This window comes from Rhodanobacter sp. C01, assembly GCF_002001045.1.
GTDB lineage: Bacteria > Pseudomonadota > Gammaproteobacteria > Xanthomonadales > Rhodanobacteraceae > Rhodanobacter.
Window position 1 is genome coordinate 114,298 of sequence record NZ_MUNR01000004.1, and the last position, 100,887, is coordinate 215,184.

Sequence of the window (100,887 nt, forward strand, 5' to 3'; positions counted from 1 at the left end):
GCGTGGTGGTATTCCACTGCGCCGCCACGATCTCGGGCAATGGCCGCCCGATCAGGTCACGCCAACCCGGCACGAGCAAGAGGGACCACGGCAAGCCCGTCCAGCCTGGAAGATTCGGATAAGTGCGGAAACCGCCAGACTGCCACGCCTCGATCATGCTGCTCAGGGTCTCGCGCGGATCACGGTGCAGATAAATGAACCGGGCCTCCGGAAAAACCTTCGCCAGGAACGGTATGCGCAATGCGTTCTTGGGTGTTTTCTCGAGCATCCGCAGCGGCCGCTGGCCCGGCGCCTTGCCGTCCCTGTCGTGCAGATCGGCGAGAAAGCGGCGCCGCAACGCCTCGACCAGCGTTGGCGTCGCTGCCGACACGTCAAGTCGGTTGGAGTCATAACCAAGCTCGCTTGCGCCCAGGCCGGGGGTACCTTCGATCAGCGAATGACTTTCACGGCCGATCGTGTAAAGCCCCGATGCCCTCGCCAAGGTCTCGAAAAGCAGGGTAGAACCCGAGCGGGGTGATGAAACGATGAATACCGGACGATCGTAGACCGGATCCCGGTCAGTCCCGTCCATACGTGGCCTTGGAATTGCGGAGATCGCACTCTGGCGCAATTCATCGCCACTGGATGCATGGCTGGTGTCACCAATCGCCACCGACAGGACCATGAGCCGAAGCGCGACCACCAACGACGAGTCATTGATAAGTTGCAACGACGCCGCGGAACCCTTCAGCCACTGTTCGTAGGAGTTCAGTGCCTTGCGATAAGCCGGCAAACCGGCCGGATCCGCTCCATATTCCGACCATAGCGCCTGCCAGGCGGCAAGAAAGCGCGAGGTCACCTGCTTCACTGGCTCCAGTTGCGGATGCGGGCGCACCTCGTGCAGAAGGAAGCTGATGTGCTCACGCATCTCCCAGGGCGTCATGACGGCAGGCAGGTTGACCGATTCATAGCGCAATGCGGAGTGCAGCTCGCCAGTCGGCGCAACCACCTCCGCGCGCCAGCCCTCGGGTACGTGGTTGCCCGGCATCTGGCCGTCCCGTACCAACTCCCCGAACTCGTCGCTGCCGACGGTATCCGCGACCAGATGGATCCGTTCGTCGTCGGAGCCATTGATTACCTGATGCTGGCGCCAGGTATCGAAGATCCAGCACTCACCCGGGCCCATGTTCACCTCGCCTTCCCCGCATATGAATCGCACGGTTGGCTTGGTCACGATCGGCACGTGCACGCGTGCTCGTGCGCGCCAGTAATAGTTGACGTCGAAGTGCGGGCTGACCTCGGCCTGGCCGGTAAGCTTCATCAGGCGGGTCCGTCCCCAGACGGCGCCAATGCGCGATAGCACCTGCATCAGGTACGGACTCTGCAGAAGATATGGCGTCGGCCGCATCGCGCCTGCAAAGGATTCGTTGTCGGGGTCGCCATTGGCCGCGATCAGCGGCAACCACAGATTGCCCGGATACTTCTGCGGGTGCTCGTGCCAGGCGTCCTCTCCGAACGCCGCGATCTCACGTGCAAGCACCTCGGCATCGAATTGCAGCGGCAACTGGATAAATGGGACAGGCAGTTTCACTGATTGTGTTCACTCGGGTTGATTGAGCTGTACGCCGGCAACGCACAACTGAACGAGCTGCCTGTGCGCATCAGTCCCATGGTAGTCGACCACTCCACCGCGAAGAAGGGAATACGCCCTTCGACCACTCGTGGACGGGGTGAGCCGTCACGCTTGCCTCGGCACACTACGTGGTGACCGCCTGCTGTAACGGCAACAGCTGTTCTTCGTAATGGCGCCATTCCTCGAAGAAGCGCGTATGGATCGGTTCGCGCACTTGCGACATGCTCAGCGTGGCGACTGCCGCCTTGTTGCGGGTTATATCCGCACAACCGGCTTCCCATTCCAGCCCGCAGTAATCAAGCACCTTGCGGGCCATCGTTTCCGGATCACGCGTCAGTTCGCAGTAGGGCACGTCGAGAATCTGCCCGGGCATGGCTGCATGCCAATGTTCCATCACGCGGCGGTACTGCCGGTAGTGTTCGGCGAGCGCGTGCAATTCGTAACTCCACGGGAACGCTTCTCCCAGCAACGCCCGGTAGTTGGAGAAACAGACATCCATGGGATCCCGCACCAGATTAAGAATGCGCGCCTGGGGCAACGCGCGACGAATCAGGCCGGCGACCATCCAGTTCCGTGGCAACTTGTCGATGAAGTACCGTGCACCTTGCGCGCGCCATTGGGTCTGGGCCAGATAGCGACGCCCGAGCTCGGGGTAGTCCAGATCGGGCAGGCGTTGCACGACATGTTCATCCAGCGTGGTCCGATGATCCGCTATCCAGCGCAACTGCAGGCCGAAGTCATCCAGCTCACCTGCTGAAACAACCTGTGAGTGGTTGCCCAGCACGCGATCGAGCAGGGTTGTTCCGGAGCGCGGCATGCCAATGATGAAAATCGGCTGCGGCCCCTCATGGACCACTTCGGCAGGCTGCAGCAGTTGCGGCGTGCAACGCCGGATCAGGCTGTCGAACAGATGCCACGCGTACTCGGGGTCATGGCGCTGGTGTGCATACATGATGGCATTGCCGCGTTTCAATGCGCCCCATGCCTCGTCGTATCTCCCGATGTCCTCCAGTTCCTTGTACTGGGCGAACTCGAGTGCCCCCTGATCCTCCGTACCCTGCCCGACAGCCTGCAATCGATGTTTCAGGTCGTCCAGATGATTGGATTCGGCTGTCTGCCGGCGCAACCGGGCAAGCGCCAGTGCAGCACGTCCGAACGTCGGCGTCAGACGAAGGCAGGTCCGCAACTCGGCCTCCGCCTCGTTCATGTGCCCGTTGAATATCAGCTCCTGTGCGCGCTCGAACCGGAATTCGACCGTGCCCATTCCAGCCGCAGCGGCTCGGTTGAACAGCGCCAGCGCCTCCGGATGCTCGCCCAGCAATTTGCGCGCAATGGCCATTTGCATCAGGACGTTGCCGTCGTTCGTTCCTGCCAGCGCCGGGTGATCGAGACAGTGGCGCGCTGCCAGCGTTTCACCGAGCTGTCGCAATGCATCGGAAACGTCGACGATCAGGCTGCCGTCACTTGGCAGGTTTCGGGACACCGCCAAGGCCCATGCCGTGGCATCACGAACCCGACCCTCAGCCCGGGCTATGCTGCTCAGCGTCAACAACGACGGGGCATGTCCCGGGTCACGCTGTAACAGGAATTCCAGGGCGGCCCGCGCTGCCGGCATGTTCCCGTCAGCAAGATGCCGTTGCACTCGGCTCCAGCGGCGAACGGTGGAATCATTCATCGTGGCAGATCCGGGGCAGTCTTCTTCATGGTGTGGCAAACGACTCGGTGCCTGCTAACGGTGCAGCAGGGACAACCACCCTGCAGAGGCAGTGAGGGCAATCGATGGATACTAATCAAGTTGGTACATCGGCTGAATACCCCCAACGTCGCAGCATAGGTTCGAGTACCGGCAGCAGCGGCTCGAATTCGCGACGGTAGCGGACCCAGCGATGCAGGCCTTTCCGGTTCACCGGCTCGATGACCTGGGTATAGCTGGGCGTTGCGATGTAGCCCTTGTCACGCGCATGCCGGTCGAACTGCAGCATCGGGGTGGCGTCCTCCAGTTCGAGAAAGTCCGCGATGCGCCGGGTCTGTCCCGGGAAGTCCGTCACAAGTTCTTCGTAGCGAGATACCAGCACCTGCGGCTGGAAAATGCGTTCGTCCCCCAACCAGCACTCCATCGCCTGCACATACGCCGCAGCGAGCCGATCGAGACTGGCGCAGGCCGCCCCCAGAATGCTGGAACGGAAATTCTGCATGTAACAGCTCAGGATCACATCGCAGGGGTGGCGCAGCGCCAGGATGAACTTCGCTTCGGGAAAGAGCCGGTGAATCAAGGGTACCCACATCATGTTGAGCGGGTTCTTGTCGACCAGCTGCGCGCTCCAGCGCCGCTGGATCGTCTCGGAAACCATGAGCAGATAGCTCTTGCGCAGCTCGTCGCAATCGCGCTGCTGCAGCAGATCCAGATTCGACAGGATGTCCGGGTGGTGGTTGCGCAGCTTGTCGGCCAGCCGGTTGAAGAACGGATTCTCGTCCATCGACTGCAGGCCTGGATGCGCATCCAGCATCTGCTCGAGCAGGGTCGTGCCGGAGCGCGGGAACCCCACGATGAACACCGGCGAGTTGCGCGCATCGGGCGCGATCACCCGTGCCCACCGTGCGTGGCTTTCGGCGCTTACCCTGGGAATCGCCGCCGGCAGGGCCAAGGCACCGGCCTCGAAATGCTCTGGCGATGCATGCGCCAGCTCTTTCGCCTGGATCGCATGGGCGCTTCGCAGTGAATGCATCGCAAGTTCCGTCTCACCCAGCTTGTCATACGCCCTGGCCAGATCGAAATGGTGGGTATAGTCGTTCGCATGACGCGGACCGCCATGCTCCAGCAATGACCGTGCTGCAACCACATCCCCGCTCCGCAGTGCGAGCGTGGCCTTCAAATGGTCCACTTCGTTGCGATGCGCCTCGCTGGATGCCAGTTCGTCAGAATTGGCGACCGACCGCAACATGGACTCGGACTCGGCCACACGATTCAATCGCTCATACATGTTGGCCAGCAACACCTTGGCCTCGATGTGGGATGGATTTCTGCCGACCAGATCCTCCAGCAACACCGCCGCAGATGGGGCGTCGCTCAGCAGGTTCAGCTGCCTGGCCAATTCCAGCTGCAAGACCTCGTCGTTGATGGGCAACCAATTGCGCCAGGGCTTCAGCAGGTCCTCAGCCCCCTGGAAGTCTTGGCACAGACTGCAGGCCCGCGCCGCATGGATGCGCGCCATCGGCAAGCTGCGATCGAGCTCGAAGGCATCAAGCAGCAATTCGCGGGCTGCCAGGTAATCGTGTCGATCCAGCAGCATCAGACCCAGCTGGATTTTCGGATTGATGTTGCGCGAATCCAGTTTGAGCGCCGTCTTGTAGGTCGCCTCCGCCTCCGACAGCAAACCCGTTTGGCGCAGTGCCGTGGCGTAATTGCACAAGTGCAGGCTGCTGTCAGGAAACAACTCGGTCAGACGATAGTAGGCGTTTGCGGCCTCTGCCAGGCGGCCCTGGTGTTGCAAGCTCAGAGCAAGCAATACCAGCCCGTTCTCATCATGCGGCTGCTCGCGCAGGTGTGCGCGGCACAGGCGTTCCGCCTCGAGCGGATTGCCGGCCGTCATCGAGGCGACGATCTGTTGGATGGATTCTGGGGTCATGGCATAAAAAAGGGCCGCGTGATCGATTCACGCGGCCCTCAAGGTTAACGCAGGTTTCGCTGGTTTAGAACTTGACCGTCACGCGGGCCCAGAAATAACGACCCATCAGGTCGAAATCGCTCGGATCGGTGTTGGCGTTGAGCGTGTTGTTCGCGTACATGACCGGTGGCTGCTTGTCGAACGCATTGTTGACGCCGAAGTCGATGCGCGTGTTGATCGGTTCGATGTTGTAGCCGAACGAGAAGTCGTTGTACACGGTCGCAGCGTACTTGTAGACAGCACCCTTGATCGTGCAGTAGCTGCCGTAATAGCAGGTACCGTCCGGGAACACGTCCTGCGACGGCGACTTCGAACCCATCTGGAAGCGGCCGATGTAACGCAGACGCCACGAGGCGCTCCAGTTACCCAGCTGCCAGTCCACGAAGCCCTGTGCGCGCCAGCGGGGGAACAGGCAGGTGCCGACGCCCGGGCACGAGGCTTCCGCACCCGAACCGTACGGCAGGAAGTGCCCGGCATCGTGGTAGACGACATCGCCCGCCGTACCCGGCGCGGTATCCTGGTTGTAGTACTTCAGGTAGGTGGCATTGATGCCGGCGGTGAACTGGCCGAACGAGAACTGCGGCAGCTTGTAGTTCAGCGACATGTCGATGCCGCCGGTGCTCAGGGTACCGAGATTGGCCGTCGGCTGCAGGATATTGGTGATCTGGCCTTGGCTCGGACCCGGGGTCGCGCTGCGGGTGATCAGCGGGCAATATTCCGTCTGCCCCGCGCTGCACAGGTTCAGCACTTCCTGCGCATTGACGCTGGTGATGTCGTTGTTCAGGTACAGATGCCACACGTCGACGGTTGCCGACAGACCCGGTGCCCAGGACGGGCTGTACACCGTGCCGAGGTCGAACGACTTGCCCTGCTCCGGCTTGATCGGGAAGCCCGCGTAGGCCGAACCGGAGATGACTGCGTTCAACTGCAACTGCTGCAGCACATTCTGGTTTACAAACGGAGCGTAAGGACCGCTGGTGGGGACGTTCACGCAAGCCGGGTTGACCGGAGTACCGGTGTAGCCATCGCAAGGGTCGGAAGAGATCTTCGGCGCCGAGCTAGCCGGGGCACCGTAGACTTCGGTGATGTTCGGGGCACGGAATACCTGCGACATCGTGCCGCGCAACAGCAGATCATCGATCGGCTTGTACTCCAGCGCGAACTTGAAGTCGTTCGTGCTGCCGAAGGTGCTGAAGCGCGAGTAGCGGTCACCGATCGTGATGTTCAGCGACTTCACGCCCGGCAGGTTGGACAGCACCGGGATGAAGGTCTCTGCGTAGACTTCCTTCACGTTGTAACCGCCCGCCAGGCTGGAACCGCACTGGCTGCCCAGCACGCAGGTGCCGGTGGTCGGATCGATGTTCAGCAGCGGGTCGACGATCGTGGTGAGGTGTTCCTGGCGATAGTCGGCGCCAGCCGCCAGCTGCACCGTGCCGGCCGGCAGGTCGAACAGGCCGCCGTTGACGCCTGCATGCCAGACCTTTTCCTGGCTGTACGTGTTGCTGACCGCGGGTACGCCAGCTGACTGCAGTGCTGCCACGGAACCCGCCGAGTTCAGATCGAACGGATTGAACTGCAACATGGATTCGGTGACGCCCGTCGGGCAGCCCTGGGCTGCGGTCGTGGCATTGGGTACGCAAGCCAGGCCGGCGGCACCCATGTACGACGCGCCGGTATACAGCTTGTTCGTGTTGGGCAAGCCACGGGTCGTGGTGACCAGGTCCGAATGGCCGTAATCGAGGCCGACATCCCAGTTCCACGCCTGGCTGAATACAGTGAAGCTGCCCTTCACACCGGTGTTGAACTGGCCGTTGTTGGCTCCGAACGACGCGGAACGGTTGCCCAGCGAAGAGAGACGCGCACTGAACGCGTTCGCGCTCTGCGAGAACTCCGTGCCGAACTGATTCCAGTAGTTGTTGGCCGAAATGTCTGCACCATAGGCCGAACCATACACGGCCGGCGCCAGCTGGAATTCGGACGTGGTCTTGTTGAAGTACGCGTTCAGGTAGGCCTGAACGTTGTCGCTCAGGTTGTAGGTACCCATCAGGAAGGCGTTGGTACGCTCCTGCGGGGTCATGATCAGGTTGACCGTCGCGTAGTTGTACTTGTCGCTATGCGCGCCGTTGTTCTGGTAGCAGTGGTAGTTGGCCGTGCTCACCACCTGGCTGTTGCCGCCCGGGTTCAGGGCCACATAGCCGCAGCCGAACTGCGACTGCAGAGCCGGGGTCAACTGGATATGACCGTAAGGTGAGGAAGACGAGCCACCGATGTTCGCCGTGGGCGGTGTATTGACGGTGCCATAGAGCGACACCGAATTCTTGGAGAAGCTGCGGTTGCCGGCTTCCACACCGTCCTGCTTGTTGTACTCGATGCCGCCCATGATGCTTCCCTTGTCGGACGTCTGTCCGAAAGTGAAGCTGTAGCCCGACTGGTCGCCGTCGTTGTGGTCGGACTCGCCGACGTTGGTGGTGAACTGCGCACCCTGGTAATCGTGGCGCAGGATGAAGTTCACCACGCCGCCGATCGCGTCGGAGCCGTAGGTCGCCGAGGCGCCGTCAGTCAGCACTTCGATGCGCTCGATCATGTTGGCGGGGATCGAGTTCGGATCGGTATTCAGCACGCGCTGACCGTCGACGAGGATCAGGGTGCGAACCGTACCCAGACCACGCAGGTTGATCCCGGAGGCGCCAGTACCACCACCGTTGTTGACCTGCGGATTGACAGCACCGCCGGTCATCGCCGGCAACTGCTGGACCAAGTCGCCCAGCGTCATCTTGCCGGTGGCCTCGATCTGCGCGCGGTCAATGGTGACGACCGGGTTGGAGGTCTCCAAGTCGACGCGGCGGACCAGCGAGCCGGTGACCACAACCGTCTGCAGCGATTTTGCCTTCTGCTGGTCGGGCTGGTTGCCATTGGTGGTGGTGGACTGGCTGCTCGTGTCCTGGGCAAATGCCGTACCCGATGCGCCAACCGCGATGACAGCGCCCAGCGAAAGCGCCACGCGAACTGCCGAAGAAAGTTTTGTGACCCCAAGTTTCATAAAAGACACCCTCCGATTAATTATTGCCATGGGTCAGAAAACGTTCTGCCCAAAAACTGCAACCTGGCCCGATCTCCCAAGCCGACGAACTTCAGACCCGCGAACTCCCGATCCAAGCCGATACTAACAGGCAAATAACACTACGTGAACACGCAGCATACCTCTCGCGGCTGGTCATACCTGCGGCATTGAACTGTTCTGTGACGCGCTGGCCGCCATCCACCCACGCACCAGCCCAAATGCCCATAGGTCTTTATCATGCCTGCTTTACGTATTGTCAACAAAATTTGTACAAGCAAGAACTTGCGATACGCGCATGTTCGCGTCCCCGTTTGGCCCATTTCGTGATGGGCAATCTCGCGATACTGCCGCCTGGCTTGGGCTTGGCCAATCGCAACATGTTTCCGGCACATCGACTGCCGCCGCCACGTACTCGGGGAAACTCACCCCTGCTTATGCCCGATTCAGGTTCTCGCGACCTGGATCACTCCGCCTCTGCATCTTCCTCGAAACGCAGATGCTTCACGCTGCGCCCATTGCGGCGCACCAATTTCAGCGCCTCGATGCCGATCCGGATATGCGCCTCGACGTATTGCGAGGTGACGCTGCGGTCGCTTGCCTCGGTCTTCACGCCCTCCGGAATCATCGGCTGATCGGATACCAGCAGCAGGGCGCCGCAGGGAATCCGGTTGGCGAAGCCGGCAGCGAAGATGGTGGCGGTTTCCATGTCCACGGCCATGCAGCGAGTACGCCGCAGGTAATCCTTGAAGGTATCGTCGTGCTCCCACACACGGCGGTTGGTGGTGTAGACGGTACCGGTCCAGTAGTCGTGGCCGAGGTCGCGGATCATTGTGGACACCGCGCGCTGCAGCTGGAACGCCGGCAATGCCGGCACCTCCGGCGGCAGGTAATCGTTGCTGGTGCCTTCACCGCGGATGGCGGCAATCGGCAGGATCAGGTCGCCAAGCTGGTTCTTCCTCTTGAGGCCACCGCACTTGCCCAGGAACAGCGCGGCCCTGGGCTCGATCGCGCTCAGGAGATCCATCACAGTGGCCGCGTTGGGGCTGCCCATGCCGAAATTGATCAGGGTGATGCCGTCGGCCGTGGCGTTCGGCATCGGCCGGTCGCGCCCCTGCACCTCCACCCCATGCCATTGTGCGAACAGTTCCACGTAGTGACCGAAGTTGGTCAGCAGAATGTGCTCGCCGAATTGTCCGAGTGCCGTTCCGGTGTAACGCGGCAGCCAGTTGGAGACGATTTCTTGCTTGGTTTTCATGTGAAGTGGTACTCGTACACGTTACCGGCGACGCCACGCCAGCTGGATGCCATATATAAGGTCGCCTCATAGTAAAGGCTGTTCATGGCCGGCGGCATGGCCATTCCGCTCGCCAGGCAGTCGGATCCGGGCAACTTTCGGCCGACGCTGCAGTCCCTTGTTGCATGTTATGTTCGGATTGCCATTCATGACGGGGGATACGTGATGCGGATGGGCTTGGCCATTGATGCCTCCTGCGACCTGTCGCAGGAGTTCCTGGAAAAACACAATGTCGCGATCATGCCGATCACCGTGAAGGTGGATCGCGAAACCTTCATGGATGATCGCCGGCCGGAAGAGCTGCAGCGCTTCATCGACCGCCGGCTCGGCAGCCGCAGCCACTCGGCGGAAACCGAACCGTGCCCGGTGGAGGAGGTGCAGAAGCTGTTCCTCGACAAGCTGGTGCTGGAGCAGGACTGCGTGTTTTGCCTGACCATCACTGCCACGCGCAGCCCGATCAACGAGCACGTCAACAAGGCCAGCTTTGGGATCCTCAAGAATTATCGTCAGGTGCGCGAACAGGCCAGCATCCCGGGCCCGTTCATGATGCGCGTCGTCGACACGCGCAACGTCTTCGCGGGGACCGCACCGGCCATTTACGAAGCAGCGCGGCTGATCGCCGCCGATCAACCGCCGGCCGCGATCCGCGAACGCCTCACCCATATTGCCAACAACAGTTACGGCTACATGCTGCCACGCGACCTGATCCACTTGCGCAACCGCATCAAGAAGCGGGGCGACCGCAGTGTCAGCCTGTTCAGTGCGATGGTCGGTACGGCGCTGGACATCAAGCCGCTGCTGCGCTGTTTCCGCGGCGAGACCGGCCCGGTCGGCAAGGTCCGTGGTTTCGAGCATGGTGCCGAGGTGCTGTTCGGCTATGCGACACAGCGGGTACGCGCGGGCCTGCTCGTGCCGGTGATGTGCGTCAGCTACGGCGGCGACCTGGCCGTGCTCTCGCAACTGCCCGGCTATGCGGCCTTGCGAACCACCTGCGAGGAAACCGGGGTCGAATTGATGGAAGCGCCGATGAGCATTACCGGCATGGTCAACGTGGGCGAAGGCGCCGTGACGCTGGGTTTTGCCGCCGAGGAACACGTCGCCGAGTTCTGATGCTGCTCAGAAGCCGTCGTTGAGAAACCCCCCGTCCACCGCCAGCACCTGGCCTGTGATGTAGCTGGCCGCCGGCAGGCACAGGAACGCGATCGCGGCAGCCACCTCCTCCGGTTCGCCGATCCGCCGGAGCGGCGTGTGGTCGAGTACCTCGTCCAGATAATCCACATCCGCCAGCGCCGGCTCGGAGCGCTGGGTGCGGATGTACCAGGGCGCCACCGCATTGACGCGGATGCCATCCATCGCCCATTCCGCAGCCAGGTTGCGAGTGAGCTGGTGCAGTGCCGCCTTGCTCATGCCGTATGGCGAACCGGTACGTACATGGGTAATGCCGGAGACCGAACCCACGTTCACGATCGCGGCATTCGCATGCTGCACCAGCTGCGGATGTGCCAGCCGGCACATCTCGAACGCGGACAGCAGATTCTGCCCGAGAATGCCGAGCACCTCGTCCACGCTGTAGTCGAGGGTGGCCTTCGGCTGGTTGCCACCGGCATTGTTGACCAGCAACGACAGCGGTGCGCCCAGGTCGGCGATCCAGTCGAACACGGCGAGGCGTTCCTCGGCTTCGGTCAGATCGGCACCAAACGCCAGCACATCGATCTCGGGAAAGTCATCCGCCAGTTCCGTGCGCACCTGCTCGAGATAATCCTCGTCGCGCGCCACCAGCAGCAGGTCGGCTCCGAGCCCGGCCAGTTCACGCGCGGTGGCGTAGCCGATGCCCTTGCTGGCACCGGTGATCAGGGCGGTGTGGCCTTGCAGTTGCCAGGCATCGATACGATTGTTCATCCACGCAGCTTAAAACGTCGGTGCCGGCGCGCCTAGCTCGGCCGAGGCTTTCGCCACAATGCGATGCTTGCCTGCGTCCACGCACGGCAGGACACTCATCACGTCGCCCCATGCGGGAACTGCCATGAAAACGCTGCCGATCCTGCTCTGCGTACTTGCCCTCGGTGCATGTTCCGACAAGCCACCACAGCCCCAGGCCAAACCGGCCCAGGTTGCCACCCCGTGGGATGCCATGAAGGCGGACGAGCAGCACGCGCGGGATGTGCAGAAGATCGTCGACAAGCAGGCGGAAGAGCAACGCAAGCAGATCGAGGCGCAGGAGCAATAAGAACGCCGCCCTGGTTACCCCCTTCAGGCACAACCAGGCGCAAGGCAACCCTGATCATCGCTCAGTGCAGCGTGCACAGGCAGTCCGCATAGATGTTCGGCGTGCCGGCCTTGGCGCTGCGCAGCAGCTGCAGTTCCGGCGCCAGCGCCGGCAACTGGGCAAACCAGTCCGGCAAGCGGATGCCCCAGGACTGCAGCACGTGCATGCTGGCATCGTGGTTGAGATTGATCAGGAAGCGCGCGAAACCACCCAATGGCGCCTCCTGGTAACGCACCGGATAATCCTTGCCCAGCTTGGCCAGACTGGCTGCATCGACAACCGCATCACCCAGACCACCGAGCTGGTCGACCAGGCCACGGTCGAGCGCCTGTTGTCCGGTCCACACGCGACCCTGCGCAATCGCATCGATCGCATCGAAGTTCTTGCCGCGTGCCTGGGCCACCTTGCCGACGAAGTCACGGTACCCCTTGTCGATGATCGCCTGGATCACGGTACCGACCTTCGGATCGAGCGGACGGGTGATGTCGAATGCGCCGGCCATCGGTCCGGTACTGACGCCGTCGCTCTGGACGCCAAGCTTGGCCAGCGTGTTGGGCACCGTGTAATACATGCCGAAGATGCCGATCGAGCCGGTGATGGTGTTCGGCTCCGCGAAGATGCGGTTCGCATTCATCGAGATCCAGTAGCCACCGCTGGCCGCCACGTTGCCCATCGACACCACGACCGGGATGCCCGCCTCGCGCGTCAGCTCCACCTCGCGACGGATCTGCTCGGCCGCATACACCTCGCCACCGGGGGAGTTGACCCGCAGCACCAGCGCCCTGGTCTTGCGATCCTCGCGCGCCGCACGGATCAAGGCCGCGGTGGACTCACCGCCAATCGAGCCGGCCGACTGCTTGCCGGCGGCAATCTCGCCCTCGGCTACCACGACCGCCACGCCAGGCTCAAACAGCTTGCCGTCGCCCGGAAGGCTGGCGGCATAGCGCGCCAGATCGACCTGACGGAAGCTGTGCCCCTTGTCGTCCGCCGGAACGCCTTGCTTGCGCAGCATGGCAATGAGCTCCGCACGCGTGGCCAGGCCATCGGCCAGATGCTCGTTCACTGCCAGCTGGGCCAGATCGCCCTGGGTCGTGGCGATGGCCTGCGGCAGATTGTCGATGTCGGCGCGCAGAGCAGTCGGATCCAGCTTTCGCAGCGTGGCCACTTCGCCGATGTAGCTGTCCCACAAACCGCCCATCCAGTAACTGTCAGCCTGCTTGGCCGCGTCCGAGGCATGATCGAGGATGTACGGTTCGGCCGCGCTCTTGAATTCGCCGACCCGGAACAGGTGCACATCGACGCCGAGCTTGTCGAGCAGGTCCTTGTAGAACAGGCGATAGTCGGCCAGTCCGGTAAGCATCACGCCACCCTGTGGATCGACCAGCAACCGGTCCGCATGCGCCGCGAGATAATACTGGCCCTGGTCCAGATTCACCGCCCAGGCGATCACCGGCTTGCCAGCGGCGCGGAAGCGATCCAGCGCTGCGCCGACTTCGCGCAGGGCGGCAAAGCCGTCACCTTGTTGCAGATCGTCCGGCAACAGCAGGATGCGGCTGATCCGCCGGTCCTTCGCCGCCGCATCGATCGCGCCCACCAGGTCGCGCAGCTGCACCTGCTTCGGTTCGTTGCCGGACAGGCTCGACAACGCACGCTGCAACGGATCGATGCTGTACTGCTCGACCAGTTGGCCTTGTGGCTTGATCACCAGCACGCTGTCGTCCTGCAGCGTGCGTTGCATCCGGCTGCCGGCCACGCCGGCAGTCAGCAGCAACAGCAACACGAACAGCACGGTGAAAAACACCAGGTTGATGATCAGCAGCCTGACCACGTTGATGCCACGCCCGAACTTGCACAGGAAAGCCCAGAAACCATTGCGGCGGGGTGACGGGAGCGGTGGGGGCATGCGTGATCTTCCTGGAGTGATGTCACCTAGCGTACCGCTCAGGCGGGCGCCGACATAGTGGCCGCGACGCGACGCCAGCGCTGCTTCCACGCACTGCGCCAGAAGCGCATGAACAGCATGGCCGCCGCCACGGTCAGACCGGCGATCAGACCCATCCACATGCCCCGTGCGCCCAGACCGTGATGGAACGCCAGCCACCAGCCCACAGGCATGCCTACGATCCAGTAGGCGAACAGCGTGATTGCCATCGGCACGCGGGTGTCCTTGAGCCCACGCAGAGCACCGTTGGCAGCAACCTGGATGCCATCGGAAAACTGGAACAGACCGGCCAGCATGATCAGCTGCGCCGCCAGTGCGATCACTTTCGGATCATGCGTGTATAGCGCCGCGATGTAATGCGGCAGTCCCAGCATCAGGCCGGCCGACAGCAATTGGGTGATCAAGGTCAGCCCGATCCCGCAGAAACCGGCGTAACGCACCCCACGCTCGTCGCCACGGCCGACGGCATTGCCGACGCGCACGGTGATCGCCATCGCCAGGCCGAGCGGAATCATGAAGAACAGCGAGGCGATGTTGATCGCCACCTGATGGCTGGCGATCACGTCCTCGCCAAGTGTTGCGACGATCAGCGCAGTCGCCACGAACAGGCCGGCCTCGGCCAGCAGGGTCACCGCCATCGGCAGCCCGATATGCACCAGCTGGCCGATCCGTCGCAGATCCGGCCATTCGAAATGATCGAACAGGCCGAGTCCGCGATAGTTGCTACGACACAGCACATAAATGCCGAATGCCAGCAGCTCCAGCCACAACACTGTCGCGGTGGCGATGCCGCAGCCATGCGCGCCCTGCGGCGGGATACCCAGCTTGCCGAACATCAGCACGTAGCCCAGCGGCACCAGCAGCACCAGGCCGCCCAGGCTGAAGTACATCGACGGCCGGGTCAGCGACAAGCCTTCGGACAGTCCGCGCAACGCGAAGTAGCAGGTCAATGCCGGCGCACCCCAGCTGATCGCATGCAGGAACCGCTGCACGTCATCACGCAGGCTCGGCGTCACCCCGATGAGGTCGATCAGCGGCGCCGCATGACGCACCGCGAACCACAGCACCACACCCATTCCCAGCGCCAGCCACAACGCCTGCCGGAATACGGCGCCGACCTCGTGCCGGCGCCCGGCACCATCGAGCTGCGCCACCGACGGCGGCACCGCCATCATCATGCCGATGCCGCTGACGATCGCCAGCGACCAGATGCTGGCACCCACCGCCACCGCACCAAGCACATGCGCGCTGACGTGCCCGGACAGCACCGCGTCGATCACATTGCTGCCGATCGCCGCCAGCTGGGCACAGACCAACGGCAACGCGAGACGTACGGTAGCGCGCATCTCGTGCAACAGGCGCGCGCGCTCGGGGCGGAAGGGTTTCATCAGCACAGCAGACTCCAGGGCCGGCCATTCTACCTGAGCCATTTGTCACGCCCGCCGGATCGCCTCCATGTGCGAAGATCCCACGCTGCACCGGAAGGGGACCGCGATGAAGCAGCTGACCAGTTACGAGGGACTGCACTGCGCCAACTGCGGCGCGAGCATGCAGGGCGAGTTCTGCCACGAGTGCGGCCAGTCGATCCACAGCGTGCTCAAGCCGGTGCACTCAATGGCCGAGGAGACGCTGGAAACCGTGCTGCACATCGACGGCCGCATCGTGCACACACTGCCGCCGCTGCTGCTCAAGCCCGGCTTTCTCACGCTGGAATATTTCAGCGGTCGACGGGTGCGCTACATCGCGCCGTTCCGGCTGATGTTCGTGCTGTGCGTGCTGTCGTTCTTCGTGTTCCACCTGGTGATCGACCAGATCAGCAGCAAGGTCGCCGCACACGGCTTTCCATTGGTGAGTGTGAATAGCAACGCGATCGAGAATGCCGGCAGCCCGGCGCAGGTGCGCAAGGCATTGCAGAAGCAGCTGGACGGACTGCAGAACGCCCGCGCAACCGGCCTGCTTTCGCCGAACTTGCTGGATCAGACCAATGTCGCCGCGCAGGATCTGCGCCAGAAAGCCAGTCGGCGCCTGCTCGAACTCGGTGCTGCACCGATATCAGCCGCATCCGTCGCGGAGCCCCTCCCCAGCGTGACTGTGAAGCCCGCAGATACCATGAGGGCCGCTGCCACCGTGCCGGATGATGCCGGGCAAAAGGCCATCGGGCAGGAATCGACGCCCGTGCAGATCGCCTGGCTGCCGGATATGGTCAACGCCCGCCTGACCGAGCTTGCCAGACACATCCAGGACAACCGTCACGCCGTTTTGGGGGACGATCCCCTGCGCCGCCAAGAGGCTCTGCAACGGATGATCGGCGGTGTCTTCAGCACCTTGCCGCCGACCATGTTCGTACTGATTCCGGTGTTCGCGATCCTGCTCAAGCTGTTCTACGTATTCCGCCGGCGGCTGTACATGGAGCATCTGATCGTCGCCCTGCACAGCCATGCGTTCATTTTTCTCAGCCTGCTGTTGATCGCCGTGACGGGCATGTTGTCGACCTGGCTGCGCCCCCATGCCGCCTGGACCGGTTACGCGATGGGCCTGTTGCAGACTGCTTTGATTCTGTGGATCCCCACATACCTGTTGGTCATGCAGAAACGGATCTACCGCCAGGGCTGGCCGATGACCGTGCTCAAATTCTGGTGCGTCAGCTGGTGTTATTTCGGGCTGTTGGGGATTGCCCTGTTGGTTGCGCTCGTACTGGGAGTGGCGCACTAAACAGGGTCTGACACTGGCGTTCACGGCGCACCATCCAAGCCGGGTTGCCGCGGGTTTTGCACAGCGTCATGGGCCTGTCAAGCTGGACCACCGGCATTTGTCAGTTGCATGAACATCCGCTGACGTATATTTTCAAGTCATTGAAAATGAAATATATTTTTGCATGACCAAAACTTGGTCAGCGTGTCGAAAAAGGCGCCACAACGCGCTTTGAGGCACTCCTTCCCCGCTGCATCCACAGACTTATCCACAGCGCTTGTGGATAAGCACTAAAACCTTCCTCGGTGAGCTACTTACCTATGATTTCTCGACCACCGGGCAGAAAGTGCATGCAAGCACTGGCGGCAGATTCACCTCGACCCTGTCGCCCCTGGCATGCCTTAGGAGTTCGGGCCGCACGGGTACACTGACCCGCCCACGAGATAGCCATGCCCGCCGTCCTTCGCGTTGCCCTGCCGGTACCCCTGCCGACCCTGTTCGACTACCTGCCGCCTGCGGCTGGAGAGGCGCGCGTGGGTTGCCGGGTGCTGGTGCCGTTCGGGCGCGGCAAGCAGGTCGGCGTGGTGGTGGCGGTCGAGGCCGAAACAACGCTCGGCGGCAACCGGCTGAAGCAGGTGATCCGGCTACTCGATGAGGTGCCGCTGCTCGATGCCGAACTGATGCAGACGCTGGCTTGGGCCGCCGACTACTGGCTCGGTGCACCGGGTGAGGCCTATGCGAATGCGCTGCCACTGGCACTGCGCGAAGCGAAGCCGCTACCGGCACTAGGCGATGAGTACTGGTCGCTGAGCAGCGCCGGTCTCAGCGCTCACGATGCCGGTAGCCGCCGTGGTGGCAGCAAGGCACTGCTGGCGCAATTGGCCGCCGGCTCAATGAGCGCGCAGGAGCTGACCGAACGCCTGCCCGGCTGGCGCGAGGCGGCCCGTCGGCTGGCAGGCGCAGGCCTGCTCGAACGCAGCGAACGAGCACCACTCGACCGCCCGTTGCCGGCGTCTTCCGCTCCGCAACTGAACGACGAGCAGCAACTAGCCGTCGCGACCGTCAGCACCAGCCTCGGCCAGTACCAGCCGTTCCTGCTCGACGGCGTCACCGGCAGCGGCAAGACCGAGGTGTATCTGGCGCTGATCGAGCAGGTGCTGGCACAGGGCAAACAGGCGCTGCTGCTGGTGCCGGAAATCGGCCTGGCGCCGCAGACCGTGCGTCGCCTGCGCGAGCGACTCGGCGTGATCGTCGAGGTGTTGCACTCCAACCTGTCCGAAGGCGATCGCGCCCGCGCGTGGTTGCGTGCCCGCAACGGCAGCGCACGAGTGATCCTGGGTACCCGTTCGGCGGTGTTCACGCCGCTGCCACAGGCCGGCCTGATCATCGTCGATGAGGAACACGACAGCGCCTACAAGCAGCAGGAAGGCTTCCGCTATCACGCGCGCGACCTGGCCCTGGTGCGCGCACGCGCACTGGGTGTGCCGGTGCTGCTGGGTTCGGGTACGCCGTCGCTGGAATCGCTGGCGAATGCCGAGGCCGGCCGTTACCGCACCCTGCATCTGCGCGCCCGTCCCGGCGCGATCCGGCCGCCGCAGGTGCAGATCATCGACATGCGCGCGCAACGGCTGGAACACGGCATGTCGCCGGCGTTGCTGACGGCGGTCGCCGACACGCTGGCGCGCAGCGAGCAGGCGCTGGTGTTCCGCAACCGTCGCGGTTACGCGCCGGTGCTGCTATGCCACAGCTGCGGCTGGCATGCGCAGTGCCCGCGCTGCGAACGTCCGCTGACCCTGCACGCGGGGCGTCGCCAGCTGCTCTGCCATCATTGCGATTACCAGACCCGCATGCCGGCCGCCTGCCCGACCTGCGGCGCCACCGAGCTGAAGCCGCAAGGCCAGGGTACCGAGCGGCTGGAGGAAGCACTGATCACACAGTTCCCGCAGGTGCCGGTGTTGCGCGTTGACCGTGAAACCACCCGCCGGCGCGACGCCTTCGAGCAACTGCTGGCCACGCTCAAGGACGACCAACCGGCGATCCTGGTCGGTACCCAGATGCTGGCCAAGGGCCACGACCTGCCCAACCTCACCCTGGTGGCGATCGTGGGCGTCGACGAAGGCCTGCACAGCGTGGATTTCCGCGCCGGCGAGCGGCTGGCCCAGCTGGTGGTGCAAGTGGCCGGACGCGCGGGACGGGCGCGCAAGCCAGGACGCGTACTGCTGCAGACCCACCAGCCGGAACATCCGTTGCTGCGCGGCTTGCTGGCACAAGGCTATGCCGCTGCGGCACGCGAGCTGCTGGCAGAACGCCGGCAGATCCAGTTGCCCCCCTACAGCCATCAGGTGTTGCTGCGCGCCGAGGCACCGCTGCGCGAGCACGTCGATGCCTTTCTCGTCGACGCAAACGCCGCGTTACCGATCAATGATCAGTTGCAGATCGCCGGTCCGATGCCGGCGCCGATGCCGCTGCGCGCAGGCCGTCATCGTGCTCAGCTGCTGCTGGAAGCCGGCAGTCGCAGCACGCTGCACGGGATGCTGCGCAGATGGCAGCTGGCACTGATCGCACTGCCGTCGGCACGGCGGGTACGCTGGTCGCTGGACGTCGATCCGATCGATCTGTACTGATCGACGATGAATTATCAGGCCGCGTCGCGCCGCAACGATCCCGGCTTCACCAGCCAGCGCACCGCCAGCACGCCCAGCTCGTAGAGCAGGCACATCGGGATACCGAGCATCAGCATCGAGGTGATGTCCGGCGGCGTGATCAGCGCGGCAATCGCGAACGCACCGACGATGGCGTAGCGCCGGCCGCTGCGCAGTTTGTCCAGATCCACCACGCCCACCGCGGCGAGTATCACCACCGCCACCGGCACCTCGAAGCACAGCCCGAACGCGAAGAACATCAGCATCACGAAATCGAGGTACTGGGTGATGTCGGTCATCATCTCCACTCCCTGCGGCGTCACCGCGATGAGGAAGCGGAACGCGGCTGGCAGCACCAGGAAATAGGCAAACGCCGCGCCGGTGTAGAACAGTACGAGCGCGGCTGCCAGCAGCGGCCGGGCCAGGCGTTTTTCGTGCTTGTACAGGCCCGGGCTGACGAACGCCCACAGCTGGTAAAGGATCACAGGCATGCTGATGAACAGCGAGGCATAGAAGGCCAGTTTCAGCGGCGTGATGAACGGACTGGTCACGCCGGTGGCGATCAGGTGCGCCCCTTGCGGCAGGCGTGCCACCAGCGGCGCGGCCAGTTCGCTGTACAAGCGATTCGCAAACGGCACCAGCGCCACCAGCACCAAGACCAGCGCTGCCGCCGCCTTGAGCAGCCGCGCACGCAATTCCAGCAGGTGCGAGAACAGTCCCTGCTGCAGGTCCTCGGCGATCGACGGGTCGGACTCAGGCGCCGCCATGCGAGGTCTCCCGGGTGTGCGGGGTGGCTGATGGCTCACCCAGTGGCAATTCCGCCTGCACCTGGCTGGCTGGCTCGTCGTGAGCCACCTCGTCCGATAAAACCGCTGGCGACTCGGCCTTGACCATCGCGTCCTTGCTCGACACGTCCTTGATCATCGCCGCGGCATCGGCGAGCGGCTCATGCGCCTGCTGCAGCGTGCCCTTCATCGCGTTCTGCGCGGCCTCCGCCTGGGTCGCCGCCTCGCGCGCGGTGCGCCGGATTTCCTCGATCTCCAGCTCGCGCTCGACCTCGGCACGCACGTTGTCCCAGCCGCTGCGCACACGTCTCAGCAGCGCACCGGCAGTACGCGCGGCGCCGGGCAGCTTCTCGGGACCGAGCACGATCAGCGCGATCAGGGCGAGCAGCACCATTTTGCCGAGACTGATCTCGATCATTGCCGCGCTCCGCCTACCGCGCGCTTACTTGGTTTCGCTGGAGTCGCGCTGACTCTGCGTGCTGCTGTTGGCGGCCGCCGGCGGATCGGCGCGCAGCTGCTCGGCAGCCTTGCGCGCGGCCTCCTCTTCCTTCTGCTTCGCCTCGTCGTCACCGCTGAGGCCTTTCTTGAAGTCACGGATCGCCGCGCCGAGATCCGGCCCGAGGTTGCGGATCTTCTTGGTGCCGAAAATCAGCAATACGACTACCAGGAGGATTAGCCAATGCCAGATACTGTCAAAACCCATAGTCAACCTCGAGGCGGATTCCAGCCAAGTCATCCAGGCGCGATTCGCGCCGACACTTCGCAATCATTGACGCGAAGTGTACTCCTCAAGCCGGTCGCGGAAATCGACCACCGGCCCCGGCACGTTGCTGACGCCACCTTCGAAGATGCGCCGCGGAGTGATGCCGGCGCCATACACGGCTTCATTCGCGTCGTAGTCGATGCGCAAGGCCGCGCCATCGATCGCCACGCCCGCAAACAGACCGCGGGAGCGTGAATAGGAGTAGATCTCGGCCTTCATCTGTTCGTCGGTGGAGGCACTGGTGGTACGCCCGACCGGACCTGCCGCTGCCGAAGCATCGGCGCCGAGCGTGAACTTGCCACGCACGATCGAATCCACGCCGCGCTGGGTGCGGAACACCAGGATCACGTCGGTCGAGGACACGCCAGCCTGGAAGCCCACGCTGCCGCCGGTCATGCTGATGAAGCTGGGGTTGGACCAGGTGCCATCCGGGCTCTTGACCGAGATCAGGCCCTCGCCACGACGACCGCCGAACACGAAGCCGACCTTGAGCATGTCGGGAATCACCGCGATTGCCCGCGCATCGCGCAGCAGATCCTGCGGAATCGCCTTGTCCGGCGCCTGCATGATGTCATTGAGCACGCGCACCGCATTCTTCGCACGCACCAGCGGCGGGTCTTCGGCATGCACGGCCATGGCCGGCAGCAACAAGGTCAGACCAATCAACAGCAGACGATGCAGTGGTGTCTTGAACATGGACGGCTCCACTTGGTTCGGGGATGGGGGTGGTACACCGCGGCGCACCAAGGCTTGTGGCAGACTCCACGACTGATTCAGCCACGACTGCCACGATGCCACGCAGCAATCACTATACCGGCGTTGCCAGCCATTCCGACGCGTCGGGTGTTCCGTCCGTTCAGGCTGGCGTGCTGCTGGTCAACCTGGGTACGCCGACCGCGCCCACCGCGAAAGCGGTGCGCCCTTATCTGGCCGAATTCCTCGGCGATACGCGCGTGATCGACTACCCGCGCTGGCTGTGGTGGCTGATCCTGCATGGCGTGATCCTGCGGATCCGTCCTGCACGTTCGGCGCACGCCTATGCACGAATCTGGACCGAGCAGGGTTCGCCGCTGCGCTTCGGCAGCGAGGCACTCGCCACGAGCCTGCAAGCCGAACTGGAGCGGCAGCAGCCGGGCACGCTCCGCGTGGCGTTAGCGATGCGTTACGGCGAGTCGTCGGTGGCGCATACGATCGAACAATTGCAGCGTGAAGGCGTGCGCCGACTGCTGGTGCTGCCGCTGTATCCGCAGTATTCGGCCACCTCGACCGGCTCGGTGATCGATGCTGTCGCCGACACCTTCAAGACGCTGCGCTGGCCGCCGGAGTTGCGCCTGGTCAACGACTATCACGACGATCCCAGGCATATCGACGCGCTGGCAGCCAGCATCGAGCGCTGGTGGGCGACGCATGGCCGTGGCGACAAGTTGCTGCTGTCGTTCCACGGCATTCCCGAGCGTTACGTGCAACTGGGTGATCCGTATTTCAACCAGTGCCTGACCACCGCGCGACTGCTTCGCGAACGGCTGCACATGAGTGCCGATGACGTGATTCTGAGCTTCCAGTCGCGCGTAGGTCGCGAGCAATGGCTGCAGCCGTACACCGACGCCAGCGTGCGCCAGCTCGCTGCCGACGGCGTGAAGAAACTCGACGTGGCCTGCCCCGGTTTCGCGGTGGACTGCCTGGAGACACTGGAGGAAATCGCCATGCAGAACCGGGATTTCTTCCTTGCGGCCGGCGGCGAAGCGCTGCGCTATATCCCTGCACTCAACGACAGTGCCGAACAGGTGCGCAGTCTCGCCGCACTGGTACGACGGCATATTCGTGGCTGGCCGGAATCCATCGCGTGAGCGCACCCAGCGAGTGCCGCATCGCGCTGCCGCACCTGAGCCTGAGCGCGCAAGTCTGGGGCGATGAAGCCCTGCCACCACTCCTAGCCCTGCACGGCTGGCTGGACAATGCCGGCAGCTTTGCGCTGCTGGCGCCGCTGCTGGCGGCCCGCTTCCGGGTAATCGCGCTGGAGCTGCCCGGCCATGGCCATTCCGATCACCTGGCTGCCGGCGCCAGCTATCGTTATCTCGACTACGTGCAGGTGGTACTCGCCGCCGCCGATGCCCTGGGGCTTGAGCGCTACAGCCTGCTCGGCCATTCGCTGGGTGCGGGGATTGCCGCGCTGGTAGCCGCCGCCTCACCGCAACGGATCGAGCGCCTGCGGCTGATCGAAGGCCTCGGCCCGCTCGGCGATGATGGTTCACACACGCTGCAGCGCTTCCGCGACGCGTTCGCACCACGGGGCGACAACACCAAGCCGTTGCGTGTCTTCCGCAGCATCGCGCAAGCCGCCAACGCGCGCAGCATGGTTAGCGGCTTGCCCGCCGAGCTGGCACAACCGATCGTCGAACGTGGGCTGATCGAGGCCGACGGCGGCTGGCGATGGCGCAGCGATCCCCGGCTGACCCGGCCCAGTCCCGTGCGGCTGGCCGAATCGCAGATCCATGCCCTGCTCCGCGGCATCGAGGCACCTGCCGCGCTGCTGCTGGCGCAGCCAGCCACCTCGTACCTGCCAGGGGCGCCGATGCAGGCGCGCGCTGACTGCGTGCCGAACATCACCGTCAACCACATGGCTGGCGGTCACCACCTGCACCTCGAACATCCCGCTACCGTCGCCACCTGGATCGGCGCGACAACGTAGCCTGCGCACATGTAGCGACAGCGCCGTTCGGCTATCGTGCACATCCCATCGCCTCGCTTCGCCCCATGGATCAGCCACCCACCCTCGCCGCTCCGCGCCACCGCGCCGCGCTCAACTTCATCTTCGTCACCGTGATGCTGGACATGCTGGCGTTCGGCATCATCATTCCGGTGCTGCCGCACCTGATCGTTGAGCTGATCGGCGGCAGCATCTCGAAGGCGGCGGTATGGGCCGGCGCGTTCGCCGCCTTGTTCATGCTTATGCAGTTCGTATTCTCGCCGGTGCAGGGCGCGCTGTCGGACCGCTTCGGCCGGCGCACGGTGATCCTGATCTCCAGCTTCGGTCTCGGCATCGACTTCATCGTGATGGCGCTGGCGCCGGTGCTGTGGCTGCTGTTCCTCGGTCGCGCCGTGTCCGGTATCTGCGCGGCGAGTTTTTCCACCGCGAACGCCTACATCGCCGACATCATCCCGAAGGAAAAGCGCGCCGCGGCATTCGGCACGCTGGGTGCTGCCTTCGGCATCGGCTTCATCGTGGGACCGGCGCTGGGCGGCTTCCTCGGTCACCTGCATATCCGCCTGCCGTTCTGGGTGGCGGCGGTGTTGTCGCTGATCAACTTCTGCTACGGCTATTTCGTGCTGCCCGAATCGCTGCCGAAGGAACGCCGCAGTGCGCGCTTCGACTGGCGTCACGCGAACCCCTTCGGCGCGGTGGTGCTGCTGCGCCGCTATCCGCAGGTGTTCGGACTGGCCACGGTGTTCTTCCTTATCAACCTGGCGCAGTTCTCGCTGAATTCCACCTACGTGCTGTACACCGATTACCGCTATGGCTGGGGACCGCAGGCGGTCGGCTATACGCTGGGTCTGGTCGGCCTGTGCAGCGGGTTGGTGCAGGCGGTACTGGTGCGCCGGCTGATGCCGAAACTGGGCGAGCGGCGAATGATCCTGGCCGGCCTCACGCTGTGCATCGTCGGCTACGTGTTCTTCGGCTTCGCTTCAATCGCCTGGGTATTTCTGCTTGGCATTCCGTTCCTGTGCCTGGGCGGACTGGCCGGACCGCCGGCGCAGGCAATGATGACCCACCAGGTCGACCCGCATGAGCAAGGTCGCCTGCAGGGCGCGCTGACCAGCCTGGCCAGCCTCGCCGGCATCTTCGGCCCGGCGCTGTTCGCCAACCTGTTCGCGCTGTTCATCAGCGACCATGCGCCAGTGCAGCATCTGCCGGGCGCCGCGTTCGTGCTGGCCGCCGCATTGCTGCTGGCCGCAGGCTTGATTGCCATGCGGGTAACCCGGCATGCACCCATCGCGGCCCCCTTGGCGGCGGACGAAATCGTCCCTACCCTGCCGTTCAACGAATTTTCGTCCGAACCGCTTCCCCACGTTCCACCGGAGCAATCCCCATGACACTGTCCATGTACCAGGCTTCCGTTCCCGTCTTCGTCCGCGCACTCGGCAATCTCAAGCACGTGCTGCAGAAGGGCGCGGAGCACGCGAAGGCAAAGAACGTTACCGACGAAGTGCTGCTGCAGACCCGGCTGATCCCCGATATGTTGCCGCTGGTCAAGCAGGTGCAGATCGCCGCCGACATGGCCACGCGCGGCATCGCCCGCCTTGCCGGGATCGAGCCGAAGTCGTTCGAGGACAATGAAACCACGCTGGAGCAGCTCTACTCGCGCATCGATAGCGCGATCGAGTACATCAAGACGTTCAAGCCCGAGCAGATCGACGGCAGCGAAGCGCGCACGATCGTCCTGAAAATGCGCAGCGGCGAGATGACGTTCGAAGGCCAGGCCTACCTGCTGCACTTCGTGATCCCGAACGTGTTCTTCCACTGCACCACCGCGTACAACATCCTGCGCGAGGCGGGCACCGAGATCGGCAAGAACGATTTCATCGGCCAGGCCTGATCGACGCTTGCGCCACGGCCATGGCCGTGGCGCAAGCTGCAACCGTCACTGCAACACGATATCTGCGAAAATCCTGCAGCTGATTTCAGTTTCCGGATTCCCAGGCCCATGTTGCGACTCACCGACCTCAAGCTGCCGCTCGATCACACCGAGGACATGCTGACCACCGCGATCCTCAAGCGGCTGGATATCGAGGCCGCGGCGCTGACCCGTTACACCGTCGCCCGGCGTGGTTACGACGCGCGCAAACGTGGTGCGATCGCCCTGATCTACGCGCTGGATATCGAGACGCCGCGAGAAGCGGAGCTGCTGCGGCGCTACGCCGACGATCAACACATCCAGCCCACGCCCGACACCGACTACCACTTTGTCGCCCAGGCACCTGCGCCGTTGTCGCACCGCCCACTGGTGATCGGCTTCGGCCCCTGCGGCCTGTTCGCCGGGCTGATCCTGGCGCAGATGGGTTTTCGTCCGATCATCCTCGACCGCGGCAAGGAAGTGCGCGAGCGCACCAAGGACACCTGGGACCTGTGGCGCAAGCGCAACCTGCATCCGGAATCCAACGTGCAGTTCGGCGAAGGGGGCGCTGGCACGTTTTCCGACGGCAAGCTGCACAGCCAGATCCGGGATCCACTGCATCACGGCCGCAAGGTGCTCACCGAGTTCGTCAAAGCCGGCGCGCCGGAGGAGATCCTCTACGTCAGCAAGCCGCATATCGGCACGTTCCGGCTGGTGACGATGGTGGAGAACATGCGTGCCACGATCGAATCGCTGGGTGGCGAGATCCGTTTCAGCCAGCGCGTCGACGACCTGCTGCTTGAGCCTAGCGCGGACGGCCAGCAGCAGATCCGTGGCGTGACGCTGGCCAGCGGCGAGCAGATCCGCACCGACCACGTGGTGCTCGCGGTCGGCCACAGCGCGCGCGATACCTTCGAGATGCTACACGTGCGTGGCGTGTACCTGGAAGCCAAGCCCTTCTCGATCGGTTTCCGCATCGAGCATCCGCAGTCGGTCATCGACAGCGCCCGCTTCGGCCCGCAGGCCGGCCACCCGATCCTCGGCGCCGCCGACTACAAGCTGGTGCACCACTGCAAGGGCAGTCACGAGGGCAACGGTCGCTCGGTCTACAGCTTCTGCATGTGCCCCGGTGGCACCGTGGTCGCGGCCGCCTCCGAGCCGGGGCGTGTGGTCACCAACGGCATGAGCCAGTACTCGCGCAACGAGCGCAACGCGAATGCGGCGGTGGTGGTCGGCATCGATCCCGCCGACTTTGCACCGTTCGAGCCCACATTTGATGAAAGCGGCGGCAGCCCGCTCGCCGGCATTGCTTTGCAGCGCGCTCTGGAAAGCCACGCCTATACCCTGGGTGGCGAAAACTACAGCGCACCGGGCCAGCTGGTCGGCGACTTCCTCGCCGGCCGCGCCTCGCATGACTTCGGTGACGTGCAACCATCGTACAAGCCGGGTGTGACCCTGGGCAGTCTCGACAGCGCGCTGCCCGCTTATGCGATCGCTGCGATCCGCGAGGCCTTGCCCGCATTCGAGCGCCAGATCCGCGGCTACGCGATGCACGACGCCATCCTCACCGGCGTCGAGACACGCACCTCCTCGCCGGTACGGATCAAGCGCGACGACAGCCTGCAGAGTCTCAACACCCGCGGCCTCTACCCCGCCGGTGAAGGCGCTGGCTACGCCGGCGGCATCCTGTCCGCCGCCGTCGACGGAATCAAGATCGCCGAGGCGGTGGCTTTGAGCATCATGGCCAAGCCGCAATCCTGACGGTACATCGGCACCGGCAAGGCGACACCCGGCAACGATTGATTGCAGTGTCGCGTGACCCTATCTAGGGCGAATCCCCAGTCGGCGCTGTCTATGGCGCTCACACTCCCGAAGGTGCCCTCATGTCCATACCAGCCGCTCCCACTCCGGTCCGCATCGATTTCGTCTCGGATGTCTCTTGCCCATGGTGCGCCATTGGACTTGCTTCTCTGCAACAGGCGCTGGAGAAACTGGATGGCGAAGTCGCCGCGGAAATCCATTTCCAGCCGTTCGAACTGAATCCGCAAATGGTGCCTGAAGGCGAAGATGCCACCGAGCATCTGGTGCACAAATACGGCAGCACGCCCGAACAGATCGATGCCAACCGCGAAGCGATCCGTGCGCGCGGCGAATCGCTCGGCTTCACGTTCCGGATGGACCGGCGCAGCCGTGTCTACAACACCTTCGATGCACACCGGCTGCTGCATTGGGCCGAGCTGGAAGGTCGTCACATCGCGTTGAAAAAGGTACTGCTGCGCGCCTATTTCACCGATGGCGAGGATGTCAGCGCGCATGCCACGCTGGTGCGGCTGGCCGGCGAGGCGGGGCTGGATACCCAGCGCGCACAGCAGATTCTTGCCAGCGATGCCTATGCCGCCGAGGTGCGTGCACAGGAGCAGTTTTTCCAGAGTCGCGGTATCCACTCCGTACCGGCCACCATCATCAACGGCCAGCATCTGATTTCCGGTGGCCAGCCGCCGGAGGCGTTCGAGCAGGCGCTGCGGCAGATCGCTGCCTCGGCCTAGGAGCGCATCATCGGATCACGCACTGGCCGTGCTGCATGCCAGCCAGTGACTGATCGGCGCCGGACGACCAAGCAGATAGCCCTGCCCCATCTCGCAGCCCATCGCCAACAGTACATCGCGCTGGGTTTCGGTCTCGATGCCTTCGGCGATCACCTGGATGTTCAGTGCGCGCGCCAGCGCGAGGATCGCTGCGACCACGGTGGTACTGCTGGTATTGGCATCCTTGTCCAGCTCATGCACGAAGGCGCGGTCGATCTTCAGGATGCGCAAGGGCAGTGAGTGCAGGTAGCTGAGCGACGAATAGCCGGTGCCGAAATCGTCCAGCGCGGCGCCGATACCGATCCTGCGCAATCGGTCGAGCGTGGCGCGCACGCGCTCGGGATTGTCCAGCAGGGCGCCCTCGGTGACTTCGGCGACCAGTCGCGACGGTGCCAGGCCGGTGCGTTCGAGCAACCGGATCAGGCGCCCGTCGAAATCCGCATGACGCAGATGCAGTGCCGAAACGTTCAACGTCATGAAGGTATCGCTGCCGTCGGCATGCTGCATGAGCAGGCGACAGCTGAGTTCGAACATGTGCCAGTCGATCGTCTCGATCAGCCCGCTGTCCTCGGCAATCTTCAGGAAGTCGCCCGGTAGCAACAGACCCCGTTGCGGATGATTCCAGCGCAGCAGGGCCTCATAGCCCACCACCTGACCATCGCTGAGTCGGCAGATCGGCTGGTAGTACGGCTCGAACTGGTCGTGTTTCAGGGCCACGCGAAGCTCGCTTTCCATCGCCAGCACGTCGACCACGTTCTTCGCCAGCGTTTCATCGAACACTTCATAGCGCTTGCGCCCGAGCTCCTTGGCCCGGTACAGCGCAATGTCGGCATCACGCAGCACCTCGTCCGCCGCATGGTAGTGCTCGTCGCCGATCGCGATGCCGATGCTCGCCGTTCCCTGCAGTTCTTTTCCGGCGATCAGCATCGGGAGACCCAAGGCATCCAGCACGCGCTGTGCCACGGCCTGCGCAAGCGCCGGAGTCTCGACCTCCTCCAGCAGGATGGCAAACTCGTCGCCTGCCAGTCGTGCCACCAGATCGGGATGGCGCACGCAGCCGGCCAGCCGCGAGGCAACCTCCTTCAGCACTTCGTCGCCAGCCAGGTGACCGAGGCTGTCGTTGATGATCTTGAAGCGGTCGACGTCCAGATACAGCAGGGCGCACCGTCGTCCCGGCTCATGCTTGATGGCAACCAGCGCTCGGTCGATGCGATCGCGCAGGTAGCCGCGATTGGGCAGCCCGGTCAGCGAGTCATGCATCACCTGATGCCTGAGCTGGTCCTGGATGCGTTCGCGCTCGATGATTTCCTTGCGCAGCGCCTGTGTGCGCTCCTCCACCCGGTGTTCAAGCTGTTCATAGGCCTGCTTCAGCGACTCGGCCGAACGGCGCCGGGCGAGGCTGCTGGCGATCTGCATGGCCACGAAGCTGAGGAGTTCCTGATCGGCTTCGTTGTAGACCACCGACGAGCTGTAGCTCTGCACCGTCACCAGTCCGATCACCTCATCGCCGACGATGAGCGGCACGCCCAGCCAGCACATGGCGGGAGAACCCGTCCGACCCGGGGCAATCTCGCCCTGCCGTTCCAGCTCTTCGATATCCGCGTTGTCGGCGCGCAGGGGTGCGCCACGGCGCAACACGTACTCGCTTAGCGCATGACCCAGCGGGCGCGCGGCCGGCGGACGTTTCACCGCGTCCACGGCATAGGGAAAGGTCAGTTGCTGGCGGTCGTCGGAGAGCAACGCGATGAAGAAGTTTTCCGCATTCAGCAATTCGCCGACCACGGCGTGCACGCGCCGGTAGAACTCGGCGTGATCGATGTCTGCAGTGGCCAGTTCGGCGATCTGGAACAGGGCCCCCTGCAGATGCTCGGCACGCTGACGCTCAAGGATTTCCAGTTGCAGGCCGCGATTGGCCTCAGCCAGTTGCAGGGTTCGCAGTTGCACGCGCTGTTCCAGATCTGCCTTGGTCTGCTTGCGTTCCAGCGCGGTGAGGATATGGCTGCCGACAAACTGCAGCAGGGCCAGATCCTCGTCGGTGAAGCCAATGTCCTGTTGATAGCTTTGCACCACCAGCGCACCACATGGCTGGCCGTCGCGCAGCATGGGCACACCAAGCCAGTCGTAGCTGTCCGCACCGATCAAGGTCACCGGCCCGGAAACCTGGCTGCGCAATTCCTCGGTGTCCCCCATGCGTGCCTTGCCGTCATTGAGCACGTACCAAGTCAGGGTGTGCTCGATCGTGCTCAGCGGAAGATCCTGGCCGAGTTCGAACATGGGTTCGGACTCGACATCGACGAAATACAGAAAGCGGATCGTGCCCTGCTCGACGTTGTGCAGCACGATGAAGAAGTTTTCCGCGTACATCAGCGTGCTGACGATGGCATGGATACCGCGCAGCATCGACAGCATGTCGCGCTCGGAGCCGGCCAGGTCGGAGATGGCGAACAACGCGCGCTGCAGATTCTCCGAACGCTCGAGCTGCTGATGCGAATCCCGCAGTTCGGCCCATTCCAGTACGCGCTGAAGATGTCTGCCGGCAAGCTGCACCAATCCCGCCAGTGCATCGATGAAGCCATCCACGTCATGACCCGCCTGCAGGCTCAGCAGCAGCAGCGCGGGCTCGGGTTGCAGGCACAGGCGAATCGCCACAAGGTGCCGGTCCGGATGCCAGGATGGTCGCTCCGCCCGGCCCGCCTCGGCCAGCCACGACCAGTCCAACGCATCAATCCGCGACAGCGGCACGCAGTGATGGCTGGCCGGCTCGTCCAGGCCCCACAGTACCCAGGCCGCCGTGCAATCCGGCCACGTCTGCGCCAACGCCACGATCGCCGCACCTGCTTCCGTGGGTGTGCCGGCCGCAATCAGACGCTTCAGCCAAGTCAGCTGCAGCGACCCGTCAGGCGACAGAGATCCGACGACACCCGCATCCATTATTGATGGAGCCCCCAGCCCGCATCACAAATGCACCCCGGGACTAGCATACCTCTTCGCATGTTCGCCAGAACGCCGATGGATGGCGTATCCGGCCTTCATGCATGTGGGCCAGGACGCAATCCCATAAACTGTCGCCTTGCCGCCGGCAAGACATGCTTGTAACGCGAGCCACATGCCGTTTCGAACGGCACTCGCCCTGCTTCATGCACCACCTTCGTTCCAGGCTTCACCCATGCTCGCCGACACCACCAAGGACGCCATCCGCGCCGCCTATGCACGCCTGAAGGACGGCTTGCCGGGCTTTCGCGCCCGCGCGTCGCAGGGAAGGATGATCGCCGAGGTGGCCAAGGCGTTCGGCCGCACCGGCGGGGTGGCGGTGATCGAGGCACCGACCGGCACCGGCAAGTCGATGGCCTATCTGATTGCCGGCGTGGCGGTGGCGCGCTTCCAGAAGAAGAAGCTGCTGATCGCCACCGCCACCGTCGCGCTGCAGGAACAGCTGGTGCAGCGCGATATCCCGCTGTACCTGCAGCTCAACGGCATCGAGGCGAAAGTGGCGCTGGCCAAGGGCCGCGGCCGCTACCTGTGCCCGCGCAACCTGATGATGGCGGCGAACAGCCTCAACGACACCGCGCAGATGGGCCTGGCCGGTTTCGACGCGGATCTGGCGCTATGGACGAAGCCGCCGCAGGCGCGCGACAAGCAGGCGCTGACAAAACTGCGTAGCGCATTCGACCGCAACGAGTGGAACGGCGACATGGACAGCGCGCCGGAAGCCGTCAGCGACCTGCTGCGTCCGATGGTGACCACCAGCGCCGGCGGCTGCACCGGGCGCAAGTGCGGCCAGTTCATGAACTGCCCGTTCTTCGCCGCGCGCCGGGCGGTGGACGATGCCGAGATCATCGTGGCGAACCAGGATCTGGTGCTGGCCGATCTCACCATGCCGGGCGAGGACGAAGGCTGGGGCGGGGTGATCCTGCCGCGGCCGGACGAGACGCTGTACATCTTCGACGAAGGCCATCACGTGCCGGGCAAGGCGATCGACCGTGGCGCTAGCGAGGTCTACATGAACGTCAGCGTGCGCCAGCTGAGCCGGCTCGGCCGGCAGGTACACGCGGCCTATTCGCTCACCGACAAGCAGACGCTGGGCAAGCTGTCGCTCGATGCCGGCGACGCCAAGCTGCAGGAACTGAGCAACACGCTGGAAGAGCTGGAAAAGGAAATCCGCCTCGGCTGGCTGCCCGACCCGGCCGAAACCGAGCCGATGTACCGCGGTTCGCTGGGCCAGTTGCCGGAAGCATGGGTGGAGCATGCGCGCGCACTCAGCCTGTACACCGGCGAGGTGCAGCGCTGGCTGACCGCGGTGCGTCGCGCGGTGGTCGAGATGACCGACGGCGGCCCGACCCAGGAGGCGCTGTCGCGCGAACTGGGCATCGCCCTGGAGCGCATCGGCAAGCAGGCCAGCTGCTGGCGCGCGTGGGCCGGTGAGGACACCGATGGCGTGCCGCCGCTGGCACGCTGGGTCACCTTGAGCGGCGATCAGCAACTGGTCTGCCATGCCTCGGCAGTCTCCGCCGGCGGCTTGCTGCGCAGCGTGCTGTGGGGCAATGCCAGCGGCGTGTTGATGACCTCGGCCACGCTGAGTGCCGGTGGCAACTTCCGCGGTTTCGCCGATGCGGTGGGCCTGCCCGACGATGCGGTGTGCCTGAGTCTGCCGTCGCCATTCGATCTTGCCGCGCAGGCGCGACTGGAAGTACCGGCGATGCGCACCCTGCCCGACGCGCGCGAAGCACACGCCGAGGAAATCAGCGAGTGGCTGGCCGACAACCTCGATTGGGATGCCGGCAACCTGGTGCTGTTCACCTCGCGCGTGAAACTCGATCGGGTGTTGCAGAAACTGCCGATCGCCCAGGTGCGCAAGGTGCGCGCGCAGGGCTCGCTGGGCAAGTCGCAGCTGATTGCCGAACACTGCGCCGATATCGAGGCCGGCAAGGGCAGCACCCTGTTCGGCCTGGCCTCGTTCGGCGAAGGCCTCGACCTGCCGGGCAAGCTGTGCGAGACGGTGGTGATCACCCAGCTGCCGTTCGCGGTGCCTACCGACCCGGTCGGGGCCACGTATGCGGAATGGTTGGAATCGCGCGGGCGCAACCCATTCATCGAAGTGAGCATCCCCGAGGCCACCCGCCTGCTCACCCAGTATTGTGGCCGTCTGATCCGCAACGAGACCGACCGCGGCCGCATCGTGCTGCTGGATCGTCGCGTGGTGACCAAACGCTACGGCAGCAGCATGCTGAAGGCGCTGCCGCCGTTCGAACGCATCATCGAGCGCACCCCATGATCATCCGCCTGTCCGATTGCCCGCCGCAGCCATGGAAGAACGGCCTGGGCAGCACGCGTGAAATAGCCGTCCATCCGGATGGTGCCGGCAGCGACGATTTCCTGTGGCGGGTGAGCATCGCCAAGGTCGACAGCGCCGCGCCGTTCTCCAGCTTCCCCAGCATCGACCGGCAGATCGCGTTGCTCGACGGCAACGGCTTCACGATGACGCTGGACGATGGCCGCGTACATGCGCTGACCACACCGTTCACTCCATTCGCGTTTGCCGGCGAGGCCAAGGTGGCGGTGACTCTGATCGATGGGCCGACGCGCGATTTCAACCTGATGGTGCGGCGTGCGCAGGCGCATGGCGAAATACGGGTGTGGCAGGAACCGGGCACGCAGATGCCTGATCCATCCACCGTGCTGGTCTACTGCGCCCGTGGTGCGATCGACACCGCTGAAGGCCCGCTGCACGTGGGCGATGCGTGGCGGCCTGCGCCGGCGAGTCCGCTCGAGCTGCACCCCAATGCGCTGGCGCTGGTCATCCGGATCGAGCCCCATGCCATCTGACGGAAGCCGGTAGGCGCCTATACTCGAGCAACCCCATCCGCGAGGTAGCCGTCATGTCCGTGCTGATTCTGGGCCTGCTGATCTTTCTCGGCATGCACTCCCTGCGCATCTTCGCCAACGACTGGCGCGACCGGCAGATCGCCCGGCTGGGCGTGAAACGCTGGAAGGGCCTGTTCGCGCTGACGTCGATCGTCGGCTTCGTGCTGATCTGCTGGGGCTTCGGGCTGGCCCGCCAGCACCCAGTGCTGCTGTATGTGCCGCCGCTGCCGCTGCGCCATCTCAATGCGCTGTTCACCCTGATCGCGTTCGTGCTGTTTTTCGCCACGCGCGTGCCACGCAACCACATCAAGGCGAAACTGCACCATCCGCAGGTGCTGGCGGTGAAGGTGTGGGCTTTCGGTCACCTGCTCGCCACCGGCATGCTGCACGACGTGGTGCTGTTCGGTACGTTCCTGCTGTGGGCGATCGTGCTGTTCGCCGTATCGCGCCGGCGCGACCGCGCGGGCGGCACCGTTTATCCGGCCGGATCGATCAAGGGTGACGTGCTGACCGTGATCATCGGCGTCGTGGTCTGGATCGTCTTTGTGCTGTGGCTGCATCTGTGGTTGATCGGCGTGAATCCGATGGCATGACATGACCGTGGACGGCAGGGGTGGCAAGAGTCATCTGTGCAGCTGCCGTCGCCTGCGCTAGAGTCCGCTCATCCAACCTGCACGAGGTCGTGTCATGGCCGCTTTCCTGCTCTGGCTGTTGCTCCTGGTGTTCTGCTGGCCGCTCGCCCTGTTGGCGCTGGTGCTGTACCCGATCGTGTGGTTGCTGCTGTTGCCATTCCGGCTGGTCGGCTTCACCGTCGGCGCAGTGTTCGCCTTTCTCGGCGCCCTGCTGATGCTGCCGGCACGCGTGTTGCGCGGCCGCCCGGTCTGATCGCACCTGTGCGATCGATATCGGCCTGATGGAGAAACCGCATTCGCCCTCGTGCGAACGCAACCGCGAGCCGATTCTCGATGTGCTACGCCGGTATCTTTCCGGCCACAGGCATGTCCTGGAGATCGGCAGCGGTACCGGCCAGCATGCCGTGCATTTCGCCGCGGCCCTGCCGCAGCTGACGTGGCAAAGCTCGGACCGCGCGGAGAACCTGCCGGGTATCCGCGCGTGGCTGGACGAGGCGACCTTGCCGAACACGCCACCTCCGCTGGAGTTCGACGTCACCGGTGCGTGGCCCGCTGAACGCTATGACGCGATATTCAGCGCCAATACCCTGCACATCATGGGGTGGCCTGAAGTGGAGCATCTGTTCGCGCAGCTGCCCTCCGTCGCCACGTCCGACGCCGTGCTGATCATCTATGGTCCGTTCAACTATGCGGGCCGTTACAGCAGCGACAGCAACGCCTTGTTCGACCAATGGCTGCAGGCCCGCGGCGCGCACATGGCGATCCGCGATGCCGAAGCGGTCGACGCGCTGGCAGGCAAGGCCGGCTTCGCCCTGATCGACGATATCGCGATGCCGGCCAACAACCGTTGCCGCGTGTGGCGACGGCGGCACGGCTGAATCCCCACCGTCACAGCATGACTGCACAATCGCGTCGAAGCGGGTACAAAGGCGGCATGAAGTCGATCGACATCCTGACCCCCTGTCCCTGCGGCAATCCAGCCGGTTACACCGCATGCTGCGGCCCCCTGCACGACGGCATTGCAGCAGCCGTCAGTGCCGAGCAACTGATGCGCTCGCGCTACAGTGCCTACGTGCTGCGGCGCGAGGACTACCTGCTGGCAAGCTGGCATGCCGATACGCGCCCGGCCTCCTTGCGACTGGCTGCACAACAGCCGGCACCAAGCTGGCTTGGGCTGGAAATCCGGCGGCATGAGTCAGTGGATGATGACCACGCGACGGTGGAGTTTGTCGCCCGCTACCGCCTCGGCGGTGGTCGCGCACAACGGCAGCACGAGACCAGCCGCTTCGTGCGTGAACACGGCTGCTGGTATTACCTCGACGGCGAGCTGAAGAGCTGAGCCGCAGGCTTCACGGCAAGCCTCAAAAACCCTGTACACCAGCCGCATGCAATCGCACGACCTGGGCTCGCAGTTCGGGATGACTGAAGAACTCGACCAATCGATCCGCACGACCTGGGCCAATGCCATCGATGGCCTGCCATTCGTCTGAGCTTCGCGCACTCAGGGTGGCCCAGTCCGACAGCTCGGCGCTGCCGCTGGCCGGCATGCCGAGTGCATGCAGCCAGCGGGCAAACGAACGCTGGCGGGCGCTGGCAAACGTCTGTGCCAACGTGCTGGCACGCGCCTGCCCAAACCCAGGCGCGGCAGCAAGCTGCACAGGGGTGAGGTCCATCCAGTCGAGCAGTCCATGGATCAGCCCGGCGTCTATCAATGCCTGCCACGTACTCGCACCCAACCCGTCGAGTTGCAAACCCTGCTTGCCGCCCAGCCGCAGCAGCCGCGCGCGGAATTGCTGTTCGCAACCGGGCGCGACCTGCCAGCAGCTCAGCGGATCGTGCTTGCCCGGATCAGGTGGTGTCACTTCAACACGCTGCTGCGTGCGCCACACCACCGACTGCAGCCGCGGAATGGTCAGGCCGGCGAGTACCACCTCGACCTGATCGCCGGGGCGGATATCCAGCTCCCGCCAGCGCGCCACCGAACCCACGCTGACCCGCTGCACGCGATGGTCGTCCAGCTGTACCGGCACCAGTTCCAGCACCGGCGTGATGCGACCGCTGCGACCGACGGTGAAAGTCACCGCACGCACCTCGGCCAGCGCCGATGCCGCCGGATATTTCCAGGCTATCGCCCAGGTCGGTGGCGTGGCCTGCCAGGTTGTTGCCGGCGGCCGATGGCCCTGGCGTACCACGGTGCCGTCGGCGGCGAACGGCATGACGTGGCGATACCACTGTTCGCGCCAGCGTTTGACGTCGTCGATCGTCTTGACCGAATGGGTGTACGTCACGCTGTCGGCCAGCCCCATCGCCTGCAAGCCGGCCAGTCGTGCCCGCATGTCGGCCGGCCCGCTGGGCCAGTCCCACACGAACAGTCCAATCTGTGCGGCAGCCTTGGCATCCAGTGTGTCCCGCGCCAACGCTCCGGCGACGGCCGAACGTGCATTGGCGCCGCCATCGTTGGCCTGCACATGACCGGGCAGGCGCCAGTAAAGCTCGCCTTGCAGCACCACGCGGGCCGGTGCGCTCGGCAGGTGTTTCGGAATCGCGTCGATGTGTAGTGCCAGCGCGGTCCAGTCCGAGCCGCGCTGGCCATCGCCACGACTGGTCACCTGCTGCAACTGGCCGTCCAGATACAGCAGGGTGACTGCCACGCCATCGGCCTTCGGCTGCACCCACAGATCGCCCTCATCATGCGCGTGCATCCATGCGGCCAGCGCCACGGCATCCGGCAACTTGGCCAGCCCGGTCTGCGCCACCGGTGCGCGTACGCGCCCGGTGGCGTCGGCCAAATGGGCGAGTTCCGCCGGCGCCTGCGCCGGAAAGCAGCGCCGCCAATGGTCCAGGCGCTGCAATGCCTGGTCGTAGACGGCGTCATCGACCGGCGACTGGCCGTCGACCCGATATGCATGGTTCCAGCCGTCGAGCCGGTCATGCAGCGCACTCATCTCTTGCCGCGCCTGCGCTGGCGACCAGCTGGGGCAATCGGCCGCGCGGACGTCCGTCGTGCTTAGTACAGCGATACCGATCGCGATGAACGGCAACAACCATCCGATGCGCATGCAGCTCTCCCGTCCATGGATATGGACGACAGGCTAGCCAACGGCCGACGCTGCAGGCAGGCGATCCATGTCGACAGCGCGCGTAGGCGCTGGCCGCTCAACGGATCGACTACGTTCCTGTCGTGCGCAGCGCCGTCTCGCCATCGAACCGGCCATTCGGTCCGAAGCGACGTTCCACGATCACTCCGTTGCCGTGATGATCGATCGCCACCACTGTGCTGGCACGCGTACCGTAGAGTTCGCCGCGAATGAACGCCGACGACAGCCAGCGCTCGCGTTCCAGCCCGACGCCTGTATCCGGCAGCTGCGCATCCGGTGCGACACGCTCATCGGCCAGTGCGGCGAACAGCGGCGCGAAATCGTCTTCGCCGCCATCGTCGATCCAGTCCTGCAGCTGCTTCATCAGTGCACGCGTCTTCGGCCACGGTGTATTGAAGTCGGCATTCGACAGGCCGTGCACACCGGGCATTACCGGTTGCACGCGCGGCTCGGGACGATTGCCCAGATAGAACGCATTCTGCGCATCGAAGGTGAGCAGGTTGAATGGCCGGTAGCGCGCCGCTGAGCGCAGCAACAGTTGTGCGTGCGCCTTGGCATCCGCACTGCCACCGAGATAATCGGTCGCCAGCATGCCGCGTGAAACGCCCAGCTGCGGATCGCGCGGATCACGCACGTTCGTCACCACGCAGCAGCGCCCTGCCGCGGTCAAGCCAAGCCAGGTACCGCCGGCCTGCAGATCGCGACCTCCGATGATCGGCGCACCCTCCCAGCGCGCCAATGGTTCGCTGGGACGCGCATGAAACTCGTCGCGGTTACCGGCCAGCAGCAGACGCCAGCGTGAATGCATGTTCCAGGCGAAAGCAATCAGACACATCAGCCGAAGAACCAGTAACAGACGACAATGGAGGCCAGCACACCGGCCAGATCCGCCAGCAGCGCGCAACCCACGGTATGCCGCACACGCTTGATGCCGACTGCACCGAAGTACACCGCCACCACATAGAACGTGGTCTCGGTGCTGCCCTGGATGGTGGCGGCAAGCAACGCGGGAAAACTGTCCACGCCCGAGTGATGCATGGTTTCGATCAGCATCGCGCGGGCCGCACTGCCGGAGAACGGTTTCACCAGCGCGGTGGGCAGCGCATCGACGAAACGATCATCCAGCCCCGCGTGCAGCACCAGCCAGCGGATGCCATCCAGCGCGAAATCCAGCGCGCCGGAGGCGCGCAGCACACCGACCGCACACAGCATCGCGATCAGGTAGGGCAGCAGATCTTTAGCGACCTCGAAGCCCTGCTTCGCACCCTCGAGGAAGCTCTCGAACAGCGGCACCTTCTTGTACGCGCCGGCACACAGGAACGCGATGATCACCCCGAACAGCAGCAGGTTGCCGAGCAAGGCGGACAACGAGGCCAGTGCCACGGCCGTCAGCGAGGCCAGCAGCGCGATGAAGCCGCCGAGCAGCAGCGCGCCGCCACCCAGCCACGCCAGCACCACCGGATCCCACAGCTTCAGGCGTTGCATGTACGCCACCGACAGCAGGCCGGTGAGGTTGGCGGCAAAGTGCGCCAGCAGGATCGGCAGGAACACCAGGGTCGGATCGTGCGCGCCGGCCTGCGCCCGGTACATGAACACCTGCACAGGCAGCAGGGTCAGCGACGAGGCGTTGAGTACCAGGAACAGGATCTGTGCATTGCTCGCGGTATCTGCCGATGGGTTCAACGTCTGCAGCTCGCGCATCGCACGCAGGCCGATCGGCGTGGCGGCGTTGTCCAGCTGCAGCGCGTTGGCGGCGAAGTTCAGCGTGATCAGGCCGATCGCCGGGTGTCCGCGCGGCACACCCGGCATCAGCCGCGCGAACAATGGTCCAAGCATGCGCGCGAGGTGATCGACCAGTCCGGCCTGCTCGGCGATACGCAGGAAACCCAGCCAAAGCGCCAGCGTGCCGAACAGCAGCAACATCACCTTGACCGACAGATCGGCCATGTCGAACAACGAACCGACCACCGCGGCGAATACGGTCTCGTCGCCACCGAGCAGCCAGCGCGACAGCGCCGCCACCGCGGCCACCAGGAAAAATCCGAACCAGAGTCTGTTGAGCACGCAGCGCGCCGTTGGCCATCGTCAGGTTGGAGCTTAATGAACCCGGCACACGGTTGGACAGCACGTTGCAGTCAGGCGACCTGTTCGATCTCCGTCACCGGCAATGCGCTCAGCATCTGCGCTATCGAACCTGCCGCCTCGCGCCCGTCATGCACGGCACGGACCACGAGGTCGGCGCCACGCATGTTGTCGCCGCCGGCGAAGATTTTCGTATGACCGGTCTGGAATGGCAGCCTGCCCTTGCCACCAGCAAGAATGCGACCGCTTGCATCCAGCGCGATGCCGTATTCGGCGCACCATGCCGGCGGGCTGGGACGGAAGCCGAACGCCTGGATCACCACGTCGGCGCGCAACTCGGTCTCGCTGCCTACGACGTTGCTCGGACGCGGCCGGCCGTCGCCATTGTCGACCAGTTCGGTAGTCACCACGCGCACGCCGCGCACTGTGCCCTGGTCACCGACCAACTCCAGCGGCTGACGATGGAACAGGAATTTGACGCCCTCTTCGCGGCTGTAACCCACCTCACGCCGCGAGCCCGGCATGCTTGCCTCGTCACGCCGGTAGACACAGGTGACCGACGCGGCGCCGAGACGGATCGAGGTGCGGTTGCAGTCCATGCCGGTATCGCCACCGCCGAGCACCACCACATGCTTGCCGTTGAGATCGAGCGCGGGTGGTACCGGCTGGTCGTCGAGCAGGCGGCTGGCGTTGGCGATCAGGAATGGCAGTGCGTCATGCACGCCGTCGAGTTCACGACCGGGCAGTTCGCCATCGACGAAGGTATAGGCACCGGTGCCGATGAACACCGCGTCATAGTCGGCGAGCAGGTTGTCGAACGCGATATCGCGACCGATTTCCACATTGAGATGAAAGCGCACGCCCATGCCTTCGAGCACGTCACGTCGGGTGCGCACCACCGACTTGTCCAGCTTGAACGGCGGAATGCCGAAGGTGAGCAGGCCGCCGATTTCGCGCTGGCGATCGAACACGTCCACCGCGATGCCGGCGCGACGCAGCCGATCCGCGCACGACAGGCCGGCCGGTCCGGCACCGACCACCGCCACGCGGCGGCCGGTTTCGGTCACGCCCGACAGATCCGGGCGCCAGCCCTGGCGGAAGGCCTCGTCGGTGATCGAACGTTCGATGCTGCCGATGGTGACCGAGCCGAAGTCGGTCTGCTCCAGCGTGCAGGCGCCTTCGCACAGGCGGTCCTGCGGACACACGCGGCCGCATATTTCCGGCAGCGGATTGGTTTCGTGCATCAGGGTGGCGGCTTCAAACAATCGCCCTTCCTGTACCAGCTTCAGCCAGTCGGGAATGTAGTTGTGCACCGGGCACGCATGTTCGCAATACGGGTTGCCGCAATCGAGGCAACGCTCGGCCTGACCCACCGCCGCGGCCGGCGCAAAATCGCCGCTGATCTCGCCGTAGCCAAGCACGCGGATCGCCACCGGCACGGCCTTCGGCGGCTGGCGGGGGAGGTCGAGGAAGCGGAACAATTTGTCGCTCATGCCGCCCTCCGCAATTCGTCGGCCAGCGCAGCCAGGCTCGCCGCCTTCGGCTTGACCAGCCAGAAACGCTGAAGCAGCCCCCGGAAATCGTTCTGCAGATACCGCGCCCAGGCGCTGCCGGTAAGTTCGGCATGACGCGCGATCAGGCCGCGCAGATGCTGCATGTAATGCTCCATGCCTTCCGGTGTGATGCGCACGATGTCGACCAGTTCGTGGTTGTAGCAGTCGACGAAATCACGCTGCAGGTCTAGCACGTAGGCGAAGCCGCCGGTCATGCCCGCGCCGAAGTTCAGTCCGCACGAGCCGAGCACGGCGACCACGCCGCCGGTCATGTACTCGCAGCAGTGATCTCCGGCGCCCTCGATCACCGCCAGCGCGCCGGAGTTGCGCACCGCGAAGCGTTCACCGGCGCGGCCGGCGGCAAACAGCTCGCCACCGGTGGCGCCGTACAGACAGGTATTGCCGAGAATGGAGGCCTCCTGGCTGGCGAACGGTGATTCCGGCGATGGCCGCACCAGGATGCGGCCAGCGGTCATGCCCTTGCCGACACCATCGTTCGCCTCGCCGGTCAGGTCGATGTGCACACCACCGGCGTTCCATGCACCGAGGCTCTGGCCAGCACTACCTTCCAGCTGCAGGGTGATCGGCTCGGGCATGCCGTGGTCGCCCCAGCGTCGCGCCACGTCGCCGGACAGCCGCGCACCGATCGCGCGATCCGTGTTCTCGATGGCGTAGCGAAACGTGCCGCCGCTACCCAGTTCGATCAGTGGTGCGGCATCGACCGCGATACGCGTGGCCAGTGCCGCTTCATCGCGCATCGGATTGCGCGGTAGCGTGCATGCGCTGTCCACGTCCACGCCCAGGCCATCGCTGGCGATCAGCCGCGACAGGTCGATCTGCCGCTGTACCGGCGTGCTGCCTTCGGCCTGGCTCAGCAGGTCGCTGCGCCCGACCAGCTCGCCGAGGCTGCGCACGCCGAGTTGTGCGAGATGACCACGCACGTCTTCGGCGACGAAGCGGAAATAGTTCATCACCATCTCGGGCAGGCCGATGAAGTGTTCCTTGCGCAGCACCTCGTTCTGCGTGGCGACGCCGGTGGCGCAGTTGTTGAGGTGGCAGATGCGCAGGTACTTGCAACCCAGCGCCACCATCGGGCCGGTGCCGAAGCCGAAACTTTCGGCGCCGAGCATCGCCGCCTTGATCACGTCGAGGCCGGTCTTCAGGCCACCGTCGGTTTGCAGCCGCACGCGACCGCGCAGGCCGTTGCGACGCAGGGTCTGCTGCGCCTCGGCCACGCCCAGCTCCCACGGTGTGCCGGCGTACTTGATCGAGGTGAGCGGGCTGGCACCGGTGCCGCCGTCGTGGCCGGAGATGGTGATCAGGTCCGCACCGGCCTTGACCACGCCGGCGGCGACCGTGCCGACCCCCGCATGCGAGACCAGCTTCACCGAGATCAACGCACTCGGGTTGATTTCCTTCAGGTCGTGGATCAGCTGGGCCAGGTCCTCGATCGAATAGATGTCGTGATGCGGCGGCGGCGAGATCAGGCCGATGCCGGGCTTGGCATAGCGCAGCCGTGCGATCGTCGCATCCACCTTGTGGCCGGGAAGCTGGCCGCCTTCACCGGGCTTCGCGCCCTGCGCGATCTTGATCTGCAGCACCTCGGCGTTGATCAGGTATTCGGCGGTGACACCGAAGCGACCGGACGAAACCTGCTTGATCTTCGAGGTTTTCTCGGTGCCGTAGCGCGCCGGATCCTCGCCGCCCTCGCCGGAATTGCTGCGACCACCCAGCCGGTTCATCGCGATCGCCAGCGCCTCATGCGCCTCCGGCGACAACGCACCAAGCGACATGCCGGCCGAATCGAAACGCCCGAGGATGGCCGCGGCCGGCTCGACCTCTTCCAGTGGAATCGCCGCACCTACGGCATGCGGCAGCAACAGGTCGCGCAACGCGGACGGCGGCCGCGCATCGACATGCTGCGCATAGCGGCGATAGTCGGCCATCGCGCCGGTGCGCACGGCCGTCTGCAAGGTGTCGATCACGTCCGGGTTGTACATGTGGTACTCGCCGCCATGCACGAACTTGTAGATGCCGCCCGCACGCAATGGCTGCGCCTCGTTCCATGCATCGGCTGCGAGCAGGCGCGCATCGTGCTCGAGCTCGGCGAAGCCGGCGCCGCCGATCCGCGACGGCGTGCCGGCGAAGCACAGCGCGACGACTTCCGGCGCCAACCCGACGATCTCGAACAACTGGGCACCGCGATAACCGGCGATGGTGGAGATACCCATCTTCGACAGGATCTTCAGCAGGCCCTTGCGGATGCCACGGCGGTAGCTGCGGCCGATCTCGCGCGGCGCACCGTCGCCACGCTTGATGTAGCCGTCGCGGCCCAGTTCGAACAGGCTCTGGTAAGCCAGCCACGGATAGATCGCGGTAGCACCGAAACCGATCAGGCAGGCGAACTGGTGCGCATCGCGCGCCGTGGCGGTTTCCACCAGCAGGTTGCACTGGCAGCGCAGGCCGTTCTCGACCAGATGCGCGTGGATCGCGCCCACCGCGAGCAGCGCATGCGCCGGCAGCGTGTCCTTGCGCGGATAGCGGTCGGTGATGAACACCATCCCGGCGCCGTTGCGCACGCCCTGCTCCGCCTCGCGACAGAACCGGCGCAACGCCGCCTCCAGCCCTTCATCCAGCGGATAGCACAAGTCGATCTGCACCGTGGCGTCGACGAACTGCGGCAACGCGAGCAACTGGCGCAGCTTGCGCTGCGAACAGATCGGCGAATTCAGCAGGATCTGCTTCGCGTTGTCGGCCGACAATTCGAACAGGTTGCCCTCGCGGCCGAACTGGGTGACCAGCGACATCACCAGCCGTTCGCGCAGCGGGTCGATCGGCGGGTTGGTGACCTGGGCGAAGCCTTCGCGGAAGCGGTCGAACAGCGGCCGGATCTGCCGCGACAGCACCGCCATCGGGGTGTCGTCGCCCATCGCGCCGGTCGCCTCGGCCTCGGTCTCGGCAAGCACCTTCAGCACGCTCTCGCGTTCCTCGCGGCTCAGGCCGTAGAGCTTCTGGTAGCGGCGCAGCTCGCTAGCCGGCAGCGGCTCGGCCGCCAGGCTGGGATCGATCAGGTCCGATTCGAGATAGCTGACGCCCGCGCGCAGCCATTCGCGGAACGGTGCGCGGCTCTTGTTGATCGCGTCGATGTCGGCATCGTGCAGCAGGCGCTTGCCGGCGAAGTCCACCGCCAGCATCTGGCCGGGCCCGAGCCGGCCCTTGGCCACCACGCGCGAAGCCGGCATGTCCCACAGGCCGGCTTCGGAAGCCACGATCAGATGATTGTCGTCCGACCGCGCCCAGCGCGCCGGGCGCAGGCCGTTGCGATCGAGCGTGCATACCGCGTAATGGCCATCGCACATGACCAGCCCGGCCGGGCCGTCCCATGGTTCGCTGTGCAACGCGTAATACTCGTAGAACCCGGTGAGGTCCTCGTCCAGATCCTCGCGTGCCGCGTACGCCGGTGGCACCAGCACACGCATCGCAGTGAGCATGTCGAGGCCGCCGGCGAGCAGCACTTCCAGCGCGTTGTCCAGGCTCTCCGAATCCGAGCCGTCCTGGCGCACCAGTGGGCCGATATCGGTGAGGTCGACCAGCGGCGAGCGCAGCACCGCCTCGCGTGCCTGCATCCAGCGCCGGTTGCCGCGGATCGTGTTGATCTCGCCGTTGTGCGCGAGCAGACGGAACGGCTGGGCCAGCCGCCACTGCGGCGTGGTATTGGTGGAAAAGCGCTGGTGGAACACCACCGCGTCGCTGGCCAGCGCCGGATGTCGCAGATCCGCGAATACCTCACGCAGCCGGCCCGGTGCCGCCATTGCCTTGTAGCCGATCACCTGCGCGGACAGGCTCACCACGTAAAACTGCGGATCATCCACCAGCGCCGTTTCGGCACGCCGCCGTGCGCGGAACAGCGCGCGCTCGAATGCATCGTCATCCATCCCGGCCGCGGCATTCACGAAGACCTGGCGCACCCTCGGGCAAGTTGCACTGGCCAGCGGGCCGCAAGCTTCCGCGTTGACTGCCAGCTCACGCCAGCCAGCCACCGTCAAACCAGCTGCGGCAAGATGCTGCTCGAATACCGCCACTGCCGTGGTGCCATCGGCTTGGTCAAGGAAAACCAGCCCGGCGGCAAAATGTTCGGCCGGTGCAAAGCCAGCTTCCGTCGCCATGGCGCGCAACCACGACGCCGGCCGATGGATGAGCACGCCGCAACCATCGCCGCTGATGCCGTCGGCATTCACGCCACCACGATGGGAAAGTCTGGCCAGCGCAGCAAACGCGGTGTCGACCACCCAGGCGCTGGCGCGCCCATCGATCTGCGCAACCAGCCCGAAGCCGCAGCTGTCGTGCTCGAAAGTCGGGTCGTACAACGTCTTGTTGTCTGGCTGGGCCATCTTGCCCTCGCGGCGGATGGATGTGCTGGGCATGCGCAGCCTGCAGTGCCCTCGGCACCGTCGCTGCACGCATGGTGTGGTCCGACTAAAGCACATCTGCTGCGCCGCGTCAAAACAATTTGGACAACACAGTTTGGACGGCTATACGTTTTTGCTTCTCTTCATTTATTCATGCATGGGCAGTGCATGAACCTGGTGAATCGCCTCAAGTGCTCATTCACCGCCTGCCCAGGAGAGACAAGACAGCCCGAGCAGGCCGGCAACCCGCGTCCCGGCTTGCTCGCTCCCGTCGCCCGGCTCGGTGATAATCAGCGGATGCCCAATCCTGCCCGCTCCATTCCCGCGCTCATCCCCGGCCTGCTGGCCGCCATCGCCTTCGCCGGCGCCGTCATGGCCCCACCGGCGCTGGCGCGCCAGGACAGCCAGAGCCAGACCGAGCAGGCCGAGGCGAAGCAGAAGCTGGCCGACCTGCGCGGCAAGATGGAGGCCCTGGCGAAGCAGCAGGCCGATACCGCGGCGCGCCGCGACAGCGCCAATGCAGAGCTCGCCAAGCAGGCCACCGCACTGGCCGATGCGGCGCGGGCGGTGCGCCAGACCGACACCGAACTGGGCGCCAAGCAGCAACAACTGGATGAACTCGAACAGCAACGCACCGCCCTGAAGCAGAACCTGGACCGCCAGCACGCGGCGATCGCCGACCTGCTGCGTGCCACCTACGCCCTCGGCCAGGGTTCCGACCTGCGCCTGCTGCTTGGCGATGAGGATGTCGCCCGCATCTCGCGGGCGCTGGTGTATTCGAAATATTTCCAGCAGGACCGTGTGCAGCGCGTGCAGCAGCTGATGACCGATCTGGCCAAGCTGCAGGATCTGGAGAGTGCGATCACCACGGAGCGGCAGGCACTGCAGGCGACCAAGGTGCAGCGCGAGCAGCAGGCCCGGACGCTGACGCAGCAGCGCGCCGCCCAGCAGAAGCTTGCGGCCGAAACCGATGCCCAATACAAGGACCAGGCCGAGCGGCTGGCTGCGCTGAAGCAGAACGCACAATCGCTCAACAACCTGGTCGACAAGCTGCAGAAGGCGATCGACCAGGCTGCGCGCGAAGCGGCTGCCCGTGAAGCCGCAGCCCGCGCGGCGGCCGCGAAGCAACACCCCGGGCACAAACTGCCGCCGCCGCCGATCGAAGTGGGCAACGCCAGCGCGAACATCCGCGGCAACCTGCCATGGCCGGCCAGCGGCGTGGTCAACAGCTATGGCAGCGGCGTGCTGATCAAGGCCAATGGCGGCAGCGAGATCCACGCGGTGGCCCGCGGCCGGGTGATCTATGCCGGCTTCCTGCGTGGCTACGGCATGCTGGTCATCATCGACCACGGCAACGGCTGGATGAGCATGTACGGCAACAACGAGACCATGCTGCACGGCGTCGGCGACCAGGTCGAGGCTGGCACGGCGATCGGCACCGCCAGCCCGCCCACCGGCGTCAATACCGGCGTCTATTTCGAACTGCGCAAGGGTGGCCAGCCGGTCGATCCACGCAGCTGGCTGAGCCAGCGCCGTTGACGCCACTGTCGCGGCGCCGCAGGCTAGCGCCATGCCATCCACGCACGGCGGCACGATGAATTACGCCCCTGTTCGGCTGTCCAAGGCTATGGTTCACCTCTTCCGCCGCGCCGCCGCGCGACATCCGCTTTTCGTACGGAGCCACCCGCATGCGCCTTTCCAACCGTAGCCCGATCGCCTTGCTGGTGGCCATGCCACTGCTGCTGACGGTGCCGCATGCATTCGCGCAGACCGTGCCGGCCCCGGCCGGCAGCCTGGCCGCACCGCCGGTCGATCTGCCGGCCACCAGCAGCAGCGCTACCGCTCCGGCGCGCGCCAGTTCCGTCGCCGATCAAGTGGATCTGGACGACATCCGCAATTTCAGCCGCGTCTACGAGGTGGTGCGCCAGGCCTACGTCGAGAAAGTCGACAACAAGACCCTGATGAAGGCGGCGATCACCGGCATGCTCAGCGGGCTGGACCCGCACAGCGAATACCTGGACAAGGATGGCCTGGCCCAGCTCAACGAGGACACCACCGGCCAGTACAGCGGCCTCGGCATCGAGGTGCTGCAGGAGGACGGCGGCCTGCGCATCGTCTCGCCGATCGACGATACCCCGGCGGCACGTGCCGGCATCAAGGCCGGCGACAGCATCGTCAAGATCAACGGCACGCTGATCGACCCGCAGAATGTCGACGACATGTTCAAGCAGCTGCGCGGCAAACCCGGCAGCAAGATCAGCCTGACCATCGCGCACCAGAACAGCGACAAGCTGATCGACCTGAACCTGGTCCGCGAGAACATCGCCATCAGCAGCGTCAAGGTGCGCGAGCTGGAGCCCGGCTATGCCTACATCCGGATCAGCCAGTTCCAGGACGACACCGGCGGCGATCTGGACAAGAAGCTCGGTGCGCTGATCTCCAAGAACGGCGCACAGAAGGGCGCCGTGCTGGACTTGCGCAACAACCCCGGTGGCCTGCTCAACGCGGCGGTGTCGGTCAGCGATGACTTCCTCGACTCCGGCGTCATCGTCACCACCCGCGGCCGGCTGCAGGACGCCAACATGAGCTTCAGCGCGCACCCCGGCGACCTGCTCAACGGCGCGCCGATGATCGTGCTGGTCAACAACGGCACCGCCTCGGCCGCCGAGATCGTCTCCGGCGCGCTGAAGGACAACCATCGCGCGCTGATCATGGGCCAGCGCACGTTCGGCAAGGGCGTGGTGCAGACCGTGCTGCCGCTTGACGCCGACCACGCGGTGAAGATCACCACGGCGCGCTACTACACGCCGAACGGCACCTCGATCCAGGCCGAGGGCATCAAGCCCGACATCGCGCTGGCCGACCTGACCGTGAGCAGGGCGGACAGCGCGCCGGTGCTGGTCAGCTCCGAAGCCGACCTGCCGAACCACCTGGTCAACGAGAACGCCAAGCTCGGCAACGACATCAACGACGACGGCAGTGCGGACGATGCCAAGCTGGCGACCGGCGACTATGCCTTGTCGCAGGCATTGAACGTGCTGAAAGGCATGGCGCTGGGCAGGACACCCACGACCCACTGACGCCCGGTCAGCGGGCGTTGTTTGCCGGAACGGCAGCGTTCCGGTTGGCCAGCTGATCGACCGACCAGCCGCCACCCAGTGCCCGGATCAGCTGCACGCTCGCCCGCAGTTGCTGGGTGTCCAGGCTGAGCAGGCTGATCTTCGCATCCAGCGCCGCGGTCTGCGATTGGGTCACGTCGAGATAACTCACCGCGCCGGCCTTGTACTGCACCATCGCCATGTCCAGCGAATGCTGTGCGGCATTCGCCGCGTCGCGCTGGTCGCCCCGTGCGACGCCAATATGGTCGATCTGAGCCAGGTTGTCCTCGACCTGGGCGAAGGCATTCAGCACCACGCCGCGGTAGGTTGCGCCGGCTTCGTCGGTGGCCGCCCGGGCGGCGCGGACCTGCGCCCTGCGGTAACCGCCGTCGAACAGGGTCTCGAGCAGGGTCGGACCGATCGCCCAGAACTGGTTTGGCGCATTGAACAGCCCCGGGTAGGCAGCGCTCTGGTAACCGCCCTGCATGCTCAGGCCGAGCGAAGGGAAATAGGCGGCCCGGGCGATGCCGATCTGTGCATTGGCCGCGGCGGTCCGTCGCTCGGCCGCGGCGATGTCGGGCCGACGCTGCAACAGGATCGAGGGCACGCTGGCAGGGACCTGCGGCAGCTCGATCGGCGTGGTTTCCGGCGTCAGGGTGAACTGGCTGGCCGAGGCACCGACCAGCACCGCGATCGCGTCCTGGACCAACGCACGTTGCGCGAGGGTCTGCGACCACAACGACTTGGCACTGGACAGCTGGGTCTGCGCACGCGCCACGTCCAGCCCCGAGACGATACCGCCCTGGTGCAGGTTCTCGGTCAGTTGCAGGGCCTTCTGGAAGGCATCGGTGCTCTGCCTGAGCAAATCGATCTGCTGGTCCAGCCCACGCAACTGCATGTAGTCGTCGGCAAGCTGGGCCTGCAGGCTCAACTGCGCCGAAGCCAGGTCGGCAGCCGCGGCCTGTGCCGTGTCCTTGCCCGCTTCGACGGTATTGCGCACGCGGCCCCACAGGTCGAACTCGTAGTCGACCTCGGCACCCACGGTGAAGGAGTTGTAGTTCGCCGGCGAGGCACTGGGCCCGGTCAACGGGGCGCGCAAGGGCTTGGTATCCGACTGGTGGTCGCGCTGGCCGTTGGCGCTGGCACCGATCTGCGGGAACAGTTCGGAGCGTGCCTGACGCGCGAACGCCTGCGCCTGCTGGTAATGCGCCAGCGCGGCAGCGAGATCGGCATTGCTGGCCAGCAACTGCTGTTCCAGCTGGTCCAGTCGCGCATCGTGGTAGAGCTGCCACCAGTGATCACGGGGCAGCTGATCGGACGGCTGCGCCTGCTGCCACGGACCGCTGCTCTGATCGGCGATGTCCTGGTAGCTCGACGCCACCGGCACCTGCGGCACCTTGTAGGCAGGCGCAAAATTGCAGCCCGCCAACGTCAGCGCGAGTGCCACGGCAAGGAGGCGAAAATCAGGCTTTCGCATGGTCATTCGCCGCTTTTGGCTGGTTCTCCGGCCCATTATCCGGCTTGTTGTCGGCGATCTTCACGGCGTCGCCGTCGTTGAGTCCATCCGGCGGACTGTCGATCACCTTGTCCTGCGCGGTCAGGCCGGAACCGATCTCCACCGTCTTGCCGTAGTCGCGCAGGATGGTGATCTGCTTGAACGCAACGCGGTCGCCGGCACCCACGGTCGCCACGTGCAATCCGCTGGCGTCGAAGATCAACGCGCTGGCGGGAATGCGCAGCGACTGGCGGTCACCGCCAAATTTGAAGCGCACGCTGGCGAAACTGCCGGGCATCAGCTTGCCGTCGGCATTGTCCACGGCAAGCTGGACCAGGGTGCTGCCGGAACTGGCATTGACCGCCTGGGCGGATGCATCGAAGCGGGCCGCAAAAGTGTGACCCGGGTACTCCGGCACGCCGAGCGTGGCACTGACACCATGGACGACCGAAGGCGCGAAGTTCTGTGGCACCTGCACGTAGACACGCAGCTTGCTTACGTCGGACACCACGAACAGCGCCTGCCCGCTGCTGCTGCCGGCATTGATCAGGGCACCGACATCGGTGTTGCGCGCGGTGACCACGCCGTCGAACGGTGCCACGATGCGCGCGTAGCCCTTCATCGCCTCGATGCGGTCGACGTTGGCCTGCGCGGCATTGGCCAGGGCGCGCTTGGCATCGTAGTCGCCGGTGCGCTGGTCCACGTCCTGCTTTGACACGGAATCGGAATCCAGCATGGCCTGCCAGCGCTTGGCCGTGGTGGCCGCCAGCGCCTCGTTGGCCTTGGCGCTGGCCAGGTCAGCCCTGGCTTGCAGCAATTGCTGGTCCAGGTCGGGCGTGTCGATCTCCGCCAGCAGTTGTCCGGCCTTGACGTGCGTGCCGATGTCCGCCTTCCACGACTTCAGGTAGCCGCCCACGCGCGCATAGATTGGCGCCTGGGTATAGGCCTCGATGCGACCGGGCAACTCCAGCGGCATTGAACCGGTGCTGGCGTCGGGCATGATCGCGTTCACGGTGGGTGTTGCCTGTTCGTTGGTCCAGGCTTTCAGCTCGCGTGCCTGGCTCAGCCGCGAAATGACGCCGAGGGCGACGACGACGACGATCACGATCAGCGCGATCAGGCCGGCAAGGCGTAGGCGCCCTGGCGCGGGCAACGTGGGGGCCGGATGATTCAAATCAGACATGGACGGGCTCTCCCGACGGAGTCGGAGCGGTGGCGTGGCCGTCGCGCGCATGGATGATGCGGAAGACCACGGGAACGAAAATGAGGGTGGCGCAGGTGGCGAAGATCAGGCCGCCGATCACCGCGCGGCCGAGCGGAGCATTCTGCTCGCCGCCCTCGCCCAGACCCAGCGCCATCGGCGCCATGCCGATGATCATCGCCAGCGCGGTCATGCAGACCGGACGGAAGCGCACGAAGCCTCCTTCCAGCGCCGCCAGATGCGCATCGCCGGTCGCGGCGAGCCGCTCGCGGCAGAAGCTCACCACCAGGATCGAGTTGGCGGTGGCCACGCCCATGCACATGATCGCGCCGGTGAGCGCCGGCACCGACAGTGGTGTATGCGTGGCGAACAGTATCCAGACGATCCCGGCCAGCGCGGCGGGCAACGCGGTGATGATCACGAACGGATCGGCCCAGGACTGGAAGTTGACCACGATCAGCAGGTAGATCAGCACCAGCGCACCGAGCAGACCGAACAGCAAGCCGGAGAAGGAATTGTTCATCGTCTGCACCTGACCAAGCAGGTCGACATGGGCGGCCTTGGGCAACTGCGCCTTGGTCTGGTCGAGCAGCTTCTGGATGTCCGACGACACACCACCCAGATCACGGCCCTGCGTGCTGGCGAAGATCTGCACCACCGGCTGGATGTTGTACTGGTCAACCACCGCGTTGGTGTTATGCCGGCTGATCGTGGCCAGGCCACCGAGCACCTGTGACTGGCCGTTCTTGCCGGTAATCGAGAGGTTGTTGAGCGCCGCCAGCGAATCGAGCTTGTACTGCGGCGTCTGCATCACGATCGGATAGGAGATGCGGTTTTGCGGATTCAGCCAGTAGGTGGGCGCAACCTGGCTGGAACCGGCCAGGTTCACCACCAGGCTGTTGGTCACGTCGCCCTCGGTGATGCCGAGCAGCTGCGCCTGGGTGCGGTCCACGTTGATGTTGAAACCGGGATTGGCCTGCGACTCCTGAATCCGCGCATCGACCACGCCGGGAATGCGGCGAATCTTCGACAGCAGGCTGTTGGCGTAGGCGAAGTTGGCTGACAGGTTGGGTCCGCGGATCTGCACGTCGACCGGCGCCGGCGAGCCGAAATTGAGGATCTGGCTCACGATGTCGGCTGGCGGGAAGGAGAAGCTGACGCCCGGGAACTGATGCGGCAGTTGCTCGCGCATCGTCTTCACGTACTCGGCCGTCGGGCGATGCCCTTCGTTGAGCGCGATCTGGATGTCGCCGTCCGCGGCACTGATCGTGCCGGTGTTGTTGTAGGTGTTGTTGATGCTGCTGTTGGACAGCCCGATGTTGTCCACCAGGGTGCCCAGCTCGTCGGCCGGGATGATCTGTTTGATGCTTTGCTGGATCCGCGCGAACAGCTGCGCGTTCTGTTCCAGCCGCGTACCGACCGGCGCACGCACGTGCATCAGGATCTGGCCGGCATCGACGTCGGGGAAGAAGTTGCGCCCGAGCATCGGCACCAACGCGAACGACAACACCACGAAGGCAAGGAAGCCGGTGACGAACACGCGCTGGTGTTGCAGCGCCAGTGCCAGCAGGCCGTGGTAACCGCCGCGGACCTTTTCGAAGCGGCGCTCGAAGCCCTGCTGGAAGCGCGCCAGCGGATGGTTCGAACGCTGCTCCTGCAGGTGATTGCCCTGCTCGTCCATATGCGGGTGCAGCAGGTACTTCGCCATCGTCGGCACCAGCGTGCGCGAGAGGATGAACGAGGCAATCATCGCAAACATCACCGCCTCGGCCATCGGCACGAACAGGAAGCGCGCCACGCCTTCGAGGAAGAACATCGGCACGAACACGATGCAGATGCACAGCAGCGAGACGAAGGCCGGCGTGACGATCTGCGCGGCACCGTCGAGGATCGCCGGCTCGACCTGCTTGCCGTTCTCCAGGTGCCAGTTGATGTTCTCGATGGTCACCGTGGCATCGTCGACGAGGATGCCCACCGCCAGCGCCAGGCCGCCAAGGGTCATGATGTTGAGCGTCTCGCCGATCGCCGACAGCGCGGCGATCGAGGCAAGGATCGCCAGCGGGATCGACACCGCGATGATCACCGTGGAGCGCCAGCTGCCGAGGAACAGCAGGATCATCAGGCTGGTCAGTGCGGCCGCGATGATGCCTTCGCGCGCCACGCCACTGATCGCCGCGCGCACGAAGATCGACTGGTCGCCGATCGGCGCGATCTGCAGGTTGTCCGGCAGGGTTGCCTTGGCATCCTGCAGGCGCTGCTTGATGCCGGCCACGATCGCCAAGGTGGATGCCGAACCGTTCTTCAGCACGCTCATCAGCACCGAACGGCCACCGTTCACGTGCACAATATTGGTCTGCGGCGCGCTTCCGTCCAGCACGTGCGCCACGTCGCGGATGTAGATGGTGGTGCCGTTGACCGTCTTGACCGGCAGGTTGCCGAGGTCGTCCAGCTCGTTGGGTGAGTTGTTGAGCAGCAGGGTGTATTCGAACGTGCCTATCTTCTCGGTGCCCACCGGCACGATCAGGTTCTGTGCCGCCAGCGCATTGGCGACGTCCGCCGCCGACAGGCCGCGCGCCTGCAGTGCAGCCGGGTCCACGTCGATCTGCACCTGGCGAGTCTTGCCGCCATACGGGTATGGAACCGCGGCACCGGCCACCGTGACCAGCTGCGGACGCAGGATGTTCAGAGCCTGGTCGCCCAGGTTCTGCTCGCTCAGCCCCTTGCCGGACAATGCCAGCTGGATGATCGGCACGGTCGAGGCGTTGTAGTTGAGGATCAGCGGCGGCGTGATGCCGGCGGGCAACTGCTTGAGCAGGGTCTGCGAGACCGCGGTGACCTGTGCGTTGGCGGTGGCGACGTTCACGCCCGGCTGGAAGAAGATCTTCACGATGCCGAAGCCGGCGATCGATTTCGCCTCGATATGCTCGACGTCGTTGACCGTGGTGGTCAGCACACGCTCGTATGGCGAGGTGATGCGACCCTCCATCTGGTCCGGCGACAGACCGGTGTACTGCCATACCACCGCAATCACCGGAATGTTGATGTCCGGAAAGATGTCAGTCGGTGTTCGCAGTGCGGAGAGTGGTCCGATGATCAGGATCAGCAATGCAAGAACGATGAAGGTATAGGGTCGCGACAAGGCGATCCGCACGATGCCCAGCATGGAGTATCCAGCGAGAATGTTGCGTAGCGTCAAATTTTGACACGCCGCAACTCGCCGGTATCGATTTCGCGCATGAAGATATTTTCATATTCGGTCGGTGCACCACGTCGAGACTGCATCCGATCACACTGACGGCGACCTTGAGCTTCGCTGTTATGCGCTGGCCGCGTCGCGGCAGTGCAGACTCAGGCGCGCACCGTTCTCACTGTCGGCAATCTCCAGAGTGTAGCCATGCAGGCGCGCGATCGCGCTGACGATGCTCAAGCCCAGTCCGGAGCCCGGCGTACTCCGGCAACTCTCGGCCCGATAGAAACGGCGCGTCACCGCAACGCGCTGATCGACCGGGATGCCCGGTCCGCTGTCACACACATCCACCCACGGACCGTCTTCGGCAGTGCGGGCGCGGATGTTCACACGACCACCCGAAGGGGTGAACTTGATCGCATTGCCGACCAGGTTGCTGAAGGCTTCCAGCAGCAGGTGACGGTCCGCCCGGATCGATGGCAACTGCGGCAATTCCAGCGCCAGCTGCTGACCGCGATCCTCGGCCAGCGGCAGATACAGTGCATGCACTTCTCGCAGGATCTCGGCCAGATCGACCTGATCGAATCCGGCCCGACGCTGCTGATTCTCCAGCTCCGAAATGCGCAGCAGCGCGCGGAAGCGATCCAGCAGGGCGTCCGTATCGGACAGACATGCCTCCAGCGTCGTGCTCTCGCTGCTGTCCTCGTCGAACTGTTGCTGCAGCCGGTAGATCCTTGCGCGCAAGCGGGTCAGTGGGGTGCGCAGATCATGTGCGATGTTGTCGCACACGCCTTTCACTTCACCGAGCAGGCGCTCGATCTCGTCGAGCATCGCGTTGACGATGCCGGCTAGCATGTCCAGCTCGTCGCCGCGCCGGCTCACCGGCAGGCGCCGGGTCAGATCGCCGTGCATGATCGGCAAGGTGACTTCGCGGATGGCGTGGATGCGACGCAGCGGTCCGCGGCTGAGCAGCCAGCCGCCAAACAGGCCCGGCACCACGGTCAGCGAGATGCCCCACAACAACGCCTGCAGGATGATCGTGCCGATCCGGTCGACGATGCTGGTATCCCGCGTCACCAGCAGGATGCGCCCGTCGTCGAGGCGCACCGCCGCGGCGCGCACGCTCATGTGCGAGTGGCCATCCGTGCGTGTCAATCCCTGCGGCACGATGACCACCGCGCCATTCACCGGGATGCCAGGTGGCAGCGCGGTGATGGTGCCAGCCAGCGACCTGCCATGGGCATCGAACAGTCCCCATGCGTTGAGGTGCCGTGTCTCCAGCGAAACGTAGTCGTTCAGCGCGTGCCGGCGCGTGGGCTCGTCCAGCATCGAGAAATAATCCGCCTGACGGCCGATCAGCTCGTTGGAAACACGGGTCAGATAACTGGCCGCCTGCCAGTGGATCAGACCGATCACCACGATGCCCCACAGCGCAAAGAACGAGCCGTAGATCAGGATCAGCCGCGCGGTGGTGGAACGCCAGTTGTCAGTCAGTCTGCGCAAGGCTGTACCCCGAGCCGCGTACGGTATGGATCAGTGGCGCACAGCTTGCGGTGTCGATCTTCTTGCGCAGGCGGCCGATGTGCACATCGATCAGATTCGTACCGGGATCGAAATGGAAACCCCACACGGTCTCGAAGATCATCGCGCGGGTCAGCACCTGCCCGGCATGACGCATCAGGAATTCCAGCAGCTTGAATTCGGTGGGCAACAGCGACAACTCCGTGTCGCCACGGCGTGCCACATGTCGCACCAGATCAAGCTCGAGATCGGACACACGAAGCAGGGTCTGCTGCGCCTGCTGGCGATGCCGCCGCAGCAGCACATCCACCCGCGCTACCATCTCGTCGGGGGCAAACGGCTTGGTCAGGTAGTCGTCGCCGCCGGCACGCAAGCCGCGCACACGCTCATCCACATCACTGAGCGCGCTGATCATCAACACCGGCGTGGCGATGCCCTGCGCCCGCAGCTGGGTGATCACGTTGAGGCCATCGAGGCCGGGCAGCATCAGGTCCAGCGTGATCACGTCATAGCGGGGATCTGCCGCACGAGCCAGACCTTCACACCCATCTGCCACCCGGTCGGTATCAATGCCATGACTGGCCAGTTCCGCCGCGATCTCGCGCGCCGTGACGTCGTCGTCCTCGATGACCAAGATACGCGGCATCAATCATTTACCAAGTGCAGTACTTGAGACCGAGCATAACGACAAATCGGCAGGATGGCCGATTTGCACGGCGATAGCCGCCCGTGGGCTGAGGCATATCGATGTGCCGAACGAAACGGCCTCCCGAGGGAGGCCGTTTGGCGTGACGCATGGCGAAGGTCACTCAGGCAGCGAACAGCCCACGCATCTTTTTCATCGCGTTTGCCTCGACCTGGCGAATGCGTTCGGCTGAGACACCGTACTCGTCGGCCAGATCCTGCAAGGTGGCCTTGTCGTCGTCGAGCCAGCGGCGCTGGATGATGTTGCGCGAGCGCTCGTCCAGATTCTTCAGCGCACTCGACAGCGTCGACATCTGGTTGTCGGCATCGTCAGCGTCGGCCACGTTCTCGTACGGGTCGGCGCCTTCGTCGATCAGGAATGCCGCCGGTGCCGGCTTGGCATCGTCGTCGGCATCCGCCGGCGCTTCGAAACCGATATCGCGGCCGGACAGACGCGATTCCATCTCGCGCACCGTCGCCTCGGGCACGCCCAAGTCCTGCGCCACCGTGCGCACCTCGGCTGCATTCATCCAGCCCAGGCGCTTCTTGCTCTTGCGCAGGTTGAAGAACAGCTTGCGCTGCGCCTTGGTGGTGGCGACCTTCACGATGCGCCAGTTCTTCAGGATGAATTCGTGCATCTCGGCACGGATCCAGTGCACCGCAAAGCTGACCAGGCGCACGCCCTGATCCGGGTCGAAACGCTTGACCGCCTTCATCAGGCCGATGTTGCCTTCCTGGATCAGGTCGGCCAGCTGCAGGCCGTAACCGCTGTAGCCACGGGCCACATGCACCACGAAACGCAGGTGCGACATCACCAGCTTCTTCGCTGAAGCCAGATCGGCCTCCTCGAGGAAGTTGCGCGACAGCTCCTGTTCCTCCTCGGAACTCAGGACCGGAATGCGATGGACCGCGGAGATATAGGCATCCAGACTGCCGACGACGCTGGGCAGCGGAAAATTGGCGGTCACCAAGGCTTGAGACATGGGTGGAACCTCCTGAAACGATATCGAAGTTTAGCACTCGGGTAGTTGGAGTGCTAAATCCTCGATTGGTTCAGCCCGGAAGGTACCGAGCTATAATGAACCGTATAGTATATATATTTGCATCCATTGTCCAGCCCCTCTTCAACCCCGACATGAGGGTCGCTCATCGGCATTCAAGCGGGCGTGAAACCGTCCTGCCATGCGGAACGCGGGGGCAATGACCAGTCAATCGGCGCCTCCCCGCGGGCTTCGAGATAGCGGTTGGCGGCAGAAAAATGACCGCAACCGAGGAAACCACGGTGCGCCGACAGCGGCGACGGATGCACCGAACTCAGCACGCAGTGCCGGCGGGGATCGATCAACTGTCCCTTGCGCTGGGCATAGGAACCCCACAGCAGGAATACCAGGCCTTCGCGTTCACGGTTGAGCGCATCGATCGCCACGTCAGTGAAGCCTTCCCAGCCCTTGCCCTGATGCGCACCGGCGCGACCCTCCTCCACCGTCAGCACGCTGTTGAGCAGCAGCACGCCACGATCGGCCCACGGCGTGAGGCAGCCGTGGTCGGGTCGTGCGATGCCGAGGTCGCGCTGGATTTCCTTGAAGATGTTTTCCAGCGATGGCGGCACCCGCACGCCGGGACGCACCGAGAAGCACAGACCATGCGCCTGGCCCGGGCCGTGATACGGATCCTGACCGAGGATCACCACGCGCACCGCATTTAACGGGGTGTGCTCGAAGGCAGCGAAGATTTCCGGCCCGGGCGGATAGATCCGCTTGCCGGCCTGCTTCTCCGCGCGCAGGAACGTGGAGAGCGCCTGCATTTCCGGGCGCTGCAAATAATCGCCAATGCGCGCCTTCCACGACGGCTCCAGCCGGATCCTTTCGGGCAGGGTCTGCTGCTCGCTCATGCGTCGTTCGCACGCTCACGCAGATGCTTTGCCACGCGCAACTGGAACAGCAGCTTGGTGATCAGCAGCTTTTCCTCGACCGGCTTCTCGACCAGGTCGTTGGCGCCGGCCTGGATCAGGGCGGCCTGATTGGCCGGGTTCTCGTCACCGGTCATCACCAGCACCGGCAGCCGGCCCTTGCCGTAACCGAACTCACCGCGGATGTGCCTGAGCAGGTCACCACCGGTCAGTTCACCTTTCAGGCTGACGTCGGTCAGCACCACGTCGGCGCCGACCCAGCCCAGCGCGCGATCGGTCTCAAGCATCGCCAGCGCATCCTCCACGCTGACCACGTGACGCACGGTGAGGCCGATCTTCTCCAGCATGCGCCGGGTCGCCAGCGCCACCACGCGGCTGTCCTCGACATAGAGCACGGTGCCATCCGCCGAGGTCTGCGGACCGACATAGCCGCGGATGAACGCGGCCAGTGCCTGGAACCCGAGCGACTTGTCGAAGTAATCGGTGACATGCTCGCCCAGCGAACGGCGATGCAGGCGATCGTCCACATCGCCGGAAACCACCACGATCGGCACATAGGCCTGCGGTGCGGATTCGCGCACGAAGCGCGCCAGCTCCAGTCCGTCCATGTCGGGCAGACGCAACGCGATGGTAATGAAATCGAATACGCCCTCGCCAAGCACCTGCTGTGCTTCGGCACCGCTGCCGCACCCCACCACCTCGACCCCGGGCAGTTCGGCCTGCAGTACGCGAGTGATCAATTGCCGCACCACGCGCGAGCCGTCGACCACCAGCACGCGTGGCGCCTCGGTGAGCAGACGGTTGCTGATATTTGTGCTCATGCCCTGCTCATCCACCCGACCTGCGGCGATCCTTGCCGATGAACCTGCGACCCCACCCCCTGTGATCGCTTCCACGCAGATAGTGCATCGACCGCAGCATCAAGCGCTGCGATTCGCATCACCTTCGGCCATACCCATCATCCCAACCTGCGCAACTGCCATGCACTGACCAGTCGCGCGCCGAGCCAGCCCAGGGCAGCGGCAGCGAGCGGAACTGCCAGCAACAGCCACAGCGGCAAGCCGCCAACCTGCAGCTTGCCATCATAGGCCCGGCTCAACTGCGCCACCGGCCCGGCCAGCGCGAACTCGATCAGCACGGCCAGCAAGGCCGCCAGAATGCCGCTGAACAGGCCATACCAGATGCCGGCATACAGATACGGCCGGCGCACGAACGCACTACTGGCTCCGACCAGCAGCAGTACGCTGATCTCCTCGCTGCGACTGGCGATGTCCACGCGCACCGTATTGCCGACCACCAGCAGCGCAGCCAATGCCAGCAGCGAAGCCAGGATCAGCACCACGCGGTTGCCGACGCCGAGCAGCGCGTCCAGCCGCTGCCGCCAGCTGCCGCTGTCCTGCACCAGCTCGACGCTGTGCATGTCGCGCACATCAGCCACCAGTTGCTCGATCGCAGCGGCACTCGTCTCCGCCTTGGGCTGCAGCTGCAGTACGTATGGCAACGGGTTGTCGTCGAGCGTCTGCAGCGCACCGGAGAAACCCTGCATCTTCGCCAGCTCGTCCATGCCCTGCTGCGGAGTCTTCACCGTCACCGCAGCCACCTCGGCGCGGTCACCCAGTTGCCTGGCCAGCATCTGCGCCTGTTGCGCATTCTGGCCAGGCTGCATGAACACGCTGATCGCCTGGCTCTGGCCCAGTGCCTCGCCCAGCTTCTGCACGTTGCCCAGCAGCAGGTAGAACGCCAGCGGCAACGCCAGCGCCAAGCCCATCACCGCGATCGTCAACAGGCTGCCGAGCGGACGCGAGGCGAGCCGGCGCAAGCTCGACGCCGCGCTCCAGCCGTGATGCTCCTGCCAGCTGCCAAGACGGCGACCGTGACTGTGTTCGTTGCGCGGCGGCGCATCGGAAGCCGGTGCGCGAACGGGCGCGTGGATGTCTTCGGGCGGCATGCTCACAGCACCTCCTGCGCAGCCAGGTCGGCCACCAGCCGGCCATGGTCGAGCACGATCACGCGCTTCTTCATGCGCTTGATCAGCGGCAGGTCGTGACTGGCGATCAGCACTGTGGTGCCGACCTGCTGGAACTCGCCGAACAGACCCATGATCTCCACCGCCAACTGCGGATCGAGGTTGCCGGTCGGCTCATCGGCAATCAGCAGGGTCGGCCGTGCCACGATGGCGCGGGCAATCCCGACGCGCTGCTGCTCGCCAGCGGACAGGGTGTCCGGCAGCTGGCGCTCGTAGGCGAGCAGGCCGACCTTCTCCAGCGCCGCGCGCACCCGCCGGGCACGCTCGGGCTTGGCAATGCCGCCGATCACCAGCGGCAGCTCGACGTTGGCAAACACGGTGCGCTCCATCAGCAGGCGGTGATCCTGGAACACCATGCCGATCTGCCGGCGCCATTTCGGAATGCCGCTGCGACGGATCTTCGTCAGGCTCTTGCCGTCCATGCTGATCGTGCCGTGCGAAGGCCGCTCGATCAGGCCGAGCAGCTTGAGCAGGGTGCTCTTGCCGGCACCGGAATGACCGGTAATGAAGGCCATCTCGCCGGTCGGCACCTCGAACGACAGCTGCGAGAGCGCTTCGTGGCCGCCCTCGTAACGTTTGCTGACTTGGTCAAAATGGATCACCGCGTATCCCCGCACCTGCGTGGCGTCTTGTCAGCGACAAGGATAAGGGAAGCCGATGCCAAGATGCGGACTTCGCACCTCGTTCGATCGCCGTGGATTCAGTCCACGACGATCACGACGCTCAACGCCCCGTGAACAGCCGGGTCAGCCGGCGGAACAGGCCCGGCTTCTTCGGGTGCGCGTGACCGGCAGTGACGCCGGCCGTCACCGCCACCTGCCGCGATGGCCGGTTGCCCGCGGCGCCTGACTCACCTGCATTGCGCTCGCGTGGCGGACGACGCTCGCCGCGCGGCGCGCGATTGCCTTCGACCGCTGCCGCGGTGTTCTGACCACCTGCCTCGACGACCGCAGCACCGTCCTCGCGGCGGCGATTGCGGCCTCCGCGACGACGGCGCGGCTTGCGCGTACCCTCGGCAGCGCCGGTGCCTGCAACGTCATTTGCAGCAGGCGTGGTTTTCGCATCAACCACCTTGGCCGCGGCTTCCACATGAACTTCTGCAGCCGGCTTGCGCTCTCGTGGCGGGCGCGAAGCGCTGCGCTCGCCATGGCGACGCTCGCCGTCGCGGCCACCGGAAGCACCCCGCGAACGGCTCGGCTTGTCGCCCGGGCGCGGCGCCACCACGTCGCCGAATGCGGCGCTATCGGCAGCGGCATTCGCGGCGAACTCGGCATCGATCTCGCGCGGCTTCGGCATGATCAGCAGTTCCGGATCCATCGGCGCCACCGGGATGCTCTGGCCGATATAGGTCTCGATCTCCGGCAGCGACATCGCGTACAGGTCGCAGGCGAAGCTGATCGCGTCACCTTCTGCGCCGAGACGGGCGGTACGGCCGATGCGGTGCACGTAATCTTCCGCATCGTGCGGCAGGTCGTAGTTGAACACGTGGCTGACCGCGGGAATGTGCAGGCCGCGCGCGGCCACGTCGGTGGCCACCAGGATGTCCAGCTGGCCGTCCTGGAAACGCTGCAGCAGCTTCTGCCGCTTCAGCTGCGGCACGTCACCGGAAATCGCGCCGACGCGGCAGCCGTGCCGCTTGACGCGCTCGGTGATGCGCTCGGCGGCGGCCTTGGTGTTGACGAAGATGATGCTGCGACTCGGCTTGGCACGGTCGATCAGGTTCAGCAGCAGCGGCATCTTCTCTTCCTTGGCCGGGAAGTAGACCAGCTGGCGCACCTTGTCGGCGGTGACGTTGTCGCTCTCCACCACCAGCTTCTCGGCCTCGTGCATGTGCTCGTAGGCCAGCTCCAGCACGCGATGGCTCAGCGTGGCGGAGAACAGCAGCACCTGGCGCTGCTCGCGTGGCGGCAGCTTGCGGAAGATGAAGCGCACGTCCTTGATGAAGCCGAGGTCGAACATGCGGTCGGCCTCGTCGATCACCATCACTTCGACGCTGTTGAGATTGAACACGCCCTGCTTGTGGTAGTCGAGCATGCGGCCGGGGGTAGCGATGATGATGTCGCAGCCATCTTTCAGTTGCTGGCGCTGCTTGTCGTAATCGACGCCGCCGTAGATCAGCGCGGTGCGCAGGCCGGTATGACGGCCGATCGCCTTGGCATCCTTCTCGATCTGGATCGCCAGCTCGCGGGTCGGCGCGATCACCAGCGCGCGCGGGTCGCTGTCCTTGCGGTCGGCCACGGCCGGGGTGGTCAGCAGTCGGTTCATCAGCGCGACCAGGAAGGCGCAGGTCTTGCCGGTGCCGGTCTGGGCCTGGCCGGCGACATCGCGCCCGGCGAGCGCCAGCGGCAGGGTCATTTCCTGGATCGGCGTGCAACGGGTGAAGCCGCTGTCGTCCAGGCCTTGCTGCAGCAGCGGTTGCAAATCGAAGTTGGCGAAGAAGGTATCGGTGAGTACGGTTTGTGACATAGGGAATTGGAAACCTTGCCTGACGGCGGCGTGATGTGCTGCACCCGCTTCAGGCGCCGGACGCGGGGCGTCGGCGAAGGGCGGTGCAGGACGGGTGCGCGAAGCGGCTCAATGTCAGGGTCAACAAGGTCGCGCCGCGGCTGGCGACGCCGTGTTTGCCGGCGGTCTGACGGGCAGCCTTGCAGGCCGCCCTTGAATCGTGCCCGGAGTTGCGCTGGAATGAAGACTTGCCGCCACGGCACCTCTCCTTCCTGCCCAACCCGCGCTTTATGGGCGCCCGAGTGTAGCTGATGACGGCCCCTGGCGTCCTCATCTCCTTGTTTTTCGCCATTTGCCACCCCACGTTCCACCCATTCGTTTTTTGCCTCAGCCACGGAGATCCCCGGTGAGCGACCTGATTACCCATGTGAACGACGACGCCTTCGAGCAGCAGGTGCTCAAGTCCGATACCCCGGTGCTGCTGGATTTCTGGGCGGAATGGTGCGGCCCGTGCAAGGCCATCGCGCCGATGCTGGATGAGCTGGCCCAGCAGTACGAAGGCAAGCTGCGCATCGTGAAGGTCAACATCGACCACAACCAGCAGACCCCGCGCACCTACGGCGTGCGAGGCATCCCGACCCTGATGGTGTTCAAGAACGGCAAGGTCGAGGCGACCCAGATCGGCGCCGTCAGCAAGGGCCAGCTGACCCAGATGATCGACAAGGCCATCTGACCGATCCACCTGATCCGCCTGTTGCAAACCCGCTGCACCGAGCCGGCCCGCTGAATGCGGCCGGTTCGCCAGGCTTTACGCCGATACACAGCGGGTGCTAGATTCATCGCGTCCGTCGGGACAGTCCTGTCCCCTTGCGCCTTCCGCGCGACGCACACCCTCCCTCCTGTAATTCAACGGCGCCCTGCGAGGACTGCCCGTGTCCGATACCGAAAACACTATGTCGAACGACGCCAAGAGCGCCGAATCCAAGCCTGTTGCCGAAGGCAAGCCCGAACCGCGTCCGCGCGCGCCGCGCCGCACGGCTGCAGCGATCGCGGCGGCCAACGCAGAGAAGGCTGCAATGAGCGACAAGACGCCACCCGCCGCCGCGCCAACGCCACCTCCGGTGCCAGCCGAACGGCCAACGCCAACGCAAGCCGCCCAGGCACCAGCACCACGTAACGAAGCACCGCCGCAACGGGCACCGCAGGAACCGCGCGAGCCCGTCGCTTATCAGGGCCAGAACCAGAATCAGGATCCGGCGTCGAACCCGGGTCAGGGTCAGAACCAGGTTCAGACGCAAAACCCGAACCAAGGCCAGAACCCGAATCAGGGCGCCCAAGGGCAAGGCCAGAACCCCGGTCCGAACAACCCCAATAATGGCCCCCGCGAAGGTCGCGAAGGCCGTGGCCGGCGTCGACGCAACGAGCGTGGCGGCAATCCGAACCAGCAGCAAGGCCGTCCGCAAAACCATCCGCGACCCAACCCGAACGGCCTGCCGGTGGACGACGACAACGCCGATCCGGGCAGCAACGACCGGGTGATCAACCTCACCGAACTCAAGCGCATGAAGGCGCCGCAGCTGCTGGAATTCGCCGAGTCGCTGGGCGTGCACGAAGGTGTCGCCCGCGCCCGCAAGCAGGATGTGATCTTCAACGTGCTCAAGGCGCACGCACGCTCCGGCGGCGGCATCTGGGCCGAAGGCGTGCTGGAAATCCTGCAGGACGGCTTCGGCTTCCTGCGCTCGGCCGACGAGTCGTACCTGGCCGGCCCGGACGACATCTATGTGTCGCCCAGCCAGATCCGCCGCTTCAACCTGCGCACCGGCGACTACATCACCGGGCGCGTGCGTCATCCGAAGGAAGGCGAGCGTTACTTCGCCATGCTGCGCGTCGACGACATCAACGGCGATCCGCCGGAGGCGTCGAAGAACAAGATGCTGTTCGAGAACCTCACCCCGCTGTTTCCGCGCAAGGCCTTCAAGCTGGAACGCGGCAACGGGTCGAGCGAGGACATCACCGGCCGCATCCTTGACCTGATCGCACCGATCGGCAAGGGCCAGCGCGGCCTGATCGTCTCCCAGCCGAAGTCCGGCAAGACAATGATGCTGCAGAACATCGCCCAGGCGATCACGTACAACCATCCCGAAGCGCACCTGATCATGCTGTTGATCGACGAGCGCCCGGAGGAAGTGACGGAGATCGCACGCACCGTGCGCGCCGAGGTGATCTCCTCGACGTTCGACGAGCCGGCCGTGCGCCACGTGCAGGTCGCCGAAATGGTGATCGAGCGCGCCAAGCGCCTGGTCGAGCACAAGAAGGACGTGGTGATCCTGCTCGACTCGATCACCCGCCTCGCCCGCGCCTATAACACCGTGGTGCCCAGCTCCGGCAAGGTGCTCACCGGTGGTGTCGACGCCAACGCATTGCAGCGTCCGAAGCGTTTCTTCGGCGCCGCGCGTAACGTGGAAGAAGGCGGCTCGCTGACCATCATCGCTACCGCGCTGACCGAGACCGGCAGCAAGATGGACGAGGTGATCTACGAGGAGTTCAAGGGCACCGGCAACATGGAAGTGCACCTGAGCCGCCGCATCTCCGAGAAGCGCGTGTACCCGGCGATCGACATCAACCGCTCCGGCACTCGCCGCGAGGATCTGCTGATCGACCCGGACATGCTGGCCAAGATCTGGATCCTGCGCAAATTGCTGCACCCGATGGACGAGCTGGCCGCGATGGAGTTCATGCTCGACAAGATGAAGAACACCAAGTCCAACGACGAGTTCTTCAATTCGATGAAGCGCTGATCGTCCGTTAAGCGTCATCCAGAAAGGCCGGCACATGCCGGCCTTTCTGCTTTTGCGTACTTGCACAACCATCCTGCTTCAGCTTATATCGGCCACTGGCGTCAGGGAGGAAACGCATGCTTCTGCGCATTGCACTACTTGTAATTGGACTGCTACTTGTCAAGCCAGCCGTGGCTGATGTGAAACCAATATCGCCCGTACGGATGTGTACAAACCAGACCGATCTCATGCGCAAGCTCGCCTTACAAGGCAAATTGGACGTGCCTCCTGCCATCAACAGCCTCTTGATAAACGTGATCGATGGCAAACTTCCTCAAGTGCGACAGCAGCTGGGTACCATGAATAAAGTCGATGCCGCACGCTGGCGTCAGTCCGCGCTGATCATCGCGGCCTATGCCAGGCTATCTACGATCGTAGATAGCCTGTTGGACGACGGCGCATTAGTGGATGGTCGAGGTTCGATGCCAGGTCTAAAGCGCAACTTCCATGACCAAATCGTTGCGGATGTGAAGAAGGATCCGAAGTGGGATTCGACGAACCCAGACCCGAAAACTGCTCTTGAGTTGGACGAATTGCTGATGTTTCCGGGCGGCCACGATGCCCCCGCACTAAGTATCGCTGTCATGTGTGATGACGTAAAAACGCTGGACATTGTTTTTAACCACCACGCCGACCTTGAAGCACAATGGCCTAAAGGCGCCAATCTGCTGCTATTACCCATCATTCGGGGTGACACAGTCATGGTGCAACGCCTAATCGATCACGGCGCTGATCCCTCGGACGGATTGGCAGCAGCCACCGCGTCCGGTCATGCTGCCATGGTGCAGTTCTTGCTCGATCACGGCGCTGAGCCATGTCGCGCAAACTTGGCGATTCGCAAACCCGGCGTCACGGTTGCCAGTCTTGGTAAAAGCAAAGGTTTGCCCGACTCCATGAAGAAACGACTGGTCTGCCCAACCACCGCCACGATGAACTGAAAAGCTGGGCCGCGCGTGCGGCTGACGAAGGCCAGTCTGCGCTGTCATCTGTACCGCCCCGTCCAATTATTTGTCGTTACCCCCTTTTCGTTGTCACGCAACACCCCCATAGTGACTCGCTCACCCAGCGAGGCCTTGCCCGTGTCCATACCCAGTGCCGTCAAGAGCACCCCGATCCGGGACCGCCAGCAACTGACCGATTACCTCGCTGCGGGCGAGAAGCCACGCGAGGCGTGGCGCATCGGCACCGAGCACGAGAAGTTCGGCTTCCTCACCGACACTTTGCGGCCACCGACCTTCGAGGGCGACCGCGGCATCAAGCTGCTGCTGGAAACCATTGCTACCCGCTACGGCTGGGACGTGGCCCGCGAAGGCGAGAACCCTGTCGCGCTGTCACGCGACAAGGCTTCGATCACGCTGGAACCGGCCGGCCAGCTGGAGTTGTCCGGCGCACCGCTGGAGACGATCCACCAGACATGTTGCGAGGTGAACTCGCATCTGGAGGAAGTGCGCTCGATCGCCGACGGCATGGGCCTCGGCTTCCTCGGCATGGGCTTCCAGCCGAAGTGGCGGCGCGACGAGATGCCGTGGATGCCGAAGGGCCGCTACAAGATCATGCGCGAATACATGCCCAAGGTCGGTTCGCTCGGCCTGGACATGATGACGCGCACCTGCACCGTGCAGGTGAACCTGGATTTCTCCAGCGAAGCGGACATGATCAAGAAGTTCCGCACCAGCCTCGCGCTGCAGCCGATCGCTACCGCGCTGTTCGCCGATTCACCGTTCACCGAGGGACATCCAAACGGCTATCTGTCGTATCGCTCGCATATCTGGACCGATACCGACAAGGACCGTACCGGCATGCTCGATTTCGTGTTCGCCGACGGCTTCGGCTACGAGCGCTATGTCGACTACATCCTCGACGTGCCGATGTATTTCAGCTTCCAGGATGGCAAGTACATCGATCTCGCCGGACAGGACTTCAAGAAGTTCATGGCCGGTGAACTGCCGATGCTGCCCGGCGCCAAGGCGAACATGAAGGACTTCGCCGACCACCTCACCACCGCGTTCCCCGAGGTTCGCCTGAAGCAGTACCTGGAGATGCGTGGCGCCGACGGCGGTCCGTGGAATCGCTTGTGCGCACTGCCCGCATTCTGGGTCGGCCTGCTGTACGACGACGAGGCGCTGGATGCCGCGTGGGATCTGGTCAAGGACTTCAGCCGAGAGGAACGCCATGCGCTGCGCGACGGTGTGCCGAAGCATGCGCTGAAGCTGCCGTTCCGCAACGGTACCGTGCGCGACCTCGCCGAGGAAGCGCTGAAGATCGCCGGACACGGCCTCAAGCGCCGCGCCCGCCTCAACAAGAACGGCGCCGACGAGAGCATCTTCCTCGAACCGATGATCGAGATCGTGCAGGCCAACCAGACCCCCGCCGAGCGCAAGCTGGAACTGTTCTACGGTGCGTGGAACGGCAGCGTGGATCCGGTGTTCCGCGAGTTTGCCTACTGACGAGCATTATTCAAGCTACCCAGTGCAAGCCGCTATGATCGTTGCCTGCACTACCGTCAGCTGTACAAGGATGCCCGATGTCCAACGCATACCGCCTCACCTTGACGCTTGCCTGCCTGTTGATCGCGCCATGCCTGACATCGGTCGCCCATGCGCAGGACACGACCCTGCCGGTACTCAGCCAGACCGAGTTCAACCAGTGTCTTGCCGGGCTGCGACACGGCGACAGCTTCGCGCGCATCAGCGATGACACGTGGAAGCACTACACGGCAAACCTCACGCCGGACGGCAGCATCCTGCCCTTGCTCGACAAGCAGCCTGAATTCACGCTGCCGGCGTGGGATTACATGGCGATGCTGGTGGACAAGGAGCGCGTGGCCGATGGCCGCGCCGCGTACCAGCAATGGTTACCCCTGTTGCGCCAGATCCAGAGCCGCTACGGCGTCGATCCGGCGATCGTGGTCAGCGTGTGGGGTGTGGAGAGCAACTTCGGCAAGATCACCGGTGGGCGACCGCTGGTGCAGTCGCTGGGCACGCTGTCGTGCTTCGGGCGGCGGCAGGCGTATTTTCGCACCGAGTTCGCCTCGGCGCTGCAGATTCTGCAAAACGGCGACATCGCGCCCGACAAGCTCAACGGCTCATGGGCCGGCGCGTTCGGGCAGACCCAGTTCATGCCCAGCACCTTCCTGCACACCGCGGTCGATTTCGATGGCGACGGCCACCGCGATGTGGTCGGCAGCGTGCCCGATGCGCTGGCCTCCACCGCCAACTTCCTGCATCAGGCGGGTTACCGCACGGGAGAGCCGTGGGGCCTGGAGGTGAAGTTACCGGCCGGCTACGCGGGCAGCTCGACCCGCAAGAACAAGCACGACGTCGCGTACTGGATCGCACAGGGCATCACCCAGGCCAACGGCAAGCCGCTGCCGCCGAACCTGCCCGACACCGGCCTGCTGCTGCCCACCGGTACGCAAGGCCCAGCGTTCCTGACCGGCAAGAACTTCGACACCATCTACAGCTACAACGCCAGCGAAAACTACGCGCTGGCGATCGCGCAGCTGTCCACCCTGGTCGGCAACCACAACGACAGCATCGGTTTCGTTACGCCGTGGCCCACCGATGATCCCGGCCTGTCGCGCGCGGAAAACCGCGAACTGCAAACCCTGCTGCAGGCCCGTGGCTACGACATCGGGATGCCCGATGGCCTGATCGGTGCCAAGACCCGCGTCGCGATCCGTGCCGAGCAGGGCCGGTTAGGCATGCCGGTCGACGGGCGCGCGGGGCAGAAAATGCTGGCGGCACTGCGCGCGCAACCAGGCGCTACTCACTGATCGGTCATTGCGCCGAGAGACAGTCCGGCAGACGATGCGCCACGCGGGCAGCTCCGCGTCAGCCGATCAGGAGGAAGCAGCGTCTACCACCGACCACGCGACCGACTCGCCGGCTCGCATCGGTTTGCAGCTGGATCCGGCCAGCGGATATTCCTCCGGCACGGTCCACGATGTGCGTTCGAGTGCGATGCGATCCTGGTTGCGCGGCAAGCGGTAGAAGTCCGGACCGTGGAAGCTGGCAAACGCCTCGAGCCGATCCAACCGACCGGCCTGCTCGAACGCTTCGGCATACAGCTCCAGCGCCGCATGGGCCGTATAGAGACCCGCACAGCCGCAGGCCGTTTCCTTCGCTTCGCGGGGATGCGGTGCACTGTCCGTGCCGAGGAAGAAGTGCGGATCGCCGCTGGTCGCCGCCTGCAGCAAGGCGGCACGATGCGTCTCCCGCTTGAGGATCGGGGCGCAGTAGTTGTGTGGGCGGATACCGCCCTCGAACAACGCGTTGCGGTTGAGCAGCAGATGATGCGCGGTAATCGTGGCCGCCACGTTGACCGGAGCGCGGCTGACGAAGTCGACCGCGTCGCGGGTGGTGATATGTTCCAGCACCATGCGCAGCGCCGGAAACCGCGCCTGCAGCGGCATCAGGTAGCGCTCGATGAAAACGCGCTCGCGATCGAAGATGTCGATGTCCGGATCGGTGACCTCGCCATGCAGCAGCAAGGGCAGTTCGTGCTTCTCCATGGATTCAAGCACGTGATACACCCGCGACAGCTCGCGCACGCCGGACTGTGAATTGGTGGTGGCGCCAGCGGGGTAATACTTGACCGCAAACACGCTGTCGCTGTCCCTGGCGCGGATGATCTCCTCGGCCGGCGTGCTCTCGGTGAGGTACAGCGTCATCAGCGGTTGGAAGCGCATACCTGCGGGCAAGCTCGCCAGAATTCGTCGACGATAGTCTTCCGCCTGCGCGACCGTCGTCACCGGCGGCTTCAGGTTCGGCATCACGATGGCGCGCGCAAAGCGCTGCGCGGTGTGGCCGATCACCGAGGTCAGCGTCTCGCCATCGCGAAGATGCAGATGCCAGTCATCAGGGCGTGTGATTTCAAGACGCGTGGGTGTCATGGCTGACGGACTCGGAATGGGTATCGAGAGAAGAACACAGCAGATGTCAGGACTGGTTGCATGGCGGACATATGCAGGATGTCTCGTGCCATGGCTGCCCTCGTGCCATGGCTGCCAATGGCACATGATATCGCATCACCCATCCCCATCCATCGTGCTTTATCCTCGTGGAAAGTCCACCATGCCACTGGTTCGCATCTCGCTCCGCCGCGGCAAGTCGCCCACCCATCTCGCCGCCCTGCGCCACGGCATCTACCAGGCCATGCGCAAAACCTTCAACGTGCCGGAGAACGACCGCTTCATCCTGATCAGCCAGCACGATGCCGACGAGTTCGACTGCGACCCGAACTACCTCGGCATCGCGCGCAGCGACGATCTGGTGATCGTGCAGATCACCTGCAACAGCGGTCGCACGGTGGAGCAGAAGCAGGCGCTGTACCGTGGCATCGCCGTGAATTTTTCCGCCGATCCGGGTCTTCGCCCCGAAGATGTGTTCATCAATCTGGTCGAGGTGGCGAAGGAGAACTGGTCATTCGGCAACGGTGTTGCGCAATACGCACAAGCGCCAAGGTGATGATGACTGCACCCGACGATAAACAGACCTCGTGGCATCGCTGCGCCTGCGCTTTGCATGACAACGCCCGGATCCAGCGCATGGCAACCTTTCACGCGTCGTTTACGTTCGAATCAGCATAAAACCGCGAGAAACGCAAAAACATGCACCCGGAATGTACGCTTCGCCGCGTCAGGGACATGTCAAACGATCCAGTGCATCCGTCGCTCCACCTCACATCGGGGGAAAGTGCATGCCGCGCAGCGATTGTTCAAACCGTAAATCGGGGACAAGGCGTCTCAGACCGCTCTACGTATTCGCCACGACACCGGCACTATGGCTGTCGATGCTGCCGGCAAGCGCCGTCTATGCCACATGCACCAACAGTGCACCGACGAGTGGAAGCACGGTCACCTGTAGCGGCACGGGCATTGCGCCGGTGATTGCGCAAACGGGCAGCAGCAACGTCACCATAAACATCAGCCAGGGCGTGAATTTCGCCGACACACGCGCCCTGAGCCCGGTGGCCTTCAGCGTCGATCATGCAAGCCAGATCACCAACAGCGGCGCCATCACCCTCACTGGTGGCGGCGGCACCGGCACCAATCGCGGCGCCGCATTGCTGGGCGTCGGCGACAACAACAGCCTCACCAATGCCAGCCAGGGAAGCATCACGACCACCGGCGCCTATAACGACGGCATGGCCGCCAATGGCAGCTTCAATACGTTGACCAACAACGGCACGATCAGCACGGCCGGGCCCAATGCCTATGGCATGACTGCCGCATGGGGCCAGACGATTTTGGGCCAGGCGAACAACACCCTGATCAACAACGGATCGGTGAGCACGTCCGGCAGCAACGCGCGAGCGATGTCCATCCTCGGACAGAACGGAACGATCACCAATACCGGCTCATTGCTGACCACTGGCGCGAACAGCCCGACCGCCTATATGCAGGGCAACAATGACAGTCTGGTCAACAGCGGCACGATCCAGGCCCAGGGCTCCGGTTCCGACGCCGTTTTCTCCAACACCGTCGGATCGAGTTTCACCGCCAGTATCCAGAACCTGGCCGGTGGAAAAATCATCAGTCAGCAAGGCGCCGCCATACGTACGCTCAACGGCGCAAGCACCATCATCAACGCCGGCCTGTTGCAAAGCACCGGCGTCGCCGTGCAGATGGGAAACGGGGTCAATACACTGATCCTGCAAACCGGTTCGGTGATCATCGGCTCCGCCGATGGCGGCAGCGGCAGCGCTCCAAGCACCGTCATCCTGCAAGGCTCGGGGAGTGCGACGAACGCGTTCACCCATTTCAAGACCTTGCTGGCACAAGGCACCGATTGGGACTGGAGCGGAACGGGCGCGTTCAACACGGCGCTGGTGCAAGGCGGCACGTTCAATCTCAGCGGTACCGTGAGTGGTGCCGGATCAGCATCGGACACGCTCACATTCGATGATGCCACCGTCACAGGCATCGCCGGATTCACGAATTGGGAATCGGTTGCCGTCACCAATGGCACCCGACTGACCATGGATGGAACCCTGGTCATGGGTGACGCGACCTCCGGCACGGGAAACGTGACGATCGATGCCGACAGCATGCTTCTGGCCGGCAACGGCGCCAACGGCGTCATACAACCCTTCACGGCAGGCCAGCTCGTCAACGTCACCAATGCCGGCACCATCGACCTGACCAACGGCGGCATGCCTGCCGCGAACACCTTCACCATCGTGGGCAACTACACCGGCAATCAGGCAAGTCTGCTGCTCAACACCGTGCTCGGTGCCGACAACTCACCCGCCGACAGGCTGGTGATCAGCGGTGGCACGGCAAGCGGGAGCACCGATATCCATGTCACGAATGTGGGTGGCGTTGGCGGGTTCACTGCCAACGACGGCATCCTCCTGGTGGAAGCCGCCAACGGAGCGACGATCGCGCCGACGGCCTTCGCACTCAGCGGCGGCCAAGTGCAAGCCGGCGCCTATACGTATTACCTGTTCGAAGGCGGCGTAAGCGACGGGACATCGCAGAATTGGTACCTGCGCTCGAGTGCGCCACCTGCACCTCCTCCGCCTTCCGCTCCGGCACCGGCACCAGCTCCGTCACCTGCGCCTCCTCCAGCTCCTCCTCCGAGTACGCCAATCGCTGCCCTGGGCACCCCAGCACTGCCGACTCCGGTACCTGCGGGAGATCCGCCAACACCGTTGTTCCGTCCGGAAACCGCGCTGGATTCGAATATCCCCGCCTTGACCAAGCAAATGGGCCTCACCCAACTCGGCACTTTCGACGAACGGCAAGGCGGCCAGCTGCTTGTTACCGGCGACGGCTTGGTGCCTGCAGCATGGGTACGCGTGATCGGACTGCACAATGACCAGGCGCAGCAAGGCGCGACCGCATCACGCTTCGACGGTGACCTCAATGGTGTCCAGGCTGGTCACGATCTCTACGCACGCGAAGGCGATGATGGCGATCGCGACCACATCGGTGCATTCATCGGCTACACCCATGCCAGCGGTCAAGTCGACGGCAATGTCGCTGGCTTCCCAGATACGCGTACCGGCGATCTGAGTGTGGACGCCAATAGCATAGGTGCCTACTGGACACACATCGGTCCGGCCAACGGCTATGTCGACGCGGTGCTCATGGAAACCTGGCTGCGCACATCGATCGACTCGATCCAGGGATTCCACAACAGTACAGACGGCAAACTGTTCACGGCATCACTGGAAGGTGGCAAGCCATTGCAACTGGGGCAGCGGCTGACGCTCGAACCCCAGATGCAAGTCATATGGCAACACATCAATACTGATACCTTCCAGGATCCGGTATCCAGCGTGGCATTCACGCCCACGAATGCGATCACCGGGCGCATCGGCTTACGGTTGCAAAGCAATATCGTGCACGGTGAACAGGTATGGCAGCCGTACTTGAAGGCCAACTTCTGGCGCGATTTCAATCGCACCTACAACACCGTATTCGCTGGTATGGACAACATCCCTACCAACCTGGCAAGCACCGCTTTCGAATTTGGCGGCGGCATCAGCGCACATCTGACCCGCCATGTCAGCCTCTTCGGCGAAGTGAGTTACCTGACCAACCTTGACGCTGTGCATCGACGCGGTGTCGAGGGAAATCTTGGCCTTCGCATCGTATGGGGCGGCGCTGACGCGCCGCGTTAGCTCGTCTACAGCCACAGCACCTTCAACGCGCCGGAAACGATCGCTTCGTCCCGATCAGCCAGCACGGCGCCGTCGAGTTCAAATGCAAGCGAAAGGTCTTGCCTTTGCAACGCACACCGCCTTATCGCGAAAACTGGACCCGACCCCAATATCCACGGACTTGCCGGGCACGATGCCCGGCAAGCGCAAAGCAGGGTAGCCTTTCTCTTTGGTTAGCTTTCTCTTTGGCCACGCAAAGAGAAAGTAACTCGAGCGTCGTAGGCGCCCGAAAGCTCTTGCTTCTGCAAGGCACCACGACACATCCGGAACTGAACCAACCCCGATATTCATTTTGCGCTTGAGTGGCTATCCACCCAAGATCATCAAGCAGGGTTGCCTTCGCAAATCGCCTGATCTGTCCAGAAGGAGACACTGCGCATGCACGCCATCGAACAGACCATCACGGGACACGTAGTGAACTGAAAAAACCAGATCACCAGATGTTGTCCAACGGACATCGCCCGGTGCACCGCGAAGGGAATGCATTCGTGTCGCAACAACAGCACCATCGTTGCGTTTCTCTATGCGAAAGATGGCACCCGCGCTTTGCCCCATATGCGCCAATCCAGTAAATACGACTACCCCGAAAGGCATCCTCACGATGCCATGCACATTACGCGGTAGTACTGGATGCACCGTACCGCTAGCGTCACGGAAAACCAGCTCTCCACCCCACTCACCGCGATCAGCACCGAGCAGTTCACCGCCGAACGCGACAAAAGTGTACTCAGCCTTCTGGAGGAAACGGTGGACATGCGTGCCGGTCTCGTCAAGCCCGATCGTTTCGGCGGGATACTTAGAATGGACGCGGCACCTGCTGGCGCGGAGGCCGCCATCCCGTGCGTGACCGCCGGCTCACGCACGTGGACCACTACGCGATCCCAGAGTGCGAACCCCGCGCAAAGGCAGAGCGTGGCGAACAGCAGCACGGCAAACGAGACTTTCAGATTTTTTTTCGTGACCTGCCATGGCAGCCCCGCATCGTCGTCTTTGAATACATCCCGCCATCTGAAAAACCGGATCACTCCCCGCGCAACCACCTTGCCGCATCGATCGCATAATAAGTAAGAATCGCATCCGCCCCCGCCCTCTTCATCGCGGTCAGCGACTCCAGCACCACCGCCTTTTCATCCAGCCATCCATTCTGCGACGCCGCCTTCAGCATCGCGTACTCACCACTAACCTGATACACGAACGTCGGCACGCCAAACGTGTCCTTCACCCGCCGCACGATGTCGAGATACGGCAAGCCCGGCTTCACCATCACCGCGTCGGCCCCTTCGGCGATGTCCAGCTCGACTTCGTGCAGTGCCTCGTCGCTGTTGGCGACGTCCATCTGGTAGGTGTGCTTGTTGCCCTTGCCGAGGTTCGCCGACGAACCGACCGCATCGCGGAACGGGCCGTAGAAGGCGGAAGCATATTTCGCCGAGTAGGCGAGGATGCGGGTGTGGATGTGGCCGGCTTCTTCCAGCGCGTCGCGGATCGCGCCGATGCGGCCGTCCATCATGTCCGACGGCGCCACGAAATCCATGCCGGCTTCGGCCTGCGCCAGCGACATCTTGATCAGCGCCTCGACAGTGGGCTCGTTCATCACGTAGCCGGTGTCGTCGATCAGGCCGTCCTGGCCATGTGTGGTGTACGGATCGAGCGCGACATCGCCGATGAGACCCAACTCCGGATACTTCGTCTTCAGCGCGCGGGTAGCGCGCTGCATCAGGCCGTCGGGATTCCATGCTTCGGCAGCGTCTTCGCTCTTCACCGCCGAGCCCGGCGAGGGGAACAACGCCAGCGCCGGAATGTCGAGGCGCACGCATTCACCGGCCAGCTTCAGCAGCTCGTCGATCGACAGCCTATCCACGCCCGGCATCGAAGGTACCGCTTCGCGCTGGCCTTCGCCCTCGATCACGAACGCGACCATGATCAGGTCACTCGGCAACAAGGTGTGCTCGCGCATCAGCGCACGGGAAAAGGCATCGCGGCGCATGCGACGCATGCGGATGGCGGGGAAGCTCATGGCAGATCCTGACTGGTCATATCCCGATCATTTTAGGCCACAACGAAAGCCTGCCGCCGCACTGCGACATTGCCCGCACCTGTCAGGAGGTCGACCACGACACTTTACCGTCACGTTTTCGGGTGCACCCTCGGCGTCGAGACCCGCCGTTCCCCGCCGGAGGAAGCATCATGAGCAAGACCACACCTACCGTCGCGACTGCCGACTGGCATCTGCCGACCAACGCCCGCTACATGGGCTCGCATGCCCCGGATGAAACGCTCGACGTTACCCTGGTCCTGCGGCGCAGGAGCCCGCTCGGCACGCTGGCACCGTCGGCATCGCGCAGCGAGCGGCATGCAGATTTTGTTGCACGCTACGGTGCCGATCCGGCCGATGTGGAACGCCTGCGCAGCTTCAGCCGCCAACATGGCCTGCAGGAACTGGCCTGCGAACCGGGACGACGCACGCTGCATCTGCGTGGCACTGCGCAATCCCTGCAACAGGCGTTCGGTGTGCAGCTGGGCCATTACGAGCTGACGCCCGGCGGGGCTCCCTATGTCGGCTCCGCGCAGGCGCCCGTCCTGCCTGACCCGGCGGTCATCGCGGTGCTGGGACTGGATCAGCGCCCGGTCGCGCAACCGCATTTCCGCATCGCGCAAGCAACACCTGCCAATACCTACACACCGTTGCAGGTCGGGCAGCTGTACAACTTTCCCGCTGGCGACGGCACCGGCCAGACCATCGCGATCATCGAACTTGGCGGCGGTTATGTGCAGACCGATCTGGATACCTACTTCAAGGGTCTCGGGTTGACGACGCCGTCCATCACCGCCGTCTCGGTCGATGGCGGCAGCAACCAGCCCGGTGGCGATGCGGATGCCGAGGTGATGCTGGACATCGAAGTCTCCGGTGCACTGGCACCGGCGGCGCAGCTGGTGGTCTATTTTGCCGGAAACACCGACCAGGGTTTCTACAACGCGATCTCGCAGGCCGCACACAGCACCACCCAGCCGGCCAATGTAATGTCGATCAGCTGGGGCGGCCCCGAAAGCAACTGGAGTACGGCGTCGCGCAATGCGATGGAGACTGCACTGGAAGATGCCGCCGCACTCGGCGTGACGGTGACCGTGGCGGCTGGAGACAACGGTTCCAGCGATGGCGTCAGCAGCGGCCAGCCGACAGTGGATTTCCCCGCCTCCAGCCCTTCCGTGCTGGCCTGTGGCGGCACCGAACTTGTCGGCAGCGGCAGCACGATCAAGAGCGAGGTGGTGTGGAACGAGACCGCCGGCAACGAGGGCGCCACCGGCGGCGGTGTCAGCACCGTGTTCGCGCTGCCTTCATGGCAGTCGACGTCGAAGGTTCCCGCGGCACCGAACGGTTTCGTCGGTCGCGGTGTGCCGGATGTCGCCGGCAACGCGGATCCGCTCACGGGTTACAGCGTGCTGGTCGACGGCCAGAGCGAGGTCATCGGCGGCACCAGCGCAGTCGCGCCGCTGTGGGCCGCGCTGGTGGCGCGCCTCAACCAGCAGCTCGACCACGCGCTGGGCGCCGCCAATGCCGCCCTGTACGGCATCGGCGAAGCGCCGTTCCACGACATCACCCAGGGCAACAACGGCAGCTATGCGGCCGGCCCGGGTTGGGACGCCTGTACCGGCCTGGGCAGCCCGAACGGGCAGGCCCTGCTCAGTGCGCTGCAAGGTAATAAGTCGAGCAGTCCTGCGCCCGCGCCCTCAGGCCACAAGCCCAAGGGCGACACCCACAAATCGCCAGCCTCGGGCGGCAAGCCCAAGGGCAAAGCGTAAGCTTGTCCGGGCCAGCCGGTGCCACGCGCCAGCAACCCGGATCGACCGGGTGCTGGACGCTGGCCGGCATTCACGGCAGGCTTGCTGTTTTCCGCGTCGTCCCCTGGAGTCCCGATGCACGTTCCCGCCGCCCCCACCCTGCTCGTCGATCTCGGCGGCACCAATGTCCGTTTCGGGGTGGCTGATCCATCACGCGACAAACCCCTGCTGACCGAAAGCATCCGGCGCTATCGCGTGGCCGAGCACGATTCGCTGGTCTCCACCGCGAAGCAATACCTCGCCGACACCGGCCTGAAGGTGAGCCGTGCCATCGTGGCCGCCGCCGGGCGCATCGTCGACGGCGAGACGGTCAAGGTCACCAACAATCCATGGGCGATCTCGGCCCACCAGACCGCCGCCGCGCTGGGCCTGGAATACGTGCACCTGGTCAACGATTTCGCCGCGCAGAGCATGGCCGTGACACTGCTGCAAGGCGACGATCTGGTCGACGTGGGCACGGTGTCGCGTCCAGTGATCGGTGCCGAGGACGAGCAGACCTTCGCCATCGTCGGTCCGGGGACCGGCCTCGGCGTCGGCGGGCTGTTGGTGCGCGACGGCCATTGCAGCGTGCTGCAGACCGAAGGTGGCCACGCCGGTTTCGCCGCGCATTCGCCGGAGGACATCGCAATCCTCGACTATCTCAACCAGAAGTACGGGCGCGTCTCCAACGAGCGGCTTATCTGCGGCCAGGGCCTGGTGAATCTCTACGACGCGATCTGCCACATCGTCGGCGCCCGCCCCGACGACCTCAAGCCCGAGGACATCACCGCCCGCGCCAAGGACGATGGCTGCCCGTTGTGCACCCGTACCGTGGAGACCTTTGCCGGCATCTTCGGCAGCGTTGCCGGCGACCTGGTGCTTACGCTTGGCGCCTGGAACGGCGTCTACCTCACCGGCGGCCTGATCCCGGTGCTGCTGCCGTGGCTGGAGCGCGGTCGCTTCCGCGAACGCTTCGAGGCCAAGGGCCGCTTCCGCGACATCATGGAGAAGGTGCCGACGCAGGCGATCATGAATCCCGAACCGGGCCTGCTCGGCGCGGCCGCGCTGAGCGTGATGGAATCGGGACGTTCGCTGCTGCCGCGTCACTGAAACGCACACCGACGGAAGCTCTCATGCCGCGCAACGACACCGCCTTCCTGTTCGATCTCGACGGCACCCTCGTCGACAGCGTCTACCAGCACGTGCTGGCGTGGAAGGAGGCGCTGGACCGGGAGGGCGTCGAGCTGTCGGTGTGGCGCATCCACCGCAAGATCGGCATGAGCGGCGGCCTGTTCGCCAACATCCTGCTGCGTGAGACCGGGCTGGAAATCACCGAAGATCGCCTCGAACGCCTGCGCCAATGGCATGCCGACGCGTTCAACCGACAGCACACGCAAGGCTCGGTGCGGCCGCTGCCCGGTGCGCGCGAACTGCTGGCCTATCTCACCGAACAACAGATCCCATGGGCGATCGCCACCAGCGGCCGCATGGAAACCGCCGCCCACAACCTGGAAGCGCTTGGTGTCGATCCATCGAAGGTACCGGTGGTGACGCGCGACCAGGTACGTCACGCCAAACCCGACCCCGACCTGTTCCTCGCCGCCGCCGCGCGCCTCGGCGTGGACATCCATCAATCGCTGGTAGTCGGCGACAGCGTGTGGGACATGCTCGCCGCGCAGCGCGCACGCGCGCTTGGCGTAGGCTTGCTGAGCGGTGGTTACGGCCACGCCGAACTGCAACAGTCCGGCGCGTTCCGCGTCTATGACGACCCGGCCGACATGCTGCGCCACATCGACGAGATCGCCGCGCGCGATTGAGCGGGCGCACTGCTGATCACTCGTCCCTGATCGCGGCGATCGGATCCAGCGCCGCCGCCTGCCGTGCCGGATAGATGCTGAAGGCCAGGCCGATCAGCATGCAGGCCAGCACCGAGGCGATCACGCCGATCGGCGCCCACGCCACCTGCCAACCGGCGAATGCGGCGATCGCGTAGGCCAGCAGGGCGCCGAACAGCAGTCCGATCAACGCGCCCGAGGCGCAGATCACCAGTGCCTCGCGCAGGAAGCGCGCCACGATGTCCTGCCGCCGCGCCCCGATCGCTCGCAGCAGGCCGATCTCGCGGCGCCGTTCCAGCACATTCGCCAGCATGATGTTCATGATGCCGATGCCACCGACCAGCAGGCTGACGCCGGCGATCGAGCCCATCACCACGCTGAAGATGCGCTGGGTCTTCTGGTTCTGCTGATACAGTTGCTGCGGCACGATCAGCTGGTAGTCGCTGGCACCTGCATGGCGCTGGCTGAGCAACTCGGTGAGCACACGTGCACCGACGGAGAGATTTTCAGGGTCCTGCAGCCGCAGCAGGAAGCGGTCGACCTCGTCCTCCATGGGCTGGAAACGGAAGCGTGCCCGCGCACTGGCCAGCGGCACGAAGATGCGGTTGCTGTCGGCACCGAGCGCGACGCCCTCGAACTTGTCCTGGCCCAGATCGCGATCGGCCAGCACACCGACCACGCGCAACCAGACCTGGTTGACCTTGAGCAGGCGGCCCAGCGGCTTGCCATCGGGAAACAGGTCATGCGCGACCTGATGACCAAGCACGGCGACTGCAGCGAGACTGGCATCATCGTCCGCATTCGGCGCGCGGCCTTCGGCCAGCTGCAGCGAGGCCAGCTGGAAATAGTCCGGACTGATCCCGCTGACTTCCGCATCGGCATGGCCACTGTCGCTGAACACGCCCCAGCGCTTGATCCGTTTCTCGGCCGCGTAATGCTCGGCCGATGGCACCACGTCCAGCGCGGCGCGTGCGTCGGCGACGGTGAGCCCGAGGCTGCGCGCGCGGGTTTCCTTCAGCGCATCGCCGTCCTGGCTCTTCGCCTCGACGATCAGATTGTGCAGGCCGAGGCTGTCGACCAGCTTCAGCGCCTCGCGCCGGCTTCCCTCACCGACGCCCTGCATGGCGACGATCGCGCCGACACCGAAGATCATGCCAAGCAAGGTCAACAGGGTGCGCAGCTTGCGCCGCGAGAGCTCCTCGATTGCTTCGCGCCAGCGTGCGGAAATCATTTCGCCTCCTTGGCATTGGCAGCATCAAGCAGCACGCGGTCACCCTGGTGCAGTCCTTCCAGCACCTGCGTGCGGGTCGCGCCGCGCACGCCCAGCTTCAGCTGGCGCGCCTGCACCTTGTCCCCGGCAAGTACCTGCACGCTGGACGCGCTGCCGTCATGGCTCAGCGCCATGTTCGGCACGCTGAAGCTCTTGTCCACATGCAACAGGATGATCTTGCCGACGAAACGCTGGCCAGGCACCCAGCCATAACGCCGCGCGACATCGGCCGGCACGGTCGCCTTCATCGCCAGATATTTCACCGGGTTCTCGCTGCTGCGCGGCTGCGCCGCGGTGGCGACCCAGCTCAGCCGGACCGTCACGTGCTGAGTCGGCATGCCCCAGCGATGCAGTTCGACTTTGTCGCCGACCTGGATGCCTTGCGCCTCGATCTGCGGCACCGCCAGCTGCACCTCGAGCGCATCCAGATCGGGCAGGCTGGCGAAGCTGTTGCCGGCATACAGGCTGCTGCCCACATGCGGCAGCTGGTCCGACCAGTTCTTTTCCAGCATCAGCACGCCGGCATGCGGGGCACGCAGTTCAAGTGCCTCCAAATCCTCCTGCTTCTGCTTTGCCACGGTGTCGAAGCTGCTGCGCTGTGCATCCAGCACGGCCAGCTCGGCGTTGCCGCGCGAGGCCGACTGATCCTCGCGCCACTTCAGGATGCGCTGGCGCACGTCGAGGTAGTGCACGTCCTGCACCGCATCGAGAATGTCATTGCGCGCCATCGCCTCCAGCGGCGCGTTGGCATAGCGCGCGGCAATCGCGTGCTGCACGGCGACCTGGGTGAGGTCGACCCCAAGCTGACCGCTCTTGTCATCCAGTTCGGCCTGCTTGGTAGCCCGCGCCAGCGTGTTGCGCTCCAGATCGATGCGCGCCTGCGCCAGATCCTGCTTGCTCTGTTCGGCCGAGAAGCGCGCGACGAGCTCGCCCTTGGCCACCGTGCTGCCATCCGGCAGCATCCAGTTGAGTTGACGCGCCGTCCACTGCGAACCCGGCACCAGCAATGGCGTCGGTTTGGTCGAACGCAGCTCGCCCTCGGCCTGCACGCTGAACTCCAGTGGCAACGCCCGGGCTTGTTCCAGCACCGTACGATCCGCACCTGCATGACCGCAACCGCCAAGCAGCGGCAACAGCATGGGCCACCACCAGCGACGGTTCATCGGGAGGCTCCCGCTGCGACGGGAATTTCCACCTGCACGGCCTGGCCGGGCTTGAGCTTGAGCTGGCCCGGATCCTGATCCAGCCGCACGACCAGGTCCACCACCGGCACGACCTCGACCCGCGATTTGCTGTGTACGGTGCCGCCCACCTCGGCGATGTGTCCGTTCATGCTGCGATCGCCGCCACCAGCGATCACCACACGCACGCGCTGGCCCGGATTCACCCGCCCGAGTTCGCGTTCCGGCAACGCGGCACGCACGGCCAGGGTGGACAGATCCGGCATCTGCGCCACCGACTGGCCACGCCAGATCTGCGAGCCGACATCGACCTTGCCACCGCTCCAGTTGTCCTGGTGCAACACGATGCCGTCGCGTGGCGCAGTGACAGTGAGCGAGCCTACCGATTCCTTCAATTTCTTCACTTCGGCGTCGAGCTGACTGGCGTCGGCATCGGCCATGCGCTGTTCGGCGGCGCGCTCCTCGGCGGCCATGCGTTCACGCTGTGCCGTCAATGCCATCCGCTGCTCGGCCTTGGTCCGCGCGATCACCAGCTTCTGATAGTCCACCCGCGCGATGTATTCCTTCGGCTGGTTGGCCTTGCGCTGCGCCTTTTCCATGTCGGCCTTCGCCTGCGCCGTGGCCAGCTCGGCCTCGCGTGCGCGGTCGGCCAGATCCAGCCTGAGCTGTTCCTGCGTGCGCAGTTTCTCGGCCAGCTGGCCTTGCTTGGTGGTGAGGTTCTTGATCACGTCGCCGCCATCGAACACCACCAGCATGTCACCCTTCTTCACGACCTCGCCATCGCCGGCCATCTGGGTCACGGTCATCTGCCACAGGCCGTCCACCGCCGGCGGCGAGATCGCCAGGCTGCGTTGCGCATAGATCTCGCCATCCACGTGCAACGGCTCGTCGTGCCCGGCGACGGACGGACGGCCACGATCACCGACATCAGTCAGGTCGCTGTCGATCCGCACACTCATGCCTGGTCGAAACACCAGTGTCGACTTCGCCGGCAGCGCGATATCGACCTCGAAATAGCGGCCATCGCCCCAGTCACTCTTGCTCGCAGAGGTACCTGCAATCGCACCGATGCTGCCTTGCAGTTCGCTGCCTGGCAGCGCATCGAAATGCAGCCGCACCGGCTGGTTCACACGCAGCCCGACACGATCGGGCTCCAGCACCCAGCCGTGCACGGTGTATCCACTACCGCTTCCCACCAACTGGCCCACGTTGGTGCCGGGATAACTGGAAGAACCCTCTTCGTAACGCCCACCGGCGCCGAACACGGTATCGAAGCCGTGGATCACCGTACCGTCGCGCTCCGCATGCACCACCGCCCCAGCCACCTGGTCCTGATAGAAGGCCAGCGACAGGCGTTGCTTGCGCAATTCAAGCTCACTGTCCTGGCGTCGTCGTGCGACGGCGGCGATGGCCTGCGCCACCTCCTGTTTCTTCAGTGCCAGTGCACGCTCGGTGCGTTGCATCTCGCCTTGGTAGCGGTCGTAATTGAGTGCGGAAATCACCGATTTCGGGATCGATGCATCCACCGCAGCGGTATCACGCTCGGCCTGTGCATCAGCGAGCGCGAGTTCGGCGTCGGCCTGCTTGAGTTCGAGATCCGCGATCTCCTTGGCGTTCTTCGCGGTTGTCTGTTCAAGTTGCGCCTGCAGCGTACTCAGCTGGGTCTCGGCCGGCCCGGCGTCGATGCGCAGCAGATCGTCACCCTTGCTCACCCGCGCCCCATCGGCGACGTAGTAGCGCAGCACCACCGGCGAACTCATCGACGGCGGTGTGAAGATGTCCTGCGCATCGGCCACCTGCACTTCGCCGCTGAATACCGTGGCCAGCGCCGGCCACGGAACGATTGCCAGCAGCAGCGCGAGCGCCTCAAGCCGCCGAATCATGTTCGATCCTCCCGTCGCGTAGGCTGATCTGCCGCTGCGCACGTGCGGCGACTTCGGCATCGTGGGTAACCAGCACCACGGTCTGCCCGCCGGCATGCACTTCCGCGATCAGCGCCAGCACGTCGGCGGCACTGCGCGAATCGAGATTGCCGGTGGGCTCGTCGGCCAGCAGCAGGGCGGGCTTCATCAACAGCGCACGGGCAATCGCCACACGCTGCATCTGGCCACCGGAGAGCTGGCCGGGACGGTGCGCCAGATGCTTCTGCAGTCCCATGCGTTGCAGCAAGTTGTGGGCGCGCTGCTCTAGCCCGTCATCCGGACCGCGCAGGAAGCGCCGCGGCAGCAGCGTGTTCTCGAACACGCTCAGTCGCGGCAGCAGATGGAATGACTGGAACACGAAACCAATGCGCCGGTTGCGGAAATCGCTGGCGCGCTCGTCGTCGAAGGTGGAGACATCGACGCCATCGAGCAGGTAGCGCCCGCTGTCGGGGCGATCGAGGCAGCCAAGCATGTTGAGCAGGGTGGATTTGCCCGAGCCGGACGGGCCAACGATGGCCATGAACTGGCCCTGCGGCACTTCGAAACTGACTCCATCCAGTGCGGCAATCGTTTGCCCACCCACCCGGTAATGGCGGGTCACCGCTTCCATGCAGACCATCGTGATTGTCGCCCCCGTCAAACACTATCGTCGGAGTTTTACGGGTCGAAAGCTGCTTTGGCAAGTATCTTTCGGCACCGACAACGCGCCGTATATATCCGGATCATGCCGGTGCCAGCAGCGCGTCCAGATCGCCCTGGTCGAAGCTGAGCTTCTCGCGACTGCCGCCACCTTCGAGTACCGCGGCCGCCAGCTCGGCCTTGCGCACCTTCAGCTCCTCGATGCGCTCCTCCACCGTCCCGGAGGTGATCAGGCGGAACACAAACACCGGCTTGTCCTGACCGATGCGGTGCGCGCGATCGCTGGCCTGCGCCTCGGCGGCCGGGTTCCACCACGGGTCGTAATGGATCACGGTGTCGGCGGCGGTGAGGTTGAGGCCCACGCCGCCGGCCTTCAGCGACAGCAGGAACAGCGACACCTCGCCATTCTGGAAACGCTGTACCGGCTCGGCACGATCGCGGGTATCGCCGGTGAGGGTAACGTAGCGGATGCGCCGGCGATCGAGCTCGGCCGCGATCAGCTTGAGCATGCCGGTGAACTGCGAGAACAGCAGCACCTTGCGGCCTTCGTCGAGCAGCGCCGGCAGCATGTCCATCAGCAGTTCGAACTTGGCCGATTCGTGCACGCCTCGCGCGACTTCCAGCTTCACCAGGCGCGGATCGCAGCAGACCTGCCGCAATTTCAACAATGCGTCCAGCACCACGATGCCCGAGTGCGCGATACCGCGCTGGGCGATCACCTCGCGCAGTTCTTCCGCCAGCGACAGGCGCAGGCCTTCGTAGAGGTCGCGCTGACGGCCTTCCATCACCACACGGCGGGTGATCTCGGTCTTCGGCGGCAGTTCCTTTGCGACCTGGGCCTTGGTGCGGCGCAGGATGAACGGAGCCAGCCGCAGGTTCAGCCGCTGCTGGCACTCTTCGTCGTGCTGCTTCTCGATCGGCACGCGGTAGAAGCGGCGAAAGGCGCCTTCGTCGCCGAGCAGGCCGGGCACGGCCAGGTCGATCTGCGACCACAGCTCGCCGAGATGATTTTCCAGCGGCGTGCCGGTGAGGCAGACATAGCGCGAGGTGCGCAGGCTGAGCAGTGCGCGGCGTGCCTGCGTGCGCGGATTCTTCACCTGCTGTGCCTCGTCCAGCACGATCAGTGCGAAGGGTTGTTTTCTCAAGGCGACCACATCGCGCGGCAGCAGCGCATAGCTGGTCAACACGATGTCCTGCGCGCCGAGCTGGATGAATTCCTCGGCGCGTTGCGGCCCGTGCAGGGTCAGCACATGCAGGCCCGGCGCGAAGCGGGCGATCTCCGATTGCCAGTTCGGAATCAGGCTGGTCGGCACCACGATCAGGGCCGGCTGGCTCAAGGCGCCGCCCTGCTTCAACGACAGCAGATGGGTAATCAGCTGCAGGGTCTTGCCCAGACCCATGTCGTCGGCCAGCACACCACCCACGCCGGCTTCGGCCAGCGCGTTCAACCAGCGCAGACCCTCGCGCTGGTACGGGCGCAACTCCACGGTGAGCCCGTCCGGCACCACATCGCTGGCGCGCTCGGCGGCATCGCGCAGGCGTGCGGCAAAACCACGCAGCGATTCCGATGCTTCCAGCGTACCGCTGCCGGGCATTGCCTCGACCAGCTCCTCCAGTCGCCCGGCCTGCACACGCGGCAGATGCAGCTGCTTGCGCGGCTTTTCCAGATATTCGGCCAGCGGCGCCAGCAGACCGCGCAATTCCTTCAACCGTACCGGCACGCGGCGGCGCGCATCGACCGGTGCGTACCAGACGGCATCTTCCGGCTCGTTCGGCGCGGGACTCAAGTTCAGCTGATGCTCGGCCAGCGCCTGCGCCACGGCCGGCAGCAGGTTGTGCCGCTGACCGTCGAGCTCGATGCCGATCTCCAGATCGAACGCGTGGTCGTCGGCATCTTCCACGGCATGGCCATACCAGCGCACCGGACCTTCCAGCACCTCGAACGGAAAACTGGGCGCGTATTCGACCTGGAAATTCTCCGCTTCGAGTTTAGGCCGCAACGCCAGCCAACGCGCCGGCGTGTTGACCTCCAGCGCACCGGCGTAACCGGTGCCGGGGAACAGCCATGCGTCGTCGGGCAGGCCGTCGGCCACGTCCCAGGGCAGACCTTCGGTATCCACGCCTGGCGTAAGGCCAGCGCGTTCTAACTGCTCCATCGCGGACAGCTCTTCGGCGCGACGGCGGGTGATCTCGACCAGTTGGCCGTTGCGCACGCGGCGGACCAATGGCTCACCGCCTCGGCCAGGCAGGCGCTCGCCAGCGTAGTCGAACGCCAGCCGCGCATAGCCCAGCGGTGGCGTGCCGGCCGCAAGGCGCGCGTGCCGGGTCAGCGCATGCAGGATCAGCACCGGCTTCGGCGCCAGCTGTGAGCGACGCAACTCGCCGAACACCTGCGGCAACGGCACCCGCGTCGCCAGCCGGCTACCCGGCAGGCGATTGCGCAGGCGGCGACCGTGCTCGTGCTTGAGCGGTGGCAGTTCCAGCCAGTGGGTTTCCTCGGCCGCGGCGTCGAACAGACCCAGCGTGGCGCGCTCGGCATCGAGATACCACAGGGCATCGATGCGCAGCAGGCGCTGGCTGTGCGGCAGCAGCGGCAACAGGCGCTGGCTGCCGTCCGACTCCATCTGCCAATGCCAGTTGAGTTGATGCGACTTGCCGCGCGACAGGCGCAATCCGGCGAGACCGCCGAGAAAGCACGGCGCGGTATCAAGGATCTCGGCCAGCAAGGTGTCGCCCACATGGCCGCCTAGGCGCGCATAGCTGCGACTCTTGCGCACGTTCTGCGGCAAACCGAGCATGGTGGCGGCGAGCCGTTGCTCATGCGGCGGCAAGGTCGACTGCGCCAGGTGGCGGCTGTCCATCGGCACCGGTCGCGTGTAGCGGCCGTGTTCGGCCGTGCTCAGCAAGACCGGCGCCACATCCAGCCGGGCAAACGCGGCCCCTTCCTCCGGCACCACATCCAGAAAGAAACCGAGTACGCCGCGATCCTCGACCGCGACCGGTTTCGGCATGGCCAACAGCCGTCGCCATGCCTGCGGCAAGGCTTCGTCGTCACCGGCTGGCGATGTATCGGCGTGCTGCTTCTCGTCCGGTTGCTGCATGCGCATGCGATCCGTGGCGACAACCAAAACATTGAGCTTAGCAGTGCCGGAGCTCCGTGCGGCGTCATCTGGCAGGCAATGTTGCCAGCCTGTGCCGCCGCTCACGGGAGAGTCAGGCAGTACCGAACAGGCCGCGCGGGTATTCCGGTTTCTGCTCGCGTGCCATCAGCGCCTTGAGCCCGTCGACCGGAGTGACTTCGCCGTGCAGCACGGCGCGCACGCCGGCGCTGATCGGCAGGTCCAGCCCGTGCTTGTCGGCCAGCCTCGCCACTTCATCGGCAGTGAGGATGCTCTCCACCACCTGGCCGATCCGGCGTACTGCTTCGTCGATCGCAATACCCTGCCCCAGCGCAAGGCCGAGTCGGCGGTTGCGCGACAGATCGCCGGTGCAGGTCAGCACCAGGTCGCCGAGGCCGGACAGGCCGATCAGGGTCTCCGGCCGTGCGCCGAGCGCCACGCCGAGACGCAGCATCTCGTTCATGCCGCGGGTGATCAAGCCGGCACGAGCGTTCAGGCCCAACTGCATGCCGTCGGCGATGCCGGTGGCGACCGCCAGCACGTTCTTCATCGCACCGCCGAGTTCGGCACCGAGCATATCGCTGCCGGAGTACGCGCGAAGGTTCGGCGCATGCAGCAGGCTGGCCAGTTGATGCGCAAAGGCATTGTCTTCGGAGTGCACCGTGACCGCGCTGGGGAGGCCAGCGGCCACTTCGCGCGCGAACGATGGCCCGGTGATCACCGCAGCCGCCCGACCAGGCAGCTGCGCAGCGACCAGTTCATGCAGGAAACGACCGGTACCCGGCTCGAAGCCCTTGGTCGCCCACGCAATCGCCGTACCCGCGTCAAGCAACGGCGCCAGCTCGGCCAGCATCGAGGCGAACGCATGGCTGGGCACCACGATCAGCACGATGCCGGCACCGCGCACGGCGGTAGCCAGATCGCTTTCGTAGTTCAGCTCGGGCGGCAGTTCGACGTCCGGCAGGTAACGCTGGTTGCAATGGCTGGCCGCCATGGCCGCCAGCGCCTGCCGGTCGCGCCCCCACAACCGGGTCGGCACCCCGTTGCGCGCCGCCAAGGCCGCCAGCGCGGTGCCCCAGGAACCGGCACCGAGGACGGCCAGAGTCGGACGTTCAGCCATGTCGGATCGCTCAGCTGTTGAGCATGACCGGGGGTTGATCACCACCCATCGAGCGACGCTGCTGTTCGGCGAACAGCGCGTCGAAATTGATCGGCTGCAACAGGAACGGCGGGAAACCGCCTTCGATCACCAACGAGGAAATCACCTGGCGCGCATACGGGAACAGCAGGTTCGGGCAGTAGCTGCCGATGATCCCGGCATGATCCATCGCGTTGAAGCCGGAGACGCCGAACAGGCCGGCCTGCTCCACTTCGGCCAGGTACGCGGTGCGCTGGCCGACCGTGCAGGTCAGGGTGAGGCTGAGCACCACTTCGTACAGGTTGTTGCCCAGGTCGGTTGCCTTCTGGGCCAGGTTCAGCTGCACCTGCGGCTGCTCCTGCTCGTTGATTTCCTGAAAGATCTGCGGCGCACTCGGTGCCTCGAAGGAGACATCCTTGACATAGATCTTCTGCAACACCAGCTGCGGCTGGTCGTCGTGGCCGTTGGCCAGGTCATTGGTGCCTACTTCTGCCATCGGGAATCCCTCGGGTTTGATCGGTCAAAAGAGGACAATTGTTCCATACATCCCCCCGCGGCGCACGCCGGGTGGAATCCAGCGCCCCTGGAAAGATTGCGCACAGCCTTGTTTTTCTGCGAGAATACGCGGCTCGCCTCGATCGACCCGGAGTTTCGGGTAGTCCGCCACGCGGTACGGACCTCACGATCATGCGTGGCAACACTCTCCAGCATCGCGTGGCGCACAGCGCCGCTGGGCCGATGTCACCCTGGCTAACGGGTGCTAAACCGACTTTCAAAGCCACGGCTTCTGAAGTCATTCAACGGAGGTCGTCATGGCCCGTGTATGTCAAGTCACCGGTAAGGGTGTGCAGAGCGGCAACAACGTCTCGCACGCCAACAACCGTACCCGTCGCCGCTGGTTGCCGAACCTGCATGAGCGTCGTTTCTGGGTGGCCAGCGAAAACCGCTGGATCAAGCTGCGTGTGTCCAACAACGCCCTGCGCACGATCGACAAGAATGGCATCGAAGCCGTGATTGCCGAGATGCGCGCCCGCGGCGACAAGGTCTGAGGATTTAAATCATGGCTAACAAGACCCAAGACAAGATCCGCCTGATCTCCTCGGCCGGCACCGGCCACTTCTACACCACGCAGAAGAACAAGAAGAACACGCCGGAAAAGTTCGAGTTCAAGAAGTACGATCCGGTCGTGCGCAAGCACGTGATCTACAAGGAAGGCAAGATCAAGTGACCAACAGTCCACGCGCTTGGCGCGTGGGTTACCGTTGGTGTTGGTCACCCCTGCGAAGGCAGGGGTCCAGCGCCTCGAAGAAACCCGCCCTCGTGGCGGGTTTTCTTTTGCCCGCTTGCCGTCAGTACAGCGCATCCCGCATCATTTCCCGATGACCCCGGATCCGGCCTTGTTCCCCGCCCTGCTCGGTGAACGCTGGCACCTGCTGGCCACGCCCGTGAAGCAGATGCATGGCGACACGCTGCACGTACTGGCACGCGGCGCCGCCGACGTGGAAGGCGCCATGAACGTGCCCATTCGCTGGTTGCGGCGCCTGCTGGGACTGCCGGAACCCGGCCTGCAACAACCACTGGAAGTCACCATCGAGCGCCACGGCACACGCGAGATCTGGACGCGCCGTTTCGCCGGCAAGCAAATGCGCTCGGTACTCGATTGCGTGACCAACTCAATGCTGCTGAGCGAACAACTGGGTCCGATCACGCTGCGTTTCGAGTTGCTCCGCGATGACAGGACCATCGACTGGCAACTGCGCAGTGCGCGCATGTTCGGTTTGCCACTGCCACGCGCGCTGTTCGGCAATGTGCTGTCGCGCAGTGGTGCACAGGATGGGCGCTACGCCTTCCACATCGACACCCGGTTGCCGTTGCTCGGCCGCCTGGTCGCCTACCGCGGCTGGCTGGAGATCGTCGATGACGACTGAAGACGGACCGGTCATCGTGTTCGACGGCGTCTGCCTGCTGTGCAGTCGCTGGGTCGACTTCATCCTGCGGCATGACCGTGATGGCTGCTTCCGACTCGCGGCGATGCAGGGCAATCACGGCAGCAGCTTGCTGCGGACGCATGGCCTTTCGCCGGATGACCCGTCGTCCTTCCTGCTGGTGCAGGGCGGCCATGGCTATACCGATACGGATGCGATCTCGCGCGTGCTGCGTCAACTAGGCGGTGGCTGGACGTTCGTCAGCGGCTTGTTGCGCGCCGTGCCACGGTTCCTGCGCGACCCGGCCTATCGCTGGATTGCGCGGCATCGCTACCGCTTGTTCGGACGACGCGAGCAATGCCGTTTGCCTGATGCCGCGCTTGCCGTACGGTTTCTGGACTGACTCCACTCAATCCAGTACCTCCAGCCCGGTGCGCAGCGCATAGCCGGCGAAGCCATCTACCAGCTGATCCAGTGTAAGCAGGCCCATGCATGGCTGCGCGCCCTTCGCCGTGACCAGACCATCGGCCAGCCGCTGCGCCAGCACCACGGCAGGCGTCACCGGTACCTGCGGGCCATCGCCTGCGGCCGCATCAAGCCACCAGCGCAATCGCAACGGCGCACCATCGATACCGTGACCGACAAGCTCCACCACCATGCCACCGACATCCGAGCCGAAGCGAATGAAGCACTCACTGAGGCGGCGCAGGCGTGGCGCGTACACGGCGAGATTGCGGACCAAGCCCAGCCGCACCAGCCACGCCGCGCACCAGGTACCCCATTGCAGCAGCGGCAACTCCAGTCCGGCGCGGAACAACACCGTGCGCACCTGCGGGTAACGTGTCGGGAACAGCTCCAGATCCGGCACCTCGCAGGCACCGACGTGCCGATGCCCGAACGGAAACAGCTGCCGCTTGCCGGACATCCAGCCGTAGACGTGCTGCCAGCGACCCTCGCGCCAGACCCGGATCGGTCGCCCGCAATAGCCGAGGATCGAGGCCACCGTGGCATCGCCACGCGGCGTGCGATTGCCGGGATTGATCGCATGCTCGATCGACTGCAAGGCACCGAAGCGCGGCAGCAACGCGTCGACCACCGCACTGCTCAGCGCCGGCACGCTCGACGCACCGCTCACCAGCAGTCGACCGGCTTCGCGGGCACGTTCGTCCAGGCGTCCGATGCCGCTGACAAAATCGCGACCATCGGCGAGGTCGATGTAGTCACTGCCACAGGCCAGGCAGGCCTCGGCGACTCGATAGTCCTGGCTCTGGAACGGGCCAGCGGTATGGATCACCAGCTGCGGTGCCAACCGCACCAACGCTGTGGACAGCCCGACGTCTGTGACATCAAGCGTTGCGACCTGCGCTGAAATGTCGCCCAGTTCGTCGCGCAAAGCTTCCAGTACCGACCGTTGTCGGCCCGCCAGAATCAATACAAAGCGCGGATCACCCGCCAGCCGCTGCGCGATACGCGAACCGAACACGCCCGTTGCGCCGATCAAGACCACCCGCAAAGCCATACCCGCTCCCTGAGAAATACTCGACACCTGCATCACAACTCTCGCACGCCGTAGCTCCGCACAAAAGAAAAGCCCGCCATGTGGCGGGCTTGTTCCAGGTGCTTTGGCGATTACGCGATCAGGCTGTTGCGACCGCATAGCCCTTGAGCCGCTGCGCGAATTCCTGCAGCGCACGGATGCCGCTTTCCTCGGCTTCGTGGATCCACTGCTGCAGACCCTTCAGCGTCTGCTCGGCACCACGCTGCTCCATCAGCGCCGCGAGGCGGTTGCGGAATTCGAACACGATGGTCAGGGTCGGACGCTTGGCCAGCACGGCCTGCATGCGCTCACGACCTTCGCTGTCCAGCCAGCGACCACCGTCGGCCATGGCCAGCCGGATACGGCGCGGCATCGACTTCAGGCTTTCACCGGCGTGCTGCGCTTCGTCGCTCAGGGTCGGCACGATCACGCCGCGGTAAAAGTCGGTCATCGCCTGGAAGCGGTGGGTCAGCACGGCTTTCAGCGTCTCGGCGTCCGGCAGGCGCACGTTCGGGCGCACATCGAGCGACGGTGCCACGCGCAGCACCTTGGCGAGGCCGACCGCACGGAACATGCAGATGGCCGCCCAGCCGATGTCGAATTCCCACTTGCGCAGCGCGAACTTGGCCGAGCTGGGGAAGGCATGGTGATTGTTGTGCAGCTCTTCACCGCCGATCCAGAAACCCCACGGGATCAGGTTGCGCGCGGTGTCTGCGCTCTCGAAGTTGCGGTAGCCGGCCCAGTGGCCGATGCCGTTGACGAAACCAGCCGCCCAGAACGGGATCCACACCATCTGCAGCGCCCAGATCGCGGCGCCGATCACGCCGAACAGGGCCAGATTGATCACCAGCATCAGCGCCGGACCCCAATACGGGTGCGCGCCATAGACCTTGTGCTCGACCCAGTCATCCGGAGTGCCGCGACCGTACTGCTCCATGTCCTGCTTCGACTCGCAGGCGTCGCGGTACAGCGAGACGCCATCCCAGAACACCTTCTTGATGCCGTAGATCATCGGGCTGTGCGGATCTTCCTCGGTCTCGACCTTGGCGTGGTGCTTGCGGTGCACCGCCACCCACTCACGGGTGACCATGCCGGTGGTCAGCCAGCCCCAGAAGCGGAAGAAGTGCGCCAGCACCGGGTGGAAGTCCACGCCACGATGGGTCTGGCTGCGATGCAGATACAGCGTCACGGTAAAGATGGTGAGCTGGGTCATGATCAGAACGTAGACGAGCATCTGGACCCAGCTTGCGCTGGCGAGGCCGTTGTTCAGGAAATTGAGCACTGCATCGAGCATGGAAAGCACCGGGTAAGGGATGGATTCAGTCTAGTCGAGGGTCTTCCATACCCGCCAGCATGGCCTAGCCCACAATAGTATCAGCCCGTCAAGGGGGAGAAGCTAATACGTCGTTAGTTCACGCGACTGGCAATCGCCAGTTGTCTAAACAGTGGGGGCACCGTGACAATCAGGCAATGACCTTGCCAACCGACGTATCCGCGACCCCCATGCTGCGCCTGGACCAGCTCAGCCGGCGCCGCGCCGGCCGGCCAGCCGTGCAGAACCTGAGCCTGACCTTGCCACGCGGACAGGTGCTTGGGTTGCTGGGCGTCAACGGTGCCGGCAAGTCGACCACCCTGTCGATGATCGCCGGCGCGCTGCGGCCGGACAGCGGCAGCATCCAGCTGAACGGCATGGATTTCCTGGAGCAGCCGGAACTGGCGCGCGAGCTGATCGGCTGGCTGCCTGAACGTGCCCCGCTGTGGCCGGAACTGACGGTGAGCGAGCATCTCGACGCGCATGGTCACCTGCGCGGCTTGCGCGGTGCGGTGCTGAAACAGGCCCGTGCCGCCATCATCGAGCGCCTGGAACTGCAGCCACTGGCCCGACGCCTCGCCGGTGTGCTGTCGCAAGGTCAGCGTCAGCGCCTCGGGCTGGCCTGTGCACTGCTGCACAAGCCAGCTCTGCTGGTCCTTGATGAACCGGCCAATGCGCTCGATCCGGTGCAGGTCGCCGCGCTTCGCAGCCTGATCCGCGAACAGGCCGCTGCGGGCACCGCAGTCATCCTGTCCACCCACCTGCTGACCGAAGTCACTGCGGTGTGTGATCGCGTGGCGATCCTGCACGACGGCACGCTACGCCACGATGGCCCGGTGCACAGCGGCGATCACGCGGCACTGGAACGCAGCTTCTTCGAGATCGCGATGAACAGCCATACGCAACCGGCGCACGCCGCATGAGTCATGCCCTGACGAACACGGCCGCCGTGACACGACTGGAATGGCGGCGACTGCTGGTGCGCCCCCTCGCCTGGGTGCTGGCTGCGCTGACCGTGGCCTGGCTGGCATGGAATTTCACGCTGATGCTTGGCAGCTTCCTTTCCTCGCAAATCCAGCGCGCCGCGCAACCGGATGGTCCGGGCTTCATCGATCTGGTCGGCGTTCCCTTGTTGGGTCAACTCGCCCAGCTGGCGTTTCTGGTGGTGCCGTTGATCACCATGTCGGTGATTTCCGGCGAACGTCGCAACGGCACGCTGCCGCTGCTGTTCGCCGCCGGCGTGCCCGCGTGGCACATCGTTCTGGGCAAGTATCTTGCCGTGCTGGGCTGGCTGCTGTTGTGGCTGCTGCTGACGCTGGCGATGCCGCTGGCGCTGCTGCATACCACCCATTTCGACTGGGGCAAGCTGGGCGCCGCCACGCTCGGTCTCGCGCTGATGCTGGCGGCGCTTGGGGCAGCCGGCGTCGCCTGCTCCACATTCGCCTCGCACCCGGCCCTCGCCGCCGCAGCGGCACTGGTCATCGCGCTGGCGCTGTGGAGCGTGAACCTCGGCGCGCAAATGGCCGGCATCAACGGTGGCGTGATCAACTGGCTGGCCATGAGCAGCCACCTGCAGCCACTGCTGCGCGGACTGGTATCGACCACCGACATCGTGTGGTTCGTGCTGCTGATCGTGCTGGCACTGGCGCTGGCTTCGCGCCGGCTGGCCGCCGACAGGGAGCGTGGCTGATGGGCACACTGTTCAGACGTCTGGATGACTGGTTGTTCGCGCTGCTGCTGCTGCTGGCAGCAGCCGCCATCGGCTACCTCAGCACGCGCTATGTACACGAGGCCGACTGGACTGCCAACGGCCGCACCAGCCTGTCGGCGGAGAGCCGTGCCGTGCTGGCCCAGTTGCACGGACCGGTGGATATCGTCAGCTACGCGAATCCGCAGGGCAACTTGCGCCAGACCGTGGCCGGCTTCCTGCAACGCTATCAGACGGTGAAGCCGGATCTCAGCCTGCGTTTCGTCGATCCGCAGCAGGACCCGGCGAAGATGCGCGAGCTGGGCATCACTGTCGATGGCGCGTTGATCCTGCATTACAAGGATCGCGAGCAGCGACTGGATGAATTGTCCGAACGCAGCCTCACCAATGCACTGGAACGGCTGATCCGCGGCAGCGACCGCATCCTCGCGTTCGTCACCGGCGATGGTGAACGCCGCCCCGATGGTCCGGGCAATGCCGACCTCGGCACTTTCATCAACCAGCTTGAAGGCCGCGGCATGCGCGCGGTGCCGCTGAATTTCACCCAGGCCACCGACGTGCCGCAGCACACCGACCTGGTGGTGCTGGCCAGCCCGGCACTGGCGCTGCCATCGGGTGAGGTCCAGGTGCTGGTTCGTTACGTGCAGGGTGGCGGCAATCTGTTGTGGCTGACCGAACCGACCAATGACGATCTCGGCCTCGATCCACTGGCCACGGCACTCGGCCTGCGCGTGCTGCCGGGCGTGCTGGTCGACGGCTCCGGTGCAGCACTTGGCCTGCATGACCCGCGCCTGATCGCGCTGGGGGATTATCCGCCGCAGGCGATCACACGCGGCTTCACGCTGACCACGCTGTTCCCGCAGGTGTCCGCACTGGCCCAGGTGACCCAGGCGGGGTGGGCGGCCAAACCATTCCTGCGTTCCAGCGCACAGAGCTGGACCGAGTTCCACCCGATCGATAACGACAAGCCCTCGGATATCCGTTTCGACGCGGCTGCCGGCGAACTGAAGGGGCCGCTCGATTTCGGCTTCGCGCTGAGCCGGCTGTCACCGAGTCCGGACAAGAGCGAGCAGCGCGTGGTGGTGATCGGCGACGGCGATTTCCTGTCCAACACCTTCCTCGGCAACGGCGGCAACCGTGCATTGGGCGAGCGTGTGTTCGACTGGCTGCTGGGCGACGACAAGCTGGTCGACCTGCCGCCACGCGGTGCACCGGATCGGCTGATCGAGATCTCGCAGGCCGGACTGAACGCGATCAGCTTCGGCTTCCTGCTCGTGCTGCCGCTGCTGTTGCTGCTCATCGGTGGTCTGATCGTGTGGCGTCGGCGCCGTCACTGAGCCATGAAGCGTGCCACGCGCCAGCGCCTGTTTCTGCTGCTTGTTGTGGTCGCGCTGCTGGCGCTGGCCGGCTGGCAGCTGCGGCGCGACGCGCAGACCGCTCCCGGCACCCTGCTCGCGCTTGATCCAGCTGGCATCAACCACATCACGCTGACCCTGCGCGGCTCGTCGCCCATGCATTATGAAAAGCGCGACGGACACTGGTGGCGCATCGATGGCACGCCGGCGCGGGCCATCGACGGTCGGCTGAATGAACTGGCCGGCACAGCCGCGGCGCACGTGCTCAGCTGGCGCCCGGCCAGCGACTTCGATCCCGCGAAGATCGGCCTGACATCCCCGCAGGCAGTACTCGAACTGGATGGACATGCGCTGGAGTTCGGCGAATCCTCGGTGACCGGGCCACAGCATTACGTGCGTGTCGGCCAGCGGGTTGCACTGGTATCGACGCGCTACATGCCGCGATCGCCGGCGCTCCAGATCACCGAGCTGCACTGAGCCACTGAGCCGCGGAACCTCCCTTGCCCGAACTGCCCGAAGTAGAAACCACCCGCCGCGGCATCGCACCGTATCTGATCGGTCGGCGCGTCACCGGCGTGATCCTGCGTCGACCCGACCTGCGCTGGCCGATCCCGGCCGAGATCAGCACGCTGCTGCCCGGGCAGCGCATCGATGCCGTGGAACGGCGCGCGAAATACCTTCTGCTGCAGACCGAAGCCGGCAGCGCGCTGCTGCACCTGGGCATGTCCGGTGTACTGCGCGTGTTGCCGCCGGATGCCCCGATCGGCAAGCACGATCATGTCGACATCGCGCTGGAACGCAGCGCATCACAGGCAGCGCGCATCCTGCGCTTCACCGACCCGCGCCGCTTCGGCTGCCTGCTTTGGCAGGCGCCCGGCGAGACGCATGAACTGCTCGCCAGCCTGGGCCCGGAACCGCTGACCGATGCCTTCGACGGCGACCTGCTGTGGCGCACGTCGCGCAGCCGCAGCGCAGCCGTAAAAGTATTTCTGATGGACAACGCCATCGTCGTCGGCGTGGGCAACATCTATGCCAGCGAAGCGCTGTTCGCCGCCGGCATCGATCCGCGCCGCGCTGCCGGCTCCATCTCGCGTGCGCGCTATGCGCGACTCGCTGCCGAGGTGAAGCGCATTCTGGGCTGGGCGATCGAACGCGGCGGCACCACCTTGCGCGACTTCCTCAATCCCGACGGTGCGCCCGGTTACTTCTTCCGCGAACTGAATGTCTATGGCCGTGCCGGCGAACCATGCCGCGTCTGCGGCACGCCGATCAGACAGGTGGTGCTGGGGCAACGCTCGACCTTCTGGTGTCCGCACTGCCAGCACCGATCGGTCAAACAAGAGCGGTGCAGGAGCGACTTCAGTCGCGATGCTTTCGTTTCATGCGGAAAGAGCGATCGCGACTGAAGTCGCTCCTACAGGGATCGCCGCTCAATCGGGCCAGCGAAATTCCACATAGGTGTTGTTGAAGTCAGGGTGCTCCAGCCCACCGCCGAGATGCAACGTGACGCCGCCCGGGATGCCTTCGATGGCCAGCGACTGGCCCTCGCTGAAGTGCGCGCCGAGCGCTTCCAGTTCGACCAGCCGCTCGCACAGCATGCCGGCACGATCGAGCACGCGATCGGGCACGTTGCGGATACTGATGTCGGGTCGACCGAACTTGCGCATGCCGCGCGTGTGGATCCATGAATGATCCGGCCTGGCATCGTTGTCGCGCAGGATCAGCAGATGGTTGCGGACCGGCGCGCCCTCATGGACCAGGTACTGTCTGCGCCAAGCATCCGCATCGAGCAGGCTGAGGATCTGCGGATCGAGAATCGCCACGCCGCCCATGTCGAGCAGGCCGGCCAGCACACCCAGGGTGTCGCGCAGATAACCCGTGTCCGCACTGTCCTTGAAGCGGCCGCGCACGATCAGCACTTCGGGTGCATCGAAAGCGCGCTGGTAGGCCACCGGCGCATCCTCCTTGAACATGCGGCCCATCGCGCCTTTCAGCGGGTAACCTTCCCATTGGCGCAATGCACTGTGGTAGTGGTTGTTGGACTCGACGCCCGCCGGCAAACCAAGACTTCCGTATGGCTCGGACGGCACGCGGATCGCATCGAATTTTCCGAACACATAGAACTGCAGGAAGATTTCCTCGGCGCTGGGCTGCCAGTGCGGACGCTGCCAGGCGGGAATGATGATCGGAGTGTTCATGGGATTCCTTGTTATGGACGCCGCTCAGTGGCTCTCGCCCAGCGGGAGCACCGTCTGCTGCAGTTCGATACGGCCGCTGCCCTCGCTGATCTTCTTGAACTCGGCGCGGCTCACCGAGACATAACGGTCGTTGCCACCGATCTCGACCTGGGGTCCCTCGGTCACGGCACGTCCCTGTTCGTCAACCCGAACCACCATAGTGGCCTTGCGACCGGTATGGCAGATCGTCTTGATCTCCTCCAGATTATCCGCCCAGGCCAGCAGATAGCGACTGCCCTCGAACAGCTCGCCACGAAAATCAGTCCGCAGGCCAAACGCCAGCACCGGGATATTGAGCTTGTCGACCACATCGCTGATCTGCCACACCTGCGACTTGGTCAGGAACTGCGCCTCGTCGACGAAGACACAATGCAAGGCGCTGCGTGCAGCGATATCGGCCTCCACCAGCGCGAACAGGTTCTCGTCGCCGCCGAAACGGCGCGCATTTGCCTTCAGGCCGATGCGCGAGGCGACCACACCTTCGCCGTAGCGATTGTCCAGCGCCGGCGTGAGGATCAGCGTGCGCATGCCACGCTCGTGATAGTTGTACGCACTCTGCAGCAGCGTGGTGGTCTTGCCGGCATTCATTGCCGAGTAATAGAAGTAGAGCTTGGCCATGGGCTTGGATTCGGGTCTGATCGTGCATGGTAACGCGAGCGCCGCCGAACTCCTCCCTCTGCATGCAGGAAAGGCTGGGAGGGATAGCCCGGGCTTGCGCTAAAATCCAGAGCGCCCACCCTCCAAAAAGGGAATTTCCTTCGGTCACAACCCTCCCCTGCTTGAGCAGGGGAGGGTGCAGTGTCAGACCTTGTCCAGCGGTGTGGTGCCTCCGGTGAACTGCAGGCGTGCCTGCGCCAGCCGGTACCGGCGCTCGGCACGCCAGCGCCGCCAGTCGCGCAGGCCGCAGATTGCATAGACCAGCTTGAACACCTGCAGCCGCCACAGCACCTTCGGCGTGTCGAACAAGTCGCCAGCCAGCATCGAGATCACGCCCTGCTCCAGCTGCCAGGTGTTGCGCGGCTGGCGGAACATCTGCTGCATCACCGGCCCGTTGAAGCGGTAGATGAAGAATGAAAAGCGCGCCATGCCGGCGCGCTGGCGTTTCTCCAGCTTGCGCAACAGCGCCATCTCGCGCTTCGGCTCGCGCAAGGCCCGATCGACCACGTCAACCGCCTGCTCCGCCCCGCTCATCGCCAGGTACACGCCGGAGGAGAACACCGGGTCGAGGAAGGCGAAGGCATCGCCGACCAGCACCCAGCCCGTCC

Annotated in this window: 78 protein-coding genes and 2 pseudogenes (1 of these 80 only partly in view); 37 read left to right on the top strand and 43 right to left on the bottom strand. The window is 64.6% G+C overall.

The features are described from left to right. The 5 genes from B0E50_RS00980 to B0E50_RS01000 form a co-directional block, all read right to left on the bottom strand. Window positions 1-1,570: the 5' portion of a sulfotransferase gene (locus tag B0E50_RS00980; RefSeq protein WP_077439206.1), read on the bottom strand. It extends 290 nt beyond the left edge of the window; the window shows 1,570 of its 1,860 coding nt (coding positions 1-1,570); the start codon lies at window positions 1,568-1,570; its stop codon lies off the left edge, out of view. A gap of 166 nt (window positions 1,571-1,736) precedes the next feature. Beyond that, a complete protein-coding gene (locus B0E50_RS00985) occupies window positions 1,737-3,095 on the bottom strand; it encodes a sulfotransferase (protein WP_168170767.1) in 1,359 nt (452 codons plus the stop codon). Between the two features lie 307 nt (window positions 3,096-3,402). After that, complete coding sequence (locus B0E50_RS00990) at window positions 3,403-5,238, bottom strand: tetratricopeptide repeat-containing sulfotransferase family protein (RefSeq protein ID WP_077439208.1); 1,836 nt, start codon at window positions 5,236-5,238, stop codon at window positions 3,403-3,405. Between the two features lie 64 nt (window positions 5,239-5,302). Beyond that, entirely contained in the window at window positions 5,303-8,278 is a 2,976-nt protein-coding gene (locus B0E50_RS00995; RefSeq protein WP_254427133.1) for a TonB-dependent receptor, read from the bottom strand. A 523-nt stretch (window positions 8,279-8,801) separates the two neighbouring features. Continuing rightward, on the bottom strand, window positions 8,802-9,593 hold the full coding sequence (locus B0E50_RS01000) for an AMP nucleosidase (protein ID WP_077439210.1): 792 nt from the start codon (window positions 9,591-9,593) through the stop codon (window positions 8,802-8,804). Between the two features lie 210 nt (window positions 9,594-9,803). Here B0E50_RS01000 and B0E50_RS01005 point away from each other — a divergent pair, with 210 nt between their 5' ends. Further along, on the top strand, window positions 9,804-10,742 hold the full coding sequence (locus tag B0E50_RS01005) for a DegV family protein (RefSeq protein WP_077439211.1): 939 nt from the start codon (window positions 9,804-9,806) through the stop codon (window positions 10,740-10,742). A 6-nt stretch (window positions 10,743-10,748) separates the two neighbouring features. Here B0E50_RS01005 and B0E50_RS01010 read toward each other — a convergent pair whose 3' ends face one another. Next, entirely contained in the window at window positions 10,749-11,531 is a 783-nt protein-coding gene (locus tag B0E50_RS01010; protein ID WP_077439212.1) for an SDR family oxidoreductase, read from the bottom strand. Between the two features lie 124 nt (window positions 11,532-11,655). On the opposite strand from B0E50_RS01010, the gene B0E50_RS01015 reads away from it, so the two are divergent. After that, window positions 11,656-11,859, top strand: a complete 204-nt coding sequence (locus tag B0E50_RS01015; protein WP_077439213.1) for a hypothetical protein — start codon at window positions 11,656-11,658, stop codon at window positions 11,857-11,859. Between the two features lie 61 nt (window positions 11,860-11,920). On the opposite strand, the gene sppA is transcribed toward B0E50_RS01015, so the two are convergent. Together sppA and B0E50_RS01025 are read right to left on the bottom strand one after the other, a co-directional pair. Continuing rightward, on the bottom strand, window positions 11,921-13,801 hold the full coding sequence (sppA, locus tag B0E50_RS01020) for a signal peptide peptidase SppA (RefSeq protein WP_077439214.1): 1,881 nt from the start codon (window positions 13,799-13,801) through the stop codon (window positions 11,921-11,923). Between the two features lie 38 nt (window positions 13,802-13,839). Further along, window positions 13,840-15,228: an MATE family efflux transporter gene (locus B0E50_RS01025; protein WP_077439300.1), complete on the bottom strand. Its 1,389-nt coding sequence runs from the start codon at window positions 15,226-15,228 to the stop codon at window positions 13,840-13,842. A 106-nt stretch (window positions 15,229-15,334) separates the two neighbouring features. Between B0E50_RS01025 and B0E50_RS01030 the strand changes: the two genes are divergently transcribed. Continuing rightward, window positions 15,335-16,552, top strand: coding sequence for a DUF3667 domain-containing protein (locus B0E50_RS01030; protein ID WP_077439215.1), 1,218 nt, complete (start codon window positions 15,335-15,337; stop codon window positions 16,550-16,552). Between the two features lie 428 nt (window positions 16,553-16,980). Then, window positions 16,981-19,155: a primosomal protein N' gene (locus B0E50_RS01035; protein WP_077439216.1), complete on the top strand. Its 2,175-nt coding sequence runs from the start codon at window positions 16,981-16,983 to the stop codon at window positions 19,153-19,155. A gap of 14 nt (window positions 19,156-19,169) precedes the next feature. Here B0E50_RS01035 and tatC read toward each other — a convergent pair whose 3' ends face one another. The 4 genes from tatC to B0E50_RS01055 form a co-directional block, all read right to left on the bottom strand. Further along, window positions 19,170-19,940, bottom strand: coding sequence for a twin-arginine translocase subunit TatC (gene tatC / locus B0E50_RS01040; protein ID WP_077439217.1), 771 nt, complete (start codon window positions 19,938-19,940; stop codon window positions 19,170-19,172). After that, window positions 19,927-20,376, bottom strand: a complete 450-nt coding sequence (tatB, locus tag B0E50_RS01045; RefSeq protein WP_077439218.1) for a Sec-independent protein translocase protein TatB — start codon at window positions 20,374-20,376, stop codon at window positions 19,927-19,929. The genes tatC and tatB overlap by 14 nt, the downstream gene beginning before the upstream one ends. A 24-nt stretch (window positions 20,377-20,400) precedes the next feature. Beyond that, complete coding sequence (gene tatA / locus B0E50_RS01050; protein WP_077439219.1) at window positions 20,401-20,661, bottom strand: Sec-independent protein translocase subunit TatA; 261 nt, start codon at window positions 20,659-20,661, stop codon at window positions 20,401-20,403. Window positions 20,662-20,724: 63 nt separating this feature from the next. Further along, complete coding sequence (locus tag B0E50_RS01055; protein WP_077439220.1) at window positions 20,725-21,417, bottom strand: lipid-binding SYLF domain-containing protein; 693 nt, start codon at window positions 21,415-21,417, stop codon at window positions 20,725-20,727. A 95-nt stretch (window positions 21,418-21,512) separates the two neighbouring features. Here B0E50_RS01055 and hemH point away from each other — a divergent pair, with 95 nt between their 5' ends. From hemH to B0E50_RS01085, 6 genes are all read left to right on the top strand, one after another. Continuing rightward, on the top strand, window positions 21,513-22,568 hold the full coding sequence (hemH, locus tag B0E50_RS01060) for a ferrochelatase (protein ID WP_077439221.1): 1,056 nt from the start codon (window positions 21,513-21,515) through the stop codon (window positions 22,566-22,568). Then, the gene (locus B0E50_RS01065; RefSeq protein WP_077439222.1) at window positions 22,565-23,410 is read left to right on the top strand and encodes an alpha/beta hydrolase; all 846 of its coding nucleotides are present in this window, start codon (window positions 22,565-22,567) and stop codon (window positions 23,408-23,410) included. Before hemH ends, B0E50_RS01065 begins: the two co-directional genes overlap by 4 nt. Before the next feature lie 65 nt (window positions 23,411-23,475). Continuing rightward, window positions 23,476-24,813, top strand: coding sequence for a TCR/Tet family MFS transporter (locus B0E50_RS01070; protein ID WP_077439223.1), 1,338 nt, complete (start codon window positions 23,476-23,478; stop codon window positions 24,811-24,813). Beyond that, window positions 24,810-25,316 (top strand): DUF1993 domain-containing protein, encoded by a 507-nt coding sequence (locus B0E50_RS01075; protein ID WP_077439224.1) that lies wholly within the window; start codon window positions 24,810-24,812, stop codon window positions 25,314-25,316. Before B0E50_RS01070 ends, B0E50_RS01075 begins: the two co-directional genes overlap by 4 nt. Before the next feature lie 108 nt (window positions 25,317-25,424). Next, window positions 25,425-27,095, top strand: coding sequence for an NAD(P)/FAD-dependent oxidoreductase (locus B0E50_RS01080; RefSeq protein WP_077439225.1), 1,671 nt, complete (start codon window positions 25,425-25,427; stop codon window positions 27,093-27,095). 122 nt (window positions 27,096-27,217) lie between these two features. Next, a complete protein-coding gene (locus tag B0E50_RS01085) occupies window positions 27,218-27,880 on the top strand; it encodes a DsbA family oxidoreductase (RefSeq protein ID WP_077439226.1) in 663 nt (220 codons plus the stop codon). A gap of 15 nt (window positions 27,881-27,895) precedes the next feature. On the opposite strand, the gene B0E50_RS01090 is transcribed toward B0E50_RS01085, so the two are convergent. After that, entirely contained in the window at window positions 27,896-30,850 is a 2,955-nt protein-coding gene (locus B0E50_RS01090; protein WP_077439227.1) for an EAL domain-containing protein, read from the bottom strand. Window positions 30,851-31,085: 235 nt separating this feature from the next. On the opposite strand from B0E50_RS01090, the gene dinG reads away from it, so the two are divergent. The 6 genes from dinG (at window position 31,086) to B0E50_RS01120 (ending at window position 35,752) form a co-directional block, all read left to right on the top strand. Further along, window positions 31,086-33,191 carry an ATP-dependent DNA helicase DinG gene (gene dinG / locus B0E50_RS01095; protein ID WP_077439228.1) on the top strand — a complete coding sequence of 702 codons (2,106 nt, stop codon included), beginning with the start codon at window positions 31,086-31,088 and terminating at the stop codon, window positions 33,189-33,191. Beyond that, a complete protein-coding gene (locus B0E50_RS01100; RefSeq protein ID WP_077439229.1) occupies window positions 33,188-33,742 on the top strand; it encodes a HutD family protein in 555 nt (184 codons plus the stop codon). The genes dinG and B0E50_RS01100 overlap by 4 nt, the downstream gene beginning before the upstream one ends. A 53-nt stretch (window positions 33,743-33,795) precedes the next feature. After that, a complete protein-coding gene (locus B0E50_RS01105; protein WP_077439230.1) occupies window positions 33,796-34,374 on the top strand; it encodes an NnrU family protein in 579 nt (192 codons plus the stop codon). A gap of 94 nt (window positions 34,375-34,468) precedes the next feature. Then, the gene (locus B0E50_RS01110) at window positions 34,469-34,666 is read left to right on the top strand and encodes a hypothetical protein (RefSeq protein ID WP_077439231.1); all 198 of its coding nucleotides are present in this window, start codon (window positions 34,469-34,471) and stop codon (window positions 34,664-34,666) included. Between the two features lie 28 nt (window positions 34,667-34,694). Beyond that, window positions 34,695-35,291 carry a DUF938 domain-containing protein gene (locus B0E50_RS01115; RefSeq protein ID WP_077439232.1) on the top strand — a complete coding sequence of 199 codons (597 nt, stop codon included), beginning with the start codon at window positions 34,695-34,697 and terminating at the stop codon, window positions 35,289-35,291. A 56-nt stretch (window positions 35,292-35,347) separates the two neighbouring features. Then, complete coding sequence (locus tag B0E50_RS01120) at window positions 35,348-35,752, top strand: YchJ family metal-binding protein (RefSeq protein WP_077439233.1); 405 nt, start codon at window positions 35,348-35,350, stop codon at window positions 35,750-35,752. Window positions 35,753-35,774: 22 nt separating this feature from the next. Here B0E50_RS01120 and ligB read toward each other — a convergent pair whose 3' ends face one another. The 5 genes from ligB to gltB all read right to left on the bottom strand — a co-directional run bounded on the left by ligB (window position 35,775) and on the right by gltB (window position 45,537). Next, window positions 35,775-37,472, bottom strand: a complete 1,698-nt coding sequence (gene ligB / locus B0E50_RS01125; RefSeq protein WP_077439234.1) for an NAD-dependent DNA ligase LigB — start codon at window positions 37,470-37,472, stop codon at window positions 35,775-35,777. A 109-nt stretch (window positions 37,473-37,581) separates the two neighbouring features. Continuing rightward, window positions 37,582-38,346 (bottom strand): NRDE family protein, encoded by a 765-nt coding sequence (locus B0E50_RS01130; protein ID WP_077439235.1) that lies wholly within the window; start codon window positions 38,344-38,346, stop codon window positions 37,582-37,584. Next, window positions 38,346-39,575, bottom strand: a complete 1,230-nt coding sequence (locus tag B0E50_RS01135) for a spore maturation protein (RefSeq protein ID WP_077439236.1) — start codon at window positions 39,573-39,575, stop codon at window positions 38,346-38,348. Before B0E50_RS01135 ends, B0E50_RS01130 begins: the two co-directional genes overlap by 1 nt. 71 nt (window positions 39,576-39,646) lie before the next feature. After that, window positions 39,647-41,086: an FAD-dependent oxidoreductase gene (locus B0E50_RS01140; RefSeq protein ID WP_077439237.1), complete on the bottom strand. Its 1,440-nt coding sequence runs from the start codon at window positions 41,084-41,086 to the stop codon at window positions 39,647-39,649. Further along, window positions 41,083-45,537: a glutamate synthase large subunit gene (gltB, locus tag B0E50_RS01145; protein ID WP_077439238.1), complete on the bottom strand. Its 4,455-nt coding sequence runs from the start codon at window positions 45,535-45,537 to the stop codon at window positions 41,083-41,085. Before gltB ends, B0E50_RS01140 begins: the two co-directional genes overlap by 4 nt. A 390-nt stretch (window positions 45,538-45,927) precedes the next feature. Here gltB and B0E50_RS01150 point away from each other — a divergent pair, with 390 nt between their 5' ends. Together B0E50_RS01150 and B0E50_RS01155 are read left to right on the top strand one after the other, a co-directional pair. Continuing rightward, entirely contained in the window at window positions 45,928-47,094 is a 1,167-nt protein-coding gene (locus B0E50_RS01150; protein WP_254427136.1) for a peptidoglycan DD-metalloendopeptidase family protein, read from the top strand. A gap of 149 nt (window positions 47,095-47,243) precedes the next feature. Further along, window positions 47,244-48,635 (top strand): S41 family peptidase, encoded by a 1,392-nt coding sequence (locus B0E50_RS01155; RefSeq protein ID WP_077439240.1) that lies wholly within the window; start codon window positions 47,244-47,246, stop codon window positions 48,633-48,635. Between the two features lie 7 nt (window positions 48,636-48,642). Here the strand turns inward: B0E50_RS01155 and B0E50_RS01160 are convergent, their stop codons facing one another. The 11 genes from B0E50_RS01160 to B0E50_RS01210 form a co-directional block, all read right to left on the bottom strand. Beyond that, window positions 48,643-50,130: an efflux transporter outer membrane subunit gene (locus tag B0E50_RS01160; RefSeq protein ID WP_077439241.1), complete on the bottom strand. Its 1,488-nt coding sequence runs from the start codon at window positions 50,128-50,130 to the stop codon at window positions 48,643-48,645. Then, on the bottom strand, window positions 50,117-51,331 hold the full coding sequence (locus B0E50_RS01165; protein ID WP_077439242.1) for an efflux RND transporter periplasmic adaptor subunit: 1,215 nt from the start codon (window positions 51,329-51,331) through the stop codon (window positions 50,117-50,119). The genes B0E50_RS01160 and B0E50_RS01165 overlap by 14 nt, the downstream gene beginning before the upstream one ends. Next, a complete protein-coding gene (locus B0E50_RS01170) occupies window positions 51,324-54,512 on the bottom strand; it encodes an efflux RND transporter permease subunit (protein WP_077439243.1) in 3,189 nt (1,062 codons plus the stop codon). Before B0E50_RS01170 ends, B0E50_RS01165 begins: the two co-directional genes overlap by 8 nt. A 153-nt stretch (window positions 54,513-54,665) precedes the next feature. After that, window positions 54,666-56,039: a HAMP domain-containing sensor histidine kinase gene (locus tag B0E50_RS01175; protein WP_077439244.1), complete on the bottom strand. Its 1,374-nt coding sequence runs from the start codon at window positions 56,037-56,039 to the stop codon at window positions 54,666-54,668. Next, a complete protein-coding gene (locus B0E50_RS01180; protein ID WP_077439245.1) occupies window positions 56,023-56,703 on the bottom strand; it encodes a response regulator transcription factor in 681 nt (226 codons plus the stop codon). The genes B0E50_RS01175 and B0E50_RS01180 overlap by 17 nt, the downstream gene beginning before the upstream one ends. A 163-nt stretch (window positions 56,704-56,866) precedes the next feature. Next, window positions 56,867-57,724, bottom strand: a complete 858-nt coding sequence (gene rpoH / locus B0E50_RS01185) for an RNA polymerase sigma factor RpoH (protein ID WP_077439246.1) — start codon at window positions 57,722-57,724, stop codon at window positions 56,867-56,869. A gap of 173 nt (window positions 57,725-57,897) precedes the next feature. Beyond that, the gene (gene ung / locus B0E50_RS01190; protein WP_077439247.1) at window positions 57,898-58,632 is read right to left on the bottom strand and encodes a uracil-DNA glycosylase; all 735 of its coding nucleotides are present in this window, start codon (window positions 58,630-58,632) and stop codon (window positions 57,898-57,900) included. After that, a complete protein-coding gene (locus B0E50_RS01195; protein WP_077439248.1) occupies window positions 58,629-59,471 on the bottom strand; it encodes a response regulator in 843 nt (280 codons plus the stop codon). Before B0E50_RS01195 ends, ung begins: the two co-directional genes overlap by 4 nt. Before the next feature lie 137 nt (window positions 59,472-59,608). Then, on the bottom strand, window positions 59,609-60,598 hold the full coding sequence (gene ftsX / locus B0E50_RS01200; RefSeq protein WP_077439249.1) for a permease-like cell division protein FtsX: 990 nt from the start codon (window positions 60,596-60,598) through the stop codon (window positions 59,609-59,611). Window positions 60,599-60,600: 2 nt separating this feature from the next. After that, the gene (ftsE, locus tag B0E50_RS01205) at window positions 60,601-61,278 is read right to left on the bottom strand and encodes a cell division ATP-binding protein FtsE (protein ID WP_077439250.1); all 678 of its coding nucleotides are present in this window, start codon (window positions 61,276-61,278) and stop codon (window positions 60,601-60,603) included. A gap of 121 nt (window positions 61,279-61,399) precedes the next feature. Beyond that, window positions 61,400-63,142, bottom strand: a complete 1,743-nt coding sequence (locus B0E50_RS01210) for a DEAD/DEAH box helicase (protein ID WP_077439251.1) — start codon at window positions 63,140-63,142, stop codon at window positions 61,400-61,402. Between the two features lie 385 nt (window positions 63,143-63,527). On the opposite strand from B0E50_RS01210, the gene trxA reads away from it, so the two are divergent. The 5 genes from trxA (at window position 63,528) to B0E50_RS01240 (ending at window position 69,733) form a co-directional block, all read left to right on the top strand. Beyond that, entirely contained in the window at window positions 63,528-63,854 is a 327-nt protein-coding gene (trxA, locus tag B0E50_RS01220; RefSeq protein ID WP_077439253.1) for a thioredoxin TrxA, read from the top strand. A 220-nt stretch (window positions 63,855-64,074) separates the two neighbouring features. Beyond that, complete coding sequence (rho, locus tag B0E50_RS01225; protein ID WP_174575013.1) at window positions 64,075-65,919, top strand: transcription termination factor Rho; 1,845 nt, start codon at window positions 64,075-64,077, stop codon at window positions 65,917-65,919. A 116-nt stretch (window positions 65,920-66,035) separates the two neighbouring features. Next, the gene (locus B0E50_RS01230; RefSeq protein ID WP_139350704.1) at window positions 66,036-66,896 is read left to right on the top strand and encodes an ankyrin repeat domain-containing protein; all 861 of its coding nucleotides are present in this window, start codon (window positions 66,036-66,038) and stop codon (window positions 66,894-66,896) included. 141 nt (window positions 66,897-67,037) lie between these two features. Further along, window positions 67,038-68,405 (top strand): glutamate--cysteine ligase, encoded by a 1,368-nt coding sequence (locus tag B0E50_RS01235; RefSeq protein WP_077439256.1) that lies wholly within the window; start codon window positions 67,038-67,040, stop codon window positions 68,403-68,405. Between the two features lie 77 nt (window positions 68,406-68,482). Then, window positions 68,483-69,733, top strand: a complete 1,251-nt coding sequence (locus B0E50_RS01240) for a lytic murein transglycosylase (protein ID WP_077439257.1) — start codon at window positions 68,483-68,485, stop codon at window positions 69,731-69,733. A 66-nt stretch (window positions 69,734-69,799) separates the two neighbouring features. Here the strand turns inward: B0E50_RS01240 and pyrC are convergent, their stop codons facing one another. Next, window positions 69,800-70,852: a dihydroorotase gene (gene pyrC, locus B0E50_RS01245; RefSeq protein ID WP_077439258.1), complete on the bottom strand. Its 1,053-nt coding sequence runs from the start codon at window positions 70,850-70,852 to the stop codon at window positions 69,800-69,802. A 181-nt stretch (window positions 70,853-71,033) separates the two neighbouring features. On the opposite strand from pyrC, the gene B0E50_RS01250 reads away from it, so the two are divergent. After that, complete coding sequence (locus B0E50_RS01250) at window positions 71,034-71,426, top strand: tautomerase family protein (protein WP_077439259.1); 393 nt, start codon at window positions 71,034-71,036, stop codon at window positions 71,424-71,426. Window positions 71,427-71,844: 418 nt separating this feature from the next. Beyond that, window positions 71,845-74,589, top strand: a complete 2,745-nt coding sequence (locus B0E50_RS01255) for an autotransporter outer membrane beta-barrel domain-containing protein (RefSeq protein ID WP_217343173.1) — start codon at window positions 71,845-71,847, stop codon at window positions 74,587-74,589. 1,060 nt (window positions 74,590-75,649) lie between these two features. Here the strand turns inward: B0E50_RS01255 and hemB are convergent. Continuing rightward, the gene (gene hemB / locus B0E50_RS01265) at window positions 75,650-76,642 is read right to left on the bottom strand and encodes a porphobilinogen synthase (RefSeq protein ID WP_077439262.1); all 993 of its coding nucleotides are present in this window, start codon (window positions 76,640-76,642) and stop codon (window positions 75,650-75,652) included. Window positions 76,643-76,812: 170 nt separating this feature from the next. On the opposite strand from hemB, the gene B0E50_RS01270 reads away from it, so the two are divergent. The 3 genes from B0E50_RS01270 (at window position 76,813) to B0E50_RS01280 (ending at window position 80,261) form a co-directional block, all read left to right on the top strand. Further along, window positions 76,813-78,426 carry a S53 family peptidase gene (locus tag B0E50_RS01270; protein WP_077439263.1) on the top strand — a complete coding sequence of 538 codons (1,614 nt, stop codon included), beginning with the start codon at window positions 76,813-76,815 and terminating at the stop codon, window positions 78,424-78,426. Window positions 78,427-78,510: 84 nt separating this feature from the next. Continuing rightward, window positions 78,511-79,554 (top strand): glucokinase, encoded by a 1,044-nt coding sequence (glk, locus tag B0E50_RS01275; protein ID WP_256364081.1) that lies wholly within the window; start codon window positions 78,511-78,513, stop codon window positions 79,552-79,554. Window positions 79,555-79,577: 23 nt separating this feature from the next. Next, a complete protein-coding gene (locus B0E50_RS01280; protein ID WP_077439265.1) occupies window positions 79,578-80,261 on the top strand; it encodes an HAD family hydrolase in 684 nt (227 codons plus the stop codon). Window positions 80,262-80,277: 16 nt separating this feature from the next. Here the strand turns inward: B0E50_RS01280 and B0E50_RS01285 are convergent, their stop codons facing one another. From B0E50_RS01285 to secB, 7 genes are all read right to left on the bottom strand, one after another. Continuing rightward, window positions 80,278-81,510 (bottom strand): ABC transporter permease, encoded by a 1,233-nt coding sequence (locus tag B0E50_RS01285; RefSeq protein WP_077439266.1) that lies wholly within the window; start codon window positions 81,508-81,510, stop codon window positions 80,278-80,280. Beyond that, entirely contained in the window at window positions 81,507-82,712 is a 1,206-nt protein-coding gene (locus B0E50_RS01290; protein ID WP_077439267.1) for a hypothetical protein, read from the bottom strand. The genes B0E50_RS01285 and B0E50_RS01290 overlap by 4 nt, the downstream gene beginning before the upstream one ends. Further along, window positions 82,709-84,613 (bottom strand): HlyD family efflux transporter periplasmic adaptor subunit, encoded by a 1,905-nt coding sequence (locus tag B0E50_RS01295; protein WP_077439268.1) that lies wholly within the window; start codon window positions 84,611-84,613, stop codon window positions 82,709-82,711. Before B0E50_RS01295 ends, B0E50_RS01290 begins: the two co-directional genes overlap by 4 nt. Continuing rightward, window positions 84,597-85,262 carry an ABC transporter ATP-binding protein gene (locus tag B0E50_RS01300; RefSeq protein ID WP_254427134.1) on the bottom strand — a complete coding sequence of 222 codons (666 nt, stop codon included), beginning with the start codon at window positions 85,260-85,262 and terminating at the stop codon, window positions 84,597-84,599. Before B0E50_RS01300 ends, B0E50_RS01295 begins: the two co-directional genes overlap by 17 nt. Before the next feature lie 112 nt (window positions 85,263-85,374). After that, window positions 85,375-88,392 carry a DEAD/DEAH box helicase gene (locus B0E50_RS01305; RefSeq protein WP_077439301.1) on the bottom strand — a complete coding sequence of 1,006 codons (3,018 nt, stop codon included), beginning with the start codon at window positions 88,390-88,392 and terminating at the stop codon, window positions 85,375-85,377. 112 nt (window positions 88,393-88,504) lie between these two features. Beyond that, window positions 88,505-89,530, bottom strand: coding sequence for an NAD(P)H-dependent glycerol-3-phosphate dehydrogenase (locus B0E50_RS01310; protein ID WP_077439270.1), 1,026 nt, complete (start codon window positions 89,528-89,530; stop codon window positions 88,505-88,507). Between the two features lie 10 nt (window positions 89,531-89,540). Beyond that, window positions 89,541-90,044: a protein-export chaperone SecB gene (gene secB / locus B0E50_RS01315; protein WP_077439271.1), complete on the bottom strand. Its 504-nt coding sequence runs from the start codon at window positions 90,042-90,044 to the stop codon at window positions 89,541-89,543. A gap of 316 nt (window positions 90,045-90,360) precedes the next feature. On the opposite strand from secB, the gene rpmB reads away from it, so the two are divergent. The 4 genes from rpmB to B0E50_RS01335 all read left to right on the top strand — a co-directional run bounded on the left by rpmB (window position 90,361) and on the right by B0E50_RS01335 (window position 91,876). Continuing rightward, a complete protein-coding gene (gene rpmB, locus B0E50_RS01320) occupies window positions 90,361-90,597 on the top strand; it encodes a 50S ribosomal protein L28 (protein ID WP_072759006.1) in 237 nt (78 codons plus the stop codon). Between the two features lie 11 nt (window positions 90,598-90,608). Further along, window positions 90,609-90,776 (top strand): 50S ribosomal protein L33, encoded by a 168-nt coding sequence (rpmG, locus tag B0E50_RS01325; RefSeq protein ID WP_017463578.1) that lies wholly within the window; start codon window positions 90,609-90,611, stop codon window positions 90,774-90,776. A 151-nt stretch (window positions 90,777-90,927) separates the two neighbouring features. Then, on the top strand, window positions 90,928-91,476 hold the full coding sequence (locus B0E50_RS01330; RefSeq protein WP_077439272.1) for a DUF4166 domain-containing protein: 549 nt from the start codon (window positions 90,928-90,930) through the stop codon (window positions 91,474-91,476). Beyond that, window positions 91,466-91,876, top strand: a complete 411-nt coding sequence (locus B0E50_RS01335) for a thiol-disulfide oxidoreductase DCC family protein (protein ID WP_077439273.1) — start codon at window positions 91,466-91,468, stop codon at window positions 91,874-91,876. Before B0E50_RS01330 ends, B0E50_RS01335 begins: the two co-directional genes overlap by 11 nt. Window positions 91,877-91,882: 6 nt before the next feature. Here B0E50_RS01335 and B0E50_RS01340 read toward each other — a convergent pair whose 3' ends face one another. Both B0E50_RS01340 and B0E50_RS01345 read right to left on the bottom strand, forming a co-directional pair. Further along, window positions 91,883-92,992, bottom strand: a complete 1,110-nt coding sequence (locus B0E50_RS01340; RefSeq protein WP_077439274.1) for a saccharopine dehydrogenase NADP-binding domain-containing protein — start codon at window positions 92,990-92,992, stop codon at window positions 91,883-91,885. Window positions 92,993-93,110: 118 nt separating this feature from the next. Further along, window positions 93,111-94,304: a fatty acid desaturase gene (locus B0E50_RS01345; RefSeq protein WP_077439275.1), complete on the bottom strand. Its 1,194-nt coding sequence runs from the start codon at window positions 94,302-94,304 to the stop codon at window positions 93,111-93,113. A gap of 176 nt (window positions 94,305-94,480) precedes the next feature. On the opposite strand from B0E50_RS01345, the gene B0E50_RS01350 reads away from it, so the two are divergent. The 5 genes and pseudogenes from B0E50_RS01350 to mutM form a co-directional block, all read left to right on the top strand. Then, window positions 94,481-95,245 (top strand): ABC transporter ATP-binding protein, encoded by a 765-nt coding sequence (locus B0E50_RS01350; protein WP_077439276.1) that lies wholly within the window; start codon window positions 94,481-94,483, stop codon window positions 95,243-95,245. Beyond that, complete coding sequence (locus tag B0E50_RS01355) at window positions 95,242-96,012, top strand: ABC transporter permease subunit (RefSeq protein WP_077439277.1); 771 nt, start codon at window positions 95,242-95,244, stop codon at window positions 96,010-96,012. Before B0E50_RS01350 ends, B0E50_RS01355 begins: the two co-directional genes overlap by 4 nt. After that, window positions 96,012-97,367 carry a GldG family protein gene (locus B0E50_RS01360; protein ID WP_077439278.1) on the top strand — a complete coding sequence of 452 codons (1,356 nt, stop codon included), beginning with the start codon at window positions 96,012-96,014 and terminating at the stop codon, window positions 97,365-97,367. The genes B0E50_RS01355 and B0E50_RS01360 overlap by 1 nt, the downstream gene beginning before the upstream one ends. Window positions 97,368-97,370: 3 nt before the next feature. After that, a complete protein-coding gene (locus B0E50_RS01365) occupies window positions 97,371-97,862 on the top strand; it encodes a hypothetical protein (protein WP_077439279.1) in 492 nt (163 codons plus the stop codon). A gap of 23 nt (window positions 97,863-97,885) precedes the next feature. After that, window positions 97,886-98,707, top strand: a pseudogene (gene mutM / locus B0E50_RS01370) (bifunctional DNA-formamidopyrimidine glycosylase/DNA-(apurinic or apyrimidinic site) lyase); the annotation flags it as partial. 108 nt (window positions 98,708-98,815) lie between these two features. Here the strand turns inward: mutM and B0E50_RS01375 are convergent. From B0E50_RS01375 to B0E50_RS01385, 3 genes and pseudogenes are all read right to left on the bottom strand, one after another. Beyond that, window positions 98,816-99,583, bottom strand: coding sequence for a hypothetical protein (locus tag B0E50_RS01375; RefSeq protein ID WP_077439281.1), 768 nt, complete (start codon window positions 99,581-99,583; stop codon window positions 98,816-98,818). Between the two features lie 24 nt (window positions 99,584-99,607). Then, window positions 99,608-100,240: a thymidine kinase gene (locus tag B0E50_RS01380; protein ID WP_077439282.1), complete on the bottom strand. Its 633-nt coding sequence runs from the start codon at window positions 100,238-100,240 to the stop codon at window positions 99,608-99,610. 183 nt (window positions 100,241-100,423) lie between these two features. Then, a pseudogene (locus B0E50_RS01385) lies at window positions 100,424-100,887 on the bottom strand (tryptophan 7-halogenase); the annotation flags it as partial.

Excerpts from the sequence above, each read along its gene's own strand:
- B0E50_RS01310 (WP_077439270.1), bottom strand. The coding sequence starts at position 89,530 with ATGGCTGAACGTCCGACTCTGGCCGTCCTCGGTGCCGGTTCCTGGGGC.
- B0E50_RS01030 (WP_077439215.1), top strand. The coding sequence starts at position 15,335 with ATGAAGCAGCTGACCAGTTACGAGGGACTGCACTGCGCCAACTGCGGC.
- B0E50_RS01170 (WP_077439243.1), bottom strand. The coding sequence starts at position 54,512 with ATGCTGGGCATCGTGCGGATCGCCTTGTCGCGACCCTATACCTTCATC.
- B0E50_RS01010 (WP_077439212.1), bottom strand. The coding sequence starts at position 11,531 with ATGAACAATCGTATCGATGCCTGGCAACTGCAAGGCCACACCGCCCTG.
- ligB (WP_077439234.1), bottom strand. The coding sequence starts at position 37,472 with ATGCGCATCGGATGGTTGTTGCCGTTCATCGCGATCGGTATCGCTGTA.
- B0E50_RS01375 (WP_077439281.1), bottom strand. The coding sequence starts at position 99,583 with ATGAACACTCCGATCATCATTCCCGCCTGGCAGCGTCCGCACTGGCAG.
- B0E50_RS01345 (WP_077439275.1), bottom strand. The coding sequence starts at position 94,304 with ATGCTCGATGCAGTGCTCAATTTCCTGAACAACGGCCTCGCCAGCGCA.
- B0E50_RS01000 (WP_077439210.1), bottom strand. The coding sequence starts at position 9,593 with ATGAAAACCAAGCAAGAAATCGTCTCCAACTGGCTGCCGCGTTACACC.
- hemB (WP_077439262.1), bottom strand. The coding sequence starts at position 76,642 with ATGAGCTTCCCCGCCATCCGCATGCGTCGCATGCGCCGCGATGCCTTT.
- gltB (WP_077439238.1), bottom strand. The coding sequence starts at position 45,537 with ATGGCCCAGCCAGACAACAAGACGTTGTACGACCCGACTTTCGAGCAC.
- tatC (WP_077439217.1), bottom strand. The coding sequence starts at position 19,940 with ATGGCGGCGCCTGAGTCCGACCCGTCGATCGCCGAGGACCTGCAGCAG.
- tatA (WP_077439219.1), bottom strand. The coding sequence starts at position 20,661 with ATGGGTTTTGACAGTATCTGGCATTGGCTAATCCTCCTGGTAGTCGTA.
- sppA (WP_077439214.1), bottom strand. The coding sequence starts at position 13,801 with ATGCCCCCACCGCTCCCGTCACCCCGCCGCAATGGTTTCTGGGCTTTC.
- B0E50_RS01140 (WP_077439237.1), bottom strand. The coding sequence starts at position 41,086 with ATGAGCGACAAATTGTTCCGCTTCCTCGACCTCCCCCGCCAGCCGCCG.
- hemH (WP_077439221.1), top strand. The coding sequence starts at position 21,513 with ATGCCACGCAGCAATCACTATACCGGCGTTGCCAGCCATTCCGACGCG.
- B0E50_RS01015 (WP_077439213.1), top strand. The coding sequence starts at position 11,656 with ATGAAAACGCTGCCGATCCTGCTCTGCGTACTTGCCCTCGGTGCATGT.
- B0E50_RS01005 (WP_077439211.1), top strand. The coding sequence starts at position 9,804 with ATGGGCTTGGCCATTGATGCCTCCTGCGACCTGTCGCAGGAGTTCCTG.
- B0E50_RS01210 (WP_077439251.1), bottom strand. The coding sequence starts at position 63,142 with ATGTCACAAACCGTACTCACCGATACCTTCTTCGCCAACTTCGATTTG.
- B0E50_RS01240 (WP_077439257.1), top strand. The coding sequence starts at position 68,483 with ATGTCCAACGCATACCGCCTCACCTTGACGCTTGCCTGCCTGTTGATC.
- B0E50_RS01280 (WP_077439265.1), top strand. The coding sequence starts at position 79,578 with ATGCCGCGCAACGACACCGCCTTCCTGTTCGATCTCGACGGCACCCTC.
- B0E50_RS01035 (WP_077439216.1), top strand. The coding sequence starts at position 16,981 with ATGCCCGCCGTCCTTCGCGTTGCCCTGCCGGTACCCCTGCCGACCCTG.
- B0E50_RS01305 (WP_077439301.1), bottom strand. The coding sequence starts at position 88,392 with ATGCAGCAACCGGACGAGAAGCAGCACGCCGATACATCGCCAGCCGGT.
- tatB (WP_077439218.1), bottom strand. The coding sequence starts at position 20,376 with ATGATCGAGATCAGTCTCGGCAAAATGGTGCTGCTCGCCCTGATCGCG.
- B0E50_RS01365 (WP_077439279.1), top strand. The coding sequence starts at position 97,371 with ATGAAGCGTGCCACGCGCCAGCGCCTGTTTCTGCTGCTTGTTGTGGTC.
- B0E50_RS01155 (WP_077439240.1), top strand. The coding sequence starts at position 47,244 with ATGCGCCTTTCCAACCGTAGCCCGATCGCCTTGCTGGTGGCCATGCCA.
- B0E50_RS01230 (WP_139350704.1), top strand. The coding sequence starts at position 66,036 with ATGCTTCTGCGCATTGCACTACTTGTAATTGGACTGCTACTTGTCAAG.
- B0E50_RS01160 (WP_077439241.1), bottom strand. The coding sequence starts at position 50,130 with ATGCGAAAGCCTGATTTTCGCCTCCTTGCCGTGGCACTCGCGCTGACG.
- B0E50_RS01165 (WP_077439242.1), bottom strand. The coding sequence starts at position 51,331 with ATGTCTGATTTGAATCATCCGGCCCCCACGTTGCCCGCGCCAGGGCGC.
- B0E50_RS01075 (WP_077439224.1), top strand. The coding sequence starts at position 24,810 with ATGACACTGTCCATGTACCAGGCTTCCGTTCCCGTCTTCGTCCGCGCA.
- B0E50_RS01110 (WP_077439231.1), top strand. The coding sequence starts at position 34,469 with ATGGCCGCTTTCCTGCTCTGGCTGTTGCTCCTGGTGTTCTGCTGGCCG.
- B0E50_RS01180 (WP_077439245.1), bottom strand. The coding sequence starts at position 56,703 with ATGCCGCGTATCTTGGTCATCGAGGACGACGACGTCACGGCGCGCGAG.
- B0E50_RS01195 (WP_077439248.1), bottom strand. The coding sequence starts at position 59,471 with ATGAGCACAAATATCAGCAACCGTCTGCTCACCGAGGCGCCACGCGTG.
- B0E50_RS01120 (WP_077439233.1), top strand. The coding sequence starts at position 35,348 with ATGAAGTCGATCGACATCCTGACCCCCTGTCCCTGCGGCAATCCAGCC.
- B0E50_RS01025 (WP_077439300.1), bottom strand. The coding sequence starts at position 15,228 with ATGAAACCCTTCCGCCCCGAGCGCGCGCGCCTGTTGCACGAGATGCGC.
- B0E50_RS01055 (WP_077439220.1), bottom strand. The coding sequence starts at position 21,417 with ATGTTCAAGACACCACTGCATCGTCTGCTGTTGATTGGTCTGACCTTG.
- secB (WP_077439271.1), bottom strand. The coding sequence starts at position 90,044 with ATGGCAGAAGTAGGCACCAATGACCTGGCCAACGGCCACGACGACCAG.
- B0E50_RS01340 (WP_077439274.1), bottom strand. The coding sequence starts at position 92,992 with ATGGCTTTGCGGGTGGTCTTGATCGGCGCAACGGGCGTGTTCGGTTCG.
- B0E50_RS01070 (WP_077439223.1), top strand. The coding sequence starts at position 23,476 with ATGGATCAGCCACCCACCCTCGCCGCTCCGCGCCACCGCGCCGCGCTC.
- B0E50_RS01285 (WP_077439266.1), bottom strand. The coding sequence starts at position 81,510 with ATGATTTCCGCACGCTGGCGCGAAGCAATCGAGGAGCTCTCGCGGCGC.
- B0E50_RS01150 (WP_254427136.1), top strand. The coding sequence starts at position 45,928 with ATGGCCCCACCGGCGCTGGCGCGCCAGGACAGCCAGAGCCAGACCGAG.
- B0E50_RS01380 (WP_077439282.1), bottom strand. The coding sequence starts at position 100,240 with ATGGCCAAGCTCTACTTCTATTACTCGGCAATGAATGCCGGCAAGACC.
- B0E50_RS01355 (WP_077439277.1), top strand. The coding sequence starts at position 95,242 with ATGAGTCATGCCCTGACGAACACGGCCGCCGTGACACGACTGGAATGG.
- B0E50_RS01360 (WP_077439278.1), top strand. The coding sequence starts at position 96,012 with ATGGGCACACTGTTCAGACGTCTGGATGACTGGTTGTTCGCGCTGCTG.
- B0E50_RS01090 (WP_077439227.1), bottom strand. The coding sequence starts at position 30,850 with ATGGATGCGGGTGTCGTCGGATCTCTGTCGCCTGACGGGTCGCTGCAG.
- B0E50_RS01300 (WP_254427134.1), bottom strand. The coding sequence starts at position 85,262 with ATGGAAGCGGTGACCCGCCATTACCGGGTGGGTGGGCAAACGATTGCC.
- rpmB (WP_072759006.1), top strand. The coding sequence starts at position 90,361 with ATGGCCCGTGTATGTCAAGTCACCGGTAAGGGTGTGCAGAGCGGCAAC.
- B0E50_RS01085 (WP_077439226.1), top strand. The coding sequence starts at position 27,218 with ATGTCCATACCAGCCGCTCCCACTCCGGTCCGCATCGATTTCGTCTCG.
- pyrC (WP_077439258.1), bottom strand. The coding sequence starts at position 70,852 with ATGACACCCACGCGTCTTGAAATCACACGCCCTGATGACTGGCATCTG.
- rho (WP_174575013.1), top strand. The coding sequence starts at position 64,075 with ATGTCGAACGACGCCAAGAGCGCCGAATCCAAGCCTGTTGCCGAAGGC.
- B0E50_RS01115 (WP_077439232.1), top strand. The coding sequence starts at position 34,695 with ATGGAGAAACCGCATTCGCCCTCGTGCGAACGCAACCGCGAGCCGATT.
- B0E50_RS01130 (WP_077439235.1), bottom strand. The coding sequence starts at position 38,346 with ATGTGTCTGATTGCTTTCGCCTGGAACATGCATTCACGCTGGCGTCTG.
- B0E50_RS01270 (WP_077439263.1), top strand. The coding sequence starts at position 76,813 with ATGAGCAAGACCACACCTACCGTCGCGACTGCCGACTGGCATCTGCCG.
- B0E50_RS01080 (WP_077439225.1), top strand. The coding sequence starts at position 25,425 with ATGTTGCGACTCACCGACCTCAAGCTGCCGCTCGATCACACCGAGGAC.
- rpmG (WP_017463578.1), top strand. The coding sequence starts at position 90,609 with ATGGCTAACAAGACCCAAGACAAGATCCGCCTGATCTCCTCGGCCGGC.
- rpoH (WP_077439246.1), bottom strand. The coding sequence starts at position 57,724 with ATGTCTCAAGCCTTGGTGACCGCCAATTTTCCGCTGCCCAGCGTCGTC.
- ung (WP_077439247.1), bottom strand. The coding sequence starts at position 58,632 with ATGAGCGAGCAGCAGACCCTGCCCGAAAGGATCCGGCTGGAGCCGTCG.
- B0E50_RS01335 (WP_077439273.1), top strand. The coding sequence starts at position 91,466 with ATGACGACTGAAGACGGACCGGTCATCGTGTTCGACGGCGTCTGCCTG.
- B0E50_RS01290 (WP_077439267.1), bottom strand. The coding sequence starts at position 82,712 with ATGAACCGTCGCTGGTGGTGGCCCATGCTGTTGCCGCTGCTTGGCGGT.
- ftsX (WP_077439249.1), bottom strand. The coding sequence starts at position 60,598 with ATGCCGCCCGAAGACATCCACGCGCCCGTTCGCGCACCGGCTTCCGAT.
- B0E50_RS00990 (WP_077439208.1), bottom strand. The coding sequence starts at position 5,238 with ATGACCCCAGAATCCATCCAACAGATCGTCGCCTCGATGACGGCCGGC.
- dinG (WP_077439228.1), top strand. The coding sequence starts at position 31,086 with ATGCTCGCCGACACCACCAAGGACGCCATCCGCGCCGCCTATGCACGC.
- B0E50_RS01250 (WP_077439259.1), top strand. The coding sequence starts at position 71,034 with ATGCCACTGGTTCGCATCTCGCTCCGCCGCGGCAAGTCGCCCACCCAT.
- B0E50_RS01350 (WP_077439276.1), top strand. The coding sequence starts at position 94,481 with ATGACCTTGCCAACCGACGTATCCGCGACCCCCATGCTGCGCCTGGAC.
- B0E50_RS01330 (WP_077439272.1), top strand. The coding sequence starts at position 90,928 with ATGACCCCGGATCCGGCCTTGTTCCCCGCCCTGCTCGGTGAACGCTGG.
- B0E50_RS01105 (WP_077439230.1), top strand. The coding sequence starts at position 33,796 with ATGTCCGTGCTGATTCTGGGCCTGCTGATCTTTCTCGGCATGCACTCC.
- B0E50_RS01295 (WP_077439268.1), bottom strand. The coding sequence starts at position 84,613 with ATGATTCGGCGGCTTGAGGCGCTCGCGCTGCTGCTGGCAATCGTTCCG.
- B0E50_RS01100 (WP_077439229.1), top strand. The coding sequence starts at position 33,188 with ATGATCATCCGCCTGTCCGATTGCCCGCCGCAGCCATGGAAGAACGGC.